Raw genomic sequence first — 115,343 nt, 5'->3', positions numbered from 1 at the left:
ATAAAACTATTGTATTTTGTATAAAATCAATTAAAATTATTTATGACTTTTTATTATAAAGCCAAAATGAAAGGAATGAAAATATGGCAAAAGAATCATTTGACCGTAGTTTACCCCACGTTAATATTGGGACAATAGGACACGTTGACCACGGTAAAACTACACTAACAGCTGCTATTACTAAAGTATTAGCTTCAAAAGGAGGAGCAGAATTTAAAGATTACGCAAACATCGATAATGCTCCCGAAGAAAGAGAACGTGGTATTACAATTAATACTTCACACGTTGAGTATAAAACAGACAAAAGACACTACGCTCACGTAGACTGTCCAGGACACGCCGATTATGTTAAAAACATGATTACAGGTGCAGCCCAAATGGATGGAGGAATATTAGTTGTTGCGGCAACTGATGGACCAATGCCTCAAACTAGAGAACACATCTTACTTTCAAGACAAGTTGGTGTTCCAGCAATCGTTGTTTTCTTAAACAAATGTGACATGGTTGATGATGAGGAAATGATCGACCTAGTTGAAATGGAAGTAAGAGAATTATTATCTGCTTATGATTTTGATGGAGATGGAGCCCCTGTTATTAGAGGGTCTGCATTGGGAGCATTAAACGGAGACGAAAAATGAGTAGCTAAAGTAGAAGAACTAATGGATGCTGTTGACTCATTTATTCCTACACCTGCTCGTGATACTGAAAAAACATTCTTAATGCCTGTTGAAGATGTGTTCACAATTACTGGTCGTGGTACTGTTGCAACTGGTAGAGTTGAAAGAGGAATCATCAAAGTTAACGAAGAAGTTGAAATTGTAGGATTAGTAGAAACAAGTAAAAAAGTTGTTGTTACTGGATTAGAAATGTTTAGAAAATTATTAGACTTCGCTGAAGCTGGTGATAATGTTGGAGCATTACTAAGAGGTGTTGATAGAAGTAATATCGAACGTGGACAAGTTCTTGCAAAACCAGGAACAATCAAACCACATACTAAGTTGAATGCTTCAGTATATGCACTTACACAAGAAGAAGGTGGACGTCACAAGCCATTCTTCAACAAATATCGTCCGCAATTCTACTTCCGTACTACAGACGTAACTGGTGAAGTACAATTGCCTGCAGGAATCGATATGGTTATGCCAGGTGATAATGTTGAATTAATAGTTGAATTAATTAAACCAATCGCTGTTGAGCAAGGAACTAAATTCTCAATCCGTGAAGGTGGAAGAACAATTGGAGCCGGAACAGTAGTTTCAATTATAGAATAAAGTTTAAATGTTTTACAAATGTAAAACATTTTTTTATACAATAATGGCTTTCCTTTTCGAAAATGTGCTTACGCTTGCTAAAACTTAGAAACGCTTATTATTATAAAGTTAAACCGAAATGTTTTGAGCGGAGTGATATTATGTTAATATGAAAGATTTAAAAGTTCAAAAAGAGTTCAAGGCTATTTGAAAAATTAAAGTATCTAGCAACTCTAAATATAAAAATGCTAGTGTGTCATATGTAAACAATGTAGTTAGTGAACTATCTAAAACTAGAATAATATATGACCATAAAGAAGTATCAATAAACAAAGAAAAAACAGCAGGGGTTTATTTGATATATTCTAAGAAAAAAGAAAATGTAGTCTTAACATATGTAGGAGAGTCAAAAGATATTTTCAATCGACTTAGAAAACATATTTATAACATAAGAACAAGAAACAAGTTAGCTTCAAGAATCTTAACAAAGGAACCAGACATTAATAATTTAAAATTTTTAATTCTTGAAGAAGTCAATGATATAAATGAACGTTTAAAAAAAGAGACTTATTATATTTATGTGTTTCGCTCAAAGTTCACAAATGTTAATAAAAGTCTAGCTAATAAGAAGATGAGATGTGATTTTGGTCATGGAGTAAAAAGAACTTACCTCACATTTAAAAAAGACATTCCATATTTAGATCTTTACATATACGGTAAATGTCGAAATAAATTATGTACAAATACTTTTTTTATCGGTTAATTAATAATATAACTGAAAAAAAGAGTATAAAAATGCTATTATAAATTTATGATTAAAGAAGGAGAAAAGAATATGGTAACAAATAATCAAAATAATTTTGCAGTTACATTAAAAGCTTGCAATGAAAATAATACAAAGAATGAGCTTATAGTTAAAGAGGCTGGTGTTGGTACTCTAATATCAGAAGAGAAAACAATATATTTATTCATTGGTAAAGGAAATTGTAAATCATCTTTAAGAAAACATTTAGAAGCATTCATTTCTTCTAACAAATATGATATGAATGTTGACGTTGAATCTTTTTTAGAAATGTTTGAAGTTAAGGAAGAAGCTTTTCAAACTGTTGTAGAAACAATAATGTTTGCTGCTCATGAACAAATAGATTTCAAATCTGAAAAAACAAATAGCAAAAATTATGATTTGAAATTCGACTCAGCTAAGTATGGGGACATTTTTGATAAATCTCAAATCAAACTAGAGTACTTGAACTTTGCTAGAGACCTACAAGATTTACCACCTAATATTGGTACTTCTATTGAAATCGCAAATCGAATTGTAAACAAAGCAAAAGAAATAGAAGGTATAAAAATAACTGTTCTTGATAAAAAAGAAATAGAACAACAAGGTATGGGTCTATTTTTAGGAGTAAATGCAGGAAGTTCAGTAGAACCAAGATTGGTAGTATTAGAATATGTTGGAGATCCTTCAAAAACCAGAACTGCATTAGTAGGTAAAGGTATCACTTTTGATAGTGGTGGATACAACCTAAAACCATCTAACTTCTTAGAAAACATGAAATTTGATATGTCAGGAGCCGCGATAGTGTCATCAACTGTAATGGCATTGGCTAAGGCTAAAGCAAAATGTAATGTGGTTTCAATTGGATTGTTAACTGACAACAGAATCGGGGGGAAAGCAACTCTAACCGAATCAGTTATAACTTCAATGAATGGACAAACTGTTGAAATCACTAATACTGATGCAGAAGGAAGACTGGTTCTTGCAGATGGAATTACTTATGCAATAAGAAACGAAAAAGCAGAGAAAATTATAACTGTTGCTACATTAACTGGTGCAATCGCAGTAGCACTTGGTAGATGATTTACTGGTGCATTTTCTACAAATGATGAATTTTACTCAGAGTTTGAGAATGCTTCAAAAGTAGCGCAAGAATCTATATGAAGACAACCGCTGATTTGCGAACATTTAAAAGCAATGAAATGTTCAAAAGTAGCTGATTTAGCAAACTCAGAACCAGGACGCGAAGCAGGTTCATCAACTGCGGCAGCTTTCTTAAATTCATTTGCTGAAAAAAAAGCTTATATACATTTAGATATAGCAGCAACTGCGGACATAAACAGACGTGGTAGAGCTCCTATGACTAGAGCAATGTTTGAATTATTAAATAAATAAAAACAAAACACCAGAAGGTGTTTTTTTAAAAGGGGTTTAAAATGAATAGGAACGAAGCACAGAGTAAACACAAATGAGATTTTAGTGGCATATACGAAAATCATAATAAGTGAAAAGAAGACTCAGCTCTACTTAAAAAATATGTGGATGAATTATCTAGCCTTAAAGGTAAGTTAAATGAAGAAAAAAACTTTTTACTTTATTTAGAACTTGATGAAAAAGTTGACAAACTTAACTCTAAATTAGGTTATTATATTAATTTGATAAATGTAGATTCTACAAATAGTGAACTACAAGAACTAAGCAGTCTATATAACAATGCTTTGAATTATTACAATATAAACACAAGTTTTATAAAAAATGAACTACTAACTTTAGGCGAAGATTCAATAAATAAATGAATCATCAAAAATAAAAAAGAGCACTACTTGTTCAACTTTAAAGAGTTTTTCAGAAATCAAGGTCATATTTTAGAAAAAAGTAAGGAAGAGCTCTTAAGTAAAGTTTCTAGAAGTAGGGAAGCTGTAGCTAATCTCTACGATGTTTTAGCATATGCTGATAAACAAGAAGTAAGTATAAATTACGACGGAAGAGATAAGGTTTTAACTACAACCCTTTACTACGATATCCTACAAAACTCTAGTCCTAATGACCAAGATATTCGACAAAAAGCATGAGAATTATATTTTAAAAATATAATTGATAATAAGCACTCTTTTGCAAAAATATATGAATCTATTTTACAAAAACAGTTCGAAGATGTTAAAGTACGTAAGTTTAAATCAGTCTTGGAAATGAATCTCTTTCACGATAATATTGGAGAAAAGACGTATTTAAAATTAATTGAAGTAGGAGAAGCTAACATAAATATTTTTACAAGGTACTTACGACTATTGAAAAAAAGTTTTAAGTTGGATAAGTTTTTTACAACAGATAAAGACTTAAACTTGGTTAGTGGCTATAATAAAACTTTTAATGTTGATGAAGGCTTAGAAATCGTAAAAGAATCATTAAAAGGTTTGGGAGAAGAGTATTTAAATTATCTATCCATTGCTTCTCAAGACTCAAAAATAGATTACTTTGAGAGTTTGAATAAAATGGATGGAGCGTACTCTTCTGGTGGTAATGGACTAGAACCGATTATATTAATGAATTGAGATGATAAAATTAACTCAGTGTTTACATTAGCTCATGAATTAGGTCACTCAGTGCATACGATCTTTGCAGATAGGTATCAACAATACCCGAATACAGACTATCCAATAATTCTTGCTGAAGTCGCTTCTACATTTAATGAGCACTTATTATTTGATTATCTCTTTGAAAACACAGAAACTAAGGAAGATAAGATTTATCTACTTCAACAGAGAATAACAGACTTGATTGCGACTTTTTTCAGACAAATACAATTTGCTGATTTTGAATACTCGGCTCATAGGTTAATTGAGAACTCTGAACCCGTAACATCCGAGACTTTGATGAATTTATTCAAAGAGAAAGAAAATAAGTTTGGTTATGAATTTTTCGATAACAAAGATCGAAATGTTTACAATTGACCGTTTATTTCACATTTCTTCCACTCACCTTTCTATGTTCATAAATATGCTCTAGATATTGTAGCAAGTTATAAACTTTATACAGATTACAAAAAAGGGGATAAAGAAGGTATTCTAAACTTCTTAAAATCAGGTGGGCATAAGGAACCAATGTCAATTTTGAATGACTGCGGGGTCAATTTTGAGCAATTAGACACGTATCTACCTTTTTTAGCAGCCATGAATGATTATTTAGATTTGCTAGAAGATCTTTTATTCGCAAACGAAAAATAAATAATAAAAAGGCAGACCGCAGTCTGTCTTTTTATTATTTAATAAATTTTAAAACTTCATCTATGTGTGTTAAGTGATTTACATCTAGAAATTCTTTAACTAACTCGAGATTATTTTTTAAGACATAAGTGTTTCTGCGTGTGTCGAAAGGATTGACGTCTTTTTCGTAAGCACCTATTTCTTTAATTAATTCTTTATCAATATCTGCGATCAGCGGATAAGTTATTTCATATTCACAAGAGAATTTATCTTGCTCTTTGTAATCATCTCCACTAACCCCGACGATATTATATCCGAGCTCCATAAATTCATTTTTTCTTTTTTCGTATTCTTGGACCTCTAAAGTACAATACCCAGTAAAAGCTTTCGGGTAACAAAACATTATTAAACCTTTTTCACCCGTTAATTCAGAAAGTTTTTTTGTAACCCCTGTGCTAAGTTTATATTCTTTATCTTGTAGTTTCATTTTCTTCCTCCGTAATAATAGTAAACCGTAATAATTAAAAAACTCATTCAGTTTACACTTCTTCGCCTCTTAGCAATTTATCCAAATAATCTCCAACACCACCTTCATCATTTGTTAGTGTTGTTATTCCGTCTGCTACATTCTTTAAATCATCAGAACCGTTTTTCATTGCTACCCCGTAACCTACTTTTTTAATCATTTCGTAGTCGTTCATCTGATCTCCAAAAGCAATTACATCTCTTATGTCAGTATTGTAATATTGTGCTAATATTTCTGAAACAAACCCTTTGTTAGCTAACTTGTTAGTTAGTGTAATCATCGTCATTGATACTTTACTTAAATTACCGTATGCATTACCAGACTGTATTTTGATTGTATTTTTGTACATACTTAGCTGGCGTAATAACTCATCTTTATATTTGTTATCTTTTAAGAATAAAACTACATTTGTTGCTGGACCATCTCATTTATCATAAGGATCTGAAATTAAGTATTCTTCATCTTCATCTTCATCATCTAAATGAAAAAACTTTTCAACAAATTCATTTTTTTCTTTGACAATCGCTTTATCGTAAGACTCTATAAGAATATTTGAAGTACCCTTTATAACTATTGGCATGTTGATAATACTCTTTATTATTTCCTCACTTATAGGTAATACTATTCTTTTAAACTGTCTTTTATACGGGTCGTGGATATGAGCTCCGTCGAAATTCGTTAATAGAGTATTTAATCCTAGTGCTTTGTAAAATTTGATACTTGCTCTATGCGGTCTTCCGGTGATTATACAGACCTTATGGCCATCCTCTTTTGCTTTTGCTAAAACATTAAGAGTTTTTTCGTGTATTTCTTCACCATTGCTTTTTAAAACCGTACCGTCTAAATCAACTAATATTAATCTTTTTTTATTTAAGTGTTGTAATTTCATAATACTTTCCCTCTAATCATAATTTTATAAATACTTTACTGGAAATTTTTTGAAAAAAAATTTCATTAAATAGAAATCTCACTAATATCACACATATATTTTATTTTATAGAATATAATTTATCTGTATGAAGAATAGATAGGAGCTTATTGTGTATATTTATAAAACGACTTGTGTTGACCCAAGGTATAATCTAGCGATTGAAGAATATCTTACAATGGCAGAAAAGTATGATCAACCCATTTTATTTCTTTGACAGAATGATAATACCATTGTTGTCGGTAGAAATCAAAACTCAGCATGGGAGATAAACTTGCAAAAGGCACAAAATGATGGTGTAACGATAATTAGAAGGAACACCGGTGGTGGTACAGTATTTCACGACTTAGGAAATTTGAATTTTAGTATTATCTACACTGATAAAGATAATAAAGCTGTTTCTCTTTTCTCGGAAATGTTAAAACCAGTAATATCAACTTTGAACGAAATGGGAGCAGCAGCAGAGTTCTCAGGAAGAAACGACATCGTTATAAAGGGTAAAAAAATATCAGGGAATGCAATGTGAAAGCATAAAGAGCGTTTTCTACAACATGGAACTATTTTGTTTAACGCAAATTTAGACAAACTTACCAAATATCTAACTGTCGATAGAAGCAAAATTTTATCTAAAAATATTGAATCTATTGCAGCAAGGGTTACTAATGTTAACCAAGAGGTAGAAAACAAGATCGAGATAGATGAGTTTATGAATAGACTAATCGAAACTTATAAAAAAACTGATGATGTGACAGAAATAGTCCTTACCAAAGATGATCTTGCTGCTATCGAAGAGATTTTCAAAAAGAAATATTGCAACCCAGATTGAACTTTCTCCAAAAACGAGACATTTTCTTATCGTAATAAAAATAGATTTGAAGGAAAAGGCACAGTTGAGGTTCTTCTAGAAGTCAAAAAAGGAGTGATTGAGGACGCTAAAATATATGGGGATTTCTTGGGTTTTGCTGGTACAGAGGAACTTGAGGAAAGGTTGATTGGTACAAAATATAATACAAAAGATTTGGAAAAAGTTTTAGAAGAGTTTGACATTAAAGACATCTTCGGAGAAAACTTTACAAACCAAGATATTCTTGATTTGTTAATTCAATAGGAGGAAAAATATGAAATACTTAGGGAAATTTGACCCAATAAAAAATGAAAGAGTAGAAATTATGGATGCCGCAGGTAAAATCGTTAATAAAGATTTATTACCTGAAATTAGTGATGAAGAACTTGTGGAAGTTTATAAATTAATGAACTTGTCTAGAAGACAAGATGATTTTCAAAATAAAGCACAGAGACAAGGAAGATTATTATCATTTCTTTCTTCAACTGGTCAAGAAGCAAGTGAAATTGGTTATACTTGACCTTTAATAAAAGGTAAGGATTGATTGGCACCAGGTTATAGAAATAATGCAGCATGATTGAAAATGGGTGTACCCATGAGAAATATAATGCTTTACTGAATGGGAAATGAGTATGGAGCTAAATCTCCTGAGGGAGTTAATTGTTTACCACCAAATATAATTATTGGTTCTCAATTCTCACAAGCTGCAGGAATAGCATTTGCAGAGAAATATAAAAAAACAGGAGGAGTTGTAGTTACTACCACTGGAGATGGTGGAATGAGTGAAGGTGAAACATACGAGGCTATGAACTTTGCTAAATTGCACGAACTACCAGTAATATTTATTTGTGAGAATAATAAATGAGCTATTTCTACTCCTTATGCAAAATCAACAAAAGCAATCAACATTGCGGTTAAAGGTATTGCTACTGGAATACCGTCTATAAAAGTGGATGGTAATGACTTTTTAGCTGTTTATGGTGTTGTAAAAGAAGCTGTTGAGTATGTTCGTGAAGGTAAAGGACCAGTTTTTATCGAATGCGATACTTATAGACTTGGTGCTCACTCTTCTTCTGACAATCCAGATATATATAGACCAAAAGATGAGTTCGAGGCTGCCCAAAAAAGATGTCCTCTAGTTAGAATGAAAGCCTACTTAATTAGTAAAAAAGTTTGAGATGATACAAAAGAAGAGGCTCTCAATCAAGAACAAGATGAATTTATCAGATCTGAGTTTGACTGAGCCGAGGCTAACAAAGAGTACAATTTAGAGGATGTATTTGATTTTGTATATAAAGAAAAAACACCAGACTTAGTGAAACAATATAATGAAGCTAAAAGTTTCTTTGAAAAATTTCCTAAACCTAAAGGAGGACACCACTAATGAAAGTATTAAATAATGTAAAAGCGGTTTCAGATGCATTGGAAACTGCTATGAATAAATGACCAGAAGTCGTGGTTTATGGAGAAGATGTTGGATTTGAAGGTGGAGTCTTTAGATCAACTGAAGGATTGCAAAAAAAATTTGGTGAAGATAGATGTTTTGACGCTCCTATAAGTGAATGTATGTTTGTTGGAGTTGCTATTGGAATGGCATTGAATGGTTTGAAACCAGTCGTTGAGCTTCAATTTGAAGGTCTTGGATGAATGTCTTTACAGAACATATTTGGTCATCTTGGTAGAATGAGAAACAGAACTAGAGGTAAATATCCAGCACCAGTTGTTATCAGAATGCCGATGGGGGGAGGAATTAGAGCGCTTGAGTTACATTCAGAAGCTATGGAAGCTGTTTATGCTCATGTTCCTGGAATTAAAGTTGTTTGTCCATCAACCCCATATGACACAAAAGGTTTGATATTAGCAGCTATTGAATCACCAGATCCTGTTATAGTTTTTGAACCAACTAAATTATATAGAGCATTTAAACAAGAGGTACCAGAAGATTATTACACTGTACCTATTGGCGAAGCCTTCAAGATTCAAGAAGGAAATGATTTAACAGTTGTCACATATGGTGCCCAAACTGTTGATTGTCAAAAAGCTATTGCAGAACTGGAAGCTAAAAATCCAGATGTTACTATCGAATTGATAGACTTAAGAAGTATTCAACCTTGAGATAAAGAAATGGTTATAGAGTCTGTGAAAAAAACAGGAAGATTGGTAGTTGTTCATGAGGCAATACGTTCTTTCTCAGTATCATCAGAAATTATTGCAACTGTGGCAGAAGAATGTTTCGAATATTTAAAAGCACCACTTATGCGTTGTACAGGGTACGATATAATAATACCTTTTGATTCTGGTGAAGGATATCACCAACCAGTACCAAATAAAATCATTTTAAAAATGGAAGAAGCTTTGAACTTCCAATTCTAGAAATTGTATATTCCATACGGGTATTAAGAAAAAAGGAGAAAATAAATGAAATCTAATAAACATTTATTAAAAATCATATGTCAATAATCAAAGCTTCACCATTGGCTATAAAGATGGCTGCCGCAAAAGGAATTGACATAAATAATGTAATTGGTACGGGTCCAAACGGAAGAATACTAGCATCAGATATTGAAAATTTTGTAGTAAAACCTTTAGTTGAACAAACACAATCAGTTAATGTTGGTGAAGCCCCAACTAAAAAATCTAATATTGATTATTCAAGTCCTACAATAGATGTGCCTGAATTCAATGATCCATTATCTTTTGAATCAAAACCGTGAAACCCAATCAGAAAAGCAACTGTTAAGGCAATGGAAACAGCCCACGCTCAGGTAGCTGGTTTTACAGGTCTTAGAAATGTAGATGTAACTGATTTAGTGGTTTTGAGAAAACAAATTAAAGACTACGCTGATTCTTTGAATATTAAATTAACTTATTTAGCTTTTGTTATAAAAGCTACAGCAATGGCTTTGAAAGAAATGCCTAATTTAAATGTCAGAATTGATCAAGAACAAAAAGCAATCAAATATGCTAATCAAATAAATATTGGTATGGCTTGCGACACCCCTGATGGTTTAATGGTCCCTGTTATAAAGGGTGCAGATAAACTGAGTGTTTTGCAGATTGCTGTTAAAATAAATGATTTAGCTGTTAAAGCTAGAACTAAAAAACTAAGTAGTAAAGAAATGTCAGGTGCAACATTTACAATTACGAATTTCGGAGCGGTTGGTTTAGATTATGCAACACCAATAGTTAATTTCCCTGAGTCTGCCATTTTAGGGATTGGTACAATAACAAAAGCACCCGGTGTCTTAAACAATCAAATTGCAATTAGAGACTTTATGCCCTTATCAATAACCGCTGACCACAGAGTTATTGATGGAGCCGATGCAGGAAGGTTTTTATCTAAAATAGCAAGTTATTTAGAAAATCCTGCACTTATATTAATAAAAGGAGAATAGTATGTTTAAAGTTAAATTTGCAGACATTGGTGAAGGTCTAACCGAAGGGCTTGTTACCGAAGTAATAGTAAAAGTTGGTGATAGTGTTAAAATGGGTGATCCATTGTTCAATGTAGAAACTGATAAAGTTACATCAGATATTTTTGCACCAGTTGATGGAATAATCTCTAAAATACTTATTGAACCAAATCAAGAAATAAAAGTTGGTGACATTGTAGTAGAAATAGATGATGGTAAGGATTCTCCCGAGGCAGCTGCACCAAAAGTTGACGCCTCAAATGCAGAACCAGTAGAAGAAAATGCCTCTGTAGTTGGAGCGACTCCAGTTTCAAACGAGTTAATTCCTCCTAGAAATGCAACAGCTAGAAGAGTCCCACCACGACCAGATAATGTCCCTCAAAAAGTGATGAGAGTATTAAAAGAATTTAGTCCGTTAGGTGTAGTTCATGGAAACAATGAAACTCCACCTAATGCTCCCAAATTCTCACCAAAAGATCCCACAAAGCATTATGATGTGATCATAGTAGGTGCTGGTGTTGGTGGATATGTTTGTGCTATTAAGTGTTCTCAACTTGGATTAAAAACTCTTGTAATTGAGAAAAATAAATATGGTGGTGTTTGTTTGAATATAGGTTGTATTCCTACAAAAAGTTTATTAAAATCCGCCGATCTTTACGAACAAATCACAAGGCATGCTTCTAACTATGGTATAAAAGTTGATTTAAAAGGCGTTAAAGCTGATTGAAAAGCAATTCAAGATCGTAAAAATGGAATAGTTGATAAACTCACAACTGGTGTTAAAGGCTTATTACGTAAAAATAAGGTAGATACAGTTGAGGGAGAAGCAATAGCAATAGACAAAAATAACATCAAAGTAGGGGAAGTAGTTTACACAACCGACAATTTAATTATTGCAACAGGTAGTGTTCCTAATACGTTAAATATTCCAGGAGCAAAAGAAGCTGCTGAAAAAAACTGATTGATAGATTCAACTGGAGCACTTGCATTATCCGAAATTCCTAAAGAACTTATCGTGATCGGTGGAGGTGTTATCGGTATTGAATTTGCCTGCGTTTATAAAAGATTAGGATCAAAAGTCACAATCTTACAATTTTTACCTAAGATTCTTGAAATGCTTGATGACGATGTTTCAAAAGAAATGACAAAGATTCTTTTGGAGCGTGGAAATTTAGAAATAATTACTGGAGCAAATACCAAGGAGTTTAAAGATGGTTCGGTTGTTTATGAAAAAGATGGGAAATTACACACAATTAAAGCTGATTATTGTTTGCAATCAGTTGGTAGAAAAGTAGTAACTAGTGGATTTGATAATTTAGGTATAGAGAAAAACGATAAAGGGCATATAAATATCAATGAGTATTGTGAGACAAATATTGATGGTGTATATGCGATTGGTGATGTTACTGGAAAAATTATGTTAGCACACGTAGCTTCACATGAAGGGCTAATTGCAGCTAATAGAATAGCTCGTAAACTTGGAAACGATAAAGCTGAAGATATTATCATGAACTTTGATAGAGTACCTAGTTGTATATATACCCACCCAGAAGTTGCTTCGGTTGGATTTACTGAGGAACAAGTTAAGTCTAAAAATATTAAGTATCAAGCTTATAAATTTCCATTCGCAGCAATAGGTAAAGCACTTGCTGATGGTAATACCGATGGTTTTGTGAAGATTATTTGCGAACCAGAACACAAGCAAGTTCTTGGTGCACATATAATTTGTAACACTGCAACGGATATGATTTCTGAAATCACAACATTAATGGAATGTGAAGGAACCATAACTGAACTCTCAAGAGCAATACATCCTCACCCAACTTTGAGCGAGGCGATCGGAGAGGCAGCAGAAGCTCTGGAGTTCGGAAAACCTATAAACTTTTAAAAAGCGTATCGCTTTTTTTTTTTTTTTTTTGTTGGGCAAATTATATACAGGAAATATAACACCTCTATGCTAAAATTACTTTGTTAATATAAGGAGAAAAACTATGAGAAGTTTAAAAGCAAATGAAATAAGAAATATATGAATTGATTTTTTCAAAAGCAAGGGACATCATTTTCTTGAGCCAGTTAGTCTAGTGCCGGTTGATGACCCTAGTTTATTATGAATTAATTCAGGAGTAGCAACATTAAAACCATATTTTGATGGTAGAATGAATCCACCATCTCCAAGACTTACAAATTCACAGAAGTCAATACGTACTAATGATATTGAAAATGTGGGAGTAACAGCTAGACACCAAACAATGTTTGAAATGCTAGGAAATTTTTCTATTGGAGATTATTTTAAAAAAGATGCAATACTCATGGCGTGAGAACTCCTTACATCAAAAAAAGGCTTTGCAATAGAGCCTAATTTACTATATATTACAGTATTCGAAGAAGACGACGAAGCCTATGATATTTGGGTAAACGAAGTCGGTATAAAAAAAGATCACATTTTTAAAGGAACAAGAGACACAAACTTTTGAGACGTAGGCCAAGGTCCTTGCGGACCAAATACAGAAATTTTCTTTGATCGAGGGCCTATTTGAGATCCTCAAAACTTAGGTACTAAACTTTTAAAAGATGATTTAGAGAATGACCGCTATATAGAAATCTGAAACATTGTATTTTCACAATATAACAATGATGGAAATAATAATTATACAGAGCTTCCAAGAAAAAATATAGATACCGGTGCAGGTTTAGAAAGAATGGCATCAATATTTCAAGATACTCCAACTAACTTCGAAACTGACTTATTCTTTCCTATAATAAAAAAAATAGAAGAGATATGTGAAAATACTTATAAGTACTCATTAGAAAATTACTTTAAAGAAGATAAAAGACAAACAAAAATAAATACTTCATTTAAGGTGATTGCTGATCATATACGAGCTTCTGTATTTGCAATCGGTGATGGTGTATTTCCAGGTAATAAAGACCGTGGTTACATAATAAGAAGGTTAATACGTAGAAGTGCTGTATACGGACAAAAAATCGGTATAAAAAAAACTTTTCTATACAAGTTGGTAGAAACCGTTATTGATATAATGAAAGATTTTTATCCATACCTTGTGGAAAAAAAAGAACTAATTATAGATGTTATAAAAAATGAAGAAAATAGATTCGCAAGAACGTTAGCTAAGGGATATGAAAGTTTAGAAGAAATAATCTTAACTGAAAAACGAGTATCAGGAAAAAAAGCTTTGCTACTATTTGAATCATTCGGATTTCCTATTGAACTAACAAAAGAAATTGCAAACGAAATGGGAGTTGTAATTGATATTGAAGAGTTTAATGAATTGCTTGAAGAGGCAAAAACACTTGCTAGACATTCAAGAAAAGAAGACAAAGCTTGAAATAAACAATCAGCAATTCTTACTAGTTTAGAAATAAATAGTGAATTTGTAGGTTATGAAGTTGATGAAGTTGATACAACAATTAACTTCATGTTTGAAAATGATGAACCTTTGAATAAAGTTGAAAATCAAATTGTTTTTTTAACTTTAAGCAAGACTCCTTTTTACGCAGAAAAAGGAGGACAATCTTCTGATAGAGGTTACATTATTGATGAACGAGGAAATAAACATATCGTAATAGATGTTCAATTGGGTCCTAATAAGCAACACATCCATAAGGTTGACGTCAACGGATCATTATCACTTAATGATAAAATAAAAGCCGTAATTGATAAAGAAAAACGATACTATACAATGAAAAATCACTCAGGAACTCATCTTTTACAAGCTGGTATAAGAGAAGTGCTTGGAGAAGAAGCGTTACAATGCGGAAGCTATAATGATGAAAATGGATTGAGAATTGATATATCATTTAACAGACTACCTACACAAGAAGAATTAACAAAAATTCATGAGTCAGTTACTAGAGAAATCAATAATCAAATACCTAGGGAAATAATTTATTGTTCTTTAGAAGAAGCGATAGAAAAACACAAGGCACTAGCCTTGTTTACAGAAAAATATGATAGTGAAGTAAGAGTTATTAAGTTTGGAAACTACTCTTGCGAACTTTGTGGAGGAACACACGTAGAAAATTCAAAAGATGTCGAAGACATATTAATTAGAGATGTAGAATCTAAGGGAAGTGGTGTGTATCGTTACAACGCACTAACTAGTCACAAAAAGGTAAACGAATTCATACAAGAAGAATTCCGTAAACAGAAAGAAGAAATTCGCCCTTTAGTTCAAAAGTTTGAAAGTTATAGATTAGTTTTAGCTGATGATAATATTTTAGGAGATATTCAAACAATACTTGGTCTAAAAGAAAAAAGAGAAAATTTACAATTATTAAAAGACAAAGTTAATAAACTAAAAAATGCCTTCAAGTTATATCAAATTAAAGTGGAAGAATCAATTATCGACAAGAAAATAAGTTCTTATAAAGAATTTAAACCCGAAAACAAAAATAACATCAATTTTTTATCTCTTGAGGTAAGCGAATTAGATATGAAAGAAATGAAAACGCTTTCGGATTATTTACAAAATAAGCACGAAAGACTTGTTTTAGAAATTATCAATAAAAAAGACAATCTTTTTATATCGAGTTGTGATAACTCAATCACAAATGAATATAGTGCAATTGAAATATTAAAAAATAAAAAAGAGTTTAATGTAAAGGGTGGAGGAAATAAAACCTTTGCTCAAGGTAAAATAATAGTTTTTAATGACTAAAATTATTTTAAAATTAAATAATTATTTACTCAAAAAAGTGTTGTAAAAACACTTTTTTATTTATAATAAGTATTAAGGGGAATAAAATGATGAAAAAATTATTAAGTGGACTGCTTTCTGCAGTATTACTGACTTCATCTTCATTGGGAGCAATTTCTTGCTCTTCAAAAGCCGCTAAGGCGAACTTGATGGGGACAGACTTATCAAAAATTGAAGATTATTCATGGAGTAAGGAAGAACCTTACTTTGAAGGATATGATTCTTACAAGTATGATTTACCAAGTAGTAGTGTCGAAGATCTTGGTAAACTAGACATTAAAAACAAAAATAGTTACTTAGATTTAAGTAACTTCTCAACTGCTCACAAGATAAAAAGTGAAGTAGAAAAACAAGCAACAACAGGTGTTCCATTGAACTCTAAGTTTTTGCCTAACGGAAATTTCAAATCAGATTTAGGGTTAGTTTCTAGAAAAGATGTATTTACAAGCATAAATAGTATCAAAGATTGGTCTCCAACGAATGATAATGATGCAAAATACAATAAGTCTAGAATAAAATTACAAAAGACTACAAAAGTTGCTGATAAATGAGTAAATACTCAAGATGAAAAGATCAAAGAAATGAATATGGCAACTATAATTGAATCCACTTCAAATGAAAACACAATTATTGGTAAAAAAAGAACTTATGAAAGAGGATTTAATAACTATCAATATAATGATATTTTAGTATCTTGAGCAGGGGCTGCATCTGAAGGAATTATTATCCCTCCAGCAGCTAATCAAGTGGAAAAAGCACATTTAAACGGAACTAAAATATTAGGTAACATATTTTTAGATGGTTATCACGGCCTTACAAAATCGATGCTAAAAGACTTTTTAGAAAAAGATAGCAACGGTAATTATATAATTGTGGATAAACTAATTGAAATGGCAGCTAGCTATGGATTTGATGGTTGGTTTTGAAACAATGAACCAAACGGGGCAACTAATAATTTGGTCTTAGATTACAGAATAGTTATTGAGATACTTGAACAATATAGAGAAAAAGTTAAAAAGAGCACAGATGAGAACGTTAAAAACTTATTAATGTTTACATATAAAAACAACGGTACATTAGAAATGAATGAAAAAAAGGCATGTTTTGATATCGAAGCATGTGAATTACGTGAAAATAGTGATTACTTTTTAACTGACTTTTATGTATACCCAAGAAACTCTAAAAAGTACCTAGAGGATAAAGGGCTTGCTTCTTCGGATGAACGTTTCAATATATTCAATATGTATAATCCAGGTGGTTGAGTAGGCGGTGACATCTTTTATAATCAAAAAAGAATCGGTACTAGAGATGTTAGAGAATTAGCTTATATGCAAAAAAACAATGAGGATTCACAGAATCCAGAATGAGATACTGAAAAGGCATGAAATTCAATCTCTATGTTCGCTTCTCACGTTCCGTACGACCTAGCCAGCAGAGAAATGGATTCTCACAAAAATATAAGCAAGATTGATAATGATACTTACGGTCTTGTTGCAGCAAATTCATATGATGATATGCTTTACACAGGAAAAAATAAAAAGTTATCAGAAAATGACAAAGGTTCAGTTTCCTGAAATCCAAATGACGATGAGAGTTTAAAAGATAAAAGTTATGGTGTAGGGAATATAGTTCAAGAGAAGACAGTTCTAAATGACGAAAATCCTTACTTCTTTACTAACTTTTCAACAGGACAAGGACGCAAGTTTGTTTCACAACATAATGGTTCTAGAAAAACAATTGAAAATTATCCTTGAAGTAACACAAATTTAGCGGATGTACAACCAACATATAAATGGATGATTACTAAAAACTCACAATCAGGCTATAGTCCTTCAAAAGAAGATAATGTTGGAAATATTAGTGGGTATTATGATTACTATAACCCTTATATGAAAGGGAATTCGATCACTCTTGGTTCTGGTTACGACAGTAAAGGGGAAATATCTAACGCTACTTTTGAAGAAGGTCAATCATATACTTGAAATATTATGGGTGCAAATTATACAACTGGTGAAAAAGAAATCTCACTTGTTTATAAAGCAGATAAAGATTCAGCAGAGAGTTTTGATATAGCAGTTACATCAACTAGCGGTAATGAATTAGTTAAAGAAAATAAATCTGATAAAGATTTAGGAGACGGTTGACGTCAAATTACTAGAAAAGTAAATGGTAAAATAAGCAAAATCGGGCTTTCTTTTACAGCAAAGAAAAAAGATTTCAAAGTAAGTGTAGGAGAATTGTCTGTACAACAAAGTGAAATAAAAAAAGAAAGTCCAGCAAATACTAAATTAAGCTCTGAATATATTGTTGAGAGAAATAATGATTTGTACAATATAAGACTAAACTTTGAAAATTTATTTAATCCTGATGACTTGTATTCATTTTACGAAGTGTACATAAAAAATGAAAAGAATGAATTGATTAGAGTCGGAGAAAGTAATAAAGATAATTATTACATAAAAAACATCTCAAACAGCACTAAAGAATTATTTATAAAAGTTACTAATAATGCTGTGTTAAAAGATAAAGAAACTTGAAAAAAAATTAGTTTATAGTAAAGGAACTATCATGATTGAAATCAAAAATGTATCAAAAAAGTTCGGTAAAACTAGCGTACTAAACGACATAAGTATAACAATCAATAAAGGAGAAGTAGTTGGACTTCTTGGTTCAAACGGTTCTGGTAAGACTACTCTAATGGAGATCGTAGTAGGTCAACTAAAACCCACATCTGGAACTGTTGAAATAGACGGCAAAAAAGATGGTTACAAGAAGGTTGGTATACAGTTTCAAGAAGGTATTTGACCCAAAGGTTTAAACTGTAAAACACTTATAAAATATTTTAAATCGGACTGAATTGCGTTCAAGAGAGAAGAAGTTCAAAAGATTATTAAAATTTTTGAAATAGAAGATTTCATAAATAAGGACTTGAATGAACTATCAGGTGGACAAAAACAAAGATTAAATACTTTGTTAGCAGTCTTAAATAATCCAGATTATATATGCTTGGATGAAATGATCACAGGATTAGACTTAAAAATGCAACTTAAATTAGTTGCATATTTTAAAGAGCTGAAAAAACAACAAAAAACGATGCTTATAATTTCGCATATACCAGAAGAAGTTGAAGAATTATGCGATAAACTAATCATTTTAGATAAGGGTTCTGTTTATTATTCGGCAACCATCGACGATGTTAAGAAGAATTACAAAAGCGTAAGGAACTTATTAATAACTTATTATAATGGGGGACTAAAATAATGGTTGAAAAAAAAGATTTTAAAGCTGACTTTTTAAGAGTTAACAAAAAGTTCTTGAATAACTTTTTGATATTATCTACATCAGTATTAAAAAACTTTAGAACCTATGTTTATGTATTTTTTGTACCCATGATATTTGTTGTTTGTTACACCCTTTATGCACACAGAACTTCTGACGAACCGATCAAACCTCATAATTTATTCTTGTTTATGATGATACCTACATACTCTATTGTATTTTTAGTAAACATAACAATATCTGAGTGAAAAAACTCAGTGTTTTTAAAAAGAATACACAGTGCTGGAGTATCTAGATTCGAATTTTTACTAACTATATGAACCTTTACATTTTTATTAGGTTTACTGTCATTTTTAGCAGGAGTTATTATTATAAGTATTTTAGGGGCAACTCTTGTTGGTTCGAAAGACGGAAATGCAAGTATTGCTCTAACTTTTCAACTACTTGGATATGATGGGTGGTCGATGATATTATTTTCTGTATCGATGAATTTAATTATATGTATTGCTTTAGGAACTATCATTAGTGGTTTAATTAAGTCTGTTGCCATTTCCCAAAGTGTAACAATTGTTTTAACATTATTTTGCATTGTATTTTCCGATAATTTTTTACCACCTTCACTATTAGCACTCAATAAATGGATTGTGTACTTTAGTTATTTAATACCTGAAAAACACCCGGTGTGATTTGGTATGATTGGAACATCAACTTTGTTCTCTTCTGAACCAGCAAAAGAAGTGTTGACAAATATTGAGAGGGTTAGAGCTCAAGGGGCGGTGAGCTTCGATTTTAACTTATGAATATGTTGCGTAACTTCAATAATTTATCCGAGTCTTCTACTCGTTGGGGGATACTTTTCATTTAGATGAAATAGTAAATAGAAATACTGATTGGAAAAAATCAGTATTTTTTTTTCCAAAAAGTGAGCAAAAAATTTGCGTTTTTAGCATTTATGGTTAGAAAATTTATCAAATTTTTTCTGTTTTTTAAATTGAGGAATATTAAATAATGTAGTATTATCAATCTACAACTAAATATTAGAAGTGCTTGGGTTTTGAATCTTATTCCTATTACCAATAGGAAAATTAACAATTATTTTTATAATGATAGTATATTGTTTTTTAAAAACAATATTTAAACATAACTCAAACTTTAACTTCTATAAACCTTACATTTAAGGAAATTTTATAAAATCGTCTTTAGTTGTTCAAATTAGTAAGCGAATTTAGCATTTAATAACGATAAGTATAATAGTATTCGTTTACAGGAAAGGAATATATGGCAAAAAGTAATAATAAAAATAACTACTATGAAAGATCACTTTCTCCATTAGAATATGCAATGAATGGTTTCAAGGGTAAAATGAGATCTGTTAATTGAAATACAATAAACGATGAAAAAGACCTTGAAGTTTGAACTAGAATCACACAAAACTTTTGATTACCCGAAAAAATACCAGTTTCTAACGACTTAGTATCTTGAAAAACACTTAACCCAGAATGACAACAACTAATAACAAGAACCTTTACTGGATTAACACTTTTAGATACTATTCAAGCAACTGTTGGTGACACAGCACAATTACCTCACTCATTAACAGATCATGAACAAGTTATATATACCAACTTCGCATTTATGGTGGCAGTTCATGCAAGATCATATGGAACTATCTTTTCTACTCTTTGTTCTAGTGAGCAAATTGAAGAAGCACATGAATGAGTAATTGAAAATGAAGCATTACAAGAAAGAGCTAAAATCTTAATTCCATATTATATGGGTGACGATCCTTTAAAATCAAAAGTTGCAGCCGCAATGATGCCTGGTTTCTTATTGTACGGGGGATTTTATTTACCATTTTATCTTTCTTCAAGAGGTAAATTACCAAATACATCAGACATAATTAGGTTGATATTAAGAGATAAAGTTATTCATAACTACTACAGTGGTTACAAATTTCAAAAAAAAGTTGCAAAACTAGATGTTGATAAACAATTAGAAATCAAAGAGTTTGTTTTTGATTTATTGAAAAAAGTTATAGAACTAGAGAAAAAATACTTACAAGAATTATATGAAGGATTTGGTTTGGCAGAAGATGCTATACGATTTAGTTTATATAATGCTGGTAAATTCTTACAGAATTTAGGTTATGATTCTATATTCACAGAAGAAGAGACAAGAATACAACCAGAAATTTTTGCTCAATTATCAGCCAGAGCAGATGAAAACCACGACTTTTTCTCAGGTAACGGTTCTTCATATATCATGGGTATTACTGAGGAAACAGAAGACGAAGATTGAGAATTTTAGGTAAGGGGTAATAAAGGTGCATGATGATGTTATAAGAGTCTCTGACAAAGAAGTTGTTAGACCAAAAGGAGAAATACATTTAGTATATTTTTCATCAATATCAAATAACACCCACAGGTTCATAAACAAATTCGATTATAAAAATACCCGAATACCGTGTGAATTAACTGAAGAAATCTTAGTGAATGAAGATTATGTTTTAGTTGTTCCGACATATGGCGGTGGCGGTGATGATACCAAAGGCGCTGTACCCAAACAAGTAATCAAGTTTTTAAATAACCCAAATAATAGAAAATACTGTAGAGGGGTTATTGCTTCAGGGAATACAAACTTTGGAGATACATTTGCTATAGCTGGACCTATATTATCAAAAAAACTTAAAGTACCACTACTGTATCAGTTTGAACTTCTTGGTACGGAATATGACGTAGAAACAATTGGCAAAATCCTAAGAGATTTTTGAATGGAAGGATAGAAATATAATGAATACTAAAGAAATCAACACGTTATCTGGAACTTCAGAATCAGATGACTATATAGCTTTAAATGCTAAGTCAAAATTATTTGACAAAGGTAATGATAATTTTAAATTGGATCTTGAAGCAGCTAGGTCTTATATGAAAAATCATATAACTCCAAATATGATGAAATTTAACAATACAAAAGAAAGATTCGAATATCTAATAGAAAATAAATATTATGATGAAGAAATTACCAATAAGTACACAATTGAAGAAATAGATAGCTTGTTAAAGGAAGCTTATAGTTATAAACACGAGTTCCCTAGTTTTATGGGAATTATGAAATTTTTTAATGCTTATGGTCTAAAAAGTTTCGATGGAAAAACTTATTTAGAAAACTATGAAGATAGAGTAGTTATGAATAGTTTATTCTTTGGGGCAGGTAGTTTTGAAAAAGCAAAATCTATTTTAAAACAGATGATGCTAGGTCGTTTCCAACCTGCAACTCCTACATTTTTAAATGCGGGTAAAAAACAAAGAGGAGAATATATTTCTTGTTACTTATTAAGAACAGAAGATAATATGGAGTCTATTTGTAGAACTATAACAAGCTCACTTCAACTTTCTAAGCGTGGTGGTGGTGTTGCTCTATGTTTAACAAATATTCGTGAGTTCGGGGCCCCTATAAAAAATATTAAAAACCAAGCAACTGGTGTAATCCCTATTATGAAGATATTGGAAGACTCTTTTTCTTATGCAAACCAATTAGGTCAAAGACAGGGAGCGGGAGCTGTTTATTTAAATGTTCACCATCCAGATATAATGTCGTTTTTAGATACAAAACGTGAAAATGCGGACGAAAAAATTCGTATTAAATCATTATCATTGGGTGTTGTTGTTCCAGATATTACATTTGAGTTAGCAAGAGAAAATAAAGAAATGGCTTTATTTAGTCCATATGATGTTGAAAGGGTTTATAAAAAACCAATGAGTGATATTTCTATAACTGAAGAGTATCACAATATGGTGGAAAACCCAGAAATAACAAAAACATACATCAATGCAAGAAAATTATTTCAAACAATCGCAGAATTGCATTTTGAAAGTGGTTACCCTTACTTATTGTTTGATGACACAGTAAATAACCGTAATGCACACCCTGGTAGAATTGTTATGAGTAACTTATGTAGTGAAATTGTTCAAGTAAGTACTAAAAGTGAATATAATACAGACTTGAGTTTTAAAGAAATTGGTGAGGACATTTGTTGTAATTTAGGAAGTTTAAACATTGATAAGGTTATGGAGAGTGGAGAAGAATTCTCAGAAGTAATTTTCCAATCAATATATGCTTTAGATCAAGTATCACGTAATAGTGATCTTTCTAGCTCACCATCTATCGAAAACGGTAATAAAAATAATCATGCTGTTGGTTTAGGGGCTATGAACTTACATGGTTTTCTAGCTGTAAATCATATTTACTATAATTCACCAGAAGCTGTTGATTTTACAAATATGTTTTTCTATACAGTGGCATTTCATGCATTTAAGGCTTCTAACAAATTAGCAGAAACTTTTGGCACTTTTGCAGGTTTCAAAAAATCTAAGTTTGCAGACGGTTCTTATTTTGAGAAGTACACAAATTGTGAAGAAACAAAATGAAAACCAGGAACCGATAAAGTTAAAGAACTATTTAACAAGTACAATATAACAATTCCAACTAAACAAGATTGAATCGATTTAGTTGAAAAAATAAAAAAATCAGGAATGGCAAATTCACATTTAATGGCTGTTGCTCCAACTGGATCAATAAGTTATTTATCTTCATGTACTCCAAGTTTGCAACCAGTTGTTGCACCAATTGAAGTGAGAAAAGAAGGAAAACTAGGACGTTTGTATGTACCAGCATACAAAATAAACTTCGAAAATATGCAATACTATGCATTAGGGGCTTACGAATTAGGACCAGACCCAATAATTGACATTGTTGCTGCAGCTCAACAACATATTGATCAAGCTATTTCTCTAACTTTATTTATGACAGACACTGCAACAACTCGTGATTTGAATAAAGCCTATATTAAAGCTTTCAAACAAGGTTGTGCTTCAATATATTATGTACGTGTTCGTCAAGAAGTTCTTGAAGACAGTGAGAACTACGAATGTGATTCTTGTGTAATTTAAAGATATATTAAAACTACTCTTCTCTTGAAGAGAGTTTTTTTTGTTTAAAACTCATCAAGTATATAACTTTTTATATACTTGATTTAACATATCTTGAACTACTGTTTCAAAATATCGAGAGTTGAATTTAGCATTTTCATAGGTTCATTTCATTATGTGCATAATTAATATCAATTTGACATAACAGCGAAATATATTTTACTTTATTGATATTTTACTTGACTCCAAAAATGTTGTATGGCATAATCAAAAAGCATGTATATTTTGTGTTCATATAGACAACACACACATACCCGTTGTCAAGGTTAAGGAGGATAAAATGGCTCAACAAAAAATTAAAATTAAATTGAAGGGTTACGACCACGCGATTGTTGATCAATCTATTGCCAAAATTATTGAAGCAGCAGAATCAACAGGAGCAAAGGTACGTGGACCAATTCCATTACCAACAGAAAAACAAATCATAACCATACTGAGAGCTACTCATAAATATAAAGATAGTAGAGAACAGTTTGAAATGAGAACACATAAAAGAATACTTGAAATCGTTGAACCAACACCTAAAACTATGGACTCATTAACTAGAGTTCAATTACCTTCAGGTGTTAATATCGAAATCAAATTATAAAAATTAACAAGATATACATGATTATCATAAAAACTCAGGAGGAAATATCACATGAAAGGAATCTTAGGACGTAAGTTAGAAATGACTCAGGTTTTTAGTGAACACGGTAAATTAATACCTGTAACTGTAATCTCAGTTGAAACAAACAAGGTTTTACAAGTTAAAACAGTGGAAAAAGATGGTTACAACGCGATTAAACTTGGAACAATCAATAAAAGAGCTAACTTAATCAATAAACCAGATATGGGTAACTTTAAAAAAGCTAACTCAGAACCTAAGCGCTTCGTTAAAGAAATCAGAGATATGAACGGATACGAAATTGGAGCTGAAATAAATATAGCTGACGTATTCAATGCTGGTGAATTTGTCGACGTAACAGGGATATCAAAAGGAAAAGGTTTTGCAGGAGCAATTAAGCGTCATAACTATGCAAGAGGACCAATGGGTCACGGGTCAGGTTATCACCGCGGGATTGGTTCAATGGGAGCCATTATCAACAGAATTTTCAAATCAAAAAAAATGGCAGGTCATATGGGTCATGAACAAGTGACAATACAAAACCTTGAAGTTATAAAAGTTGATGTTGAAAGAAATTTAGTTTTAGTTAGAGGATCAGTTCCAGGTCCAAAAAAAGGTTTTTTAGTAATTAAACAAAATGCTAAAGGAATTAAAACAAAAGAAGCTGCTTCACTATTAGTAAGAAAAGAATCAAATGCATCTGCAACCTCACCAACTAATGAGGATTCAGCAGTAGCAGCTGAATAATTGGAGGAAATTAACATGAAAGCAAAAGTTTTAGATGTTAACGGTGGATCTGTTAAAGAAATAGACTTGAACGACAAAGTTTGAGGATTAGAACCACACCAACAAGCAATATACGATACAGTGATTTCACAACAAGCAGCAATGAGACAAGGAACAAGAAAAACAAAAACTAGAGCCGAAGTAAGAGGTGGTGGAAGAAAACCTTGAAGACAAAAAGGTACAGGACGTGCCCGTCAAGGTTCTATTAGAGCACCTCAATGAAGAGGTGGTGGAGTAGCATTTGGTCCAACACCAAACATCAACTATAAAAAAGCAGTAAATAAAAAAGTTAGAAAATTAGCAATAAGAAGTGCTTTAAGTATTAAAGCAAAAGAATCAAACTTAGTTATTTTAGACAAATTCATTTTTTCAAAACCTTCAACAAAAGATATGTTGAAAGTTATGGAAAATGTTAAGATTGATAATCAAAAGGTATTAATAGTAACAAAAGAACATGAAGAATTAGTTGTAAAATCTTCTGGAAATATTCCAAATGTAAAAACACTAAATTTTCAAAAAATGAACATCTTCGACTTATTAAATGCTAATAAATTAGTGGTTACTGAAGAAGCTGTTAATCGTATTGAGGAGGTGTATGCATAATGCATTTAACAGAAGTTATTAAAAAACCGCTGTTGACTGAAAAGACTTATTTAGGTCAACAAGATGGTGCATACACATTTGTTGTGGATAAAAGAGCAAATAAAACTCAAATTAAAAAAACATTCGAAGAAATATTTCAAGTTAAAGTGAAGGCTGTAAGAACCATGAACTATGACGGAAAAGATAAAAGAATGGGGAAATTTGTTGGTAAAACAGTTTCTTACAAAAAAGCCATCATAGTTTTAAAAGATGGAGAGAAGTTAGATATTCTATCAGACTTGTAGTAATACAACTTTGAAATAGGATAAGGCGATACAAGGAGGATAATTATGCCAATCAAGAAATACAAGCCTACGACTAACGGTCGTAGAAATATGACCAGCTTAGATTATAGTATCCTTACAACTTCAAAGCCTGAGCAATCATTATTAGGAAAAATTAATGAAAAGGCTGGAAGAAATAATCACGGTCAAATAACCACTCGCCACAAAGGTGGGGGTCACAAAAGAAAGTATCGTATAATTGATTTTAAACGTAATAAACTAGATATAACTGGTAAGATTGCTTCAATCGAATACGACCCAAATAGAAATGCATTTATTTGTTTGATCAACTATGTTGATGGAGAAAAAAGATACATTCTGTTTGCAAAAGGAATGAAAGTAGGTCAAGAAATTATTTCATCTGCTAATGCCGATATAAAAATTGGTAACGCAGCACCTCTTAAAAACATTCCAGAAGGAACACTTGTTCATAATGTTGAATTAAGACCTGGTAAAGGTGGACAAATAGCACGTAGTGCAGGTAGTTCAGTACAAATACTTGGAAAAGACGACGATGAAAAGTATGTTACTTTAAGATTAGGTTCTGGAGAAGTAAGAAAAGTTTTAGCCGAATGTTATGCAACAATCGGTGAAGTTGGTAATGAAGAATACAGCTTAGTTAATTGAGGAAAAGCAGGAAGAAACCGTTGAAGAGGAATCAGACCTACAGTTCGTGGGTCTGTAATGAACCCAATTGATCACCCACATGGTGGTGGTGAAGGTCGTGCACCTATTGGACGTAAAGCTCCATTAACTCCATGAGGTAAAAAAGCTCTTGGAGTTAAAACACGAGATAAGAAAAAAGCTTCTTCAAAACTAATTGTTAGAAGAAGAAATGCAAAATAGGAGGAACTATAGATTATGTCTAGATCATTAAAAAAAGGTCCATTCGCTGATGACTACTTACTTAAAAAAGTAGAAGCAATGGATGGTAAAAAAGAGTTAATTAAAACTTGGTCTCGTAGATCAACAATATTCCCAAGTTTTGTAGGGCACACATTTGGGGTATACAACGGTAAAGAATTTATTTCTGTTTATGTTACAGAAGATATGGTCGGTCACAAACTAGGAGAATTCTCACCAACGCGTAAGTTTGGTGGACACGGTGATGACAAGAAAAAGAAAAAATAATCATTAAAGGAGTTTTTGAATAAATATGGAAGCAAAAGCAAAGTTAACAATGATTAGAACAGCACCGAGAAAAGTTAGACTAGTTATCGACTCAATTAGAAGTAAAAAAATAGCAGAAGCAATAGCAATTCTTCAAAACCAAGATAAAAGATCTTCAGGACCAGTATTAAAATTATTAAATTCAGCTGTAGCAAATGCCGTTAATAATAATGGTATGGAAGCTGATCAATTATTTGTAAAAACAGCCTTCGTTAATGAAGGACCAACATTAAAACGTTTTAGACCAAGAGCTCATGGTAGAGCATATGAAATCTTGAAAAGAACAAGTCACATTACAATTATTGTGAGTGACGAAAGATAGGAAAGGAAATAGAGTATGGGACAAAAAGTATCTCCTAACGTACTACGTATAGGTATTATTAGAAGCTGAGACAATAGATGATATGCTGAAAAAGGTGAATATGTTAAATGATTACACCAGGATATCAAAATTAGAAAAGCAGTTGCAAAGTTACTTAAAAACGCAGCTGTTTCGAAAATTGAAATCGAAAGAACAAAAAAAGAAATCATCTTAATTATTCGTTCTGCTCGTCCGGCTATCGTTCTTGGTCAAGAAGGAAAAAACGTTGAGAATATTGTATTAACAGTTAAAAAAACAATTAAGGAAAGAAACGCAGCTATCAAAGTAAATGTTGTGGAAATTAAAAATCCAGATGTAGACTCTAGATTAGTTGCTCAGTTCATTGGTGAACAAATCACAAATCGTGCATCATTTAGAACTGTACAAAAGTTAGCAATCAGAAAAGCTTTAAAAGCAGGAGCAAAGGGTATCAAAACTTCAGTATCAGGAAGACTTGGTGGAGTTGAAATGGCTCGTACAGAAGGTTACCTTGAGGGATCTGTTCCTCTATCTACATTAAGAAGTGATATTGATTATGCCTTATATGAAGCAAGAACTACATACGGACAAATCGGAGTTAAAGTTTGAATTAACCATGGAGAAATTATTGGAAAACAAAACCAAAACCAAAGCAAAGTTATTGCAGACAAGAAATTAGATAAGTCACCAAGGGAGGCTAAATAATTATGTTAATGCCAAAAAGAGTTAAATACCGTCGTCCTCACAGAGTGAGTTATGAAGGTAAAGCAAAAGGTGGAAAGTTTATTGAGTTTGGAGAGTACGGTCTAATGTCATTAGATGGAGCTTGAATTACTTCAAGACAAATTGAATCTGCTCGTATTGCTATGACTCGTTATATGAAACGTTTTGGAAAAGTTTGAATTAGAATATTCCCTCATATGGCGAAAACTAAAAAACCATTAGAGGTACGTATGGGTTCAGGTAAAGGATCTCCTGAAGAATGAGTAGCAGTTGTTAAAAACGGTCAGTTTATGTTCGAAGTAGCTGGAGTATCAGAAGAAGTGGCTCGTGAAGCATTGCGTCTAGCAATGCACAAACTGCCTGTACGTTGCAAAATTGTTAAGAGAGGTGATGAATAATGTCTAAAACAGTTGACATTGTGTTAGAACTAAGAACTAAAATAGTAGATGAATTAATAGCTTTACGTGAAGATAACCGTGCCGAGTTATTTGCATTAAGATATCAAGCAGCTATTGGTAGTTTAGAACAAACACATAAAATCAAGGATCTAAGAAAAAATATTGCGCGTATTAATACAATACTTCAAGAAAGAAAAGCTGCCGGTGAAGACACTAACAAGGTTGTAAAAATTGATTACAACAAAGCCGTTGAAGCAGCTGAAAAAGCAGGAAAAGAAGTACGTAAAAAACAAAAAGAAATGATTGAAAAACTACAAGCAGAACAAAGTGGTGTTCAATCAAATGAGGTTTCTGACGAGGCAATCGCAACCGCTATGGAAGCAGCTTTAAATGTAGATGAGATAGTTGAGGTTTCTGACGAAAAGTCTAACGAGGAATCTAAACCTAAAAAAACAGCAACAACTAAAGCAAAAGCTACTGAAAAAACAAAAACAACTACTGCTAAGTCGGTTGAAGAAACTAAACCTAAAAAAACAACTACTGCTAAACCTAAGGTTGAAGAGGTTAAACCAGTTGCAAAAGGGAAAACTACTGCGCAAGTAAAAAAACCTGCTAAACCTAAGGTTGAAGTTGAAGCACCAGTACTAGAAACTGGAGAAGCTAAAGCAACAGGTAAGGGTAAAGCTGCCCTATCTGATGTTAAAGTTAAGTCAATCAAAGTAGGATCTATCAAAGGTGAAGGAATCGAAGGAATTGACTTAAAGTTATCAAAAAAACCTAAAGAAGCAAAAACTTATGTTTTTGGTTCAAATGCTCAAGAAGCAAAAAAACAAATTGACGAAGCAAACAAAAAAGCTGCTGCAAAGAAAACTATTAAAAAAGCCGATGGAGGAGCCAAATAATTATGGAAAGAAATTTGAGAAAAGTTTATACTGGTAGAGTTGTGTCTGATAAGATGGACAAAACAATTACTGTATTAGTTGAAACTTACAAGAACCACCCAATTTATAAAAAACGTGTTAAGTACTCTAAAAAATACAAAGCTCATGACGAAAGTGGTCAGGCAGCGATGGGTGACAGAGTAGAAATTATGGAAACACGTCCTTTAAGTAGAACTAAAAACTTTAGATTAATAAGAATTGTAGAAAAAGCAATTATTTAGTTGCACAAGAGAGGTATAAAATCATGATACAAACAGAGTCAAGATTAAAAATCGCAGACAATTCTGGTGCTAAAGAAATATTAGTTATACGAAACTTAGGTGGAAGTGTTAGAAAATTTACAAATATCGGTGACATAGTTGTGGCTACAGTAAAATCAGCAACTCCTGGAGGAGCTGTAAAAAAAGGTCAAGTTGTTAAAGCAGTAATAGTAAGAACAGTTAGGGGATTAAGAAGAGCAGATGGTACATACATCAAGTTCTCAGAAAATGCCGCTGTTATAGTAAAAGATGATAAAACCCCAAGGGGAACACGTATTTTTGGTCCAATCGCTCGTGAAGTAAAAGACAGAGGTTTTTCTAAAATCGCGTCTCTTGCTCCAGAAGTATTATAGGAGGAACTTTTATGAATAAATCTAAAATATTAAAAGGTGACGTTGTAAAAGTTATCGCAGGAAACCACAAAGGTAAAATAGGACCAGTTACTAAGTTATCAAAAAATAAAGAGAGAGTTTGAGTTGAAGGTGTTACTGGAACTAAACATTTTAAACCTTCGCAAACCGATCAAGAGGGTGGAATTAGAGAAATTCCAATCTCGGTTGCAATCTCTAATGTTGCCATCCAAGACCCAAAAAACAAAGATAGTGGAACAAGAGTTGGTTACAAAATTACTGATGGAAAAAAAATAAGGGTTGCTAAAAAATCAAAAGCAGAACTTAAATAGAGAAGGAAATAGTTTATATGGCGAATGAAAATCTAAGTAGATTAGAAAAATTATATAAAGAAAAAATAGTTCCTGAACTATTCAAAGAAAAACAATTCAAATCAGTAATGCAAGTTCCAAAAATATCAAAAATAGTAATTAACACAGGTATTGGAGATGCAGTGCAAGATTCAAAAAGAATCGACGATGCTGCAGCAGAGTTAGCTCTTATCACAGGGCAAAAACCACTAATCACCAAAGCTAAAAAATCACTAGCAGCCTTTAAATTACGTGAAGGTATGCCAATTGGTGCTAAGGTCACTTTAAGAGGTAGAAGAATGTATGAGTTTCTTGATAGATTAATCTCAGTTGCTCTACCACGAGTTCGTGACTTTAGAGGAGTTCCAAAAACAAGCTTCGATAAACACGGAAATTATACAATGGGTATAAAAGAACAAATTATATTCCCTGAAATCGATTACGATAAAGTAAAAAAAGTTCGTGGAATGGATATAACAATTGTTACAACAGCAACAAACAAGGACGATGCATTTTCTTTAATTCAAAAAATAGGAATGCCTTTCGTTAAGTAAAAGGGAGAATTGAAAAATGGCAAAAAAATCATTAAAAGTTAAACAAGCTAAAGTTCAAAAGTTCAAAGTTAGAGAATATACACGTTGTGGAAACTGTGGAAGACCACATTCAGTGTTAAGAAAGTTCAATTTATGCCGTGTGTGCTTTAGAGATTTTGCATACAAAGGACAAATCCCAGGTATTAAAAAAGCATCATGATAGTGAAAGGAAATTGATAATATGACAACAGATGTAATAGCAGATATGCTTACTAGAATAAGAAACGCAAATCAACGTTTCCATAAAGAAGTTGTGATTCCCGGAAGTAAAATTAAAGTGGAAATCGCAAACATCTTAAAAAAAGAAGGATTCATAGAAGACTTCAAAGTTGAAAACGATTTCAAAAAAGATATCACAATTAGCTTAAAATACAAAGGGAAAATTAGAGTCATAAAAGGACTAAAAAGAATTTCAAAACCAGGATTACGTGTATACTCTACTGCTAACGAGATCCCAAACGTGCTTAACGGCTTAGGAATTGCAATCGTATCTACTTCACAAGGAATAATGACAGATAAAGAAGCTCGCCAGAAAAATACTGGTGGAGAAGTTCTTGCATTTGTCTGATAATAGGAGGTTTTATATATGTCACGTATAGGAAACAGAATATTAGCAATACCAGCCGGAGTTGAAGTTAAGATTGAACCTAATAATGTTGTAACTATTAAAGGACCAAAAGGAGAATTAAAACAAACTTTCTCTCCTTTAATTGAAATTAAAGTAAACGAAGCAGAAATAGCAACTATTAGAAAAAATGAACAAAAACACACAAAACAATTACATGGAACAACTAATTCTTTAATTCAAGGAATGTTAACCGGTGTAAGTGAAGGTTTTGTAAAACAATTAGAAATAGTGGGTGTTGGTTACCGTGCCGCACTAGCTGGTAATAAAGTTAACCTTTCTTTAGGTTTTTCACACCCAGTTGAATACATTATTCCTGATGGTATAACAATCGAAGTCCCAAAACCAACAGAAATAAAAGTTGCAGGAATTGATAAACAACTAGTTGGAGAAGTTGCTGCAAATATTAGAGCATATAGAAGACCTGAACCTTATAAAGGTAAAGGGGTTAAATACAAAGATGAAAAAATCATTCGAAAAGAAGGTAAAGCAGCTGGTAAATAGGCTGTTCTTAAGGAGAATAAATCATGAAATACACTAAGGCAGAAGCAAGAAAAAGAAGACACTTCAGAATCAGAAAAAAAGTGTCTGGAACAAGTGAAAGACCAAGGTTGAATGTATTTAAATCTAACTCATACTTCTATGCACAAATTATCGATGACGTTAATGGAGTAACATTAGTATCGTCATCATCTATAAAAATGGGACTTAAAAATGGACGTAATATTGAAGCCGCAATCGCTGTGGGAAAAGATATTGCTCAAAAAGCAAAAAGCAAAAAAATCACTAATGTAGTATTTGATCGTGGAGGTTATTTATTCCACGGAAAAGTTAAAGCGTTTGCAGAATCAGCAAAAGAAAACGGAATGAAATTCTAATTAAAGGAGACTATGAAAAATGGCAGAAGATAAAAAAATAGCTTCAGCACCAACTTCAAATGCTGGTACTGAATCAAGAAAACCACAAACAAGATCAGCGAACCACAAACCAGAGTTTAAAAAGGATTCAAAAAACCCAGGTGATAGACCAAGAAGAGACAATAGGTTTGCAAGAAATAAAGAAGATAACCCATTTGAAGAAAGAGTTGTAACCATTAATCGTGTTACAAAAGTTACAAAAGGTGGACGTAGATTTAGATTTGCAGCAGTTGTTGTTATTGGTGATAAAAAAGGTAGAGTTGGACTTGGTACTGGTAAAGCAAACGAAGTTCCTGATGCAATTAAAAAGGCTATAAAAGAAGCTAGAAAATCATTGGTAAGAGTTCCCTTGGCGGGAACTACAGTTCCACATGATGTAATCGGTCACTTTGGTGCCGGTAGAGTTCTAATTAAGCCTGCTAAAAAAGGTACTGGTGTTATTGCTGGTGGACCAGCTCGTGCTGTTATTGAATTAGCTGGAATTTCAGACGTTTATACTAAATCATTGGGATCAAATACACCTATCAATATGATTAGAGCTACATTAGAAGGTTTAAAAGAAATGCAAACAGCTGAACAAATTGCAAGATTAAGAGGGATGTCTCAAGTTGAAAAGAAAGTTGAACTTAAATAAGTTTATTGGAGGTAAATTTTTATGAAACTACATGAATTAAAATATACACCAGGAAGCAAAAAGGAAGCTACCCGCGTTGGTCGTGGTATGGCTTCTGGAAAAGGTAAGACATCAACTAGAGGACATAAAGGTCAAAACTCACGTTCAGGTGGAGGCGTTAGACCAGGATTTGAAGGAGGACAAACTCCTTTATTCAGAAGATTACCAAAAATTGGATTTACAAGTTTGAATAGAAAAGAATTTACAATATTAAATTTAGATACTATTGAAAAACTGGGATTAACAGATGTTAATCATAGTACTTTAATTGAAAAAAAAGTTATAAAATCTGAAAAAACATTAGTAAAAGTGCTAGGAAATGGTAAAATTACTAAAGCTGTTAATATAAAAGTTAACAAAATATCAAAAAATGCTCAGGAAGCTATAAAAGCTGCCGGGGGAACTATTGAGGTGATTTAGGTGGCTGCAAAAATTAAAAAAATAAAAAAAGCCAAATCAACTAAAGAAAAAAACGAATTCGCAAAAAGTTCTAATTTCTTCATAAGAAATAAAGACCTTATAAAACGAATCGTTTTTACTTTGATAGTGCTTATTTTAATTAGAGCAGGTTCCCTTCTAACTGTACCGGGTATTAAAATAGAGGATTCATTTAAAAGTGGTATTAGTGATCAAGAGTTTTTCCAACTACTTTCTACCCTTGGAGGGGGTTCAATTGGACAATTCTCAATATTGGCACTTGGGGTTTCTCCATATATTACCGCTTCAATTATCGTTCAATTGTTATCAACAGATGTTATTCCCGTACTATCGAGATGAAGTAAATCTGGGGAACGTGGAAGAAGAAAGTTAGATAAATTAACAAAGGTACTAACAATACCATTTGCTTTGATGCAATCTGTTGCAACAATTTTTACATTAACTTCTCAGGGTTTAATCTCTGCTAAGTGAGGAACAAATGAACTTGGAACTGGACCTGCGTGATTTTATTATGTATTAATACCATTAGTAATGCTTGGTGGAACATTCTTGATGTTATGAATTGCCGATCAAATTACAATAAGAGGTATTGGAAATGGTGTTTCAATAATCATTTTCACTGGTATTGTCGCAAAAATGCCAGAAAACTTCATAAACACTTTCAAGTTTTGAATAGCTCCAAAAAATGACCCAACTATATTATTTGATGGAATACTTAAGTTTTTAATTTACTTAGTAGCATTCTTCTTGGTTATATTTGTAGTTGTTTTGATGAACGAAGCTGAGAGAAAAGTGCCGATTCAACAAACTGGTTCTGGTTTGGTTGACTCCAAGGACCACACCCCTTATCTCCCATTAAAACTTAATAATGCGGGAGTTATACCAGTAATATTTGCTTCGGCAATTATATCAACACCAGTAACCATTGCACAAATAATGGGTCAAAATAGTGCATTTTACAACTTTACACAAACTTACTTGTCTTTTGGAACATGATGAGGTATAGGAATTTATGGTACTTTAACGATATTGTTTACGTTCCTTTACGCACAAGTTCAGATAAATCCCGAGAAAATCGCAGAGAATTTCAAGAAATCAGGAACGTTTATTCCCGGAATCAAACCTGGAAAAGAAACTGAAAAATTCCTACAAGGAACAATTAATAGATTAAGTTTTTTAGGCGCATTTTTCTTGGCTGGTATCGCAGTCCTACCATACGTGATTAGTAAATTAACTGATTTACCCAGCTCATTAGCAGTTGGGGGAACAGGGTTGATAATTTTAATATCTGTTGCAATTCAAACAGTACAACAATTAAAAGGTCGACTAATACAACAATCATTTATTGATAAAAAACAAGAAAAGTTCTCAGATGTAAAGGAAAACACAAACTCTCATATTTGATAATGAAGGAGAAAGAAAAATGAATATTATTTTACTTGGTGCACCAGGTAGCGGAAAAGGTACTCAATCAGAACTTTTATGTGAAAAAAATGGATTCACCCAACTATCAACGGGTGATTTATTTAGAAAAAACATTAACAACAACACAAATCTCGGTATAGAAGCAAAAAAATATATGAATGAAGGTCAATTAGTGCCCGATTTAGTGACTAATGCTATGGTTAAAGACTACTTGAAATCAAAACACCAAAAATTGATATTTGATGGTTTCCCTAGAACTATTGATCAAGCACACGCCCTTGATGAAATGCTTGCAGAACTAGATTCGTCAATAGAAAAAGTAATTTATATTGAAGTGGATGAGTCAATATTGATGGATCGTTTAACTGGTAGAAGGGTTTGTGAAGTGTGCAAAAGGAGTTTTCATATAAAAAATAGAAAACCTAAAATAGAGGGCATCTGTGATTATGACTCAGGAAAGTTAATAACCAGACCCGATGATTCACAAGATAAAATAAAAGTTAGATTAGATGCTTATCAAAAAGAAACGGCTCCTTTAGTAGAATTTTACGCTGAGAAATTAATCTCTGTTAATTCTTCTAACCTTAGCCCCCAAGAAGTTTATAATCAAATAGCTTCTGAGTTGGGATTCTAATGGCAGTAACTATTAAAAACTCAACTCAAATAGAAAAAATGAGGGTTGCAGGAAAAGTTTTAGGAGAAGCATTGTATAACCTAAAAAAACTGATCAAGCCAGGCGTAAATTGCCTAGAACTAGATAAGTTTTTTATTGATTTTATAACTGAAAAAGGTTGTAAAAGTAATTTCAAAGATTATTATGGTTATCCAGCACATATTTGCATATCAATCAATGAACAACTAATCCACGGAATTCCAACCGATCGAGTTTTGCTGGACGGAGACATTGTTTCAATTGATGCTGGATGCATTTATGAGGGATACCATGCGGATTCTGCATTTACCACTATTTGTGGAACCAAAAGCACTAATTTATATGATAAACTAATAGATGTGACCGAAAAGTCACTATTCTTGGCAATTGAACAGGTAAGAGCCGGTGTGCGCATCGGAACCATCTCAGCAACTGTTCAAAATTTTATTGAAGGATATGGTTTTCAATTGCCAACAGATTATTCCGGTCACGGTATAGGTTTAGAGATGCACGAAGACCCATATGTTCCAAATGTGGGTGTTCAAAATACAGGAATGAGACTAATTCCTGGAATGGCAATATGTATTGAACCAATGGTTCAAATTGGTACTAACAAAACTGTGGTTGGAGATGACAAGTGAACAGTGTCATCTAGTGATGGTAGCATGACAGCTCACTTCGAACATACAATTTTGGTTACTGAGGGAGACCCAGAAATATTAACTTTATTTACACCAAAGGAGGAAAATTAATGGCAAAAGAAGATCATTTAGAAGTTGAAGGAGTTGTTGTTGAGGTATTACCCAACGCTGCTTTTAAGGTGAAATTAGAAAATGATATAGTAATAGACGCCCACGTGTCTGGTAAAATCCGCATGAATTACATCCGCATTTTACCAGGTGATAAAGTCACTATAGCAATTTCACCATATGACCCAACACGTGGAAGAATTACTTACCGTTTCAAAAATGGTAAGTAATAATTAGAACAAAAATCAGGAGGTTAAATAGATGAAAGTTAGATCATCTGTCAAAAAAATATGCGATAAATGTCGTGTAATTAGACGTAAAGGCCGTGTAATGATTATTTGTGAACAACCAAAACATAAACAACGTCAAGGTTAATCAATAATTTTAAAGATATTTTAATTTTATTTAGAAAGGAAAAGAATAATGGCTCGTATTAATGGGGTAGAGATACCTAACGAAAAAAGAGTAGTTATCGCTCTAACTTACATTTATGGTATTGGTTTATCAAGATCACAAAAAATCCTAGAGGCTGCAAAAGTAAGCGAAGATATTAGAGTTAAGGATTTAACAGAAGATAATATTAAAGCAATCTCGCAAGAAATTTCAAAATGAAAAACTGAGGGAGATTTAAGAAGAGAAACAGCATTAAATATCAAACGATTGATGGAAATTGGAAGTTATAGAGGAATGAGACACAGAAAGGGACTACCTGTACGTGGACAATCAACTAAACAAAATGCACGTACCAGAAAAGGCCCTCGTAAAACTGTGGCTAATAAGAAAAAATAGTAGGAGAGTTTAAACAATGGCAAATCACAAACAAAATAACAATCGTAAAAAAGTCAAAAAAAATATTGCTAAAGGTATAGCTCACATTCACTCTACTTTCAACAACACAATCGTAACTGTTTCTGATGAACAAGGTAATGTATTATCTTGATCAAGCGCTGGAGCCCTAGGTTTCAAAGGAAGCAAAAAATCAACACCATATGCAGCTCAAATGATAGCTGAAGCCGCTGGTAAAGGGGCAATGGATAACGGAGTCAGAACAATTTCAGTAGAAGTTAAAGGACCAGGTCCAGGAAGAGATGCCGCTGTAAGAAGTTTACAAGGTATCGGATTAGAAATTACATCAATTAAAGATACTACACCAATTCCTCATAACGGTGTGCGTCCCCGTAAACGCCCAAGAGGTTAATAATTAAATGAAACAATTCGCAAGACCAGAATTTACTTTATTAAAAGAAGAAAAAAATAAAAACTATGGGGAATTTAAAGTAGAACCTTTGGAAAGAGGTTTTGGTACCACGCTTGGTAACGCAATAAGAAGAACTCTTCTTAGTTCAACACCAGGTGCAGCTGTATATGCAATTAAACTTGCAGGTGCAGCTCATGAATTTACATCAATTGAAGGTATAGTTGAAAATGTTAGTCGTATAATTCTAAACATTAAAAAATTAGCACTTAAAATTGATGAAAAAATATTTGAAGATGATGAAGTTGTAGAATTAACAATAAACTCTCAGACAGTTGGAGATGTAAAAGCAGGAGATATTGAAGTTCCTACGGGAGTGGAAATAATCAATAAAGATTTACATATATGTACAATTGCTGACGGTGGAGCTTTAAATTTAACTTTATTTGCAAAAAACTCAAGAGGTTATCGTTCATTCAAAGACAACAAAAAAGAGAAAATAACAGCGGATTCAATTACAATTGATTCAAACTATTCTCCAATAGTTCAAGTGGCTTATCACGTCGATGCTACTAAAATTGGTAAATCTGTAGATTTAGAAAAGCTAACTTTACAAGTTGAAACTGATGGAACTATTAGTGCAAGCGATGCTGTTGCAACCGCTTCAAAAGTTTTAGTTGAACATTTACAATTCTTCGTAAATCTAAACGATGAAATCAATGAACTTAATGTCATTGGGGTATCTAATGAAGAAGACGAAAAAGAATTAGATCGTTTAATTGAAGATTTAGACTTTACACAAAGAAGTTTAAATTGTTTAAAAAGAGCAAACATCAATACATTACGAGATTTAGTATCACGTAGTGAAGATGATATTCAAGAAATTAGAAACTTGGGTAGAAAATCATTAAAAGAAATCAAAGATAAAGTGGTCCAATTAGGATTAACTTTTAAACAAGACTAGAGAGGTGTACTTGATATGTCATACATTCAAAAACAAGGAAAAAACACAGCTTGAAGAGTCGCTTTAATGAGAAACTTAACTACTGAACTAATTATTTCAGAAAAACTAGAAATTACTGAAACAAGAGCAAAAGAGTTAAGAAAGCACTTTGACCATATGATTACACTTGCAAAACGTGGGGATTTACATGCTAGAAGACAAGCAGCTGCATGATTGAGACACACAAATGCATCAGAAAAGGAAACAGCATTACAAAAGTTATTTACAAGTCTTTCTAAAAGATTTAAAACAAGAAATGGTGGCTACACAAGAATTTTGAAACTTGATAGTCGTCGTGGTGATAATGCACCTATGTGTATCATAGAGCTAGTTTAAACAAATGTCCAGACGGACATTTTTTTTGTTTATGATTACATTAGGAGGATTTACTATGAAAAAAATTTTATTTATTGGGGTAGGTAGAATGGCAGAAGCTATTTTAAAAGCCTTATCTTTAAATAACCAAAATCAAGATGAAATTTATATTTTGAATAGAACTTGAAAAAGGAGTGAAGAACTTAAAAACAAATATAAATGTAAAGCACTAAAATCAATAGAAGAAATAAATGCACATAAGTTTGACATCATTATCATTGGGGTTAGACCAGCTGATGTTGAAGAACTCTTTATGAATATGAAATGTGTGAACCTCGAGGGAATGTTATTAATCAGTATGGTAAATGCATTGAAAATTGAACATCTAAAAAAATTAGTAGGTTATGATATCAATATAATCAGAATAATTCCAAATATGAATGCAATGAATTTAAAATCAACAACCAGTTTTGCCATACATGGCGAGAATACGGATCTATTAAATTACGGTATATCATTAATAAAAAAATTTGGTAGTATTTATGAGATAAAAGAAGAAATCTTTCCTGCGTTTGTAGCTCTAACGGGTACTTCACCAGCATTTATATTCGAATTTCTTAAGGGTTTTGAAGAGTTTTCACTTATGAACGGATTTACAAAACAGGAGAGTCAAGTGTTCTTAAAAGAGTGCATTATGAATTCCATAGAAAATGCATTTACATCGGAGAAGTCACTTGATGAACTAATTGACGAAGTATGTGTTGCGGGTGGTCCAACAATTGCTGGCCACAATATATTAAAAGATAAACACTTCAAAAGTATACTTATCGAGTGTCTAGAGACAGCTAAAAATAAATGCTAATATAGAAAAAAATTCCAAAAATAACCAAATAGAAAGTAATATTTCGAGTATACTTTAAATAGAAAGATAAAGGCTCGGAATAAAATGATATATAGTAAAGTTTCGGATGCTCTAATTACAACTCTTGGGTCATGAGGAATATGGTCAGCTATATTTGCGACAATTTTTGTTATTGGTATGGGTTATTTATTAGCATTCAAAGGAATATTTAAAGCTGAGTGAGAGAAAGTCTTAATAAAAATAGTAATGCTTGTTGGACTACCTGCACTAGCTTTAAGCGGTTTTTTAGTACAAAATGCTGATTCAGACATTACTCTTGATAACCTTAAAGGTGAGCTTGTAGTAATAATTATTGGTTTTGCATTTTATGCTATTATGTCTGTATCTTCAAAAATATTTTTCTTAAAGTACGAGAAGGACATCAAAGACACACTAGCAATGTGTATTGCGTTTGCTTCTACAACGTTTTTTGGGATACCAGTTGTAACAGCCCTTTTTGAAGGAACTGAGGCTAATGCTAGCAAACTAACAACGAATGTATTTAACGTTCCTTATAGAGTTTTTTTATACTCGTTTGCTTTCATAGTTATGAGTAAAAAACCTCTAATAGTTACAAAAAAAAGAAAAGATATGAATGAAGTCGAAGTAATTGAAAATAAAAAAATTAGGAAGCAGACCCTAAAAAATATTTTCTGCAACCCTATATTGATATGTACATTTATTGGTTTATTTATTTGATCAACACAATTAATACCAGGGATTCGTTGTCTAGATTTAGGAAGAACGATGACTTCGACGATGTCTAACGGCTCTAAAGTCAAAGAAAAAGTCCTAGATTCCCCCTTACGTTTTGATCTTTTGTTTCCACCATCGTTTAAAATTATTTCTACATTACAAACTATTTGCACTCCATTAGCTTGACTTGCTATTGGTATGACAATGAATAAGGGTAATTTAAAAGAAGCTATAAAAGACAAAACAGTATGATACGCATCGGTTATAAAAGTTTTAGTGGCACCTTTGATAATATTATTGTTTGTTATGGTATTTGCTTTTATTGGTTATCAGACCGGTTGATTCAAACTGACAAACATTCAACTTGTTTCATTGGTAATACTAACAGCTTCCCCACCAGCTAATGTGGTAGTAGCGTACTCGATTTCTTATCAAAAGGGAGCAAATCTATCTAGTAACCTTACTACTTTATCTACTTTATTATCTGTCATAACTTTACCAATATGGGTAGTAGTCGTTACAGCTATTAGTGTTCTACCCATATTTGGAGTTGTGACTTAAAGGAGAAATTTATATGCGAATTATATGTTTTGGTGTGCGAGATGTTGAAGAAAAAATCTTCAACGATGTAAATAAGAAATACAATTATGAATTAACATTTACAAAAGAATTATTTAACCATAGTAACATTAATTTAATAGATGGCCACAATGTTGTTCTTTTAAGAGCTAACTGTATTGCTGATGAAAAAAACCTGACTTACATGAAAAACAAGGGAGTAGAATATTGCTTTACTAGAACCGTTGGAGTTAATCATATAGACATTGATGCAGCAAAGAAATTAGAAATAAAAACAGCATATGTACCATATTATTCACCAAATGCCGTTAGTGAGTTAGCTCTCTCTATGGGTTTGTACATGATAAGAAATTTAAATTTAATGGCGGATAAAATGAATAAAAAAGACTTTCTAATTGATAATAATTATTTCTCTAAAGAAGTAAGAAATTCTACCATTGGAGTAATAGGAACAGGTAGAATTGGTTTTGAAACTGCTAAAGCTTGAAAAAGTTTAGGTGCCCAAGTACTTGGTTATGATATATTTCCACGCTCAGATGCCAAAGAAATTATTGAGTATACATCATTAAATGAGCTTTTGATGAAATCTGACTTGATTACACTTCATTGCCCGCTTATCAAAGGCCAAAATGAAGAGTTTATAAATAAAGAGTCAATAGCAATGATGAAAAAGGGTGTAATACTTATAAATGCTGCAAGAGGGGAACTTATCAACTACAATGACTTACTTAGCGCTTTAGAAGTTCAACATATAAAGTCTGTGTGCTTAGATACTTTAACTAACGAGAGCGAGGTTTTCTTTAAAACACATGTCAAAGACCTCAATAATGCAACTTACGAAAAGTTACTTTCATTAAAACCAAGAGTTTTGATCACTCCTCATATTGGAAGTTTTACTGATGAAGCCGTTAAAAATATGGTGGAGATAAGCTTTGAAAACTTAAAGGAGTTTATTCAAACTAATTCATGTAAAAATATAATCAAATAAAGATGGGTTCATCTTTTTTTAATTATATACATTCTTAGCTCCTAACATAATGAATACCTCTCTTAAAATAAGTAGTTTGTGAGATATTAATACCTACCTTTTTTAGCAGATATTATAAACCAATAAGTGTAAAATTAGTATAAAATAGAGTTGGTTAAAAGCTTAATTTTTAATTATATTACAAAATATACTTGATTTTAACTCTAAATTATATAAAATATAATTTATTTTGTTAACATATTTGATATAATCAAAAATGTATGAAAGGACTAAATTTATGGAAAATAGTAATGTTGAAGTAATGAAAGTTTTGACAACTAAAGATTTAAACGATTTTAAATTAAAACTAAACGAATACAATGATAAATTAGTTCGTTCAAGTCAAAGAGTAATTGTGGCAAAGGCAAAATATGCAAAAAGAGATGTTGATAAAGATTTTGTAAAAAAATATGAACTCGAATATAAAAATATGAAAACTGAGTTTAAAAACTTTGCTAACACTAAAATATTTTTGGATAATTTTAAAATGGAAGCACAAAAACTTAATAAGCATAAAAAAGGCAGCGAAGAATATTGAAAAAGCTATGAACATTATAAGACAGCTCAATACATTTACAAAGAAGCCAAAAATGCAATAAAAGACCGAGGTCATAGTGGAGAGTTAACTAAATTAAGTGACATCGCACTTAAATTAACTAATGTTTCTTTTAAATATCGTGAAGACTACCCATTGGCTGTTAAGGAAGTTAGTTTAGAAGTAAAACACGGGGATTATGTAACTATAATTGGACATAACGGGAGTGGTAAATCAACCCTTTCAAAAATAATTATTGGTGTTTTGCAACCAACAGCTGGGAGCATAGATATTTATGGAAATAGAGTTACTGGAAGTAACATAAATATAGCAAGAAAATTTTTAGGAATTGTTTTTCAGAACCCTGATAACCAGTTTATAGGATCAACAGTTAGAGATGATATTGCTTTTGGTTTGGAAAATAGAAGAATGGCACCATCAAAAATGGGTGACATCATCGAGGCGTCCGCTAAAAAAGTAAATATGCATGAATTCTTAGACCACGAGCCACTAATGTTGTCGGGAGGACAAAAACAAAGAGTTGCTATCGCATCTGCCCTAGCTCTTTCACCAGATATATTAATTTTTGATGAAGCTACAAGTATGTTAGATCCAAAAGGAAAAACAGAAGTAAAAAATATAATGGTTGAATTAAAAAACACAAGAGAGAAAACTATCTTTTCGATTACACACGATATGGATGAAATTCTTAATGCGGATAAAGTAATGGTTATGAATAAAGGGGAACTAGTAAAATTTGGTTCTCCAAAGGAAATTCTGGCCGACAAAGATTTTCTCCGTTCAATACACCTAGATATTCCTTTTGTTGCTCAGGTTGAAGAAGCTCTTGAGGAGCTAGGAATAAAGCTAGAGCATAGTAATAACTTAGAGGAGTTAGTGAATAAAATATGTCAAAATTAAGAGATGCTACACCCGAAGAAAAAGCAAAACTAATAGTTGAAAAAAAAGCTTCAAAAACAAAATACAAAAATCATGTTCGTGAATTAGCTATCAATCAAAAAAAACAAACTAAAATAAGAAAACAAAAACACAAAGAAATAATAGCTAATATTAAGAGTGACTTATCTAAACAAAAAGAATATCAAAAAGAGTTGAAAGATTACAAGAAGGCAGATTTACAAAACGCTCCAGAAAGAGTAAATGAAGTAAGAAGTTGATATAATAACCTCGAAACAAAAACTAAGAGCGATAAAAAGTCTTACAAGAAAAAACTTGCGAAAGCTAAAAATACGTATTTTGATTTCTCAGGTGAAATCAAGTTAGAAAACGTTTCATTTACTTACGGTATCAATACACCTTTTGAGTTTCGAGCACTTAACGGAACTAATTTAACAATACAAAAGGGTAAAATAACAGCCGTAATTGGAATGACAGGTTCAGGTAAATCAACCCTAATTCAGTTGACTAATGGTTTAATAACAACAGAAACCGGACGTACAATCGTTGGCAATTACCCAATTTTAGCTTCAACTAAAAAAATTAAAGAAGTTAAAGACTTGAGAAGGGAAGTCGGTTTAGTATTTCAATTTCCTGAGTACCAACTATTTCAAGATACAATTGAAAAAGACATCGCCTTTGGACCTATAAACCTTGGAGCAGACAAAGAAGAAAGTTTAAAAAAAGTACCAGATCTACTTAAGATGGTTGATTTGCCAACTGATTACGCAAAAAGAAGTCCATTCGACTTATCTGGTGGTCAAAAAAGAAGAGTGGCTATTGCAGGGATAATTGCTATGGACGGAAACACATTGGTATTAGATGAGCCTACTGGTGGTTTAGACCCGCAAGGTGAAGAAGACTTCATGCGTTTATTTTACAACTTGAATAAAGAAAAGAAAAAAAGAATTGTTATAGTTACCCATAACATGGACCATGTATTGCAGATCGCTGATGAAGTAATTGTGATGCATAAAGGTAGGGTTATTGCAAAGGATTCCCCATTTAAAATCTTTTCAAACAAGGAATTGCTTGAAAAGATTGAAATAGAACCACCTAAATTATATAAAGTGGCTCATGGTCTTAAAGAAAAGGGAATTGACATTACCGCAAAGGAATTTAGAACAATTAAGGAATTAGCACTTGCAATAAAAGAATCTAGAACAAAATTAGGGGGAAAATAGTATGAGAATGGTTTTTGGTAGATACATGCCACATAACTCTATAATTCATAAAATGGATCCAAGAATTAAACTTTTCATGATTCTTTGTCTTATTGTTATTATTTTTCTTAAAATTGGTTTTACGGGTTTTGCAATAGCCGGTACTCTAATTATGGGATTGTTTTTCGTAAGTAAACTAAATTTTAAAATGCTGTGAAAATTATTTACCCCGATATTGTTTATCTTTATTGTGTTGATTTTAATTAATTTTTTTATGTTAGCACCCTTAGCTTCTGAAAACATTGATTGAAAAATGCTCTCTCAAAGCGCAAGATGAGGTGAGTCTAATGAGTCCGGATATATTTTTAATTGAAAAAAAATTTATATATCTGAAAAAGCATTTTATAGAGCTTCATATATGACATTAAGAATATTCTTGATGATAACTTTAACCACTATTTTGACTGGAACCACACAACCATTAGAGTTGACATTAGCAATTGAAGACTTATTGTGACCACTAAAGTTAATTGGTATACCAGTTTATATATTTTCTACAATCATTTCGATTGCTTTAAGAATGATTCCAACGCTAATCGATGAGGCTGGAAGGATAATGAAAGCACAATCCTCTAGGGGGATAGATTTTAAAAATGGTAAATTAGCGGATAAAGTCAAGTCAATGACGTCTTTAATAATACCATTATTAGTTTCAGCGTTTCAAAAGGCTGAAGACCTAGCATACGCAATGGACTCAAGAGGATATGATCCACACGCAAAAAGAACCAGATATCGCCAAGTGAAATTTAGAATTTGAGATTGATTTATTTTCATATCTGTTATGTCTATAATAGTATTTTTATTCATCTATAGTCATGGTTACTTTGATGTTCTAAATGTGATTAAAATGCCAAGACTAGATAAAATACTTGATATTTAATGAAGAATTACTATGTTTTCACCTTAGAATATGATGGAACAGATTTTTGTGGATGAGCAAAACAATCAAACCAAAAAACAATACAAGGAGCTTTAGAAAAAGCTATCTTCAAAGTTACAAAAGGTACGAGTTTTAGACTAGTCGGGGCTTCTAAAACAGATTCTGGAGTACACGCAAAGGACCAAAAAGTTTGAATAGAACTAGATTTTAAACCTATTTTTCCTGGTTTTATAAGAGCTATAAATAGTTCATTACCACTCGGAATAATGATTAAGAACTTCGAATCTGTGGACGCTTCTTTTAAGGTAAGAAACTGTAAAGAAAAAATATATAAATACATTATCAAAACTAATAAAAGATCGGTTTTTGAAGACCGCTTTTATTATGTTCCAAAGAGACCCTTAAACTTCGATAAACTAAACGAAGCATTAAAGTTATTTATTGGAGAGCACGATTTTATCAATTTTTCAGGTCTAACAAAGTTAGAGGCCGATGTAATAAATACTAAACGTGAAATAAAAGATATAACACTAAAATTTTCAAAGGACATTTATACAATTGAGTTTGTAGCGAAAGGTTTCATAAGATATCAAATTAGGATGATCCTTGGAGCAGCATTTGCATATGCATTAAACAAGATTGAGAAATCAGATATTATCAAAGTCCTTAATAAGGAAGCTAATAAACTCCCATACATTGCAGACCCAAGGGGACTAATTTTGTATAAAATTACATATTAATTGATTTGTTTGTGTAAAATATAAATGTAGTCGTTTTGAATTATATAACGTCTAATAAATCAGTAGGTAGTATGTATTGCTGCAGTTTTTTTGAATAATTCCATAGTGTAATAAGGGAAAACTGCATAATATATGATAGCTACAACGACTACAAAAAAACGCAAAAGCGTTTTTTTATTGTTTTTACTTAGTTTTTAATACCTAATTATACAAAAATTTAAAAAATAATATATAATATATTTGCTTACTCACTAGCCCCGGAAGCGAAGGAGAAAAAAGCACATGAAACAAACTACACTAATTAAAACGGCAGACATTGCCAAAAAGTGATATGTAGTTGACGCAACTGATGCAATTTTAGGTAGATTATCTACTGAGGTTGCAACAATATTAAGAGGAAAACACAAACCAACTTTTACACCACACATCAATAATGGAGATCATGTAATTGTTATAAATGCTGAAAAAGTAGTCTTAACTGGAAAAAAAGAAAATGACAAGAATTATTATCATCACTCAATGCACCCAGGTGGATTGAAATCAAGAAATGTTAAAACTCAACGTCAATTGTTTCCAGAAAGAATTGTGGAAAGAGCTGTTCGTCTAATGTTACCAAAAAATGTTCAAGGTTCAAACCAGTATCGTGCATTGCATGTTTATGCAGGCCCAGAACATCCACATCAGGCACAAAATCCAGAAGTTTTAGTGTTAAGTTCAAAAAAAGGAGATAATAAATAATGGCAATAAAGAAAAATGAAGCAATGTACAGAGGTACAGGTAGAAGAAAATCTTCTGTTGCCCAAGTTATTTTAACTCCTGGAAATGGTGAAATAATCGTTAATGGCTTAAAAGCTCTAGACTTTTTCCCATACGCAACATTAGTACAAGAAATGGAATTACCACTTGTGGCAACTGGAACAAAAGAAGACTTTTCAATTAGAGTTATGGTTAAAGGTGGAGGTTTCACAGGTCAAGCTGGAGCGGCACGTTTAGGTATAGCAAGAGCACTTTTAGAGGCAAGTAAGGATTACAAAGCAGAATTAAGAAGCAAAGGCTTGTTAACTCGTGACGCTCGTGTTAAAGAACGTAAAAAATATGGTTTATATGGAGCTCGTAGAGCGCCTCAATTCTCAAAACGTTAATATACAATATCATATGCGCATATGAACACCTTACAAAGGTGTTTTTTTTAACTTCAATTATCCTATAGTTTTTTTTTACTTTGGAAAAAGTTCTATTTTTTTAAAATAAAGCGGTAGTATTTATCAGGAAGTGTCATAATTATTATGGAAGGATAAGTAAGGGATCTTACTTAATGAAGGATAATGCAAATGGAAAAGTTATCTAAAATATTCAAGGAAGCACAAAAAGCTTACGAAGAGTTTTCATCTTTCTCTCAGGAGAAAGTCGACAAAATATTCAAGGCAGCTGCTATTGCGGCTAATGAAAACAGAATTGCTTTAGCAAAAATGGCAAAGCAAGAAACTGGTATGGGTATTATTGAAGACAAAATATTAAAAAATCATTATGCAAGTGAGTTCATCTATAATAAATTTAAAGATTTACAAACTGTAGGTACGTTTTACTCTGATAAGAGTCTTGGTATCGAGAAAGTATATGAACCAATAGGAGTGATAGGTGCTGTTATACCTACTACAAACCCAACATCTACTGCCATTTTTAAGTGTTTGTTAGCAATCAAAACTAGAAATTGTATCATTATTTCACCACATCCAGGTGCTAAAAGAAGTACGATTGAAGCCAGCCGAATAGTCTTAGAGGCAGCAATAAAAGCCGGTGCACCAAAAGGCTTTATTGGTTGAGTAGATGAACCTTCATTAGAAAAAACTGAGTATGTTATGAAAAATTCAAATATTATTTTAGCAACCGGTGGTCCGGGTATGGTGAAATCAGCATACTGTTCTGGGGTACCTGCAATTGGTGTTGGTTCAGGAAATGCACCAGCCATTATAGATGATACTGCCAATATCGATATGGCTACATCATCAATTATTCAATCTAATACTTTTGATAACGGGGTTGTTTGTGCTACTGAGAATTCCTTGATAGTTATAGATACTATATACGAAAAAGTTATTAAGTCATTCGAAAGTAAAAATACTTATATAGTAAGAACTGAAGAAGAAAAACAAAAGTTTCGAAAAGCAATGTTCAAAGAAGGTAAATTTGGTCTACTTAACTCTGAATTAGTGGGGCAAAACGCACAAAAAGTAGCTGAACTTGTTGGTATTAAAATTCCAAAAAATATTAGATTTATTCTGGTTGAAGCGGAAGACACTTCTTACAAAGAAGCGTTGGCTCATGAGAAATTATCAACCTATGCTTCAATCTATAAAGCAAATAATATAGAAAGTGCCGTTGAAAAAGCTAGGGACATATTAAAGATGGGTCCTGGTCATACAGCTTCGTTATGAACAGACTTAAACAAGCAAAAAAAATCACTCGAGCTTTTTAAAACTTTGAACCCTGGTAGATTGCTTATAAATCAACCATCTGCATTCGGAGGAATTGGAGATATGTATAACTTTGGTTTAGAGCCAAGTTTAACACTTGGTTGTGGTACTCACGGGGGCAATTCGTTCTCTGAAAATGTAGGTCCTTTAAACTTATTAAATATCAAAACTGTTGTAGAAAGAAGGGATAATATGCAATGGTTAAGAATACCTGAGAGAATCTATCATAAGTTTGGTTCACTAAGTGTTGCACTTGAAGATCTTAAAGAATGAGGGACTCAGAAAGTTTATATAGTAACAGACAAAATCATTAATCAATTATATGGTAAGAAAATAACTTCTGTATTAGACACAATGAAAATAAAATATGCTATTTTTGATAGGGTTGAACCAAATCCAATGCTTTCTACAACTGAGGCAGGTGCAAAAGAAATGGCATTATTTGCACCAGATGTTATCATTGGCTTTGGTGGTGGTTCATCAATGGATGCCGCTAAACTAATGTGATTGATGTATGAAAATGATGGCGATAAACTAAACTTTGCTGAATTATCATTAACATTTGCAGACATAAGAAAAAGAATTGTTAAGTATCCAAACACAGGAAAAAAAGCTAAGATGATTTGTATACCCACAACATCTGGAACTGGTTCAGAAGTCACACCATTTTCTGTAATCACTGATGATAAAAATCATAAAAAATATCCTTTGGCTGATTATTCATTAACACCGCAAATGGCAATCATTGACCCTGAATTAACATTGTCAGTACCAAAAAACGCAACGAATGCACCTGCATTAGATGCTTTGACTCATTGTATGGAAGCCTATGTATCAATTATGGCTACGGATTACACTGATGGTTACGCCGTACAAGGTGCTCAAAATATATTAAACTATCTTTCTAGAGCTTATCATAACGGAACAAATGATAGAGAAGCGCGTGAGAAGGTTATGAACGGTGCAACTTTTGCTGGAATATCATTTGCAAATGCTTTCTTAGGAATTGTTCACTCTTTATCACATAAAGTTGGAGGTTACCACGGTGTTGTCCACGGCGCAGCCAATGCAATCTTACTACCCTATGTAATAAGATATAATGCTGGTTGTATTATAGATGGCGGAAAACAAACTTATTTCTCTCAGTTCGAAACACAAAACTCTCTTGAGAAGTATGCTAAAATGGCAAGACATTTAAATATTAATGGTAAAACTAATGAGGAACTAGTTGACGGATTAATAATGGCCATACAATCATTAACAAAAGAAGTAGAGTTGCATTCATCTTTTAAAATGTATGGAGTAGACGAAAACAAATTCTTAGAATCATTGGATAGTATGGCAGAGGATGCATTTGACGACCAATGTACTGGTGCTAATCCAAGATACCCCTTGATAGAAGATATCAAAAATATTTATTTAGATGCATATTATGGAAAACCCATTAAAAAGTTAGGGAAAGATAAATAGAATAAAGCTTTTGTAAAAATACGCCCAGATAGGCGTATTTTTTAAGTACTTAATCTACTGAAATACTGTAAAGTTTTATAATAAAAAAAACATCTTCAAGCACTCCGAGAAGTGTTTTTTTGATGTTTATCTATATTTATGATTCAATAATTTTAATTTAGGTTCTATTGCTGCATATAAGACGTAAACTATTGTAAATCTTAAAACCTCAATAAAGAAAAATACTATAAATGTAATAAAGTATTTTTGTTTAAATGAATCCCAATTAACTTCATTTTCGTGATCGTGACCTTCGTGATCGTGACCTTCGTGATCGTGACCTTCAGCACCTGTTATTTCACTCAAATAAAGTGATAAAACAACTATAAATGCGAATATTGCCGAACTAATTAGCACAAACGGTATAATTGGCATTCATCTTTTAAACAAGTCTTTCTTTTTAACAGGGTCTTTATGGTAGTATGAATTCCTTGATATTACATAATAAAATGTTCACATTAGCCATATAAGTAAGACATATCCAAATGAATCTAAGACTATTGAGTAAATACTGTGTTCCGAATGAACAGCGAAATGTACATAAGGGACAACAAATGCTACTAAGCTTGATATTACTGGTCCTAAACTACCAATAGATAATATTATGATTGTCACATCTAAGTAACGCACACTTATCATACCCGCAGGAGTAGGGATACTTAAAAACTTTTCTCCTATATACCCGTCTAAGATAGTACAAATAAATGCCAAGGCCATAAAAAAACCTGCTAGTACAAGTTTGTATATCATATTTCGTTTACCAGTTATTAATAAAGTGTTTATGAAAGCAAAATCCTTATCTTCAATATCATCGTGTTGACCTTTAGAGTCAAAGTGATGTTTTCCATGATAATGATCTTTTAATTTCTCTTCATTGCTATGTTCTGGAACATTGTGTTCTTTTTTCATTATTAATTCCTCCTGATAAAATTATATACTAAATTATAAAATTTATAATCTTTAATTATAAATTTTATAATTTTACTTTTTGTTGAGACTCAAGAAGATTGATATAAGACCCTTAAAAATGAGTGATTCGTCATATATGAATTTATCCGTTTCAATATTTTTCTTATATGTTAGGGCGTATCCACCCGTAAATATAACACCATCAATATTCATGAAATTGGCAAGTTCTTTTAGAAGCCCTTTTATCATTAAATAATGGCCGTTATAGGTTCCGACACTTATAGCGTCAAATGTGTTTTTTCCAAAATTTAAGTTAGATAATGTATAATCTTGTTTCTCTAATAATGCACAATTTTGAATTAATCCTTTCATCCCTGATTCCAGACCTGGTGAAATTGTTGTACCAACAAATTTCTTATCATTAATAATCGATAAAGTTGTTGCGGTACCCATTGATACGATAATAAAATTTTTATAGTTGTAACTATTAAGGGCTCCAAAATAATTAGCAATAAAGTCAGCACCAATTCTTCTAACGTCGTCTACTAAAAAAGTCTCGTTTGTAACTAACTTTTCTTCTCTAACATTATATAATTTAACTTTTTTCTTATGTGCTAGTGCTCTAACAACATCATTTCATTGAGGTACCACTGAAACGTATATTACAGCATCAAAAGAAAGTTTTAAGCTTTCTATTTTTTTGATAATAATATTTGAAGAACGGTATTCATTACTTTTAGATAATGCTTTGAATACCTCGCTAGTAATGTTGGTTTCTGAGTCTCATAATCTAATATCAACAGTTGTATTTCCAATATCAATCATCAAAAGTCTCATAATTTCCTCCGAAACAATATAATTTTACCTAAATTTTATAATAAAAAAGTTTTTTCCTATATTTGTCTTAAAATAAAGTAAATATAGGAGAGTGAGTTAATGAAAGCAATTTACCCAGGTAGTTTTGACCCTTTTCATGAAGGACATTTAGAGGTGTTAAAAAAAGCCTGCAAGCTTTTTGAAGTTGTCTATATTGTAATAACTAAAAACATTTTTAAAAATACAAACCCTAACCTTTCGAGTAGAAGATCTCAAATAGAAGAAAGTGTAAAAGGTTTGGGGAATTGTATAGTTTTAGAAAACAAGGATGTTTTGACGGGTGAATTTGCCCGGAACTTAGGTGTAAACTACTTAATTAGAGGAATAAGAGATAAAAGTGACCTTGACTATGAAATAGAATTAGCAGATGCGAATAAAAAAATATTTCATGATTTAGAAACAATCTTGTTTATAGCTGATACAAACAAAAGAGAAATTTCTTCGACACGTTTGAAAGAAATTAACGATTATAAATATAAGTAAGGAGAAAATAAATGTATTCTATAAGTGACTTAAACGTTTTAATAAAAAAAAATAAAAATAAAAAGACTATCGTTTTTCCTGAGGGAACAGAAACAGAGATAGTTCAAGTGGCAAACAAAATTATAGAAGAAGAACTTGCAAATGTTATATTGCTTTACAACAATAAGAATGAAATACCTAGTACTTTAAATAGCAAAATAAAAACTTATATCGTTGGAGAAGTTGACAAGTCTATGGTTAATCTCTTAATGGAGATAAGAAAAGGAAAGATTACAGAAGAAGAAGCATTAAATTTAGTTACAAAAAGAAATTATTTTGGAGCATTACTTGTTAAGTTAGGAGAGGCTGATTGTATGGTTTGTGGTTTGAGTTACACTACTGCAGATACTTTAAGACCTACATTACAAATCATAAAAACTTCTGATAGTTATTCTATTGCTTCTTCAGTTCTTATTCTTTCAAAAGACGAAGAACAAATAATCTTTACTGATTGTGCACTAAATGTAGACCCTTCACCAAGACAGCTTGCTGAGATTTCTGTTATGGCCGCATACTTTGCTAAAGATATGAACGTTAAGGATGTCCAGGTATCCTTATTAAGTTACTCAACTAATTCATCTGGTAGTGGTCAAATGGTAGAGAAAGTAAAAGAGTCTGTCAATATATTAAATGAAAAAACCAATAATGATTTTATTTTTGATGGTGAAATGCAATTCGATTCCGCCTATGTAAAAAAGGTAAGAGATAAAAAATATCCAGGCTCAAAAATTACTAAAGAAAAACCCGATGTTATGGTTTTTCCAGACCTAAATTCTGGGAATATTGGTTATAAAATCGCACAAAGAATGGGAGGATACAAAGCATCCGGCCCCTTTATATTAGGTTTGAATAAGCCTGTAAATGATCTTTCAAGAGGAGCCACATTTCAGGATATATATGAAACATCCATAGTAACACTTTTTCAAGCCTTACAAAGAAATGGAGAAATTAATTAATGATTTTAATAGTAAATGCAGGAAGTAGTTCTATAAAGTTTAAGCTTTTTGATACTTCAAACTTAAATAATCCTATATCTATAGTAGAGGGGATAGCGGAAAGAATTAATGTTGATGGTAGGTTGATTATTAAAACAAAAACCGATAAGTTTGAATTCGATGATTCAATGAAAAATCACGACGATGCTGTTCAATCTATACTAGTAAGATTCAAAGGGTTAAACTTAATAAAAGATTTTGATGATATAAAGGGAATTGGTTTTAGAGTAGTTCATGGTGGAAATAAGATTTTAAGATCTGTTGAACTTACAGAAGAAAATAAAAAAATAATCGAGGAAAATATCAAACTAGCACCATTACATAACCCTGGGGCTCTCACAGCAATTACAGCTTTTGAAAAGAAACTGGGTAGGGCAAAACTTGTGGGTTGTTTTGATACCGCTTTCCATCAAACTATGCCAAGAGAAAACTATTTATATGCAACTCCTTATTCTTGATTTCAAGATTTCTCCCTAAGAAAATACGGTTTTCACGGAATTAGTTATCAATATATAACCGAAAAAATGTCCGAGGTATTAAAAAAAGATAAGGAAAATTTAAACTTAATTGTATGCCATTTAGGTAACGGTGCTAGCATGTGTTGTATTAAAGAGGGTAAATCTTTTGATACAACTATGGGTTTAACACCCCTAGCAGGTCTTATAATGGGAACAAGAACTGGTGACATTGATCCATCAATTTTACAATATATGGCTAAACAGTTGGACAAGAATGTTGAAGAGATAACTGACATACTAAACAAAAAGTCTGGTATATTAGGTCTTTCGGGAATATCTAGTGATATGAGAGACATAACGGAAGCCATTCTAAATGGAGACAAACAAGCCACAATGGCATTAGATTTATATACGCAAAAAATTGCTGATTTCATCATTAAGTATACAAATCAGTTAAACGGGAGTGTTGATGCAATTGTGTTTACAGCTGGGATTGGCGAGAATGCTGCAGATGTAAGAAGCGGAGTAATAGACAAAATTAACATCATACCGTTGGATATAGATGAAGATCAAAATCTAAAATCTTATGATGAACATTTAGAAATATCATCGGCTAAATCATTATACAAAATACTCAAAATGCGTACTGATGAAGAGTTAATGATTTGCAAGGAAACTTTAAAATTTTTATAAAATAAGAAACTCAGGTTGCTGAGTTTTTTCTTTTGTAAGGCTTGTAATTTTATTTGTTCATTCGTTAAAATATATATCTAGGTGTATAATTTTTATATTAGTTTAGTGAAATTAGCTTTCTTCAAGAATAATTTTTAGCAAAAGTAAAGGAGTACGTAAATGTGAAGATAAATAGAAATTTAGAGTTTTCAATAAAAATGGTTCTTTTAATTTTTATGATTGCGTTTTTGATACTTGATTTTTTATTTCAAATATATATTCCTAAAAAAAATGTATCAAGTTTACCGACAATAGAAAGATTGAATATATATTACTCTTTCTTTACTACTCAATCAAATTATTTAGTTGTTTTTTACTTAATTTTTGCATTGTGCTTAAAGGAAGCGTATAATAAAAAACCTCCATTCGGTATCGAACTTGCTATCACAGTATATATTACAACTACTATGTTTGTTTTTTGACTTGGTTTAGTCTCATCAAAAGATGAGTTTGGGTCTTATCAAAAAGCTAATTGAGTTTCAACAATTATCCTACACTTGATAATTCCTTCTATAATGATTTATTATTTCATGATATCTTCTGGTGACTATTATTATAGTTTCCGAGAACATGGTAAATTATCAATGTATGGGATAACTCTTTACCCATTAGGTTATCTTTGTTACGCCATGATTCGTGGAGAATATAGATTCAGGTTATACGGACCAAAATTCTTCTCGAATATATATACTTATAACAATGGTCACTGAGTTAGCAGTTGGGAAAAAATATTTGGAGATAAAGCAGGTTCAATTCAAAATGCCAATCCCTATACTTCTCAAATGTGATTTCCGTATTGGTTTATGAATTTGCATACTAACTATACTTTAAAAGATGTAAATGGTAATGTTTGATTCCCAACTAATAATATTTCCCAAACACACGCAATTCTGATTTTTGCTTTAGCTTGCTTTTGCATTAGTGCAATTGTTATCACTGCACAATTGTTCTATTTAAATTGAAATAACAAAAAGTTTTATCGTTGACATGATATAAATGAGAATCTTCTTTCAAAAGAAGAACACGATTATAGAATAAAAATCGAAAAGTTAAACAAGAAAAATATGATGTATTATTTAAAAATATTATTAATACATACAAATACTGAGTTGAGAAACTGAAAAACTTCTTTAAAAACTCTTAGTAAAACAGAGAGAAAAAAGAAGTTAGAGGAATATAAGAGCGAGCTTAAAAAAACACGAGTTAACGAAAGATTGCAAAAAAGCAAAACTCGATTAGAAGCGAAGCGGAATAAAGAAGCGTTGAATGATCTATTAAATACTCTTAGTACAATGGATAGGAGTTTCGTAAAACATAACTTAAGGGAAGCTAAGAGATTGCAAAGACTTGTGAAAAAAGGAGTCCTTATTTCAAACAATGATTACAAAAGGTATGAGCAAATTATTGAAAGTTTACAAAATAAAGACAATAAAAAAATGCCCTAGTTCAAGCTAAGGCATTTTTTTATTTGATTATCAAACTTTTATTCGATCTTCTGGAGATTTATACATCCCGTCACCAGGTTTTGTTTGGTACACTTCATGGAATTTGTCTATATTAACCAAAACTCCATTACATCTAAACTCTTCAGGAGAGTGAGGGTCGACAAGTAACCTAGTATTTTTCAGTTCATCAGTAGACTTTCTTCTTCAAATAAATGCAAAGCTTTCAAAAAAAGTTTTAAGGTCGTTTGGGCATTCTTCAAGACAAATGTCCAATGCAGCGGCTAAACCACTTAAGTCACCTATATTTTCACCTAAGGTTAAAGTACCATTGACATTTGAATCTTTAATTTTATAAGAATTATATTGTTCAACTAGTTTTTTAGTTAAGTTATTATATTGTTTATAATCTTCTTCTGATCATCAATTATTAAGGTTCCCATCTTTATCAAACTTACCACCTTCATCATCAAATCCATGACTTACTTCATGACCTATTACAGCACCGATCCCACCAAGATTTTTTGCTCTAGACTCGTTAATATCATAAAAAGGACTTTGAAGTATCGCTGCCGGGAAACAAATTTCATTTGAAGATGGACTATAGTAAGCGTTAACAGTTTGAGGGTACATATACCATTTTTCTTTATCCACTGGGTCATTAATTTCGTCAAGCTCTTTTTTTACAAAATGTTTTTTTATTGCTTGAATATTATCAATCAATGAATGACCCTCTTCATAAGTTTTAATTTCTACATCATCAAAATTCTCGAACTTATCAGGGTAACCAATTTTAATGGTGAAATTATTTAATTTCTCTAATGCTTTTTTCTTTGTAGTATCTGTCATTCAAGTTAAGTCCTGTATTCTTTTCGAGTACACTTTTATTAATTTTTTAACTATATCTAGAACATCGTTCTTTGCATCTTCTGAGAAATGTTTTTTCACATACTCTTTACCTAATAACTCCCCTAAACTATTATTTACAAACTCAACAGCTCTTTCTATTTCTGGACGTTTTTCTTTTACACCTGTGAATATTGTAGAGTATTGGAAGTTAATATCGTATAGCTCATCAGAAGTCAATGAAGAAAATCCTGCTATAACCTTGAAAGTTAAAATATCCTTTAAGTCTTCAACTGATAAAGTTGCCAGCAACTCATTTAGTTTTTTTAAGTAATTCGGTTCAGTAACAATTATTTTGCTTGCTTTATCGTAACCAGTTTCACTCAAATATTTACTTCAATCGATGAATGAACACACATTATTCAATTCATCAATTGTAAAAATGTTATATATATTTTCTGGTACTCTAAATTCTTCTCTACGTAACATACTTCTAGACACTTCATATTCAAAGTTATATATTAATTCAAAAAGGTTTTTAGTTTTAAAACTAATTTTTGATACCTTCAATAAATTATCTATATAGATTTTATAAGCTTCTTTGATATCCTTGTGTCTTGGATGTGTTGTTTCATAAAAATCTCGATCACTCATTCCCAAGTCCATTGAACCTATCATAAGTGCTCTTAAATTACTATTTTTGTAATCGGCATCAACGCTCTTTGAATGAAAGAAAGATAAACTATACTTGTCAAACATTTTAATCAAGAAATTGGTAAATTCTTCCTTACTTTTTAGGTTATCAATATCTTTAATAATATTTTCTATAGGTTTTAAACCTTCTTTATTTCTAAAATCTTTGTTTAAATAATTATTAAACAAATTAATTATTAGTTTTTGGTCTCGACTTGCTTTATCAGATTTATTTTTCATATCAAATATTAAATCTTTAATATCATCAATCGATTTTTTCCTCAATATTTCGAAACTTCCCCAAGAAGCATAACCTTCAGGTAAGTCATTCTCCTCTATTCATTTTTTATTAATATAATCATAGAAATTGTCTTGTGCTCTTAATTTATCGTTCATAATTTCTCCTTTACATATTAGTATTATAGTTGTTTTATTTTGAAAAAACTAGGCGTATCGTTTCCTACCAATGCATAATAACTTTTATTATAAACCCGTTAAAACACGTCACTAAATTAATGATAAACAACTAAATAATTCAAAATTATTAAATTAGCTTCGATTATTAAAGTGTGGGTTTTGAATAATGGCGCTCCCATTTATAGCAATCGTTAAGGGAGACTTTTAAAATCGCTATAGAATGATATATAATATTATGTGACATTAATATATACCCAAAATGGTATAATTAAAAGGAATGAGGTTCATATGGTACATTTAAGGGCTAGAAATTTACCATCAAAAGGAAGAGTAGTAGAATGACTTTTTACAGGAGAACACATAGCATTTGGGGACGATTTTGCCTTAATCAAATTAGATGAAGGTGGAGAAGTAAAGATCAAGTCCAATTATAATGGAATGATTGTTAAAACAATCAAACTGGGAAGCAGTGTTAAAAACGGGAGCATTCTTGCAAATATTGCCATTGGTGAAAAAGAAATTTCAAAATTTAAAAATAGACATTTTACAAAAGAAGGTTATGAAGAATCTGTTGTCGATGGAATTTATCTTCCAGAAAATATTGACGATTCAAAATTCCAATCTGCAAGTACACCCGCTGATGAGTTCTCAGGGGCTGTTTTGTATGACAAATATAATCAAGCTATCACACCATTTTCTAGTTCAGAAGATGATTTGATGGATTCTAAAGATAAATTTGAGAAACTTGAAAATAAAGAAAATCATCTAAAAGATAAATTTGCAGCAATTAGAGAGAATATAAAGAAGTCGGTAAAAAATGCACCACAAAACAAAACCCTAGGTGACCTTAGCAAAGAAGATTTATTAAAAATGCAAAATAGTGATCTCATTTCTAAAGATGGAGAAAATATCTTTGCCTCAGATGGCGCTGGACCTAGTAAGTTCAGACAGATGATTCAAGCTAGAAAAGAAAAACTTTTAGAAGAAAACAACTTCAAAGAAACAAAAGAGATTGATGAATCAGTAAATGCTATGACTAATGTAGATGAAAAAGGAAGACCGCTAATATTAAGAAACATTATAGCCTCAAGAGTGGAAAAACTAAATGAAGTAGGCGGTGATGTTAAAGCCTTTAATGAACAACAACAAAAGCTTAGCAACATTAACAAAACAATCTCTCAAGAGGAGGAAAGTGCAGTGTCTCAAACATCGACTCAGTCTAATGATGAATTTGATAATGAACCAATAGATATAAATGATGTTTCAACACATCATGGTTTTGTTATGCCTAAAAAAAATCCTTCTCAATTAGTAAATGAAATTGAAGCTAAGAAAAACAAAAGTTACGCTGAGTCTAGAATGACTAGTTTATATGATATAAACAAGCGTTGGAATTTAATAAAAGAACGTGATGAAAGAAATATAATTGATGATAGAAGAAGAGCGGTTGAGCAAGGAATATTTCAAAACGACAATCCTTTTTATGAAGCTTTGCGAGGCGGCAAAATCCCCAATGAGTTTTTTGCAAATGTACCATACCAAAATGGTAGAACCGGAGAGACAAGTTATATACCATATAATAAAACTCCAAAAGGAAAAAAAGAGTTTGAGGCATGGTTACGCGCTTCAAATTTATACACAGCGTATAAAGAAGGAGAAATCGAGTCAGAAGATAGAGACCTTAAAAAGGAGCAAGAGTTGGTATCAAATAAACAAAAAAAATATAAGCATGAAACTAATGAACTTGATATGCGTAGCGAAAAACCTTTAAACGATACAAAAACATATAATCTAGAAGAAGATTTTGATTCGGAAAGCGATGACTTTGAAGAACTTTATCGTGAGTTTAAAGCTAAAAAAAGAAGAAGAGAGCAATTAGAAAAAACTAAAACTACAAAAAACGAGTATCAACAACTTTTAAAAGAGTTATTGAAACAAGGTGGAGATTTCAAAAATTTGTCTGGTGAGTCAGAAGCAGAAAATACAATAAACTTCTTGAAAAAACAAGTAAACGAATTACAAAATACTTTAATCCAACAAAATCAACTAGCAGCAGCAACACAAAAACTAAATAATGGCATCCATTTAGGGGGCGGGAGTGACACCTTCTCTCAACTTATGCAATATATGATTATGCAGAATCTTATGCAGAATATGAATACTGGTGGTCCAAAAACAAGTATTAATCAAATCAAAGAGCTAATAAAGTCAGAGATTAAAGAGTTCACAAAACAAATAAAAAACTCAGATGAGAAAGATTTGGATTATATTGATAAACAAAGAAAAAATTACGGTGATATGAAAACTGTGAACTTTGAGAGTTCTAAACCAGAAAATAATTTAGGTCATCTTCACTACGAAGGTACCGATATCAACAAGGTTGTTCACAGAAAGAAAGTTAATGAGAATAGAAACGCGGCTGTTAAGTCGATGATACTTAGTCAAAGTTATATTCCACCTTTAACTATCTCAACGGAAATAGATATGTCTTCTATATTAAAACTTAAACATATGTTAAAACAAACACAAAATCACATTAAGTTTCCTACAATAGCTTTTATTGCTAAAGCAATATCTATAGCATTAGAGGAACATCCAAAACTTAACTCAAGTTATGACCCTGAAAGTAATGAAATACTGATAAAAAAATATCATAATATAGGATTGGCAACTGAAACAAGTGAAGGCTTAATAATACCTGTTCTTAAGTTTGTAGAAAAACTATCAGTAAAGGAAGTTGCTATTGACATCAAAGAAATGACACAAAGACTAAGATCTGGTGAACTTTACAATTATGAGACCGAAGGAAGCACAATCACAGTTGCTAACTATGGTAATATTGGTGCAATTCAAGCAACTCCAACTATATTTTATCCAAATGCCGCTGTCATTGGTGTCGGTAAGGTTGTTAAAAAGCCAGTTGTAATAGACAATGAAAAGTTGGCTATAAAAGCAATCATGAATACTACCCTAACTGTTGATCAAAGAATAATTGATGCAGCAGAAGCAGGGAGATTTTTATCCAAGTTAAAAGAAATATTAGAAAAGCCAGAAATACTAACAGTTTCATAGAGACTGTTTTTTATTTTTTTAGGCACTAAAAATTCTCAAAATATTTTAAAAAATCAAAATTTTAAGTATAATTATAAAGTTGAAAAACACAAACGGCGTATATGGCGAAGTGGTTAACGCACCGGGTTGTGGTCCCGGCATTCGAGGGTTCAATTCCCTTTATACGCCCCATTAAATAGAAAAACGAAAAGCTTTAAGGAGCTTTTTTTATTTTGCTCTTTATAATTTATAAGCTGAATATTTTCTTGTTTTTATACGAGTATATTAATGGGGGTGATAACATCAATTATGAAATAAAGGATGAAATTACTATTGAAGAAAAGACGGTTCTAAAAAATAGTATTTCTGTTGTAACTGCTGCCGAAAGTAAAGTTAGCTTAGATGTTTGCTTTATAAATGAGTCATTTTATAAAGGTGATAAAAGGTATTTTAAACTTTTTGTTAGATTAAACTTGGTGTATGAAAACAACAAAGATTTTTTTGAAAAGAATAGTAAAAATGAGTATTGAAGGGTATCTATAGATGATGCCGAAATAAAATTATACGTTAGAAGTGAAAAGGGTTTAGTCCCACTTTGAACAGATCCTAAAGATAATATAATTATAAGATTCGGAAGTATTTCAAGGGGTGACGAAAAACCTAATTACAGTGTTTACGAATTTACCGAGGTCTTGATAGATTATGAAAAGTTAGGGTGAACATTGTTAAATCAAATAGCCTTTAGTCTGCATTATTTTGTTACAACAGATGTGCCATTAGTTGGTGATGTTAAAGGAAATATTTTTATAGATAGGCATCCTGTCATTGAACATAAAAGTTTTAAAGAATCATCAATGCTTATAGAACACAACTTCATATCTGCATATATAAATATGGACTATGAAAATGAAAAAAGATCACACTATATCAATTTATTGCGAAGGGAAATGAACATAACTAATTCTAAAAATAATATAAATATAATCAACACGAAGTTGGATTTTAAAAATAGTTATATAAAAGAGGATGATACTGAAAATAGTTCACTTGGTGTTTTAGTTAATAGACTAATGGATGGTTATGTTAATAGTTTTGCAACTTTCTCAAAAGTTAAAAGTACATCTTATCTAAAAGGCAATGACAACCTAGATAACTATTATTCTATAAAGAGAAAAGAAGACAAAGTTAATTTCGAGGGGGATTCTTTTTCAATAGAAACTATTGATAAGACTAAATTAGATATCAAAACAAACAAAGTTATACTTGATGAAAGCGGTCACGAAGGCATTATATTAAATCCTCTATATAAAGGACCGTTATTTTATATTTGGTTTATAAACTTCAATGATTTAGAAATAGCTGTGAGCAATAATTTGAAAAATGATTCTTATTTTATTGATACTTTTAAAATAGTTAAAGAGTTAGATGCCGATTTGAAATTCAGTTACATGTTGAATTATACCCTAGACCAGATATTACAAGTGGATTTATTGGATATAGATAAAGGGGTGAAATTTATAAATGAAAACGAAAAGCAAATTTTTTAAAATATTTTTACCAACTTTTATTGTAGTTGCTGTAATTATTACGTCCTCGCTTATAATTTGAAAATTCATTAAAACAAGTAGCGTTGATATTGTAAATGATAATACCGAAGTACCCATAGACGGAAAAGATACGGAAGCAGAAAAGCTAGATTTTGTGAATACCAACCATAATATAGATTTCAAAGAGAATCAAAAAATGTATATGTTGGATTTTGATTTTGAACAAACTTATTTTGTATTGACCTTGTTTAAGTATTATTTTATGTTAGAGTTTCAAAAACTTGGACCTACTAACGAAAATATATCTCTAGTTTTCAGTATTGATTCACCAAATAAAACCCGAAGCATCAAAGCTACTTATCAGGGTGCAACTAAAATATATGATTGAAATTATACTATTATAAATATATAATTATAAAGGTGATAAAATGAATTATTTTGAAGAAATAAAAAAAGCACTTGTTGAAAAAGGTGCTAAAGGGTCTATAACTAAAGAAAGTGAATTTAAGTCAATGGGTTTGGATTCCTTAGACCTTATGGATATGGTTATAATTTTAGAAGATAAATTAAATATAACATTATCAGACGATCAATTATTAAATATGAAAACCGTAGGGGATTTATTGAATACAGTAGAGGCATTGGTAAAATAAAATGAACACAAAGCTTTATGAAGAATATGTTAATATTTTCAAAGAAAAAAAAATTAAATTAACTGCTCTTCGTTTGGCAGTTCTTGAATGTGTTGCAACAAGTAAGCATTTTACAATTAACGAACTTGTAAGTGATGTTGAAAATAAAATGGGATCAGTTAATGTGATGTCTATTTATAATAACGTTGATTTACTTCTTGAAATGCATTTACTTTTTGCAAATACTATCAACGGGAAACAAATTATTTATGAAGCAGTTGCTCCACAACTTATACATGTAAAGTGCCATGAGTGCGGTAGTTTCGAACATATTGAAAGTTCTTCATTAACTAATGATTTGTTTTCACAGTTTAGTTTAATAGCTTCATCTATTGATATGAAACTCGATCATTTCAAACTAGAAATGCACGGCACTTGTAAAAATTGTAGTAAGAATTAAAAAATCGTCTTCAATCTTTTTAATTTAATGTATAATAAAAAGGTTGAAAAATAGGGGTATAGTTCAGTTGGTAGAACATCGGACTTCAAATCCGAGTGTCGTGGGTTCAAGTCCTGCTACCCCTGCCAATATAGAATACAACCTTCAACTGAAGGTTTTTTTATTAGGGGTATAGTTCAGTTGGTAGAACATCGGACTCCAAATCCGAGTGTCGTGGGTTCAAGTCCTGCTACCCCTGCCAATATAGAAAATCAGTAATTAGTAAAGTAACTTACTAAAAAAGACTTATTTAAGTTATTGATCGGATATAAATTTAGTTTAAAATTTAATTTGTTTAACTTTAAAAAAATATTAAAAAGCAAAAGCATATAAAAAACACTCGTGGTTAACTACCGTACTGAGTGTTTTTTTGTATATTATTTGAATAATAGCCTTATTTTTTAAATAATTTTTCGTCATAAGCGACGAAACCAATAGTATCTACACCAGCATGGCAAGCATAAATTGGGGGCACTATGTCTGTGTCAAATTCGATTTTATTTTCACTCATGACATTTTTTATCTGAGTTATTATTTTATTTGAGGTTTCTTGTGTGTGTAAAAAGGTTATTTTTAAATGATTGCCCAAAGTTTTTTTAAAATATTGAGCAACCTTTTCTAATACTGATGCTACTGTTCTACCCATAGCTATTTTTTTCGGTTTACCACATCAGTGAATAGCAACTTTTGTTTTAAACATCTTCATCAAGGCAAGTAGCACAGCCTTACCACGACCACTTTTTGCTAGTTTCGAAAGATCACCAGGTACAATTACTACTAAAGTTTTTTTCTCTCATAATCTTAATTCTTTTTCAAACAAAGTTATATCTGTGACATTGTTATTTATCATATCATTGAACTTAAAAACTAATGATTTGATTACGTTTGCTGCTAATCCATGATCTCAAACAGACACTTTACCCTTGTATTCGGGAGCATTAGCCACCCCATATGCTGTTGCGTGCATACTTGAAAGGTTAGGTGTTATTGTTATATGTATTATATGGTCATACTTTCCTAACATTTCATCATATTTCACCATCAATTCTCCTGGAGAAGCTTGGCTTGTAGATATTTTTTCGTTATTTTTTATTGCATCAAACACTTTGTGTTTCTCAACATTTTCTGGTGTATCTATAAAATCTTCTTCATCTTGTTTGATAATGTGTAGATTTATTAAATCAATGTTTGTACCAACAAGATCTTGCGTTAAGATACCTGACGAAGAGTCCACCAATATTCCTATTTTCATACGATCCCTCTTTTTCTATCTCTTATTATTATAAACTATTTCTTTCATACAGCTAAGGCAAATGTTTCTCTACCTGTATGGCAAGTTATTGTGTTTGGCATCTCTTGTGTCACATTAATTTCAAAACCTTTTTCTTCTATAGATTTTTTTACAAGAGTTATTGTTTCATCTTCTGATCTTGAATATGCAATATCCAAGATTTTATCTCCATCTTTGCATTTCTTTTCCAACAATTCTAAAGACTGTTCAATGGCTTTCTTAAAAGTTCTAGTCTTTCCTTCTTTGTCAATTGTTCCGTCATATTTTAGAATCGGTGTTATTTTCAAAATTTTAGCTAAACTAGCTGCACTCTTGCTAATTCTTCCACCTCTTACAAGTTGTTTTAAAGATTTTGGTATTATAAAACAAGTAAAATCTTGGTTTGATTCTTCAATAAGTCTAGTTATTTCTTCTCCTGTTTTTCCTTGTTTTATATACTCAAGCGTTTCTGAGACTTGTTTTTTTAGTAATATTGCTACACCATTAGTATCCACAACGAACACTTTACCTTTGTAAGGCTCATCTTGAGCCATCATGTAACAAGTATTAAATTGACCTGATAATCCTTTTGATATCAATAAACAAATCACTTGGTCGTAAGACTCTAAAAGTTCATCTCATTTTTTCATCATCTCTCCAGGAATTGATTGTGAAGTTTTTAATAACTCAGAATCAAATAGTTGATAAAAGTCATCAAAAGATAAATTTTCATCATCTGCAACTTGTTCCCCGTTTTCTTTTGTTATCATTAGTGGAACAAGATAAAGATCTTTGTAATCTTGAGTATTTTTGATTCCTGAAGCAGAATCAATTATTAATGCTATTTTCATATAATTTCTCCCTTTTATTTTTAAAATTGCTTATTTAAAGCAATGACCCATTAAGGGTGCAAGATATTTGCTTAGACACTTTTTGGAAGCATTTACGCGCTTAGTTATGTAAAAGACATTATTTATTATATAATTGTTTTGAAGATAATCCAAGGGTTATAGGAGAGTAAAAATGAAATGATTTATTAGATATTGCGATGCTTTCGACGTTTTATTGGTAACTATAGAAAACAAAAAAATCGATTTTTTAAAAGTTAAAAATAATTTAGTAATTTTATACTCAAATAATGAAATTGTTGGATTTAATATTTTTAATCCAAATATTGATAAAACAAAAAATAATTTTTTACAAAATGAAAACTATGAAAGTTATGTAAAGAAAGAAGTTTCTGGATATTTCAAGGAAGTTAATTTTCATAAGCAATTTGTTATTACCAAAGTCACAAAATGTGAAAAAATTGAAGGGACTCACTTGTCTCTATGTGAAGTAATACTTGATGGACAGTCAATCCAAATAGTTTGTGGTGCTAAAAATGTAAGAAAAGACTTAGTCACAGTTTTAGCGACCGAAGGGTCATGGATGCCAAATGGTATAAGGATAGGTCATGGTAAATTAAAAGGTTATGACTCATTTGGTATGCTTTGCTCTGCAAAAGAATTGAATATTGATAGCGACCCAAACGCAAGCGGAATCATAGAATTAAATCTTCCAGACAGTTATATTGGTCAAAAGTTTGAAGGTGTTTTTGGTGAAAAATAAATTTAATATAGACCTAAGAATTTTTGAAGATTATTATATCGCTGACTATTTCAAAAAAACTAAGTTGATTTTAAAGAAGTATAAACCCGACCAAACTGTTTCAATGCAGTGATTTCAAAGACGAAATGATGTAGTCTTATGCGGAATCGAAATTATAAAAGAAATATTAAGATTAAGTGGTCATAAAGATTTAGTTGTTGAAGGACTTTCAGATGGCGATATAGTAAATGCTAATGAACCCGTTCTAAAAATTACGGGGAATTACGAGAAGTTTGCTATTTACGAAGGATTATTTGACGGCATTTTGTCAAGATGTACTACAATAGCAACAAATGCACGCAATCTTACTAAAGTATCGAACGGTAAAAAAATACTTAATATGAACGATCGTATGGATTACTATTCTAATCAACAAGTTGATGGTTATTCGTCCTTCGTTGGTGGCATCAAATCCTTGGTCTCTCCAGCAAGCTTTGAATACTTGCAAATAGAATATAACTTAAGTGGTACTATGCCGCATGCCCTTATCGCTGCTTTTGACGGTGATATAATTGAAGCTACCAAGGCTTATAAGGAGATGTTTCCAAATAATAATTTAGTAGCCCTAGTTGATTATAATAATGATTGTATAAATGATAGTTTAGCTGTCGCTAAAGAGTTTGGCAATAGTTTGTACGCTGTACGTCTTGATACTTCGCAATCACTTGTTGATGAGTCTTTAAAAGATCTAGTAGAAAAAGATAATGAATTACATGGTGTTAACCCCACTTTGGTCAAATTATTGAGACAGAAGTTAGATCTTGAAGGATTTGGTCATGTAAAGATAATAGTTTCATCAGGTTTTGATGAGAAGAAAATTAAATACTTTGAAGATTTAAAAACACCAGTTGATATTTACGGAGTTGGTGAAGCTATCACGAAAAATAAAATTTATTTTACAGGAGATATTGTTAAAATAAATAATAAGAATCAGGCTAAATTCGGAAGGCAAAATATGGAATCAAGCAGAATAAAAAGTATAAAATATTATTAGTAAGAGCAAAAGGGGGTCAATTATGGGGTTATTTAGTAAAAGAAAAAAACCAAACAAAAGTGAGTATGCAAACCAAGAAGAGTCACGCGTACCCAATCATTGGTCATTTAATGACGACCCATTATTGAACATCGAACCGGAGTTCTCTGATAGTGTGAAACCAAAAGAAAAGGAAAATGACTTTAGTGTAAGCGAGGTAAATGACAACAAGGATGCCTCTACTAAACTTGATGAAATTAAGAAAAGAATTTCAATTAATAAACCCTTAAATAATAGCCCACTAGGGAGCATAATAAGTGGTGCTAGAAAAAAAACAAATGACTTACAAAAAGAGGTAATTGAAAAAGACCCTGTAATAGCAAAATTACAAAAGATTGAAGAGTTAAAGAGAACTGGTGGTGTTGATGCCAACCTTTATACGGACTTATCAAAATCAGATAGCACAAAAACATACGCCAAAAGAGCGCAAGAGTTTCATGAAAAAAACTTCACAAAGCACATACAAGAAAATGAGATTCAAAGAAAAATGCGATTGTTTAAAGAAGCTGAAGAAAAAAGAAAAGCTGGTATCAAAGAAAATAAAACTATTTGAAAAACGAATGAATTATTTAAAAAATCAGAAAGTAAAAGAGAAGAACTCCTTAAAAGTGCAAAACCTAAATCAAAAACAATTTTGAATCTAGAAGAAAAAATCAAGAAAGAACTTGAAAACTTTAAAGAAATAAATATACATATTGCAGAAAACAATGTCGAAAATTTAATAGCAGAGATAGAAAATAAGACATTCAAAACCAATAAAGAGAGGGAATCTTATTTATCAGATAAATTAAAAGATATTGAATCTTTGGTTGCAGATTTAAAAAAAGAAAAAGGCACAAAGAAAATTGACATTAGTAAAAATATTTTGGTCAGGGGAGCTGAAAAAACAAAAAAAACTTCTCAAGCAGGTGCTAAAAAAATAATTATTAAAAAATAAACCATCAAGGTAAAAGTAAGGGTGACAAAAATGAAAAAAAAGGATAAGTTGTTGGAATATATTTTCGGTGTTACAAACGAAGATACTGTAACCGAGGATTTTGTAGATGAGTTTGCAAAAGAATTAGAAGCAAAAGCTCTTTTGGATTCTAAAAAAAGAGTGGAAGAACTAAAGAAATCTGATGAACTTGTAAAGTCTAAGGTTCAAGGAGACATTATTATTCCTAAAAGAATATCGACAGACCAAGCGCCCGAGCTGAACGAACAAGTATTTAAACCTAGAAAAGAAAAAAATATGCCTTTCTCGGATGAAGAAATCAAAGAGATTGAAAAAACTATATCTGACATAAGATACGAAATAAGACAAAAAGATAAGTTTGTTCAAAAAGAAGAGAAAAAACTAATTAAAGAAGGTTATAAATTAACTAAACTTGTGACTAAGACTTCTAAAAAATTAAACAATATGCTGGAAAAAGGTTCATTTAGTAACTCCGATATAGAAAAAACATTAGAATTAAAAGAAAATTATGTCTCTAAATTAAAAGAAATCCACGATAATATTAAAACCGTTGCTTCAAAGTATACCCCAGAAATGTCATTACAAGAAAGAAGAAAACAAATATACAATGATGCATATAATGCTGAAACAGAACGTGCTCAGAAAATAATAAACTGGAGAGAAAATGTGAAGCTTGGAAAAAGCGAATTTAATTGAGGTAATCATGTTGATGACTCTGATAAGGTTATGCCTGATAAAAACGCCAGTTTAGAAGAAAGAAAAAGACAGGCTAACTGAGAAGAAGAAGTAAAAAAATTTAAGAGCGATATAGAAGATTAACAACGATATAACTTATTTAAAAAGTTTATTGTTGTTTTTCATTTCTAAACGTTACACACTATATTATATTGTATAATGAGATTGATTTATTAGGGAGATTTAGGATATGACATTAACACTATTATTAGCAAGCGATACACTAGACGGAACAAAAACTATTTTAATTATAGTTCTACTAGTTTTTGCTATCTTTTTAACTTTGTATACAATCGTTACTATGAGAAGGGTCGGGGTAGCAGCAAAAAAAGTTGACTATTTCTTCGAAGATCTTACTTACAAATCAGAAATGTTGAATGCAACAGTAGATACAATTGCTCGTGTAACTAATTATGTTGATATATTCGATGCGTTCGCTAAAAGAAATGTAAAGTCTTGAGTTAAAGTGGCAACTAAAAACAAAGATATCGTTTATAAAATGGTAGATAAGCTTAGAGATTTTGCCAACTCTAAGGATTAATTGGGGGTTACTATGTTTAAATTAATAAAGCTTACAGGCTGATTTTTTTTAGGAATGATGTTAGCGCCCAAAAGGGGTGTTGAAATTAGAGCTGATTTTGTAAACTACTTAAAAAAATATCGACCTCAAATTAAAAAGTTCATAGCAACAATTGAAGAAGCTTGAGAACAATCACAAGGTAATGAGAGTGACGAAGTTATCGCTAACATAGAGTTGAAATTAGATCAAGTTAAACAAGCAAGTGACGAATTAGACGCTGCCGAAACAAAAGAACTTGCTTATAAAGCTTTAAGAAAAATTGGTTTAGTATCTTTAAAAATTGGTCAAGAAGTTTCGAAGTCACAAAATGTTAAGCTAATTGCAAAGGATTTGGCAGTTATAAGTGTCAATGTCCTTGATAAAGCAAGTGATGTATACTCACAAGTGAAAGATGTATCCTCAAGTATGAGTGAAGACGTTTTTGAACTTGATGATTCACAGAAAAACAAAATAGTAAGTGAGGACAAATAATATGAAATTCATATTAGATGAGTTAGAAACTAGAAAAATGTTAAAACAATCAACGAATCCAGAAAAGATTAAAACAGCCCAACTGTCAGGCGCTGGTGTTTATTGTGGTTTTGACCCAACGGCCGATTCATTACACATTGGTCACCTGATTCAAATATTGAACTTAAAAAGATTCAAAGATTTTGGTTTCACTCCGTTAGCTATTATTGGTGGGGGAACCGGAATGATTGGGGACCCAAGCTTCAAAAATAGCGAACGAAATCTTTTGGAACTAGAAGAAGTTAAGAAAAATAGCTTAATGATAAAAAAGCAGTTGGAAACATTCATACCTGAGATAAAAGTGATTGATAATTATGATTGATTATCGAAGTTATCGCTAATAGATTTTTTAAGAGATATTGGAAAAGATTTTAACCTAGCTTATCTTTTGGCTAAAGAAAATATCTCTTCAAGAATCGAAAAAGGTTTAAGTATTACCGAATTCTCATATACGATGTTACAAGGATATGATTTTTACAATTTGTATCAAAATGAAACATGTTGAGTTCAAATCGGTGGTTCTGACCAATGAGGTAACATTACTAGCGGTATTGACTATATAGCATCAAAAATCGGTAAAGAGAACTCAAAAGCTTGTGGAATTACTATGAACCTTTTAACAAAAAAAGATGGTGTCAAGTTCGGTAAAACCGAATCTGGAGCTATTTGATTAGACCCGAATAAAACTAGTGAATATGAGTTTTATCAATTTTTTATAAATCAGGATGATGATGATTGTGCAACATTATTAAACTATTTAACAATTTTATCAACAGAAACAATAAATACTATCATGAACGACCATAATAAAGAACCTCATAAAAGATTAGCACAAAAAAAACTAGCAGAAGAAGTTACTTTACTAGTGCACGGTGAAAAAGGTTTAGAAAAAGCTTTAAAAATAACTGAAACATTATTTAAAGGTGATATAAATAAATTGGGTGATAGTGAATTGCGACAGCTTTCTAGATCGCTGCCATTCAAAGAAATAAATAAAGGTCTTAACATCATTGATTTTTTAGTTGAAAGTCAAATAGCAACATCAAAACGTGAAGCTAGAGAGCTTATTTCTAATAATGCCATAACTATAGGAACAATTAATAATTTTAAAGAAAGCGATGTAATTGATGATTCACATGTTTTAATTGATAACTTTATCTTTGTTAAAAAAGGTAAACGACGTTATTTCAGCATCAAGTTACATTAATGAGGTATTTGATGAATATTCAAAAAATTATTAAGCAAACTGTTGAAGATATTGCGAATTATTATAATAATGAGTGTTTTCATAAACACAAAATATACTCCCAAAAGATAGATATAGATACTAAAAAGATAGAGGATTTATCAAATGAATCTATCGATAGCAAACAACTGGAAGATTGTTTGCAAGAAATTATTTCAAAAATATATGAGTTGAGACAATTAAATCAACAACAACTTACAAATGATGGGTTTGATGTAAAAATCTTTGCAAAAAACGAAATACTATTAACATCAGCTTCCAACTCATTTGAAACTGTTAGTAAAGTTTTAAAAGAAATTGAATATTTAAAAACTCCCTTAGATTTGCGCAAGCCAAATGATATTAATGAAAAATTTATTGTCAGAAAAATTCACTCAGTTGCTCTAAGTTTGTTGACAAAATATGAGAATTTACCAAATAGATTAAAACGTAGTGCGCACTTAGATAGCATAATACGCTCCACCTGTAAAATCACAAAAACAGAAGATTTAAAATTAATTGAGAATTACTCTAAAAAAATTTTAAATAAACACAATGAGATATTAAACTTAGACTATTTCGTTATTATTGATAGTTTATGTGAAGAATACGGGTGGATTCATGATGTTGTGAGACTTTCAAAACTAAATTCTTACGTTGTTGGAATGTTGGTTAATGTCGACATATATAGTAATTTATTAAGATGTTCATTATACACTCCCGATAAAGATTAAAGTATAGAAAAAAGTTGCTATTATAAAGCAACTTTTTTATTTTTTAGATTTTGCTTTCATTTGATTTAGAGATTTAAAATAAGACTTTTTGAATGGGTAATAAATGGTTCCTAAGCTCAGCTTATTTAGTATATCTTTATTTATGTTTTTTTGATACAACTCATTCTTTGGTGAATCAGGGTTATTATAATACGTATAAACTACATGATCTAAGATATCAGCAAAACGTACAACATCTGTTAGTTTACTCGATAAATAATATGTGGTGATATTGAATGGTTTTTCAATGAAATTAGTTTTCAGTAAGTTTTCTAACTGATTTAGGTCTGTTTTTTTTAAGTTACGTTCATCCATTAAAATAAAAATGTCTCGACAGTAACTTTCAAAATTATAATACTTTGAGAAAAAGTGAATAATGTTGTTTACGAAAAAATCGTATGCCAACATTTCACTAACTGTAAAATGCTCATTTAATTCATTTCTCGACACAACTGAGAATATTGGCTTTATTGCGTCACCCACTTCATTAAACACTTTATTGATTAATTCTATGGTTGCCATTTCTTCAAGTTTATTGCCTTTAATTTCGAACTCCTTAGGTATATTATATTTTTGCCGTATCTCACTTTCTGCTTTCTTAATCTTTGATTTCACAAACTCTTTATCTGTATAAATGAACCCACCTACAACAAAATAGTTTCCGACATCGTTTTTATTAAGCTTACCACTCTCATCTAGTGCTAAATAGATTTTCTCTGATAATATATTTGTCATTTCTGGTCACAACTTTCAAAACCCATAATAAAAAAACTATGGTTACTTTTATATATTATAATATTAAAGTAAACAATGAAACGAGGAATTAAAAATGAATTGAGCAAATAGAATTACAATGATCAGGATTTGTTTGATACCGATAATAATAACATTGATGTTACTTACTTCATTTGAAAACACAACACCATTCTACAATGTTTTTAGTAATTATATACAATTAGGAAATTATAAGTTACCTTATGCATATTTGATAGCAGGAGTGTTATTCATAATCGCTAGTCTTACTGATGCACTTGATGGATATATAGCAAGAAAATATAAACAAGTAACAAACTTTGGGAAATTTTTTGACACAATTGCCGATAAGTTACTTACAAACTCTGTGCTTATAGTTTTTGCTTGTGCATCTATCTTACCTATTTGAATGGTAATCATCCTTATTGCTAGAGATTTTATAATTGATGTTGTTAGACAAATATTAGCTAGTTCTAACTATGTTATGGCTGCTAATAAATTAGGAAAATATAAAGCCGCAGTAGAAATGATTTCTTTATCTTCACTCTTTTTTGTAGGTTATAAAATGTTTGATGGAGTTCGCATGGGTACTGGAAAGTTTGATGAGTTTGGATGAATAAATCAACTTCTTATGATACCAATGTATATCGCAACAATTTTATCGATAGTATCAGCTATTAATTATATTTATCTAAATAGAAAAACCCTATTCGATAGAACAGGAAAAGACAATGCAGAAAAATAAAAAAGACTTTAGTAACGAATATGCATTAGTAACAGGTGCAAGCAGGGGTCTTGGTTTAGAATATTGTAAAGAACTTTTGAGGATTGGTTATAACTTAGTTTGCGTATCACGAAATACAGATAGTCTTAATGATTTGAAGACATCTTTTCCTAATCAAGAAATAGTAACCTACAATTTAGACTTATCTAAATGAGAAAACAACGAGATATTATGTGAAAATGTCAAAAATAAAAACATTACAGTTTTAATCAATAACGCTGGAGTTGGTAAATCTGGAAACTTCTTGGAAGGAAGTTTTGAAAAAGATGAGCAAATGCTATCTCTGAATATTTACTCTTTACAATACTTAACTAGGTTTTTTGTAAAAAAACTTAAAAAAAATGATAGGGGAATAATTCTGAACATTGGATCTATTATTGCGTGACATACTCCTGGTCCTTATTTTGCAACGTACTATGCTACCAAAAGCTATGTATATAGTATGAGTGTTGCATTAGATTACGAATTAAAAAGAAGTAAGTCAAATGTCAGAGTAAAAGTCATAACACCCGGTATTTTGAACACAAGTTTTTTAGTAAGTAAGTTCAATGATAAAGAAGGAAGTAGTTATGAAAAGGGTGCTAACGTAGTAAAATTTGCGAAAAAAAGCCTGAAGATTGGGTTACGTAAGAAAGGTAAATCAGCGATACTAGTCGGAGTAAAAGACAAAGTATCTGTATTTTTTGTACGTAAATTATGAAGAAAATTAGTACTTTGATTCATCTACAACTATCAAAAAAAACGACTTTAGGAACTCATCTAAACAAACACTAGTTAAATTAAAAAACGCCAAATATATTTGGCGTTTTTTATAATTTACTTAGTAACAAATTTAAGCAACTTATTACTATTTAATTAACCTATTGTATCATTCAACAATTAGTGATTCATTTATTTCTTGGTTTAGTTCATTTCGCTCTGGAAGTCTTACAAAAGTACCTGACATTTTTGTTTTGTCAAATTTAACGAAGTCCACAGTTGCAACATTACTTGCAAGCGCCTCGACAATTTTATCATTCTTTTGCATTTTATCTTTTACTGAAATGATTTCTCCTGGTTTAACAATATATGAAGGAATATCTAACTTCTTATTATTTACTAAAATATGACCGTGAGTTACTAGTTGTCTAGCCCCTTGTCTAGTTAATGACAATCCCATTCTATAAACAATATTATCTAACCTTGATTCTAACATTTGTAAGAAATTTGTTCCGGTAATACCACTTATTTTTTTAGCTTTAGCATATGTATTTCTAAATTGTCTTTCAGTTAAACCATACATGAATTTTACTTTTTGTTTTTCTTGCATTTGTTGTCCATAACCAGACAACTTAGTTCTTCTTCCTCCGTGTTGACCTGGTGCTGTAGCTCTTTTCTTACCTTTTGAGAACTCTTTCCCAGTTTCAAGAATTGAAAAACCGTATCTTCTTGATTTTTTGAATATTGATCCTGTATATCTTGACATTATTTGTCCCTTTCTTTATTTATATATTATGGAAAACCTTTGTAAAGATAAGCTCCATTAAAGGAAGTCAATGATTCGCCCTTATCTGCAAGGGTTACATTTATAAAATCGTGATTTCATAGACTAAGAACTTTAATATGCTTATTTGCAGATTAACCAAAAATTATTATATCTCATTTTTTTAATATAAGGGAGAATAAATCGAAAATAATATCTCTATTTTTCAATGTGCTATAATTAATTTGATTTTAAGGAGGTAGTTTAATGTTTTTGGGTTGAGACTTAAATAATTTGCAAGGCAACTTACCTAACATAGTGTGTTTATCTGTGTTTTTTTTAGCGTTTATAATTGTTAATCTTGTAATGATATTCTTATTTATTTATAAAAAAATTATGCAAACTATCGCTAAAACTCTTGACCTTGTCGATGATATTAAGAAATCACCTTTAAAACTAAACTTGCGTCGAATATCTATTATATTTGAAGAAACAGGGAATTTCGAAAGTGAATTCATGATTTGGAGAACAAAATTCGAGTTAATATATGAAAAAGAACTTCAAAAAACTTTAAAAGCTTTTGGTGAGTTGATTAAGGATAAAAAAAACACTAGACCTTTATTGAAAAATTTTAAAAAGTTTAGTTATATTTGCGAAAAAGTGGAATTTATTAATAAAACAATACACGAATTATTCATTGAAACAAGAGATGCTATTGAAATTGAATATATTCAGAGAGATTCATTGGCATTTCAAAGAGAGTTATTTACTAAATTGAAAGAAGAGCTAATAATCCTACAATTTTCTGATATAGATCTAGAAAAAGAAATGTTGAATGAAACTTTAAGTAAGATTGAGCAACTATTTCAAAATTTTTATATTTGTATAGATGACGGAGACTATAAAAAAAGTTGAGATTGTCTTTATAAAATCGAATCCGCATTAATATTTTTGATTGAACTATTAGATGTAATACCATATATTTTATCAACAATAACTACTGTAATACCAGAAATGATGTTAGAGTTAAAAAATAAACATATAACTTTTGGTAATAATTATCGTAAGTCTAATAAAAATGCTGAAAATTATGCAAAACTAGAGGCTAGTGTTGATGCTCTAAGAATAAAAATAAACAAAAATATCAAGAGACTTTTATATAAAAAAGCTATTAAGAATCTTAACAAAGCTTTTAATTATGTTGAAGAATTTAGAATATCTGTGGAGTACGAAGATGATTTGAAACGATTCTTCGAGGAAAATGCGGAAAATATAAGAGAGAATTTTGAACTTATTAATAAAGCATCAAGAGCAATCGAAAAAGCATTCAAAAATGTCAATATTTCATCTAAAACACAATCAAAAGAAAAGTTAGATTTCGAAGAAACTAGAGCACAGTTCATCAAAACAAAAGAAAAAAGTGACTTAATTTTTTCTAAACTTGATGTTGCAAAAAATGATGGGCGCGCTGTTGATTTTTTAGAAATTAAAGATAGTTTACTAGATGTAATGCAACAAGCATTAAAAGATATAGAAAAACTTGAAAAATCAGCTAAAGATGCAGAAAAACAAAATACTAACATCGATTCAGTTTACAACCAAGTCATATTTATGCAATCAATACTAAGTCAATGTGAAGTTAAAATAAATCAATATAAATCTATAATGGAACTTAATAAGTTTACAGAGCCAATCAATCAACTATACAAAGAAATAGAATATCTAACAAAAGAAAATCTCTTGAAGATAAAAACAGTTGAGGAAAAAGAGAGAGTAAATAATTATATAAATTTACAACTTGGTAAGGCGTGAGAAATTGCTTCTTCAATAAATGACACTATATTTTTAGATTTTATTTCTCAAGAAATAATAATTTATTTAGAAAGATTTGTTGGGTTAGACAAAAAGATTGATAAAGTTATTAAAGAATGCGAAATGTTATTCCATAATAGAGAGTTAGAACAACTACTTGGTTACTCCTTAAATATTTTAGGAAAAATCAAAGTTGCAAGGAGATAAAATGAAAAATATACTTGTAAGATATGGAGAGTTAACTTTAAAAGGGAATAACAAAAATATATTCATAAATAAGCTGATTCAAAATATTAAATTTAAATTAAAACCATATAAAGACATCTTAGAATACAAAAAAGACCACAATAGTTTAACAATAAAAGTAAATGACGATAGCTTTGTAGAAACGATTTGTGAGTCTTTGACAAAAGTATTTGGAATTTATTCAATATCAGTTGCTGAAATCGTAGAAAGAGATGTTAACAAGGTCTTAGAATATACTTTAAAAGTTGCTCAATCATTCAATAAGGGCACATTCAAGGTAGAAGTTGATCGAAAAGATAAGTTCTTTGAACTTGGCTCAACAGAAATGAAACTAAAAATTGCGGCTAATATTTTAAAAAATTGTGCGGGTTTGAAAGTCGATGTTCATAATCCTGATTTAAAAATAACTGTTATTATAAAACAAGACGGTATTTATATATTTACTTCTAGACAAAATGGTATAAAAGGACTACCAGTTGGGATTAGTGGAAAAGCAATATCATTATTAAGTGGCGGAATAGATTCACCAGTAGCAAGCTATTTGGTGATGAAAAGAGGTATGGTTGTAGATTTTCTACACTTTATGACACCCCCTCATACATCTGTTGAAGCTTTAGAGAAAGTGTTTACACTCGCAAAAAAGCTCCAAACTTTTAACCACTCTAGTTTTATGTTGTATGTTTGCGATTTTTCAATAATTTTACGCGAGCTAATGCATATAAAAGATGAATCTTATAGGATAACTATAATGAGAAGAGTTTTTGTTCGAATTGCAAATAAGTTAGCAACTCAAATTAAGGCCAAAGCTATTATAACAGGGGACAATCTTGGTCAGGTTGCTTCACAAACTATCGAGTCCATCAACACAATTAACGAGACCTCAAATTTAACTATATTGAGACCCTTACTAACATTTGATAAAGAAGAAATAATACATCTTGCAAAAAAAATCGGTACTTATGAAACATCAATTTTACCTTTCGATGATGTTTGTTCAATGTACGTCCCTAATAAACCTGTTACAAAACCAAAAGCATACATTGCAAGAGAACAGGAAAAAGATATATTATTAGATGAACTAATTGAATATACTATTAGCAAATTTATTAAATCTTATTATTTTAAGGATGGTGAAATGATTGAAAAAGTTGAACAAAATCAAAGAAAAGAAAATTAAGGGTGAGAATAAGTTTGGGGTGTTCAATGGAAACGTTATTAATAGTGAAACTGTAGGATACGACCCAGAGTTTACTATTGAAGAATATCGAGATGATTCCATAACAATTACAGAAGTTAAAGAAAAAGATGTAAAACACAAGAAAATCGAAATCAACCCTTCCAAGATTAAAAAAAAGGCAAATGTATGAATATTTAAAGTTATTTCTTATATAGTTATATTGCTTATTATTGTAGGTATGATTACTTGATTAGTTATAGAAAAGGTGTAGAATGAGTTTAAAGGGAGTATTTTTATGGATGACTTAATTAGATTTATTATGAGAATTTTGTATTACGTTTTTATTTTTTGAATTGTGAACCTTATTTTTAATGGATCAGCACGAAGAGAACAAAAATACAGAAAAAATAGTGAAGGACATAATAACTTCGACGAAGGTTTTCAAAATCAAGAAGAATGATCTAATAGGGGTTCGAGAAGTTCAAATAGTTCACACCATACAGGTAGTACATCATTGATCGACGAAGCTTACGTTGTTTTTGGATTAACAAGAAAAGCTTCTGATGCAGAAATCAAAAAAAAATATCGTGAACTAGCAAACAAATATCATCCAGATAAGAATCCCAACGACATTGAAGCACAAGCGGAGATGACTAAAATCAACAATGCCTACGAAATAATTACAGAAAGTAGAAAAACACAAAAACATTAAATCAATTGATGGTAACAAACATTGATTGATTTTTTTTATAAAAATTTGTGTAAAATCAAATTAAAGAGGTGTCTTAAGGGTGGGTTATTTAAATTTATTAAATATTCAAAGTTGTTACAATTTTTTAGAGTCAACCATAAGACCCCATGAATACGTCGAATTTTTGAAGAACCAAAATTTTAATTTTGGTTTTTTAGCAGATTATAATGTTATGTATGGTATTCCTGAGTTCGAAGAACAATGTAGAGCTAATAACATAAAACCAATAATAGGAGTTAGCTTTACAATTTCTTTTGGTCAAATCATCGTTTATGCAAAAAACAACGAAGGTTATAAAAGTATTTCTACCTTTTCTTCTTACCTGCAAAGTTTTGATAAGTTAGACATTGATCAAACTGAGAAAAAGTTTTTTCAAACTTTAAAAAATAATGTAGTTGTAGTTTTTGTGCCAACGGTCGAATTTATTGATAACTATATAAATAAATTAAAAGATCATTTTGGTAAAGAATCTTTATTTTTTGGTGTGGACAGTTCTAATCACCATTTTTTAAAAAATGAGGAAAATGTTATTTTCGCACAAGAGGTGAACTTCTTGTATGATTCTGAATACCAAACCTTTTTGTCATTAAAGGCAATTGCATCTGGTGAGCTATTAACTGATGTAAAAAATATTAAAAAAACATTTTATTTAAAACAGGAAAGCATTGCAAACTTCATTGACATAAAAAAACATTTGAGTAGCTTAGATAAAATTGTTAATCAAGTAGAAAACCATGTAAGTAATGACAATAGGAAACATTTTTTAAGTTACCCAAATTCTAAAAAAATACCTTCTGATAATTATCTTAGATTGATATGTGAAGAAGCTTTCGAAAATTATCAACAACAAATAGACTCTAAAAATATTTATATCGATAGGCTTGATATGGAACTTGAAGTCATAAAAAAAATGGGCTTCGCAGATTATTTTTTAATTGTCGCTGACTTTGTCGCTGAAGCTAAAAGAAAAAATATATTAGTAGGACCCGGTAGAGGTTCTGCTGCAGGTAGCTTAGTCGCTTTTTTATTAGGTATCACAGATTTGGATCCTTTGAAATGGGGTTTGCTATTTGAACGTTTTTTAAACATTGAAAGGATAACTCTTCCAGATATTGATATAGATTTCCAAGATGACAGAAGAGAAGAAGTTCTGGATTATTTATTTGAAAAATATGGAAAAGACCATTTCTCAACAATAGTAACTTTTCAGACAATAGGAATAAAAAATGCCATTAGAGATTGTGGAAGGGTTTTCAACTTGCCTATTGAAGAGGTCTCTCAAATGACAAAGCAAATAAGTGACAGGAATGTTAAAGATTTACAATTGGCATTAGATAGTTCGGAAACACTTAGAAAGTATAAAGAAAAATATCCACACATCTTTGAAGTCGTTAGTAATATTATAGGACTGCCAAGGCAAACTGGTACACACGCTGCTGGAGTTGTGTTTTCTGATACTAAATTACATGAGGTTGTGCCGACGAAGTTGGGAATGAACGGAATGACACAAACTCAGTACTCAATGAGTTATTTAGAGGAAATCGGATTAATTAAAACTGATATCTTAGGTTTAAGAAACTTGTCGATTATTCAAGAAGTTTTAAAAAATATCAGAGAATCTAAAAACAAAGTTATTGAATTGAATAAAATACCAGAAAACGACTTAGAAACTTTTGCTCTTCTAAGAGGAGGAGATACTAGCGGGATATTCCAACTTGAGTCTGAAGGAATGACGGATGTTTTAAAAAAAATGAAAGTAAACTCTATTGATGATATCGCTTTAACTAGTGCATTATTTAGACCCGGTCCACAAGAGAACATTCCAACTTTCATAAAAAGAAAAAACAACATAGAAAATAATTATATTATTGAAGAAAGCTTAAAAGAAATACTAGAAAGCACTTATGGAATAATTGTATATCAAGAACAAGTTATGCAAATATTGAAAAAAGTGGCTAATTTGAGTTTGAGTAAAGCAGATATAATTAGACGAGCAATGAGCAAAAAAGATCATAAGTTAATGGATACTTTTAAAAATGAATTCATAGAAAAAGCCGTTAATAATAGTTACTCCATGGAAAAAGCAATTGAACTTTGAAATTATATTGAAAAATTTGCTGAGTATGGTTTCAATAAGTCTCACGCGGTAGCATATGCAAAAATTAGTTATTGAATGGCATACTTAAAAACTCACTACAAAGCAGAATTTTATTGTGCTTTGCTTAATGGAGTTATTAGAAATGAGATAAAGACTTTCCAATATATAAATGAATTAAAAGCCTCAGGATTTTTTGTTTCGCATCCCAATATTAAAAATCCAAATAGTGTATATTATTTTAAAGACAACAAAGTTATGATGCCGTTATCAGTAATAAAACACATTGGACCTGAATTTATGCGTAATTTAAAAAAAATATACACCGAAAGTAAGAATGCTTTTGATAGTTTAATATCTTTACTCTCTTATTTGAAAAAATATAATGCAATTGGAGATCAAAAGTATAACGCTCTTGTGTACTCTGGGGCTTTTGACACTTATGGGTACTCTCGTAAAGACTTAATATCTCAAAAAGAAATGATTTTAAATTTGAGTGATGTATACGGAGAGTTAGGAGACCCTAGTATAACCTTAGATATTGAAAAAAGAAAAGATAATCCAGAAGAGATAATCTCATATGAAAAAGAGTACCTAGGTTTTTACATTTCTTCACATCCTCTTTCTATCTTGCGCAACAAGTTAAAAAATAAAGAAAAACTTCGACTTCTTAGTTCGCTAAGGGGTACTCCTGTCGTTTGTGAAACCCTAGTTATTCTGGGTAAAATGATTACAAAAAAAGATAAAAATGGAAATGAAATGTGTTTTGTTAATATTGAAGATGAATCATCAGAGATGTTATTGACCATATTTGCTTCTAGTTTCGAAACTTTAAAAGGAAAAATCAAAGAAGGACAAACCGTTATATTAAGAATCAAGACCCAGTTTTTTAACAACAAGTCTAGTGCTGTATTTCAGGATTTGATTAAAATTTTCTAAATTAATTTTTACTACACATAGGGTTTTACTTTTTTGCTATTATTAAAATGAACGGTGGATAATTATGAAGAAAAAAATTTTATTAGTCGATGGAAATGCTCTAATATTTAGAGCATTTTATAGTCAGTATGGTAGAACACCATTGAGTACAAAAGCAGGTATTCCAACTAATGCTGCTTACTCTTTTATTAATATGATATGTAACATTGCTGCAGAACATCAATATTTTGATATAAAAGTTGCTTTTGATAAAGGAAAAAAAACCTTTAGGCATGAAAAGCTAGAAACATATAAAGCAGGTAGACAAAAAACACCTCCCGAATTGGTTGCACAATTCCCGATAGTTAGAGAGTTTTTAACTGAAGCTAAAATTGATTGATTTGAATTAGATAATTACGAAGCCGACGATATAATTGGGACAATTTCAAATAAATTAAAAAATGATGAAAATTATATAGTACACATATTGTCTAATGATCAAGATATGTATCAATTAATAGGTGATAATGTTTTTGTGTTGTCGCCTAAAACTGGTACTAGTAGTCTTTTTGTATATGACCAAGAGAAATTAGTTGAAAAGTGAGGGATCTACCCACAACAAGTTACCGATTATAAAGGACTTAGAGGGGATAGTTCTGATAATATAAAAGGTGTTCTTGGCATAGGAGAAAAAACTGCTAAGGAGCTTTTACAAACATATAAAAATTTAGATGACATTTATCAAAATATCGATGATATCAAAGGAAGTAAACAAGCAAAATTATTAGAAGGTAAAGAAGATGCGTATTTATCAAAAGAAATAGCGACTATCAAGTTAGATATTGAATTAAATAACTTTCATATTAGAAAAACAGATATAGATTTCGATAATCTTAGAGCCTTTTTCATAAAATATGAAATGAACTCTTTGATTAAAAAACTTTGTAGTGAAGAAGTTAAGAATCCTGAAGTCTTAGAATATCAAATATTAACAAAATGAAATCCTAGTTATAGTGATGCAATAAATTATATTTATTTAGAAACTCTTGATCAAAATTATCATAATTCTGAGGTTATTGGAATGGGTATAGTGAATTCAAAAGGAAACTTTTTTTACATTTTTGGTGAATCTGAGGAAATAAACATATTCAATTGACAAGAAGATAAGTATGACGAAGACTTCAGAAGTTTTTTGAAAAAAAATAAATTTAAAACATATGATATAAAAAAGACAATTTATGTTTTAAATAGCCTTGGTTATGATGCACCAGTAGATAACTTTATCTATGATATGATGCTGGCTTGTTATGTTTTAAATCCCAATGTAAAATCCAACTTTGAATCTCACCTTATGATGATTAATCCGGAAATCCAAATTGAATCTAGTGATGAAATTTTTGGTAAAGGTGTCAAGCGAAGTAAAAACATAGATAAAGATATTAAAGCAAAATATTTAGTAACAAAAGCATCACACATAAAAGCAACCGAAAATAAAATTTTACATACTCTAGAAGATCTTGAGCAATTGCGTTTATATGAAAATATTGAATTACCATTTTCTAAAGTATTGCTATCTATGGAACAAGAGGGTGTTTTAATCGACCGTGAAGAGTTAAAAAAACAAACAGAAGAAGTTCTTTTGCTTTTAAATAAAATTGAAGCAGAAGTGAAAGAAGAACTTAAAGATTATATTAGCGAAGACTTTAACTTAGCTAGTCCTAAACAGTTGAAAGAAGTCTTATTCGATAAAATGAAAATAAGAAACTCAAATAAGGGAAGTACTGATAAAGAGGCCTTAACTGACCTTATAAATGAACATCCGGTCGTTGAGAAAATATTAATATATAGGAAGTACTCAAAATTATATTCAACCTACCTTAAGGGGTTCGAAAAGTTTGTACACGAAAACAATAAAGTACATACAATATTCAATCAAACACTGACAAACACAGGTCGATTAAGTTCTTCTGATCCAAATCTTCAAAATATCTCGATCCGTGATGAAGAACAAAAGAATGTAAGAAAAATATTCATTTGCAAACCAGGATATAAGTACATAAGTTATGACTATTCACAAATAGAGTTGAGAGTACTTGCAGATGTCGCTAATGAACCAACACTTATAAAAGCATATGCGAATAACTTAGATATTCACGAATTGGCAGCTAGAAACATTTTTAATATAAATGACGATGATAAAGTAACTGCGGACCAGCGAAGAGTAGCAAAAGTTTTCAATTTTGGTATCCTTTACGGTTTGACTGATTATGGTCTCTCTAAAGACCTTAAAATACCTTTGAAAGACGCAAAAGAATATATTCAAAAGTATAACGAATCTTTTTCTGAAGTCGATAATTTCAAAAAAAATACTTTAGAGTTTGCTTTGGAGCATGGTTATGTAAAAACAATGGCTAATAGAAGAAGATATATTTTAGAACTTAAAAATTCTAATCATATGATTAGAGAGTTTGGGAAGAGAGCAGCTATTAATGCTCCAATACAAGGTACAGCCGCTGATATTCTGAAGATGGCGATGATTGGTGTTTTTAATGATCTTAATGGACTTGATGTAGATGCCAAAATGGTTGCTCAAATTCATGATGAGATAATCATTCTAGCAAGAGAAGAAACAATTGATACCGTGAATCAGATTGTAATTCGAAATATGAAGGAAGCTTACAATAATATATTAGAGTTAGCAAATCACAAAAGAATATCACTTGTACCACTAGATGTTAATTACTCGATAGGAAACAATTGATACGAGCTTAAATAAAAGGAGGGTATTATGCCAGAGTTACCAGAAGTCGAAACTGTAGTAAGATTGTTAAGACAAAAAGTTAAAGGCGAAAAAATAGTAAATGCAAAAATTTTATACCCCAATTTATTAAAAACAGATATTTCTTTATCTGCTTTTGAAGTCGATATAAAAAATAGAGTGATAGAAGATGTGTCTAGGATTGCTAAACATATTATATTTCATTTAGGGGAAATGGTTTTGATAAGTCATCTTCGAATGGAAGGTAAATGATTTATTTACGATGATGAAGTAAATTATAATAAACATTTGGAAGCCATTTTCGAATTGGAAAGTGGAAAAAAAATGGCTTATTTTGATACAAGAAAATTTGGAACATTTCATTATCAACTTAAAGAAAGCTATAAGGAATTAAAACCCATTAGTAATGTTGGTCCCGACCCATTTAATCCAAAAGTGGACGCGAATTTTTTAGTCAAAACTATTGGAAAATCAAATAAGTATATAAAAACAGCATTATTGGATCAGACAAAGTTATCAGGGATAGGCAATATTTATGCAGACGAAATACTTTTTAAAGCTAAAATAAATCCTCTAAATCGAGCAACAAGTTTAAAGGCAAATAACTATGAGGATATATTGGTTGCATCAAAGGAAATATTAACTAAAGCAATCGAGCTGGGTGGTTCTACAATAGATTCTTATCAAATGGAAGACGGCATCGACGGTAAATTTCAAAATGAACTAAAAGTACATACGCGAAAAAATAAACCTTGCTATGTTTGTGGTTCTACAATAGAAAAAATTAAAGTAAACGGTAGAGGTACATATTTTTGCAAAGTATGTCAATTGTTGATTTAATATGTGGAAAACTTTAAGAAACAAATACGCCTTGGTGTATTTTTGTTTGTCTTTCCCACAAATATTATATTTTTTATTAAAGTTTATCAAAATGATTCATAATAAGGAAATTTGATTTTATTATAAGAATATCAATGAATGAGGAGAAAGCTATGAAAGATTATAAATATAAAATTACACTAAAAAACCGAATAGATTCTTCTGATGATAAAATACTCTCTTATCTTTACCAACCAATAATAGGGTTAAATAGTATGGCTCTCTATAAGTTGCTAATTCATGAAGCAGAAATCAATCGAGACTTTAAATCTGTTTTATTAGAAGAGGAAAGACTATTGAAGCTTTGCGAAACTACAAGTGAAAAATTAAATAAGCAAATAAAGAAATTGGAAGCTACTGGCCTAATTGAAACTTTATACAATAAGCAAAAAAACCTAGCTTGTTTTAATATTTATTCACCTTTAGATGCAAAAGATTTTTTTCAAAACAGGTTATTTAACAACGCACTACTTATCAAAATCGGGGAAAAAAACTATGAGATTGCGAGATATATATTCAGAGATGAAGGTGATCCTTTAACTGAAAGCGGCTATGAAAATAAATCGTCAAAGTTTTTAGAGGTATTTTCAGAGTTTACTGAGGAGTCTAACTATCTTTCATTTAGTAAAATTAAAGTTAAACCAAGAAAATCAAATGTTTTATTAAAAGGTTTTAACTACGAAAATATTATTAAAGAAATGAAAAAGAATAAAATTTTTATATCTCCTACAGATGTCGAAAAGCAAAGGTCTATTGAAGATGTTTATGTTGCCTATAATATAACAATTTCTGAAATCATAACTACAATAAAAAAAATTTACAATGAAGAGATCATGGATTTTAGTTTGTCGGATTTTTATGAAGAGATTTCTAAACTTTACCTAGCTAAAAATAATAGTGAATTGTTTGTACCAAGCGATAATATTGAATTACAAACTAATAAAAAAATTAAGGAAATGGAAACTATTGAACCTTATGATTATTTAAGATTGTTGTTTGGAGATGAAAAAATAATTTCATCTAATGATGAAACTGTTATAAAAACTTTATTAGAAAAGTATAAGCTTAGAAACGGTGTAATTAATTGTTTGCTAGAGTTCTCGTATTATAAAAATAATAAAGATATAGTTGGTAATTATTTATTTAAAATTGCCTCTACTATGAATGAACGAAATATTAAAACCGCAGACAAAGCGATGGAGTTTTTAAAAGTAGCCCACAAAAAAACACCAACAAAAAAATCAAACGAATATTTAAAAAATGAAGATATCATTTGACAAGAAGCGCAAACTAAAAAGACTTATGAAATAAATCTTGATGATAAAGTAGAAAACTCTATTTGAGGAGAAGTTTAAAATGGAACAACTTTCATTAGATTTATTAAAACAAGATAAAGAACTCAAAAAACTTGTTGATAAGTATAATATCAGCGATAATGTTTTAAGTGAAAATATGATTGTTCTTTCAAGATTTAAAAGGGACTTTGTTCTTTGCGAACCTAATCAACCATTGTCGATGTGTAAACAAAGCATCCCGGGTGTTCAACAAAAATTGTCTTTTTTAAATAATACATTCTATGTTACTAGTAAAAATTGTCAACACTGAGTTTTTGAAAATAAAGATTATAAGCTACAAAAAAATATCCTATACGCTGACTATGATTTTAAAGAAGTTCCAGAAACGATAGAAGAATTCTTGAACTCTGATAAAGCAAAAAATCTAGATGGTAATTTAGAAAAACTATTGATCGAATTAAACAAAACCAAAACCGAAAAAGGGTTTTATGTTTATGGAGAACCAGGTATTGGTAAGACATATATTATGAAATTATTAGCTAACACTTATGCTAAGTTAGACAAAAAAGTAATTTTAGTCACAGTAAATAAACTAATTAAAAAAGTCAAAGAGACTTTCAAAAGTCTAGAGTCAAATGATTACAACAAGTTTTTTGATCAATGCTGTGATGTGGATGTGTTGATATTAGATGATATCGGTTCTGAGATTGTTAGTGATTGAAGTAGAGATGAGCTTTTATTTGGTTTATTGAATACTAGAATGGAAAATAAAAAACTTACTTTTTTTACATCAAATTTTTCAATACCAGAATTAGAAACACATTACTTAAATAAGAAAATTAGAGATCAAAGTTTAATGAAATTCGAAAAAATGAAAACTTTAAGGTTCACAGAAAGAATTAAAGGTCTATCATTTTGTGTACGTTTACATGGGTCTAACAAGAGGTACTAATGGAAAAACTTCCAATTTTGTATAAATAAATTAGAAAGTGTAGAAAATTTTTTTCATTAGTTTTTAAAAAGCCTTTTTAATGAGTATAAAATAATTAAGTGAAAGGAAACGATAAAAAATGAAAAAAATCGCTATAAACGGATTTGGTAGAATTGGTCGTCTTGCATTTAGACAATTATTTTTATCAGATAATATTGAAATCGTTGCAATCAACGACTTAACAAACGCTAACACACTAGCATACTTATTAGAATTTGACTCAGCACATGGTCAATTTATGCCTGGAAAAATCAAAGCTAAAGACGGGGCTATAATTGTAGATGGTAAAGAAATTAAAATTCTTGCTGAGAGAGATGCTAATAACTTACCATGAGGAGAAATGGGAATCGACCTAGTAGTAGAATGTACTGGTTTTTATGCAGATAAAGAAAAAGCAAAAGCACATATAAATGCTGGAGCTAAAAAAACAATTATCTCAGCACCAGCAACAGGAGATTTAAAAACTGTTGTATTCGGAGTAAACCACAAAACAATTACTGCAGATGATCAAATTGTCTCAGCAGCTTCATGTACAACTAACTGTTTGTCACCTGTTGCTAAAATTTTAGATGAAAAATTTGGTATTGTAAAAGGATTGATGAATACAATCCACGCTGTAACTAATGACCAAACATTATTAGATTTACCTCACGCAGATGTTCGTCGTGGACGTGCAGCTGGATGAAACATTGTGCCTTCTAAAACTGGAGCTGCAGCAGCAGTTGGTAAAGTGTTACCTTCTTTAAATGGTAAATTAGATGGATTGGCTCTACGTGTTCCTGTTATCACAGGTTCAATTGTTGACTTAACAGCTGAATTAAAAACTAACGTTACTGCAGAAGAAATCAACAAAGCTGTTGAAAGTGCAGTTACATCTGATGCAGAATTAGGTAAAGCATTACAATACAACACCCAACCAATCGTTTCACAAGATGTAATTTCATCAACATATGGATCAATCTTTGATGCAACTTTAACAAAAGTTATGGAAGTTGATGGAAAACAAATGGTTAAAGTGTTCGCGTGATATGACAACGAAAGTTCATTCACTTCACAATTTATCCGTACAATTAAATACATGTTATCATTGTAGACATTTAATTTGTATATTAACATATTTAACTCCGATAGTAATATTGGAGGTAAATATGTTTTTTTATTCAAAAAAAGATTTCATTAGTTATTTATTAAACTTAATGAGCAAACTTCAGAGTGAAATGCCAAATCTTAAGATTACTCAAATTCAAATTCAAAAAACTATTTATATTATCTATGCCTATTATTTACTTTACCGTACCCCTATATGTAACATAAACTTCGAGACTTGAAGATGGGGGCCCGTAATTTATGAACTATGGAAAGAACAAACAAAGTATAAGGGTAATAATGTACCATTAGATTTTGATGAAAAATTATATGAAAAATATTTTGAGTTATGGAACAATGAAGTAAGAATCTGTGAAGTTATAATAAGATTTCTTATGAAGTTAAAGACTTGGGACATTGTAAAGATTTGTCATGAACAAACACCCTGAAAAAAGTTTTACAAACCTAACAGAAAAAACTTAATGAAAGACGAAGACATAATTAACTTTCATAAAGTTAGTAGTGACAATTTATTTTCCTATCTAAATTTTATTTTAATTAAGGAAAATTTGTTTTAAAATAATATGGTATTAAAGGAGAATTAATATGAAAAAAACATTAAGAGATATACAAGTGGAGGGTAAAACTGTCTTAGTTAGAGTAGACTTTAACGTTCCAATAAAAGACGGAGTTATCACAGACGATAATCGTATCAAAGCAGCAATGCCAACAATCAATTATCTAATAGAAAATAAAGCTAAAATTGTACTATTTTCACATCTAAGTAGAATTAAAGAAGAAGCAGATAAAAGCAAAAAATCACTAGAACCTGTAGCAAAAAGATTAAGTGAAATAGCAGGTAAACCAGTGAAGTTTGTTCCTGAAACAAGAGGGGCAGAACTTGAACAAGCTATAAAAAATTTAAATGAAAGTGATTTATTGTTATTTGAAAATACTCGTTTTGAAGACGTTAAGGACAACGAAGTTGTTAAGTATGAGTCTAAAAATAATGCAGAATTAGGTAAGTACTGAGCAAGTCTTGGAGACGTTTTTGTAAATGATGCATTTGGTACAGCTCACCGTGCACATGCTTCAAATGTAGGTGTAGCATCTAATATTTCAGAGAGCTGTGTAGGATTTTTAGTACAAAAAGAATTAGAAATGTTAGGAAAAGGTATCGATTCACCAGAACATCCTTTTGTAGCTATAATTGGTGGTGCGAAAGTATCTGATAAAATTGGTGTAATTGATAATTTATTAACTAAAGCCGACAAAATTATTATTGGAGGGGGAATGGCTTACACATTCTTCAAAGCACAAGGCCACAATATCGGAAAATCATTATGTGAAGAGGATAAAGTTGCATTGGCAAAAGAGTATTTAGATAAAGCGAACGGAAAAATAGTTTTACCAATAGATTCTTCAAACTGCGAAGAATTTAAAGATATACAAGGAAGTGTTTCTGGAGTAGATCTACCAAACGATGTAATGGGACTTGACATTGGACCTAAATCTATAGAATTATTCCAAGATATTTTAAAAGATGCTAAAACAGTCGCTTGAAATGGACCAATGGGAGTATTTGAATTTGAAAACTATAAAAAAGGTACAGTTGGTGTTTGTGAAGCAATAGCTGGTTTAGAAAAATCATTTACCTTAATTGGTGGTGGTGATTCTGCAGCTGCAGCTATCCAACTTGGTTTTGCAGATAAATTTACACATATTTCAACAGGGGGTGGAGCTTCTCTTGAATATATGGAAGGAAAGGTTCTACCAGGAGTTGAAGCAATTCAAAATAAATAAAGAAAAATAGTGAAAGTCACTATTTTTTTTATGTATACTAGAAAAGAATGGAATGCATGATATGAAAAGAAAAATTAGAACGATTGATAATAGCGGATGAATAACAAACTTTTTTTATTGAAACGACCACTTATACTTAGTTGATAGCAATTTTTTGAATAAAAAAAGCTCACTTTATAGAATTGAGAAAAATATATTTTTAGAAAACTTAAAAAACAAGCAAGACATTGACAGAGTATTTATGGGTAACCCAAATCCCTTATTATCAAATGCTATTATTGCTTGTTCTAGTGATGTTGAAATTATTGAGGAATATGATTACTATATTCAAAATTACTTATATTTTGAAGGTAAAGAAATCGTCAGTTATTTAATAAAAAATGAAGTGATAACTATGATATTAGGAACAAACACTAAATTTAGTAATTTTCAAATACTAGGTACTGATAATGGTACACTTCTAGGTAAAATAAATGATAAAGTTGCTATTACTAATCCTGATCTTGAGATCCTAAAAGAAGTTAACTTAAATGTAGACCAAATTCTAGTTTATGAAAATAATTACATCATTTTAAGCAATGGTGAGATAACCCTATGTAATAAAAATTTTGAAGTGTTAGATGTATTAGAAAAAGCTAATGAGTTTGTTTCTATTTTTTATATTAATAAAAACAATCTATTAATTTCCTACAAAGAAAGTAACATTACTAAAATTGTCAACTACAAAACAAAAAAAAGTATGATGTTTTTAGAGTTTTATATATTCAGGGCGCTGATTATCGATGATAATCTTTTAATTGCAAAGAAATTATTTGATAGTAATAATAATCAAACTTTAAATTTACCATTATCATTAATCTTTTAATTTTCATCTACCTTTAAGTATGAGAGTAAGTTTTTGATTATTGTAATTAGAATAACTTTATTGGAAAATAAAGCAAATAAATGAATTTCTTTAAAAAAGTCTCTAATTACTTAGAGACTTTTTTAGAGCAGTGTTTCGAAACTCTTACATAAAATTATTTAATTTTATATATAAAAAAAAGACTAATGTCTTTTTTATTTTATATAACTAATTTCTATTCATTTCGACTGAGTTTTGTTTTTCAGCAAGTTTTGAATAGTTATTGTATTCAACAACTCCTTGAGAATTTCAAATCCCTTTAATTGTTTTGAAAGCTGTGAAAATAACAAATGCCTGCATCATAATTGTAAGTGCCACATAAGCTGTGTTAAATAGTGATGCAAATATTCCTCTATTTCTATCAAATAAACTTCCGATAGCTGATATGATGTTTATTATTGAAGCTAATATGATATATATTAAAGTTACTGTCGCAAATATTAGGTTCATTGTTGAGACAAAATTCATGAAGCCTCTTCTAAAACCTTTTTGTTCATATTTTTCAATAGCAACTGTTCCCATAAATAAACTTGTATTTAAAACCCCTCAAAATAGAATTAGTGCACTAATTCCTATGGTTGTATAACCTATAATTTGATTTTGTTGGTTTTCTTGTATAATATTAAATCCGCTTTTTATTGAAAGTTGTGTTAAAAACACAATCAATGCTGCGCCACCTGCTATTAGTGCACTTATACCATAACCTCTTGAAATAAATATTCTTGGTGTTATTGTTGATTTTATATCTATATTTGGTAATTTCATTAATATGTATGGCGTAATTAAACCACCAGCAGTTAATGAGAATAATATTAGTATGTATCTATTGTTTATAAATGTGATGTCATCTGTTGTTCTCACAAAATTGATAATAATTGAACAAAAAACAATGTTTGTTACAAGAACTAATGCGATTAATGCATATAGCGCAGCTGCAATAACTGCAGACATTTCATTTTGTCAACCAAGTCTCATGTAGTAAACCAATACTCCACATCCCAATACAGCTCCGATAATACCAAATATATTCGCTATTACTGTTAAAGTACGCAAACCTGATATGTTGTAATCTTTCATTAACTCACCTCCTTTGAAATATTATAATATTTATTCTTGCTTATTTATAAGTTATTTATATTAATTCAAGATGTTTCTTTGAAACTATGTGTGCTCCTAAATAATACCTTACATACGAAAAACTTGTTTCGTTAATTTTAGTGAAAAATAAAAAAATTTGCATAGCAAATTTTATTTATTATAATTTTTTAAAAGCATATAGAATGTACCTATTGCTTCATCTTTGCTTGTAATTGCACAATAGAAATAAGGATATATTGAGGGGTCAAGCTTAGTTAAAGGTGCTAGTTTAGAACCTTTACTAAATTTATCAGAGTTTTTATCATAATTTGCTTCGTAGATGTTTACTTCTTTATCGATTTTTTCCAAATTTATTTTCAACTTGCTGTTGATATAATTTAATGTTTCTTGCAATATACCTCCAAAATTATCTTTAAACTTATCTATTATTTGTTCAGCATATCAAACTATACCCTCATATTTAAGGACAATTGGAGCTTCCATTTTTTCATCTGTGTGATCCATATAAATTTGTGTATCTATCTCGAAGGTCAATTTGTTTGTAAATAATTTTAAAAAATCTTTCAATCTATATGGACGATAATTAGGAAAAGAAGAAAGTTTGACACCTTTTACTTGGTTCGGTACCTGATTATTAGTTTTGAAATCTGCTCTTATTGAAAAATAATAAGCATCATCTAGACCCGAATCATCTTTATCGACATCCAAATATTGTCTCTCAACTTTTAAATTATCATCTTTAAGTAAAACATTAACCTTTTCAAACATTGTTTTTTGTTTTGGGTTTGTATCCAAATTAGAAATAAACGACTCAATATTTATTAATTTGTAGTCACTTCAACCTTTGTTTTTGAACTCTTGTTTTATTTTATTAATCAATGGCTCTAATGGTTCGTTATTCATATTATACGTACCTTTTCCACGTTTACTTATATCTGAATAAAAAGACGATAAATCATAACTATACTCATAAGTTTTTGTTATTTTTTTTATTGGTCCTTGAGATTTATCTATTTTTGATACTTTAGTCATTTGTTTAGGAAGTAGTGAAGCAACACTGCTTGCAGATAGTGAAATAGTAGATACTAATGCGACAAATTTCTTCATAATTTCCTCCTACTTTAAGTATTATTATATTACTTTTACCTTTAAAAAACATTAAAAAAATTCCCTGTTTTTAAACAGAAGAATTTTTGTTTTTTATAATTGTATCTTTTTCGAAAATTACAAATACTTTCTCGTATTCTTGTAACTTTTCGAGCTCTTCTTTGTTAGTGCTCAATAACTTCATTTGTTTTTTGTGATAAACAAAGTATAAGTATAAAGCTACTAGAATTATTGCAAACAGATAGACTAATTGGAAAGTGCTTGCAAGAACTGGTTGGATTAAGAATACTCCGTCCTTGTAAGGATTTGCCAGTGTTGAAAATAGATCGATAAAGTACATTACAATAATGAATGTCAACACTCCCATAGTTAAAATTCATCCAATATATTCTCAAATCTTAAGTTTGATTTTTTTCCTAAAGCCTTGAACAAGTACTACTGGAATAATCAAGTAATAAATACTTATAAGAACTATAGATGCAGCGCTCGCTAATGTTGCATAATCAAACGGTGTTGGCTTACCAGTTACACCTTGGATGATATCTGGAATAAATATAAATAAGACTGAAGTTAAAATTGAGATAATTATTGTAGTGATTACACCATTAATAGGTACATTTTCTCCATTTTCTTTTTCTAGTTTTTTAGGGATAAATCTTTGTTTAGCCAATGGTTCTAGAGTTGAACCACCGAATAGTGTCAATTGTAATGATGAATTAAATCTCATTAACAAGGTACAAGCTATTATCATTCAAACACCAAATTTTTTTATGATAACGTTATTTGATAAGTTATCGAATATTTGTAGATTAGGATTTCCTTTGAAGTCACCTGTGACTGCAAACATTATAATCAAAGTGAAAAGAATGTAAAACAATGTTGTTGCTATTAGGATTATTATTATCGCTAATGGAACGTTTTTGCTTCTATTCTTGATATTTTTACCCGTAGTAATAAAAGTTTCTATGCCTCCATAAGCTAAGAAACAGGTTGTAAACGCACTACTGAAGTTTTTAAAACCTAATTTTATACCTGTTGTATGATTTAATAAACCATTATTTGGATTACTACCAAATAAGTTTAGTCCACCAGCAACAAGTCCTAGAATCATCAATAAAAGAGTAAGTGTTCAAGTGATGTAACCAACAGCTACCCCAACAACCTTATATTTTCTGATTCCAAAAAAGATCACTGTTGAAGCAAATATAAATAGACCAAATGCTATTATGTCTAAGTATAAACTTCCTCAACTTCCTCAACTTCCTGTAAAGACCCCATTTTTAAAGCCTACTAAATCAACTGCACCACCATCAAAATTTTGTCTAACCATTGATACTAATAAATTCATACCAACAAGTGGTATAACTGAGTAATTTAACATACCCATCAATAGTCCTCAAAATTTACCAAAAGCAGTTCTAGCATATTGACTACCACCACCATTTGCTTGAGGGTGGACCTGAACTAATTTACCAAAAGCCCATGCACACATAAATGCTATAAGGCCTTCTAGAGCAAATATTCAGTAGATATGACCTCCAACACTATCTTTACCCAATATTGTTGTAAAGCTTGCAGTGAATGTTATTCCTGCAATAAAGCTAAAACCCATCCAAGTTATACTGAATAAGTTTAATTCCTTATTTTTGAGTTTCATATTATTTAACCTCTATCTTCTTATTTAAAATCACCGGTATAATTAAAGGATTTCTTCTCTTATATCTGAAAATGAATGGTGATAATGATTCTTTGATAGCTTTTTTAATAGCTCCAAAAGTTGGTTTTGATGAACTTAAAACGTTTTGAACAGCTTGTGTAACGATATTTATTGATTCAGCAATAACATTTCCACTTTCTCTAACATAGAAACTTCCTCTAGAGACAATTCTTGGTGGTGCAGATAATCTATTTGCTTGTGAGTCAATAGATATTATAACTGCCATAAGTCCGTCACGACTTAGGATATTTCTTTCTCTAATAACATTACTTGCTTTTCCTGTCATATCTTTTCCATCAATAAATATTGCATCTGCAGGTATTCTTTTGCCTAATTCTGCAGTCCCATTATGTAATAAAATTTGATCCCCGTTTGCAACAACAAACACATTATGTGGTTTAACATTTACTTTTGTAGCTGTTTCTCCGTGTGTTTTAAGCATTCTAAACTCACCATGCATTGGCATAAAACATCTTGGTTTCAACAATGTGAACAGTAGTTTTTGTTCTTCTTGACTGGCATGACCTGATGTATGTATTTTTTGTTCACCAGTATTCTCAATCACTATTGCTCCTATTTTTGTTAATTTATTAACAATATTTTCAACGTCTGCTCTATTTCCTGGTATTGGTGATGAAGACATAATTACCGTATCACCCGGTATCAATTTTATTGTTTGGTGTTCAAGACGTGCTATTCTAGATAGGGCAGCCATTGGTTCACCTTGGCTTCCGGTACAAAGAATCATAATTTGATTTTTTGGAAAATTGTCAATATCATTTGCTTTTATGAACATCTTATCGTTTATATTTAAGTGACCCATTTGTCGTATAATTTTGATTATTCTTTCTAAACTACGTCCAATAACTAATATTCTTCTCCCATATTTATTTGCTAATTCTATAATATGTTGAATACGGTGTACATTAGAAGCAAATGAAGCGATTATTATTCTTCCTTTAGCTTTTAAGAAATGGGCATCTATGTTTTGAATTACTTTTCTCTCACCCAAAGTGTAACCCTCAACTTCAGCGTTTGTTGAGTCTGACATCAGCAATTCTATTCCTTCATTACCTCAATTAGCCATTCTTTGTATATTGGCAGAATGACCTAAAGGTGTTCAGTCAAACTTATAATCACCAGTTGAGAAAATTGCTCCATTTGGTGTTGTAACGTGTATTCCGAATGCATCGGGAATTGAGTGGTTGACTGCTGCAAACTGAATTACAAAATTTTTAGTCGAGTACACATCATTTTCAACATACTCTCTAACAACAGTTTTATTTTGTAATTTGTGTTCTCTGATTCTATCTCTGATTAAAGCAGCAGCTAATTCTGGTGCATATATAACAGGTATATCAACTTGTTGTAGTAAATGTGGAATTCCACCAATGTGGTCTTCATGCCCGTGCGTGATAAATAATGCTTTTACTTTTGTATTATTTTCCACTAAATAGCTATAATCGGGAATAACCGCACTTACACCAAGTTGGGTTGCATCAGGAAATTTAACCCCTGCATCCAACATTATAATTTCATCATCATACTCTATACAATAAGTGTTTTTACCAACTTCTTCCAGCCCCCCTAAAGCGAATACCTTAGTCGGAAACGGTGCATGTTCCATTTTTTTCTTATTAGGTGTTTTATTATCTGCTAGTTTTTTTACTTCTATTTTTTTTTCTAGATCTGCTACGATGCTAGATGTTATCTTTTCTTTTTGTTCCATTTTTTCTCCTTCATTAAAAAATAACTAATTCAAATCATTACACACAAAAAAAATAAAATACTTATATTAACTTGTTTTATCTCAATTATTATGTGTTTAATGATTTATTAAGAATTCCGTTAGATATATTTTAACAAAAATGCATTTTAAAACCTAAGTTTTTTAAAAAAAGTAAAAAAAAGTGCAAAGCACTTTTATATAATTATTCACTCATCCTCAACGAAGTCGGGATTGTTTTTATTGATTTTGTCATAGTAAAGTTCGCCTTGGTTGTGTTCTATCTCGTGTTGAAACACAATTGCGTGATAACCCCTTAAATCAAGTTCAACTTCTTTTTCTTGTAATCAATCGTAACCAGTAACTTTTATTTTATAATTTCTAGGTACGTTTCCTTTTTTGTCAATATCAACGCTTAGGCATCCTTCGCCACCATTTAAACAGCATATTTGCTCACTTCTAGCTATTATTTTGGGGTTAACCATTGCAAATTCTTCAACTTCGTTATTTTGAATATCTCATTCAAAACGAGCAAAGAACATATTTGTATTACTCCCAATTTGAGGAGCAGCTAGCCCAACAGCTGGTCTTAAATAGTCTTCATTTGTCGGATTATTAAGTTCACGATCTTGTGAATATCTTACAAAATCAATCAATTTTTTCATTATAACTTCATTATCTTTAGATAATGGCAAATCCACATCAATAGATTTGTTCCTAATTACTTCTGGTTGTGTATCTTTTCATAACCATTTGTTAGATGGAATATCTTTTTGTAGCAAATCTTTATTTAAATCTAATTTCATAGTCCACTCCTAGTCAAAAATAATTATAACCTATTTTTATTTTTTGATAATAATCATTATAAATAAAGATATTTAGTATAATTATTTAATGATGGTGAAATTATGCATGTAATTAGTGGAAAATACAGAAGAAGAAAATTAAAAACACTTGAAGGGTTGAATACAAGACCAACTACAGCAAGAGTAAAAGAAGATATGTTCAATATCTTAGATAATTATTTTATTATGGATAATAAAATTAGTTTAGATTTATTTGGTGGCAGTGGCGCTCTTTCAATTGAAGGTTTATCACGCGGCATTAAATATGCATACATAAATGATCATTATAAACCGGCTTTAAAAGTTATCGAACAAAATTTGAAAGGCATTGATGCTAATAGCTATAAACTTTTGAATTTAGATTTTGTTGATTTAATGAAATATTTAAAAAAACAGTCAATAAAAGTGGATTTGATATATTTAGATCCTCCGTTTGCTAAAACCGAGTATTACTATACTTTCTTTGAGTTGGTTTTGCAAGATTTGATTTTAAATAATTATGGTATAGTTATTACAGAATCAGAAAACGAATTAGAATTAAATAAAATTGAATTATTAAAACTATTAAAGTTTAAGCAATACAAAAATAAATATCTTTATGTATTTAGATTAGAAAAAGAGGGCATTAGCGATGAACAAAAAGGGTAAAATTATTATTTTATCAGGACCATCAGGTGTAGGTAAAGGGACGGTCAACAAGGCCATAAGTAAGGATAAGAGTCTAAATTTAGTACAATCTATATCAATGACAACACGTGCTCCAAGACCCGGAGAAGTTGATGGTGTGGATTATTATTTTGTAGACAAAGAAACATTTGAGGATGCAATCCAACATAATGAGTTAATAGAATATGCAGAATTTATAGGTAATTTCTATGGAACGCCAAGAAAATCAGTTTATGAGAAAATCAAAAACGGTGAAAATGTTATATTAGAAATTGAAGTGGTTGGTGCTACTCAAGTTTTGAAAAAAGAAAAAAAAGAAGACTTAATTTCTATCTTTCTAATGCCTCCAAGTTTGAAATCTCTAGAGCAAAGATTAAGAAGAAGAGGGACTGAGCAAGAATCTATAATTAAGCAACGTCTAGATAAAGCGCTTCTTGAAATACCTTTAAAACATAAATACCAATATGTAATAGAAATCGATAGTGTGGAAAATGCAGTTGCAAAAGTTAAAGAGGTTTTAACTAAAGAAAATACATTGGATATACCGTACGAAAAAAGTTATTATTACTCATTGAGAAATAAAGTAGAAAAATTAGTAAAAGACCAGTATTCATTTTTTGTAGAAAATTGAAAAGAAAATGTTGAAAATCTAGGAATTAAACAAAAAATATCAAACTTTAGTTTTCATGACTACCTAGTGGATATACTAACAGATAAAACATATGCACATGTTCTTGCGAGCGAAGACATCGAAATACTTGATAATAGTGATTTTATAGACTCTATCGTTGAACACTTTATGATTGATGTTAATTTCTTTAGTATCGAGCAAAGGGAGTTTTAATATAATGAACCCTCGAAAAGTCGCTTTTGACATTTTAATTGATGTTTTCGAAAAAAAGCAATTTTCAAATAAACTTTTGAACAAAGTTGCCAAAGAAAAAGCTATGTCTAATATTGACATAGCTTTTGTGTTTAAGCTTGTATACGGCACTATTCAATATAAAATTTATCTTGAGTATATTGTCAACAAAATAATAGACCAAGAAAAGACTCCAAAAAATATTCAAATCTTATTATGATTAAGCTTATATCAAATAAAGTACCTTAATACTCCAATTCATTCAGTAACTAATGAAGCCGCAGAAATTTGCAAAAAAATTGATTCGCGAAAAGTCGGTTTAGTTAACAAAGTAGTTAAAAATCTAAATGACGATAAACTTTATGAAATAAATATTAAGAATAAACAAAACGTATTGGCATTAAGAAATGGTTATCCCTTTTGGCTATATAAAAAGTGGAAAGATGATTATGGTGAAGAAATTGCAAATCAGTTAGTTGAATTTTCAAATAAGATTCCACCAATATCTTTTAGAGTAAATGTAACGAAGATTTCTATTGAGGAATTTGTAAGCACTTACAAATCTGTTTTTTCTTTTGAGAAGTCAAATCTTGCAAAAAACTCATTTATTACAAAAGAAAAAGTAATGAATCTAGATATTTATAAAAAGGGATTTATTACAATTCAAGATCAAGCAAGTACATTAGCCGTTGAAGTATTGAATCCTAGACCAAAATCGAGGGTTCTTGATATGTGTTGTGCGCCCGGAGGTAAGTTAACACATATAGCTGAATTGATGCAAAATGACGGTGAGATAGATGGCTATGAACTAAACATCAAAAAGAAAAAAACCCTAGAGGATAACATTAATAGATTAGATTTGAAAAATATTAAATTGCACTTTACTGACTCAGCACATTTATCGAACATAAAGTATGACTACATATTGCTTGATGCTCCTTGTTCGGGTTACGGTGTTATAAGAAAGAAACCAGAAATAAAGTTACATAAGTTTTCGAAAGAAGAGGTTCAAAAACTTTTGGAAACTCAAAAAACTTTATTGGAAACAGCGTATAGCTGTATGTCAAAAGACTCTACCTTAGTTTATTCCACTTGCACAATTAACAAAGACGAAAATGAACATCAAATAAAAGAATTTATTACAAACCACCCAGATATCAAATTGATTTATGAAAGACAAATATTTGGCTTTGAAAACAATAGTGATGGTTTTTATATTTGTAAACTAGTCAAACAATATGTATAACTTCTTAATATTTATTATTCACTTGTTTTTTTGATCCCTGTACCATATAGTTTTTAAGAAAAACATCTTTCTTATAGACCATTATTAATAGCGTGAGTAAATGTAATAATCCGTTTAAAGCCTAGGTTATTGTATGTTAAAATATAATCTGGAGCAATTTTATGAGAAAAGAAAATATATTCAAGTACACAATATCAGACTTACAAGATATACTAGAAAAAAATGGGTTTAAAAAATTCTCGGCGAACCAAATTTATGATTGGCTTTATGTTAAATTAGAAACAAATTTTGCTAATATGACAAACTTAAGCAAAGACTTAAGAGATTTTTTAACGAGTAATTTTGAGACCAAACTTTTAAATGATTTAATAACCGAAGAGTCAAAAGATGGAACAATAAAAATATTATTCATGCTAGATGATAAAAAAAGTATTGAAACCGTTTTAATGCCTCAAAAATACGGACAGTCAGTTTGCGTTACTACACAAGTTGGTTGTAAAATGTCATGCAAATTCTGTGCCTCTGGATTAATTAAAACCGAAAGAAATTTAACTGTTGATGAAATAGTGAGACAAATCTATGCGATAAATATTTTACTTAAGGAAAAATATAAAGATGATCCTTTAAATCCTAGGGGACGTGTTAGCCATATAGTTGTTATGGGTATTGGAGAACCTATGGACAATTATGATAATGTTATCAAATTCCTTAAAATTATAAATGACCCTAAAGGCTTTGAAATAGGGGCAAGACATATAACAGTTTCAACTTGCGGTATTGTACCAAAAATAAAAGAATTCGCAGATTTAAAAACTCAGGTAAATTTAGCTATATCTCTTCATGCTCCTAATGATGAAGTAAGAAACAAAATCATGCCGATTAATAGGGCTTTCCCCATAAATCAACTTCTTGATGCTGTTAAGTATTATATTAATGTTACAAATCGAAGGGTAACATTTGAGTATATACTAATTGATGATGTTAATGATCTTCCAGAACACGCTCACGAGTTAGCGAAATTAATAAAGGGTATAAATGCTTATGTAAATTTAATACCATATAATGAAGTAGAAGAAAATCCATATAGAAAATCTACAAAAGTGGATCAATTTTTTAAGATATTAAAGAAACACGGTGTAAATGCAATCGTTAGAAAAGAGTTTGGTGCGGATATTGATGCTGCTTGTGGTCAATTGAGAGCTAAAAGAGAAGGTGTCATTAAAAATGAAATTTAAACATACATTACTAACTGATATTGGAAATTATCGTAAAGCAAACCAAGACTATCTAGATTTTTGTACAAATAAAAATGGTGATGCTTTCGGAATAGTGTGCGACGGAATGGGTGGACACGCTCATGGAGAGGTTGCCTCAAAAATAGCGGTTGAAAAATTTGTCGATTTATTTAAAAAACAGAACTTTTCAGGTATGAACCAAAAGGCTATAAACAGATGACTAAGAAACTCAGTAAGTGAAATATTAAATGAAATGGTCGAGTACTCTAATGATCATTTCGAAACAAGAGATATGGGAACTACTCTTACAGCTATTTTATTCACTCAAGGTAGTGCATTTGTTATAAATATTGGAGACTCTCGAACATATAAGTTAGTTGATGACAAGCTTTTCCAAATATCACAAGATCAAAATCTTTGAAACTCAACGCCAGAGGCCGAGCGCAAGGATATACAAATGTCTGGATTATACGAACGAGCCAATGACATTACTTTTTGAAAAGTTTTAACAAGTGCATTAGGACCGCAAAAAACGTTGAGAATAGATACCTATTATATTGATAGTCCAACCGGTGTTTATATGCTAACTTCTGATGGAGTTCACGATTATATCGATGAAGATATTGTTGCTGCAACTTTATCAAACAGAAAAATAAAATTAAAAGAAAAAGCACATACCATCATAGAAGATGCTAAAGACAATGTTTCCACAGATAATTTATCAATTTTAATTATTGAAGTAGAGTAACACATTAACTCTACTTTTTTGTTATTATAATCTTGACAAAGGGAGGTTTTTGTGTGCGAAATTACGAAGTGGGTCAATTGTTGGCGGAGAGATACGAAGTTGTTTCACCTATTGGTAAAGGTGGAATGGCATCGGTCTATAAAGCTTTCGATATAATTACAGAGAGAATGGTTGCGGTAAAAGTGGTTGCACCCGAAATAATAGTTAAGCAAACTGGCCAAGAAAGATTCGAAATCGAAAAAGAAGCTTTTGCTAAGCTAAGTTCAAATACTAATGTAGTTCAACTTTTTGATTTTTTTCAATCTGGTGACGAATGATTTATTATTTTAGAGTGTGTTGAAGGCGGAACTTTAAAAGACAAATTACAAAGACAAGGTGCAATGACACTAAAAGAAATAAAATACTACTTTGGAAATTTATGCGATGCACTTCAAGCAGCTCATAATTTAGGAATTGTTCATCGTGACATAAAACCAGATAATGTACTTCTAACACAAAGTGGCGAAGTAAAATTAGGGGATTTTGGAATATCTGTAATGGAAGGATTCACTAGTGAAGCAGCCAAGGCCATTGGAACACCAAAGTATATGCCACCCGAAGTGATTGAAGCAAAAAAGGCAACACCAAGAAGCGACATCTATTCATTAGGTATTATGTTATATGAGTTTTCAACAGGGGTTGCCCCGTTTCTAGCAAAGGATGCAAAAAAAATCGCAACTAAGCACATTAAAGAAAAACCTACGGCACCTAGGCTAATTAATCCGACAATTCCTCAAAGTTTAGAAAATATCATACTAAGAATGATTGAAAAAGACCCGGATAATAGATATTTCTCTATGAAAGAAGTTCAGTCGGATTTAATGAGTGTCAAAATTACAGATGCACCAAAACCTTATGTATATCATTTGAAAAATACTATTCATACAGATAGGGGCTCACTACATATTAAGTTAGGAACAGCGGTTGAAAAATTACCATTTATATTGAAAAACAAGTTCATCATAACTTCATTGCTTCTAGCATTATTACTATTGATAGCATTAGTGGTTGCTATGGTTATTTAAATGTTAAAGGGAAGAATTTTAAAAATAGTAAGTGAGTATGCTTACATCAGTTTTGAAGGCAACCTATATGAATGCAAAGCAAAAGGTAAACTAAGACATATCAATCAAACACCAGCAACCGGTGATAATGTTATATTTGAAATTATTGATCAAGAAAACCACAAAGGTCAAATAACTTCAATAGAAGAAAGAAAAAATCAACTATACCGACCAAGGATTACCAATGTAGACCAAGTTGTAATTGTTACATCAGTTAAGGAACCCGATTTCAATTCTTATACTTTGAATAAATATCTTGCCTTTGTGGAGTATTTAAAAATAAAACCAATTTTAGCATTTACTAAAGTTGATTTGTTAGAAAGTTCTAGTGTTGTTTGAGAAATTGCAAAAGCTTATCAAAAAATAGGGTATCAAACTTTTCTTATAAACAATATGATAGATACTGATACAGAATGAAATAGATTCACTGCCTCATTAGAGGGGAAAGTTTCTGTTTTCACTGGACAAACTGGAGCTGGAAAATCAACAACTCTTAATCATATAATTCCAAATTTATTTGAGAAAACACAACAAATCTCTAAGGCGTTAAATAGAGGTAAACACACTACGACGAAGAATGAGTTATTTGCTTATAAAAAAGGCTTTATTGGAGACACACCAGGATTTTCATCATTTGAGCTAAAAGATATTGACCAATATCAGCTTGCACATAGTTATGCATTCTTTGCTTCGAATATGAATAAATGTAAATTTAATAATTGTATTCACATTCCAAGTACACCAGGATGTGAGATTATAAAAAGCGTCTTTGAAGATAGGTTTCCAAAATTTATATATGAAGATTATTTAAAAATGCAACAGGAGTTAGCATTGAATGAAAGAAGAAAAGGATTTTAATGAAAAAATATAGTGTAGCGACAAGTATATTAACTGCAGATTTTTTGAACCTTGGTAACGAGTTAGAAAAATTACAAAAAGCTGGAATAAAATGACTTCATTACGATGTTATGGATTTTCACTTTGTAAAAAATTTAACTTTTGGTCCTAAAATATTAGCGGATATAAATAAAAAGTATAATTTTAAAATCGATATTCATTTAATGGTCAAAATATTAAATTGATCTGTAGAGGAATATCTAAAACCATTCATTGAAGCGGGAACTAATCAAATTTCAGTTCACTATGAATCATTAACAGATTTACAAATAAAGGACTTTATAAAAGTTTGTAAAAAGCATAATATAAAATCATCATTGGCAATTAACCCAGATACAAGTGTGGATGAGATACAAAGTTATCTACCAGAATTAGATAATGTTTTAGTTATGAGTGTTTATCCTGGATTTGGTGGACAAGTATTTTTAAATGCATCTATAGAAAAAATTGAATCACTAGTAAAACTTAGGGAAAAAAATAATTATAAGTACTTGATTGAAGTGGACGGTGGTATAAATGTCGAGACTTCAATACTTGTTAAAGAGGCCGGGGTTGATATGTTGGTGGCAGGAAGTTTCTTAGTAAATGGTGATACTGCAAAATTATGTGAAAGAGTTGAGTTACTTGAAAAATAGAATCTTTATAGTGACCTGTGAGAACAACCTGAATCTTTCTTTATTTGATAAAAACTCTATTTTTATTGGTGTTGAAAGAGGATGCATTGACATCATCAATAAAAACATAAAGTTGAGTTTTGCTGTTAGCGACTTTGATAATGTTGAAGAAAATGAAATGAAACTAATTGAAAAAAACGCAGAGAGTCTAACTATTTTAGATGCACAAAAGGACTGACTAGATGGTAAAGAAGCTATAAAACTTGCTAAAACTCTTGATTACAGCGAGATAATCTTCATTTGCAAACCCACTAAAAGAATGGATATGAATTTAAGTGTTATAGATTTTGTGCTAAGAGATGATGTTAAAATTTTGAATGACAATAGTTACATTTTTAAATTAAAAGTCGGAAGTAATAAAATATTATTTAACCAATTTCAAGATTATACCTACATAACATTGTTTGCGATCGAAAACACAACTGTCACAATTGAAAACTTAAAATATGAGGTTCAGAATCTTATCTTAGAACCTTATTCAACTCGAGCATATTCAAATTGCTTTAGCATGAATAAAGATGCAAATATCATTGTATCTAAACCTGCCATAATAATTTTTAACAAGTAAGTTTGATTTAACAATTTGTAATATTTTTTTTCAAATATGTTCATTATTTATATATAATAAATAGGTAATTGCCCTCTTGGCGGAATTGGTAGACGCAGCAGACTCAAAATCTGCCGAGTAAAATCGTGTCGGTTCGACTCCGACAGAGGGCACCATTTTGAAATAAAAAAAGTAATTCAATTGAATTACTTTTTTTATGCTCTCATTAAACAAATTTAAATTTTTTTTCTATTATATCCAAATAAAAAAAGCTTTTATAAATTGATAAAGTTTTTTATCAATAAATATAAAGGCTTTTGAATAATATTTATTTTGCTAATTGATTATTTTTTTTCAAAGTTCTCAAAGTTCTTGCTGAAACTTTTAAAGTCATAACTTTACCATTTTCGTCCATAACTTGAACTTTCTGCAGGTTAAGGTTTCATTTTCTCTTATTTGAATTCATAGCGTGTGATCTTGAATTACCAGATAATGGTCCTTTTCCTGTTAAACTATCTTTTCTTGCCATATAATTTCACCTCGGACTAATTAATAATACATTATTTAACTCTAAATTGCTATAAATATAATAAAATTTTGTTATTTTTACAAAATTAAATTTATCTTGAGCTTTTTTACAAAGTTAGATAAGTATTTACGATTAGTAAAAAAATCACAAATAACCTATTTTATTTGACTTTAAAGTGCTAAAATAATTTAGTACTAGTTTGAAGCTGTGATATTCATGATTTCGATGTAGCCTTGCAGTAATGCGGGTTTTTGGGGGATTTGCTTATGGAAAATAAAGCAATATATGAAGCAATAAAAGATGCTGTTGTAACTGTTCCAGGTGTTGTATCTTTTGCCAATTATTCTGCAAAGTCTCATCTAGATATTAGAACTAAAGATATTAATAAAGCTGTTGAGATGTCTATGACAGATAACATTTATAGAACAAAAATTCACATTATCTTAATTAATGGCGTTAACATCCGAGACGTTGTCAATGAGGTTCAAATACGTGTAAAGTACGAACTGGAAAAGTTAAGTCAGTTTGTGCGAAATTATATAGTAGATATTGCGGTTGATGATTTAGAAATCATCTAAAGAACTAGATAAATACCATATACTTGCAAAAGAAAATTTTGCAACTTTTTTAAAATTAATTTTATTTAAAACAAAATATAGAAGGTGACAATACTATGAAAGAAGTGCAATTATTAAAAGGCATGATCACGAGTGGTGTAAATAACATTTACAATAATTACCCTCACATCGATAAATTAAACGTTTTTCCTGTGCCAGATGGAGATACAGGAACAAACATGAATTTAACTTGTACTAACGGTTATTCAGAAATTAGTCAAGGTGACTTTGACAGTATCGGGTCATTAATGTCAAAGTTTTCAAGGGGTCTAATTATGGGAGCTCGTGGTAATTCAGGTGTTATTTTTTCACAAATTATCAAAGGATTCTCAAACGGGATGAAAGATAAAGAACAACTTAATCTTGAAACATGAAAAGTGGCATTTAAACAAGCTAAAGAAGTAGCTTATGCAGCTGTTATGAAACCAGTTGAGGGTACAATTTTAACTGTTATAAGAGAGACAAGTGATTTTGTTAATTCGATAGAAGACAATGAGATGGACATTAAAGAGTTTTGAGATAAAACTATAAAAAGAGCAAACACATCACTAGAAGGTACACCCGATTTATTACCACCATTGAAAGAAGTTGGTGTTGTTGATAGCGGTGGATACGGGCTAGTAAAATTTTTAGAAGGTATGCAACACTTCGCTAAAACTAACAAACCGATCGCTAAAACAAAAAAACTTGAAGAAAATACTGGTGGAAACATCGATATGGTTATCGAAGATGAGTTCGGTTATTGTACTGAGGCAATTGTTATATTAAATGATGAATTGATTGATAAATTGAACGTAAATACAGTTAGAAGTACATTCGAACAATACGGTAACACTTCTATAGTTGCTGTAATAGACAATGACATTTTAAAAGTACACACACATGCACTTATGCCAGGACAAATACTTACATATCTTCAACAGTTCGGGGAATTCAAGACCATTAAAGTGGAAAACATGAACTTGCAGGCTGAAAAACATGTAAATGATACTTCTAGTAAGGGAAGCGAAGCTAATAAAGCAGCACAAGGACAACGTATGCTTTCTAATCCATTCGCAACAATTGCGGTAGTTCGCTCAAAAGAAATGCAAAAATACTTTAAAGAAGAACTTAATATTGATTTTGTAATTGACGGTGGTCCTAAAATGAACCCTTCAACACAAGATTTTCTAAAAGCAATTCAAAAAGTAGACGCAAAAGTAGTTTATATTTTTCCAAATGATGCAAACGTACTATTAGCAGCAAAACAGGCAAAAGATTTGGAAAAAATGTCTAAGGTTGTTGTTTTAGAAACTAAAACTATTCCCCAAGGAATTACTGGGTATTTATCATTAGATCCTGATGAAACTCCTAAGAAAAACGAATCAAATATCAATAAGGCAATTAAGTCTGTTACTTCTGTATCAATAAACAAAGCTGCTAGAGATGCAGTGATCGATGGTGTTAAAATTTCTAAAGATCAATACATGATAATTGTTGATAAAAAAATTACATTTGCAGCTAATTCATTAAAAGATATCTTCACAAAGTCATTAGCAAAATACATAACCTCTAAAACTGAGATAATTACCATCTTCACTGGATTAGATGCTTCATTCAAAGACATAAGTGATCTAAGGAAATATTTAGATGAGAACTATGATGTTGAATACGAAGTAGTCGAAGGTGGACAAGAAGTTTACACATTTATTATGGGTATAGAATAATTTCAAAAACTTTTTTAACAGAAAAAGTTTTTTTTATACACAAAGTTAAGTTCCTAATCTACTATATAATATAATTAAATAAGCGAGAGGCAATTTTATGAAAAATATTTTTAAATCTTATATGAAACTATTTATAAGATCTTGAGTTGAAACTTTGGGTACAATTATTTTTCTAACAATATTTACCATGATTGTGATGGGGATGTTGGCAACACCGTTGCAGCTATCACTTCACGCCTTGTCTGTAAGAAATAATACAAATATTTGACAACAACAAATGCAAGGTTACAAAGATCTTGATGATAATTTTGTTTATAACAATATTTTTTCTTCCAAAAAGGGAGACTTTAAATTTAGGTTAAAGTATAATGATTTCGAAGACGTGAACTTGGAAGTTTTCAAAGATTCATGATTTACTTGTGAAGCTCAGAAGATCATAAATAACTACGTTAATGATATTGAAATCAAAGATAACGAAAATAAAGAACAAAAAGAAAGAGAAGCCGTAATAAGAATGGCGAATTTTTTAATTGATGCTTACAAAAGTAATGGGGATGAGATTGAAGTTGATATTACTTATGAAACTAAAAATAGTATTCAAAAAACTTATAAAACAGAAAAAATTAAAAGTAAAGATATTTTTACAACAGATGTTAAAAATGCATTGAAAAAATTCAATGCGGGTAGAGATGTAAACTCTTATTTAGTAAATAGTTTTTTGAAAGAAGTATCCAAATTAAATGAAGAAAAAGATTTAAAGTATGACGTAATCCAAAAAATTAACATTATAGATCAAGCCTCAAACTTCTCTAAAACTTATAATTACACTATCGAGTCAACATCGTCATTATATTCAAATACTGTTGATGAAAATAAACAATTGAACAACTTGGTTTTAAGATCTGGTAGACTACCAAATAAAATTGTATGAGATAGAACTTCTAATCCTACGATTGAAGTTGTTATAAACGACAATTTTGCTCGAAAGCAACAAAAAATGATCAATAATAATATCTTTCAAATAAATTTACCTACATCAAATGACGAAAAAAAATGAGTTCCTGTGAATTTTAAAATAGTAGGGTATGCCGAAAAATATTCTGCACTTGCACCTGTAAAACTAGGATACACATCTAGCGTTGATAATTATGCCCACATTTTTGTAGACAAATCATTTTTTATCGGTGACTCTTCAAATAGTGATAATAGCCAAACTTATTTTAATGATTTTATTTTAAAAGACTTTAAAGAAAACTCAAATTTCAAAATATCACAAGATAGAATGGTTTCAAACTATTCGAAGCCACTTAATGAATCCTTAGTAACTAATAGTAATGAAGAGAAAAATGCAAAGCTATTCGATGTTGGTACAACAGTGTTTGAAGATTTTTCATCTCATGACTCAATAAAACTCTTAACTAATTTGTATGTGATGACTTACATATTTCTTGCAATCGGTATAATTTTATTTTTACTTGCGTTCTTCTTTATTATCTTTGTACTAAAAAAAGAAATAAATAATACAAGAAGACAATTAGGGGTTTTCAAATCAATTGGTTATAAAACCAGAGAGTTAACTTGAGTATTCTCTGTTAAGACTTTTATTTCTATGACTATTGGAATCGGAATCGGATACTTTTTATCAATCCCATTTCAAATTGAAGCCTCAACTAAAAGTTTTGCTAACTGGGTTGTATTCAGTTTTGATAATGTTTATTCAAATCCAATTTTTCTAACTTGTTTGATTATTCTAGTCCCACTTTTATTTGCTGGTTTATCTTATTTGATTATTTACTCTTATCTATCAGAAAATGCTCTTGCATTATTAAGTACTGGTGTCAAAAAGAAAAAATGGGGTTATGTCATCTGAATTATTTATGTTATTTTCTTTCCTTCATTATTATTTATAGGAATCAACAAGATTTTATTACTAGTATTGAAGAAAAAAAATCAAGGATTTACTTATAGAATGCAAGAAGCATTTGTTTCTAGTGCTAAAGGGAAGTTTGTTTTAATATTAACTCTAATTGGATTTAGTGGTTTCTTATTTATGTTGCAACTACAATCAATCCCAATATTAAAAAATATGATAAATGGAAGCTTTGGTTACTTGAACAATAATGTTGACCACTATTACAAATATTCTAAATCAAGCACGTTATCATTCGATGGCAAGATTAAAGATACAAGAAAAGCAGAAAGCAGCGAATTAAAATATATAGATATAAAAGGTCACGATTCAGTTAAAAGTTATTTAAATAACGATAATCAAAATACAATTATTGACTATGATAATATATCAAAGCTGTTATATAAGCTATCTGATGTCAGAAAAGAAGTCATTAAAAATCCTAAAGATGTTTTTTCAAAAATTCCACTACCGCTATTGTTCAACTTTATTTCATTAACTTATCCTTTAAAAGAAGTAGATGATTTAAATATAGATAAGCTAAAAGTAATGTATTCTAAATTGATAACAGACCCAGATAATTTACCAGAGTTTTTGAGTAAACAAAACATTTTAAATATGAGTAACAATAAAACTGATAAACATTCAGCGATCAAAATAAACGACATCGGAAAGTATTTTTGTTTATCATTCAAAGACAAGGATTTCGAGGACTGTAATGACACAAAAACATTTAAAAAAACCATGAGAGACACATTACTCGAAGGAGTTGCCCCAAGAGGTATTAGCAATTTTGCAAGCGATACAAGTGGTCTATCTAATATAAATACAAATTTTAGAAGTCTTATTACAGAGTTTTTACTAGCTTCTGATGATGTAAATACATTATTGACATCTAATGCTGTATTATATGATAGTTCAAAAGAAGCTCTTGTTCTTGATATACCTTACTTCATCGAGGGAAACAGTGAAGTTGATAAATTAAAATCTAAAATATTTGCAATAGATACAACTAATAAACATGGTGATATTAACAATATTTTCAATCTAAGTTCAATAACCCAAGATACAATCAAATCATTGGGAACCGAAGTTAACGAAAGAATACCAGTAATCATATCTTTCCGTCTCGCAAAACTATTGGATGCAAAAGTTGGAGATATCATAAATAATCTTAAAATTGGTAAAAAAGGGAATATAATTGGAGATTTTGTGGTTGTTGGAATAAATAATGCCGACACATTTCAACAAACAATTTATGCAGATTATAATTTATTACTCAACAAATACAAAGATGATTCAATTGTTGAAAATGGTTCTTTAAAGGAATACTTTACATCATTTTATAGTACTAAAAAAAGTCTAAGTGGTAAACTTGACCTTGAAAATATTCAAAATCTTGTCACATCTTTCACTAACCATTTAGAATCAACCACTATATCAACTTCTACCAAAAACTCGTGATTGGGTACAATATTAGATATATATTTAAGAAAAGCAGTTGATAATAATAGTCCTGCACTTGGCAAAGACTTGGCAGACATCATAAAAAAAGTCCTAGAAAAAGTTAACTTTGTACGAGATGAAAATTTAAATTATGTCCTATCGGGTACATTTGGAAAAAGTTTAATGGTAATGCCAATTATAAAATCTGCAATAGACGCACTAACTGGTACAATAATTTGATCGATGGTAATGTACGTTATTATCGATATGATTTTATTAACAATCCTATTGATTGTTATAATGAATATTATAATTGTTGATGCAATAAACATTATAACTATAATGCGTTCATTAGGATATTCGAATGCAAAGGTTAATTGGATGGTAATGGGAAGATATATCACAGGTGGAACCATAGTATTTATCTGTGCATACATTGTCTCAATTCTTACTTGAAATTTATTACAAACTATAGTTTGAAATAAATTTGGTGTCTTGGTTCTAATCCCATCGCTGCCTTGGGTTCCTTTCCTTGCTTATGGAATACTTTCGCTAATAATGTTATTCGGATGGATTGCAGCTATGGCACAAATAAGAAAACAACCATTAACATACTTGGTAAGCTAGAACTTTTTGAGTATAATTAGTTAACAAAAGGAGGCGAACTTATTAATATGGCAGAAAATAAATCAATTACACCATCGGAAGTTTGTTGCCCAGGTGGAGCACATAATTGTTATACTTGTAGGGTTTGTAGCGGATCTTTTCATGGGTGTCAAAGTTGCTTAAAATGTATCAGTTGTCAAACTTGTCTATCAAAAAAATGTCCTTGTTGCTCAGATGGAAGCGCACGTCAAAAGGAAAATAAAGAAAAATATAAAAAATAAACAATAAAAAAGCACTTTCAAAACTAGAGTAGATGATACTTAGCTTTGGTAAAGTGCTTTTTTTGTATGAAATAAAGCTTTAACTTCTTAATAAATTTCAACGAATAAAGGTGTAGTTCTTTTAAAAACTAAATAAATAATCTTGTAAAGAGAAAAGTAAGCACATCAGAGCAGCAACAAAAAATATTATTGGTAAAATATTTCGTCTTTTGTTAGAGAAAGAGCTCTTTTTACTAGTTTTAAAAATTATAAAACTCAGGACAAAGAAAAATATACAAGCAGATAATCCAATACCTAGTTTAATATACAAAATCAAACACCTCAATAAATTTTGGTCCAAAGCTTATTTTGCTTGCGTCTATTTTTTTAAAAAAGTTTTGCAATTTTTTAATAGAGCTTTTAAACAACTCTGAGATATTCGAAATTTCTATATCGACTTCTTGTCCGTTTAAAATAGATCGTGCAACTATGTTAAGGGAACTTATATCATTCTTTGTCTCTCTAATTAAAGATTCAATTTTACTTGTGTTCAATGTGACATTATAATTGTCATTTAAATAATAATTTATGTTTTTGTAAATATCTTGTAGCCCTCATGTGATTACTTTAAGCTGATTTTTTTGTTTATCATATAAAATACTCTCAGTACCTCTTATCTCAAAAAAATAATCACTACTTGAAAACTTTTGTAAGAAACTCTTCCCACTTATTGTTGAATAGTTTTTAAATTTACTTATATATTTGTAAATTATTAATTTTGCTTCGGATTTATTTATACTATATTTTTTTAAAATGAAACTTATGTA

114 protein-coding genes, 4 tRNA genes and 1 pseudogene (1 of these 119 only partly in view) are annotated in these 115,343 nt (G+C 30.6%); 103 read left to right on the top strand and 16 right to left on the bottom strand.

Annotation, left to right across the window (positions count from 1 at the left end; genetic code table 4):
• Positions 1-83: 83 nt before the first annotated feature.
• From tuf to pepF, 4 genes are all read left to right on the top strand, one after another.
• Positions 84-1,271, top strand: a complete 1,188-nt coding sequence (gene tuf, locus ACI2WZ_RS04850) for an elongation factor Tu (RefSeq protein ID WP_023790227.1) — start codon at positions 84-86, stop codon at positions 1,269-1,271.
• 148 nt (positions 1,272-1,419) lie between these two features.
• Complete coding sequence (locus ACI2WZ_RS04845; protein WP_500244811.1) at positions 1,420-2,013, top strand: GIY-YIG nuclease family protein; 594 nt, start codon at positions 1,420-1,422, stop codon at positions 2,011-2,013.
• Positions 2,014-2,085: 72 nt separating this feature from the next.
• Positions 2,086-3,426 (top strand): M17 family metallopeptidase, encoded by a 1,341-nt coding sequence (locus ACI2WZ_RS04840; RefSeq protein ID WP_500245185.1) that lies wholly within the window; start codon positions 2,086-2,088, stop codon positions 3,424-3,426.
• 41 nt (positions 3,427-3,467) lie between these two features.
• The gene (gene pepF / locus ACI2WZ_RS04835) at positions 3,468-5,255 is read left to right on the top strand and encodes an oligoendopeptidase F (protein WP_500244810.1); all 1,788 of its coding nucleotides are present in this window, start codon (positions 3,468-3,470) and stop codon (positions 5,253-5,255) included.
• 34 nt (positions 5,256-5,289) lie between these two features.
• Here the strand turns inward: pepF and ACI2WZ_RS04830 are convergent, their stop codons facing one another.
• Together ACI2WZ_RS04830 and ACI2WZ_RS04825 are read right to left on the bottom strand one after the other, a co-directional pair.
• Complete coding sequence (locus ACI2WZ_RS04830) at positions 5,290-5,721, bottom strand: peroxiredoxin (RefSeq protein ID WP_023790219.1); 432 nt, start codon at positions 5,719-5,721, stop codon at positions 5,290-5,292.
• Between the two features lie 52 nt (positions 5,722-5,773).
• Positions 5,774-6,649 (bottom strand): Cof-type HAD-IIB family hydrolase, encoded by an 876-nt coding sequence (locus ACI2WZ_RS04825; protein ID WP_500244809.1) that lies wholly within the window; start codon positions 6,647-6,649, stop codon positions 5,774-5,776.
• 151 nt (positions 6,650-6,800) lie between these two features.
• On the opposite strand from ACI2WZ_RS04825, the gene lplA reads away from it, so the two are divergent.
• The 51 genes and pseudogenes from lplA to adhE all read left to right on the top strand — a co-directional run bounded on the left by lplA (position 6,801) and on the right by adhE (position 50,848).
• A complete protein-coding gene (lplA, locus tag ACI2WZ_RS04820; protein ID WP_023790215.1) occupies positions 6,801-7,796 on the top strand; it encodes a lipoate--protein ligase in 996 nt (331 codons plus the stop codon).
• Positions 7,797-7,806: 10 nt separating this feature from the next.
• Positions 7,807-8,916 carry a pyruvate dehydrogenase (acetyl-transferring) E1 component subunit alpha gene (gene pdhA, locus ACI2WZ_RS04815; RefSeq protein ID WP_500244808.1) on the top strand — a complete coding sequence of 370 codons (1,110 nt, stop codon included), beginning with the start codon at positions 7,807-7,809 and terminating at the stop codon, positions 8,914-8,916.
• The gene (locus ACI2WZ_RS04810; RefSeq protein ID WP_023790211.1) at positions 8,916-9,905 is read left to right on the top strand and encodes an alpha-ketoacid dehydrogenase subunit beta; all 990 of its coding nucleotides are present in this window, start codon (positions 8,916-8,918) and stop codon (positions 9,903-9,905) included. The genes pdhA and ACI2WZ_RS04810 overlap by 1 nt, the downstream gene beginning before the upstream one ends.
• A gap of 77 nt (positions 9,906-9,982) precedes the next feature.
• The gene (locus ACI2WZ_RS04805) at positions 9,983-10,927 is read left to right on the top strand and encodes a dihydrolipoamide acetyltransferase family protein (protein ID WP_500244807.1); all 945 of its coding nucleotides are present in this window, start codon (positions 9,983-9,985) and stop codon (positions 10,925-10,927) included.
• A gap of 1 nt (position 10,928) precedes the next feature.
• Positions 10,929-12,833, top strand: a complete 1,905-nt coding sequence (gene lpdA / locus ACI2WZ_RS04800; RefSeq protein ID WP_023790207.1) for a dihydrolipoyl dehydrogenase — start codon at positions 10,929-10,931, stop codon at positions 12,831-12,833.
• A 103-nt stretch (positions 12,834-12,936) separates the two neighbouring features.
• On the top strand, positions 12,937-15,624 hold the full coding sequence (alaS, locus tag ACI2WZ_RS04795; RefSeq protein ID WP_500244806.1) for an alanine--tRNA ligase: 2,688 nt from the start codon (positions 12,937-12,939) through the stop codon (positions 15,622-15,624).
• 89 nt (positions 15,625-15,713) lie between these two features.
• Complete coding sequence (locus ACI2WZ_RS04790) at positions 15,714-18,218, top strand: endo-beta-N-acetylglucosaminidase (RefSeq protein ID WP_500244805.1); 2,505 nt, start codon at positions 15,714-15,716, stop codon at positions 18,216-18,218.
• Between the two features lie 13 nt (positions 18,219-18,231).
• Positions 18,232-18,924, top strand: coding sequence for an ABC transporter ATP-binding protein (locus tag ACI2WZ_RS04785; RefSeq protein WP_500244804.1), 693 nt, complete (start codon positions 18,232-18,234; stop codon positions 18,922-18,924).
• A complete protein-coding gene (locus ACI2WZ_RS04780; RefSeq protein ID WP_500244803.1) occupies positions 18,924-19,823 on the top strand; it encodes a hypothetical protein in 900 nt (299 codons plus the stop codon). The genes ACI2WZ_RS04785 and ACI2WZ_RS04780 overlap by 1 nt, the downstream gene beginning before the upstream one ends.
• A 397-nt stretch (positions 19,824-20,220) precedes the next feature.
• Positions 20,221-21,249 carry a class 1b ribonucleoside-diphosphate reductase subunit beta gene (gene nrdF, locus ACI2WZ_RS04775; protein ID WP_500244802.1) on the top strand — a complete coding sequence of 343 codons (1,029 nt, stop codon included), beginning with the start codon at positions 20,221-20,223 and terminating at the stop codon, positions 21,247-21,249.
• A 16-nt stretch (positions 21,250-21,265) separates the two neighbouring features.
• Positions 21,266-21,724: a class Ib ribonucleoside-diphosphate reductase assembly flavoprotein NrdI gene (gene nrdI, locus ACI2WZ_RS04770; protein WP_023790195.1), complete on the top strand. Its 459-nt coding sequence runs from the start codon at positions 21,266-21,268 to the stop codon at positions 21,722-21,724.
• Between the two features lie 7 nt (positions 21,725-21,731).
• Positions 21,732-23,891: a class 1b ribonucleoside-diphosphate reductase subunit alpha gene (gene nrdE / locus ACI2WZ_RS04765; RefSeq protein ID WP_500244801.1), complete on the top strand. Its 2,160-nt coding sequence runs from the start codon at positions 21,732-21,734 to the stop codon at positions 23,889-23,891.
• A 319-nt stretch (positions 23,892-24,210) separates the two neighbouring features.
• The gene (gene rpsJ, locus ACI2WZ_RS04760) at positions 24,211-24,519 is read left to right on the top strand and encodes a 30S ribosomal protein S10 (RefSeq protein WP_023790191.1); all 309 of its coding nucleotides are present in this window, start codon (positions 24,211-24,213) and stop codon (positions 24,517-24,519) included.
• 51 nt (positions 24,520-24,570) lie between these two features.
• The gene (gene rplC, locus ACI2WZ_RS04755) at positions 24,571-25,284 is read left to right on the top strand and encodes a 50S ribosomal protein L3 (protein ID WP_023790189.1); all 714 of its coding nucleotides are present in this window, start codon (positions 24,571-24,573) and stop codon (positions 25,282-25,284) included.
• Positions 25,285-25,299: 15 nt separating this feature from the next.
• Complete coding sequence (gene rplD / locus ACI2WZ_RS04750; RefSeq protein ID WP_023790187.1) at positions 25,300-25,926, top strand: 50S ribosomal protein L4; 627 nt, start codon at positions 25,300-25,302, stop codon at positions 25,924-25,926.
• Positions 25,926-26,210, top strand: a complete 285-nt coding sequence (gene rplW, locus ACI2WZ_RS04745) for a 50S ribosomal protein L23 (protein ID WP_023790185.1) — start codon at positions 25,926-25,928, stop codon at positions 26,208-26,210. The genes rplD and rplW overlap by 1 nt, the downstream gene beginning before the upstream one ends.
• Positions 26,211-26,255: 45 nt before the next feature.
• The gene (gene rplB, locus ACI2WZ_RS04740; RefSeq protein ID WP_023790183.1) at positions 26,256-27,095 is read left to right on the top strand and encodes a 50S ribosomal protein L2; all 840 of its coding nucleotides are present in this window, start codon (positions 26,256-26,258) and stop codon (positions 27,093-27,095) included.
• A gap of 15 nt (positions 27,096-27,110) precedes the next feature.
• The gene (gene rpsS / locus ACI2WZ_RS04735; protein WP_023790181.1) at positions 27,111-27,380 is read left to right on the top strand and encodes a 30S ribosomal protein S19; all 270 of its coding nucleotides are present in this window, start codon (positions 27,111-27,113) and stop codon (positions 27,378-27,380) included.
• 25 nt (positions 27,381-27,405) lie between these two features.
• Positions 27,406-27,741, top strand: coding sequence for a 50S ribosomal protein L22 (gene rplV / locus ACI2WZ_RS04730; RefSeq protein WP_023790179.1), 336 nt, complete (start codon positions 27,406-27,408; stop codon positions 27,739-27,741).
• Positions 27,742-27,756: 15 nt separating this feature from the next.
• Positions 27,757-28,464: a 30S ribosomal protein S3 gene (rpsC, locus tag ACI2WZ_RS04725; protein ID WP_023790177.1), complete on the top strand. Its 708-nt coding sequence runs from the start codon at positions 27,757-27,759 to the stop codon at positions 28,462-28,464.
• Positions 28,465-28,466: 2 nt separating this feature from the next.
• Positions 28,467-28,880, top strand: coding sequence for a 50S ribosomal protein L16 (gene rplP / locus ACI2WZ_RS04720; protein WP_023790175.1), 414 nt, complete (start codon positions 28,467-28,469; stop codon positions 28,878-28,880).
• Positions 28,880-29,266, top strand: a pseudogene (gene rpmC, locus ACI2WZ_RS04715) (50S ribosomal protein L29); the annotation flags it as partial. The gene rplP and the pseudogene rpmC, both read left to right, overlap by 1 nt.
• 515 nt (positions 29,267-29,781) lie before the next feature.
• Positions 29,782-30,042, top strand: coding sequence for a 30S ribosomal protein S17 (rpsQ, locus tag ACI2WZ_RS04710; RefSeq protein ID WP_084203634.1), 261 nt, complete (start codon positions 29,782-29,784; stop codon positions 30,040-30,042).
• A 23-nt stretch (positions 30,043-30,065) separates the two neighbouring features.
• Positions 30,066-30,434 carry a 50S ribosomal protein L14 gene (gene rplN / locus ACI2WZ_RS04705; protein ID WP_023790169.1) on the top strand — a complete coding sequence of 123 codons (369 nt, stop codon included), beginning with the start codon at positions 30,066-30,068 and terminating at the stop codon, positions 30,432-30,434.
• 11 nt (positions 30,435-30,445) lie between these two features.
• A complete protein-coding gene (gene rplX, locus ACI2WZ_RS04700) occupies positions 30,446-30,763 on the top strand; it encodes a 50S ribosomal protein L24 (RefSeq protein WP_023790167.1) in 318 nt (105 codons plus the stop codon).
• Between the two features lie 17 nt (positions 30,764-30,780).
• Positions 30,781-31,335: a 50S ribosomal protein L5 gene (gene rplE, locus ACI2WZ_RS04695; protein ID WP_023790165.1), complete on the top strand. Its 555-nt coding sequence runs from the start codon at positions 30,781-30,783 to the stop codon at positions 31,333-31,335.
• Positions 31,336-31,351: 16 nt separating this feature from the next.
• The gene (locus tag ACI2WZ_RS04690) at positions 31,352-31,537 is read left to right on the top strand and encodes a type Z 30S ribosomal protein S14 (protein ID WP_023790163.1); all 186 of its coding nucleotides are present in this window, start codon (positions 31,352-31,354) and stop codon (positions 31,535-31,537) included.
• 18 nt (positions 31,538-31,555) lie between these two features.
• Complete coding sequence (gene rpsH, locus ACI2WZ_RS04685) at positions 31,556-31,945, top strand: 30S ribosomal protein S8 (RefSeq protein ID WP_023790161.1); 390 nt, start codon at positions 31,556-31,558, stop codon at positions 31,943-31,945.
• Positions 31,946-31,960: 15 nt separating this feature from the next.
• Entirely contained in the window at positions 31,961-32,503 is a 543-nt protein-coding gene (rplF, locus tag ACI2WZ_RS04680) for a 50S ribosomal protein L6 (RefSeq protein ID WP_500222352.1), read from the top strand.
• A 23-nt stretch (positions 32,504-32,526) separates the two neighbouring features.
• The gene (gene rplR, locus ACI2WZ_RS04675; RefSeq protein WP_023790157.1) at positions 32,527-32,877 is read left to right on the top strand and encodes a 50S ribosomal protein L18; all 351 of its coding nucleotides are present in this window, start codon (positions 32,527-32,529) and stop codon (positions 32,875-32,877) included.
• A gap of 19 nt (positions 32,878-32,896) precedes the next feature.
• On the top strand, positions 32,897-33,550 hold the full coding sequence (gene rpsE / locus ACI2WZ_RS04670) for a 30S ribosomal protein S5 (RefSeq protein WP_023790155.1): 654 nt from the start codon (positions 32,897-32,899) through the stop codon (positions 33,548-33,550).
• 21 nt (positions 33,551-33,571) lie between these two features.
• On the top strand, positions 33,572-34,009 hold the full coding sequence (rplO, locus tag ACI2WZ_RS04665) for a 50S ribosomal protein L15 (RefSeq protein WP_023790153.1): 438 nt from the start codon (positions 33,572-33,574) through the stop codon (positions 34,007-34,009).
• Positions 34,010-35,434: a preprotein translocase subunit SecY gene (secY, locus tag ACI2WZ_RS04660; protein WP_023790151.1), complete on the top strand. Its 1,425-nt coding sequence runs from the start codon at positions 34,010-34,012 to the stop codon at positions 35,432-35,434. It begins immediately after the preceding gene.
• A gap of 16 nt (positions 35,435-35,450) precedes the next feature.
• Positions 35,451-36,086: an adenylate kinase gene (locus ACI2WZ_RS04655; protein WP_023790149.1), complete on the top strand. Its 636-nt coding sequence runs from the start codon at positions 35,451-35,453 to the stop codon at positions 36,084-36,086.
• On the top strand, positions 36,086-36,856 hold the full coding sequence (gene map / locus ACI2WZ_RS04650; RefSeq protein WP_023790147.1) for a type I methionyl aminopeptidase: 771 nt from the start codon (positions 36,086-36,088) through the stop codon (positions 36,854-36,856). The genes ACI2WZ_RS04655 and map overlap by 1 nt, the downstream gene beginning before the upstream one ends.
• Positions 36,856-37,083 (top strand): translation initiation factor IF-1, encoded by a 228-nt coding sequence (gene infA / locus ACI2WZ_RS04645; RefSeq protein ID WP_023790145.1) that lies wholly within the window; start codon positions 36,856-36,858, stop codon positions 37,081-37,083. The genes map and infA overlap by 1 nt, the downstream gene beginning before the upstream one ends.
• Before the next feature lie 31 nt (positions 37,084-37,114).
• A complete protein-coding gene (gene rpmJ, locus ACI2WZ_RS04640; protein WP_020834730.1) occupies positions 37,115-37,228 on the top strand; it encodes a 50S ribosomal protein L36 in 114 nt (37 codons plus the stop codon).
• A 48-nt stretch (positions 37,229-37,276) separates the two neighbouring features.
• On the top strand, positions 37,277-37,642 hold the full coding sequence (gene rpsM / locus ACI2WZ_RS04635; protein ID WP_023790143.1) for a 30S ribosomal protein S13: 366 nt from the start codon (positions 37,277-37,279) through the stop codon (positions 37,640-37,642).
• Between the two features lie 16 nt (positions 37,643-37,658).
• A complete protein-coding gene (rpsK, locus tag ACI2WZ_RS04630) occupies positions 37,659-38,051 on the top strand; it encodes a 30S ribosomal protein S11 (protein ID WP_023790141.1) in 393 nt (130 codons plus the stop codon).
• Positions 38,052-38,058: 7 nt separating this feature from the next.
• A complete protein-coding gene (locus tag ACI2WZ_RS04625; protein ID WP_023790139.1) occupies positions 38,059-39,012 on the top strand; it encodes a DNA-directed RNA polymerase subunit alpha in 954 nt (317 codons plus the stop codon).
• A 15-nt stretch (positions 39,013-39,027) separates the two neighbouring features.
• A complete protein-coding gene (rplQ, locus tag ACI2WZ_RS04620) occupies positions 39,028-39,387 on the top strand; it encodes a 50S ribosomal protein L17 (RefSeq protein WP_023790137.1) in 360 nt (119 codons plus the stop codon).
• Between the two features lie 55 nt (positions 39,388-39,442).
• The gene (locus ACI2WZ_RS04615; protein ID WP_023790135.1) at positions 39,443-40,228 is read left to right on the top strand and encodes a pyrroline-5-carboxylate reductase family protein; all 786 of its coding nucleotides are present in this window, start codon (positions 39,443-39,445) and stop codon (positions 40,226-40,228) included.
• 84 nt (positions 40,229-40,312) lie between these two features.
• Positions 40,313-41,524 (top strand): AEC family transporter, encoded by a 1,212-nt coding sequence (locus ACI2WZ_RS04610; protein WP_500244800.1) that lies wholly within the window; start codon positions 40,313-40,315, stop codon positions 41,522-41,524.
• 13 nt (positions 41,525-41,537) lie between these two features.
• A complete protein-coding gene (locus ACI2WZ_RS04605) occupies positions 41,538-42,530 on the top strand; it encodes an NAD(P)-dependent oxidoreductase (protein WP_500244799.1) in 993 nt (330 codons plus the stop codon).
• 277 nt (positions 42,531-42,807) lie between these two features.
• On the top strand, positions 42,808-44,025 hold the full coding sequence (locus ACI2WZ_RS04600; RefSeq protein WP_023790129.1) for an energy-coupling factor transporter ATPase: 1,218 nt from the start codon (positions 42,808-42,810) through the stop codon (positions 44,023-44,025).
• A 353-nt stretch (positions 44,026-44,378) separates the two neighbouring features.
• Complete coding sequence (locus ACI2WZ_RS04595; RefSeq protein ID WP_041612764.1) at positions 44,379-45,245, top strand: energy-coupling factor transporter ATPase; 867 nt, start codon at positions 44,379-44,381, stop codon at positions 45,243-45,245.
• Positions 45,246-45,297: 52 nt separating this feature from the next.
• A complete protein-coding gene (locus ACI2WZ_RS04590; protein WP_407636229.1) occupies positions 45,298-46,164 on the top strand; it encodes an energy-coupling factor transporter transmembrane component T family protein in 867 nt (288 codons plus the stop codon).
• Positions 46,164-46,904 (top strand): tRNA pseudouridine(38-40) synthase TruA, encoded by a 741-nt coding sequence (gene truA / locus ACI2WZ_RS04585; RefSeq protein ID WP_500244798.1) that lies wholly within the window; start codon positions 46,164-46,166, stop codon positions 46,902-46,904. Before ACI2WZ_RS04590 ends, truA begins: the two co-directional genes overlap by 1 nt.
• A 282-nt stretch (positions 46,905-47,186) precedes the next feature.
• The gene (gene rplM / locus ACI2WZ_RS04580; protein WP_023790121.1) at positions 47,187-47,642 is read left to right on the top strand and encodes a 50S ribosomal protein L13; all 456 of its coding nucleotides are present in this window, start codon (positions 47,187-47,189) and stop codon (positions 47,640-47,642) included.
• The gene (gene rpsI, locus ACI2WZ_RS04575) at positions 47,642-48,046 is read left to right on the top strand and encodes a 30S ribosomal protein S9 (RefSeq protein ID WP_023790119.1); all 405 of its coding nucleotides are present in this window, start codon (positions 47,642-47,644) and stop codon (positions 48,044-48,046) included. Before rplM ends, rpsI begins: the two co-directional genes overlap by 1 nt.
• Positions 48,047-48,229: 183 nt before the next feature.
• Positions 48,230-50,848 (top strand): bifunctional acetaldehyde-CoA/alcohol dehydrogenase, encoded by a 2,619-nt coding sequence (gene adhE, locus ACI2WZ_RS04570; protein WP_500244797.1) that lies wholly within the window; start codon positions 48,230-48,232, stop codon positions 50,846-50,848.
• Positions 50,849-50,974: 126 nt separating this feature from the next.
• On the opposite strand, the gene ACI2WZ_RS04565 is transcribed toward adhE, so the two are convergent.
• Both ACI2WZ_RS04565 and ACI2WZ_RS04560 read right to left on the bottom strand, forming a co-directional pair.
• Complete coding sequence (locus ACI2WZ_RS04565; RefSeq protein WP_500244796.1) at positions 50,975-51,796, bottom strand: hypothetical protein; 822 nt, start codon at positions 51,794-51,796, stop codon at positions 50,975-50,977.
• 72 nt (positions 51,797-51,868) lie between these two features.
• Positions 51,869-52,633, bottom strand: a complete 765-nt coding sequence (locus ACI2WZ_RS04560) for a type III pantothenate kinase (RefSeq protein WP_500244795.1) — start codon at positions 52,631-52,633, stop codon at positions 51,869-51,871.
• Between the two features lie 99 nt (positions 52,634-52,732).
• Here ACI2WZ_RS04560 and coaD point away from each other — a divergent pair, with 99 nt between their 5' ends.
• From coaD to ACI2WZ_RS04540, 4 genes are all read left to right on the top strand, one after another.
• Entirely contained in the window at positions 52,733-53,155 is a 423-nt protein-coding gene (coaD, locus tag ACI2WZ_RS04555; RefSeq protein WP_023790110.1) for a pantetheine-phosphate adenylyltransferase, read from the top strand.
• An 11-nt stretch (positions 53,156-53,166) separates the two neighbouring features.
• The gene (gene pta, locus ACI2WZ_RS04550) at positions 53,167-54,150 is read left to right on the top strand and encodes a phosphate acetyltransferase (protein WP_500244794.1); all 984 of its coding nucleotides are present in this window, start codon (positions 53,167-53,169) and stop codon (positions 54,148-54,150) included.
• Positions 54,150-55,340, top strand: a complete 1,191-nt coding sequence (locus tag ACI2WZ_RS04545) for an acetate kinase (RefSeq protein WP_500244793.1) — start codon at positions 54,150-54,152, stop codon at positions 55,338-55,340. Before pta ends, ACI2WZ_RS04545 begins: the two co-directional genes overlap by 1 nt.
• 161 nt (positions 55,341-55,501) lie before the next feature.
• A complete protein-coding gene (locus ACI2WZ_RS04540) occupies positions 55,502-56,824 on the top strand; it encodes a Pr6Pr family membrane protein (protein ID WP_500244792.1) in 1,323 nt (440 codons plus the stop codon).
• Positions 56,825-56,851: 27 nt separating this feature from the next.
• Here ACI2WZ_RS04540 and ACI2WZ_RS04535 read toward each other — a convergent pair whose 3' ends face one another.
• Complete coding sequence (locus tag ACI2WZ_RS04535; RefSeq protein WP_500244791.1) at positions 56,852-58,756, bottom strand: M13 family metallopeptidase; 1,905 nt, start codon at positions 58,754-58,756, stop codon at positions 56,852-56,854.
• A 309-nt stretch (positions 58,757-59,065) separates the two neighbouring features.
• Between ACI2WZ_RS04535 and ACI2WZ_RS04530 the strand changes: the two genes are divergently transcribed.
• The 8 genes from ACI2WZ_RS04530 (at position 59,066) to ACI2WZ_RS04495 (ending at position 64,708) form a co-directional block, all read left to right on the top strand.
• A complete protein-coding gene (locus ACI2WZ_RS04530; protein WP_500244790.1) occupies positions 59,066-61,849 on the top strand; it encodes a 2-oxo acid dehydrogenase subunit E2 in 2,784 nt (927 codons plus the stop codon).
• A gap of 95 nt (positions 61,850-61,944) precedes the next feature.
• Positions 61,945-62,020 (top strand) — tRNA-His (locus ACI2WZ_RS04525).
• A 41-nt stretch (positions 62,021-62,061) separates the two neighbouring features.
• Entirely contained in the window at positions 62,062-63,375 is a 1,314-nt protein-coding gene (locus ACI2WZ_RS04520; RefSeq protein ID WP_500244789.1) for a hypothetical protein, read from the top strand.
• Positions 63,350-63,787 carry a hypothetical protein gene (locus ACI2WZ_RS04515; protein ID WP_500244788.1) on the top strand — a complete coding sequence of 146 codons (438 nt, stop codon included), beginning with the start codon at positions 63,350-63,352 and terminating at the stop codon, positions 63,785-63,787. The genes ACI2WZ_RS04520 and ACI2WZ_RS04515 overlap by 26 nt, the downstream gene beginning before the upstream one ends.
• A gap of 16 nt (positions 63,788-63,803) precedes the next feature.
• The gene (locus ACI2WZ_RS04510) at positions 63,804-64,028 is read left to right on the top strand and encodes an acyl carrier protein (RefSeq protein WP_023790092.1); all 225 of its coding nucleotides are present in this window, start codon (positions 63,804-63,806) and stop codon (positions 64,026-64,028) included.
• A 1-nt stretch (position 64,029) separates the two neighbouring features.
• Positions 64,030-64,467 carry a Fur family transcriptional regulator gene (locus ACI2WZ_RS04505; RefSeq protein WP_023790090.1) on the top strand — a complete coding sequence of 146 codons (438 nt, stop codon included), beginning with the start codon at positions 64,030-64,032 and terminating at the stop codon, positions 64,465-64,467.
• A 52-nt stretch (positions 64,468-64,519) separates the two neighbouring features.
• Positions 64,520-64,595 (top strand) — tRNA-Trp (locus ACI2WZ_RS04500).
• 37 nt (positions 64,596-64,632) lie between these two features.
• Positions 64,633-64,708, top strand: a tRNA-Trp gene (locus ACI2WZ_RS04495).
• 192 nt (positions 64,709-64,900) lie between these two features.
• On the opposite strand, the gene ACI2WZ_RS04490 is transcribed toward ACI2WZ_RS04495, so the two are convergent.
• The gene (locus ACI2WZ_RS04490) at positions 64,901-65,758 is read right to left on the bottom strand and encodes a DegV family protein (protein WP_023790088.1); all 858 of its coding nucleotides are present in this window, start codon (positions 65,756-65,758) and stop codon (positions 64,901-64,903) included.
• 35 nt (positions 65,759-65,793) lie between these two features.
• Positions 65,794-66,627, bottom strand: coding sequence for a DegV family protein (locus tag ACI2WZ_RS04485; protein ID WP_500244787.1), 834 nt, complete (start codon positions 66,625-66,627; stop codon positions 65,794-65,796).
• A 172-nt stretch (positions 66,628-66,799) separates the two neighbouring features.
• Here ACI2WZ_RS04485 and ytpR point away from each other — a divergent pair, with 172 nt between their 5' ends.
• The 8 genes from ytpR to ACI2WZ_RS04445 all read left to right on the top strand — a co-directional run bounded on the left by ytpR (position 66,800) and on the right by ACI2WZ_RS04445 (position 73,198).
• Positions 66,800-67,387, top strand: a complete 588-nt coding sequence (gene ytpR / locus ACI2WZ_RS04480; RefSeq protein WP_500244786.1) for a YtpR family tRNA-binding protein — start codon at positions 66,800-66,802, stop codon at positions 67,385-67,387.
• Positions 67,377-68,420, top strand: coding sequence for a nicotinate phosphoribosyltransferase (locus ACI2WZ_RS04475; RefSeq protein WP_500244785.1), 1,044 nt, complete (start codon positions 67,377-67,379; stop codon positions 68,418-68,420). Before ytpR ends, ACI2WZ_RS04475 begins: the two co-directional genes overlap by 11 nt.
• 22 nt (positions 68,421-68,442) lie before the next feature.
• Positions 68,443-69,396, top strand: a complete 954-nt coding sequence (locus ACI2WZ_RS04470) for a hypothetical protein (protein WP_500244784.1) — start codon at positions 68,443-68,445, stop codon at positions 69,394-69,396.
• Positions 69,397-69,426: 30 nt separating this feature from the next.
• Positions 69,427-70,233, top strand: coding sequence for a hypothetical protein (locus ACI2WZ_RS04465; protein WP_500244783.1), 807 nt, complete (start codon positions 69,427-69,429; stop codon positions 70,231-70,233).
• Positions 70,234-70,339: 106 nt separating this feature from the next.
• The gene (locus ACI2WZ_RS04460) at positions 70,340-70,690 is read left to right on the top strand and encodes a hypothetical protein (protein WP_023790076.1); all 351 of its coding nucleotides are present in this window, start codon (positions 70,340-70,342) and stop codon (positions 70,688-70,690) included.
• Positions 70,691-70,702: 12 nt separating this feature from the next.
• On the top strand, positions 70,703-71,200 hold the full coding sequence (locus ACI2WZ_RS04455; protein WP_023790074.1) for a hypothetical protein: 498 nt from the start codon (positions 70,703-70,705) through the stop codon (positions 71,198-71,200).
• 1 nt (position 71,201) lies between these two features.
• Positions 71,202-72,446, top strand: coding sequence for a tyrosine--tRNA ligase (tyrS, locus tag ACI2WZ_RS04450; RefSeq protein ID WP_500244782.1), 1,245 nt, complete (start codon positions 71,202-71,204; stop codon positions 72,444-72,446).
• A gap of 11 nt (positions 72,447-72,457) precedes the next feature.
• The gene (locus ACI2WZ_RS04445; protein WP_500244781.1) at positions 72,458-73,198 is read left to right on the top strand and encodes a hypothetical protein; all 741 of its coding nucleotides are present in this window, start codon (positions 72,458-72,460) and stop codon (positions 73,196-73,198) included.
• A gap of 36 nt (positions 73,199-73,234) precedes the next feature.
• On the opposite strand, the gene ACI2WZ_RS04440 is transcribed toward ACI2WZ_RS04445, so the two are convergent.
• A complete protein-coding gene (locus tag ACI2WZ_RS04440; protein WP_023790068.1) occupies positions 73,235-73,972 on the bottom strand; it encodes a DUF3800 domain-containing protein in 738 nt (245 codons plus the stop codon).
• 94 nt (positions 73,973-74,066) lie between these two features.
• Here ACI2WZ_RS04440 and pgsA point away from each other — a divergent pair, with 94 nt between their 5' ends.
• A complete protein-coding gene (gene pgsA, locus ACI2WZ_RS04435) occupies positions 74,067-74,735 on the top strand; it encodes a CDP-diacylglycerol--glycerol-3-phosphate 3-phosphatidyltransferase (RefSeq protein WP_500244780.1) in 669 nt (222 codons plus the stop codon).
• Entirely contained in the window at positions 74,722-75,525 is an 804-nt protein-coding gene (locus ACI2WZ_RS04430) for an SDR family NAD(P)-dependent oxidoreductase (protein ID WP_500244779.1), read from the top strand. Before pgsA ends, ACI2WZ_RS04430 begins: the two co-directional genes overlap by 14 nt.
• Positions 75,526-75,621: 96 nt before the next feature.
• Here the strand turns inward: ACI2WZ_RS04430 and rpsD are convergent, their stop codons facing one another.
• Positions 75,622-76,239, bottom strand: a complete 618-nt coding sequence (rpsD, locus tag ACI2WZ_RS04425) for a 30S ribosomal protein S4 (protein ID WP_500222306.1) — start codon at positions 76,237-76,239, stop codon at positions 75,622-75,624.
• Between the two features lie 264 nt (positions 76,240-76,503).
• On the opposite strand from rpsD, the gene ACI2WZ_RS04420 reads away from it, so the two are divergent.
• The 13 genes from ACI2WZ_RS04420 to ACI2WZ_RS04360 all read left to right on the top strand — a co-directional run bounded on the left by ACI2WZ_RS04420 (position 76,504) and on the right by ACI2WZ_RS04360 (position 92,933).
• A complete protein-coding gene (locus tag ACI2WZ_RS04420) occupies positions 76,504-78,255 on the top strand; it encodes a hypothetical protein (protein WP_500244778.1) in 1,752 nt (583 codons plus the stop codon).
• Between the two features lies 1 nt (position 78,256).
• Positions 78,257-79,471: a tRNA uracil 4-sulfurtransferase ThiI gene (thiI, locus tag ACI2WZ_RS04415; RefSeq protein WP_500244777.1), complete on the top strand. Its 1,215-nt coding sequence runs from the start codon at positions 78,257-78,259 to the stop codon at positions 79,469-79,471.
• Positions 79,434-79,742, top strand: coding sequence for a hypothetical protein (locus ACI2WZ_RS04410; protein ID WP_041612625.1), 309 nt, complete (start codon positions 79,434-79,436; stop codon positions 79,740-79,742). The genes thiI and ACI2WZ_RS04410 overlap by 38 nt, the downstream gene beginning before the upstream one ends.
• A 24-nt stretch (positions 79,743-79,766) precedes the next feature.
• Positions 79,767-80,183 (top strand): DnaJ domain-containing protein, encoded by a 417-nt coding sequence (locus tag ACI2WZ_RS04405; protein ID WP_500222300.1) that lies wholly within the window; start codon positions 79,767-79,769, stop codon positions 80,181-80,183.
• 79 nt (positions 80,184-80,262) lie between these two features.
• Positions 80,263-83,256: a DNA polymerase III subunit alpha gene (dnaE, locus tag ACI2WZ_RS04400; protein WP_500244776.1), complete on the top strand. Its 2,994-nt coding sequence runs from the start codon at positions 80,263-80,265 to the stop codon at positions 83,254-83,256.
• 64 nt (positions 83,257-83,320) lie between these two features.
• Positions 83,321-86,011 (top strand): DNA polymerase I, encoded by a 2,691-nt coding sequence (gene polA, locus ACI2WZ_RS04395; RefSeq protein WP_500244775.1) that lies wholly within the window; start codon positions 83,321-83,323, stop codon positions 86,009-86,011.
• Between the two features lie 12 nt (positions 86,012-86,023).
• Positions 86,024-86,854, top strand: a complete 831-nt coding sequence (gene mutM / locus ACI2WZ_RS04390) for a DNA-formamidopyrimidine glycosylase (protein WP_500244774.1) — start codon at positions 86,024-86,026, stop codon at positions 86,852-86,854.
• A gap of 152 nt (positions 86,855-87,006) precedes the next feature.
• Positions 87,007-88,248, top strand: a complete 1,242-nt coding sequence (locus tag ACI2WZ_RS04385) for a DnaD domain protein (protein ID WP_023790047.1) — start codon at positions 87,007-87,009, stop codon at positions 88,246-88,248.
• Position 88,249: 1 nt separating this feature from the next.
• Positions 88,250-89,140, top strand: a complete 891-nt coding sequence (locus tag ACI2WZ_RS04380) for a DnaA ATPase domain-containing protein (protein WP_500244773.1) — start codon at positions 88,250-88,252, stop codon at positions 89,138-89,140.
• A 118-nt stretch (positions 89,141-89,258) separates the two neighbouring features.
• Positions 89,259-90,272 (top strand): type I glyceraldehyde-3-phosphate dehydrogenase, encoded by a 1,014-nt coding sequence (gap, locus tag ACI2WZ_RS04375; RefSeq protein ID WP_023790043.1) that lies wholly within the window; start codon positions 89,259-89,261, stop codon positions 90,270-90,272.
• A gap of 55 nt (positions 90,273-90,327) precedes the next feature.
• Entirely contained in the window at positions 90,328-90,843 is a 516-nt protein-coding gene (locus tag ACI2WZ_RS04370) for a type II toxin-antitoxin system antitoxin SocA domain-containing protein (protein ID WP_500244772.1), read from the top strand.
• A 28-nt stretch (positions 90,844-90,871) separates the two neighbouring features.
• Positions 90,872-92,068 (top strand): phosphoglycerate kinase, encoded by a 1,197-nt coding sequence (locus ACI2WZ_RS04365; RefSeq protein WP_500244771.1) that lies wholly within the window; start codon positions 90,872-90,874, stop codon positions 92,066-92,068.
• A gap of 61 nt (positions 92,069-92,129) precedes the next feature.
• The gene (locus tag ACI2WZ_RS04360; protein WP_500244770.1) at positions 92,130-92,933 is read left to right on the top strand and encodes a hypothetical protein; all 804 of its coding nucleotides are present in this window, start codon (positions 92,130-92,132) and stop codon (positions 92,931-92,933) included.
• Between the two features lie 207 nt (positions 92,934-93,140).
• Here the strand turns inward: ACI2WZ_RS04360 and ACI2WZ_RS04355 are convergent, their stop codons facing one another.
• The 5 genes from ACI2WZ_RS04355 to def all read right to left on the bottom strand — a co-directional run bounded on the left by ACI2WZ_RS04355 (position 93,141) and on the right by def (position 99,426).
• Positions 93,141-94,049, bottom strand: coding sequence for a hypothetical protein (locus ACI2WZ_RS04355; protein ID WP_500244769.1), 909 nt, complete (start codon positions 94,047-94,049; stop codon positions 93,141-93,143).
• Between the two features lie 171 nt (positions 94,050-94,220).
• Positions 94,221-95,177: a hypothetical protein gene (locus ACI2WZ_RS04350; RefSeq protein WP_500244768.1), complete on the bottom strand. Its 957-nt coding sequence runs from the start codon at positions 95,175-95,177 to the stop codon at positions 94,221-94,223.
• Between the two features lie 70 nt (positions 95,178-95,247).
• The gene (locus ACI2WZ_RS04345) at positions 95,248-96,834 is read right to left on the bottom strand and encodes an APC family permease (RefSeq protein WP_500244767.1); all 1,587 of its coding nucleotides are present in this window, start codon (positions 96,832-96,834) and stop codon (positions 95,248-95,250) included.
• Between the two features lies 1 nt (position 96,835).
• On the bottom strand, positions 96,836-98,623 hold the full coding sequence (locus ACI2WZ_RS04340) for a ribonuclease J (RefSeq protein ID WP_500244766.1): 1,788 nt from the start codon (positions 98,621-98,623) through the stop codon (positions 96,836-96,838).
• Positions 98,624-98,817: 194 nt separating this feature from the next.
• Complete coding sequence (gene def, locus ACI2WZ_RS04335; protein WP_023790027.1) at positions 98,818-99,426, bottom strand: peptide deformylase; 609 nt, start codon at positions 99,424-99,426, stop codon at positions 98,818-98,820.
• Between the two features lie 102 nt (positions 99,427-99,528).
• Here def and rsmD point away from each other — a divergent pair, with 102 nt between their 5' ends.
• The 10 genes from rsmD to ACI2WZ_RS04285 all read left to right on the top strand — a co-directional run bounded on the left by rsmD (position 99,529) and on the right by ACI2WZ_RS04285 (position 107,619).
• On the top strand, positions 99,529-100,113 hold the full coding sequence (gene rsmD / locus ACI2WZ_RS04330; RefSeq protein ID WP_500244765.1) for a 16S rRNA (guanine(966)-N(2))-methyltransferase RsmD: 585 nt from the start codon (positions 99,529-99,531) through the stop codon (positions 100,111-100,113).
• The gene (gene gmk / locus ACI2WZ_RS04325; protein WP_023790023.1) at positions 100,097-100,975 is read left to right on the top strand and encodes a guanylate kinase; all 879 of its coding nucleotides are present in this window, start codon (positions 100,097-100,099) and stop codon (positions 100,973-100,975) included. The genes rsmD and gmk overlap by 17 nt, the downstream gene beginning before the upstream one ends.
• Before the next feature lie 4 nt (positions 100,976-100,979).
• A complete protein-coding gene (rsmB, locus tag ACI2WZ_RS04320) occupies positions 100,980-102,239 on the top strand; it encodes a 16S rRNA (cytosine(967)-C(5))-methyltransferase RsmB (RefSeq protein ID WP_500244764.1) in 1,260 nt (419 codons plus the stop codon).
• Positions 102,240-102,400: 161 nt separating this feature from the next.
• Positions 102,401-103,474, top strand: coding sequence for a dual-specificity RNA methyltransferase RlmN (rlmN, locus tag ACI2WZ_RS04315; protein WP_500244763.1), 1,074 nt, complete (start codon positions 102,401-102,403; stop codon positions 103,472-103,474).
• A complete protein-coding gene (locus ACI2WZ_RS04310) occupies positions 103,464-104,222 on the top strand; it encodes a PP2C family protein-serine/threonine phosphatase (protein ID WP_023790017.1) in 759 nt (252 codons plus the stop codon). The genes rlmN and ACI2WZ_RS04310 overlap by 11 nt, the downstream gene beginning before the upstream one ends.
• A 53-nt stretch (positions 104,223-104,275) precedes the next feature.
• Positions 104,276-105,286 (top strand): serine/threonine protein kinase, encoded by a 1,011-nt coding sequence (locus ACI2WZ_RS04305; protein WP_023790015.1) that lies wholly within the window; start codon positions 104,276-104,278, stop codon positions 105,284-105,286.
• Complete coding sequence (gene rsgA / locus ACI2WZ_RS04300) at positions 105,287-106,183, top strand: ribosome small subunit-dependent GTPase A (protein ID WP_500244762.1); 897 nt, start codon at positions 105,287-105,289, stop codon at positions 106,181-106,183.
• Positions 106,183-106,857, top strand: a complete 675-nt coding sequence (rpe, locus tag ACI2WZ_RS04295; protein ID WP_500244761.1) for a ribulose-phosphate 3-epimerase — start codon at positions 106,183-106,185, stop codon at positions 106,855-106,857. Before rsgA ends, rpe begins: the two co-directional genes overlap by 1 nt.
• Positions 106,847-107,464 carry a motility associated factor glycosyltransferase family protein gene (locus ACI2WZ_RS04290; RefSeq protein WP_023790009.1) on the top strand — a complete coding sequence of 206 codons (618 nt, stop codon included), beginning with the start codon at positions 106,847-106,849 and terminating at the stop codon, positions 107,462-107,464. The genes rpe and ACI2WZ_RS04290 overlap by 11 nt, the downstream gene beginning before the upstream one ends.
• Positions 107,465-107,534: 70 nt before the next feature.
• Positions 107,535-107,619, top strand: a tRNA-Leu gene (locus tag ACI2WZ_RS04285).
• A 152-nt stretch (positions 107,620-107,771) separates the two neighbouring features.
• On the opposite strand, the gene rpmB is transcribed toward ACI2WZ_RS04285, so the two are convergent.
• Positions 107,772-107,972: a 50S ribosomal protein L28 gene (gene rpmB, locus ACI2WZ_RS04280; protein WP_023790007.1), complete on the bottom strand. Its 201-nt coding sequence runs from the start codon at positions 107,970-107,972 to the stop codon at positions 107,772-107,774.
• A gap of 266 nt (positions 107,973-108,238) precedes the next feature.
• Between rpmB and ACI2WZ_RS04275 the strand changes: the two genes are divergently transcribed.
• The 3 genes from ACI2WZ_RS04275 to ACI2WZ_RS04265 all read left to right on the top strand — a co-directional run bounded on the left by ACI2WZ_RS04275 (position 108,239) and on the right by ACI2WZ_RS04265 (position 114,277).
• Positions 108,239-108,550 carry an Asp23/Gls24 family envelope stress response protein gene (locus ACI2WZ_RS04275; RefSeq protein ID WP_500244760.1) on the top strand — a complete coding sequence of 104 codons (312 nt, stop codon included), beginning with the start codon at positions 108,239-108,241 and terminating at the stop codon, positions 108,548-108,550.
• A gap of 95 nt (positions 108,551-108,645) precedes the next feature.
• Positions 108,646-110,295: a DAK2 domain-containing protein gene (locus ACI2WZ_RS04270; RefSeq protein ID WP_023790003.1), complete on the top strand. Its 1,650-nt coding sequence runs from the start codon at positions 108,646-108,648 to the stop codon at positions 110,293-110,295.
• Positions 110,296-110,392: 97 nt separating this feature from the next.
• Positions 110,393-114,277 carry an ABC transporter permease gene (locus tag ACI2WZ_RS04265; RefSeq protein WP_500244759.1) on the top strand — a complete coding sequence of 1,295 codons (3,885 nt, stop codon included), beginning with the start codon at positions 110,393-110,395 and terminating at the stop codon, positions 114,275-114,277.
• Between the two features lie 559 nt (positions 114,278-114,836).
• Here ACI2WZ_RS04265 and ACI2WZ_RS04260 read toward each other — a convergent pair.
• Positions 114,837-115,343, bottom strand: the 3' portion of a protein-coding gene (locus tag ACI2WZ_RS04260; RefSeq protein ID WP_500244758.1) for a hypothetical protein. Its footprint extends 126 nt past the window's final position; 507 of the gene's 633 nt are visible here — the last part of the coding sequence; its start codon lies off the right edge, out of view; it ends in the stop codon at positions 114,837-114,839.

The organism is Spiroplasma endosymbiont of Megachile willughbiella, assembly GCF_964273395.1.
In the GTDB taxonomy this organism is placed as follows: domain Bacteria; phylum Bacillota_I; class Bacilli_A; order Mycoplasmatales; family Mycoplasmataceae; genus Spiroplasma_A; species Spiroplasma_A apis.
This window is presented reverse-complemented; position numbering and strand designations above follow the sequence as displayed.